This is a genomic window from Mesorhizobium sp. M1169, assembly GCF_040318345.1.
Classification (GTDB): Bacteria; Pseudomonadota; Alphaproteobacteria; order Rhizobiales; family Rhizobiaceae; genus Mesorhizobium.
Window position 1 is genome coordinate 56,409 of the sequence record NZ_JAMYME010000013.1, and the last position, 109,897, is coordinate 166,305.

At 63.5% G+C, this 109,897-nt stretch carries 111 protein-coding genes, 2 tRNA genes, 1 pseudogene and 1 riboswitch; of the genes and pseudogenes, 56 read left to right on the forward strand and 58 right to left on the reverse strand.

What is annotated here, in order from left to right:
* The first annotated feature begins 257 nt into the window (after positions 1-257).
* Genes NKH41_RS15480 through NKH41_RS15500 form a run of 5 tightly spaced genes read left to right on the forward strand, consistent with a single transcriptional unit; the run spans position 258 to position 6,664 of the window.
* Positions 258-1,868 (forward strand): ABC transporter substrate-binding protein, encoded by a 1,611-nt coding sequence (locus NKH41_RS15480; protein ID WP_352769910.1) that lies wholly within the window; start codon positions 258-260, stop codon positions 1,866-1,868.
* A 60-nt stretch (positions 1,869-1,928) separates the two neighbouring features.
* Positions 1,929-3,113 (forward strand): LLM class flavin-dependent oxidoreductase, encoded by a 1,185-nt coding sequence (locus NKH41_RS15485; protein WP_352777456.1) that lies wholly within the window; start codon positions 1,929-1,931, stop codon positions 3,111-3,113.
* A 9-nt stretch (positions 3,114-3,122) separates the two neighbouring features.
* Complete coding sequence (locus tag NKH41_RS15490) at positions 3,123-4,160, forward strand: ABC transporter substrate-binding protein (protein WP_352769914.1); 1,038 nt, start codon at positions 3,123-3,125, stop codon at positions 4,158-4,160.
* Between the two features lie 18 nt (positions 4,161-4,178).
* On the forward strand, positions 4,179-5,396 hold the full coding sequence (locus NKH41_RS15495) for an acyl-CoA dehydrogenase family protein (RefSeq protein WP_352770051.1): 1,218 nt from the start codon (positions 4,179-4,181) through the stop codon (positions 5,394-5,396).
* A gap of 5 nt (positions 5,397-5,401) precedes the next feature.
* Positions 5,402-6,664, forward strand: coding sequence for an FAD-dependent oxidoreductase (locus NKH41_RS15500; protein WP_352616956.1), 1,263 nt, complete (start codon positions 5,402-5,404; stop codon positions 6,662-6,664).
* Positions 6,665-6,700: 36 nt separating this feature from the next.
* Here the strand turns inward: NKH41_RS15500 and NKH41_RS15505 are convergent, their stop codons facing one another.
* Both NKH41_RS15505 and NKH41_RS15510 read right to left on the reverse strand, forming a co-directional pair.
* Complete coding sequence (locus NKH41_RS15505; RefSeq protein WP_352540164.1) at positions 6,701-7,792, reverse strand: rhodanese-like domain-containing protein; 1,092 nt, start codon at positions 7,790-7,792, stop codon at positions 6,701-6,703.
* Positions 7,789-9,150, reverse strand: coding sequence for an LLM class flavin-dependent oxidoreductase (locus NKH41_RS15510; RefSeq protein WP_502893705.1), 1,362 nt, complete (start codon positions 9,148-9,150; stop codon positions 7,789-7,791). Before NKH41_RS15510 ends, NKH41_RS15505 begins: the two co-directional genes overlap by 4 nt.
* 182 nt (positions 9,151-9,332) lie before the next feature.
* Here NKH41_RS15510 and NKH41_RS15515 point away from each other — a divergent pair, with 182 nt between their 5' ends.
* Entirely contained in the window at positions 9,333-10,772 is a 1,440-nt protein-coding gene (locus tag NKH41_RS15515; protein WP_352769916.1) for an FAD/NAD(P)-binding protein, read from the forward strand.
* A gap of 80 nt (positions 10,773-10,852) precedes the next feature.
* On the opposite strand, the gene NKH41_RS15520 is transcribed toward NKH41_RS15515, so the two are convergent.
* Both NKH41_RS15520 and NKH41_RS15525 read right to left on the reverse strand, forming a co-directional pair.
* Positions 10,853-12,448 (reverse strand): ABC transporter substrate-binding protein, encoded by a 1,596-nt coding sequence (locus NKH41_RS15520; protein WP_352769919.1) that lies wholly within the window; start codon positions 12,446-12,448, stop codon positions 10,853-10,855.
* Positions 12,449-12,544: 96 nt separating this feature from the next.
* The gene (locus NKH41_RS15525) at positions 12,545-14,140 is read right to left on the reverse strand and encodes an ABC transporter substrate-binding protein (RefSeq protein WP_352769922.1); all 1,596 of its coding nucleotides are present in this window, start codon (positions 14,138-14,140) and stop codon (positions 12,545-12,547) included.
* A gap of 342 nt (positions 14,141-14,482) precedes the next feature.
* On the opposite strand from NKH41_RS15525, the gene gcvA reads away from it, so the two are divergent.
* Positions 14,483-15,493, forward strand: a complete 1,011-nt coding sequence (gene gcvA / locus NKH41_RS15530) for a transcriptional regulator GcvA (RefSeq protein ID WP_352769925.1) — start codon at positions 14,483-14,485, stop codon at positions 15,491-15,493.
* 31 nt (positions 15,494-15,524) lie between these two features.
* Here gcvA and NKH41_RS15535 read toward each other — a convergent pair whose 3' ends face one another.
* The 9 genes and pseudogenes from NKH41_RS15535 to NKH41_RS15575 form a co-directional block, all read right to left on the reverse strand.
* The gene (locus NKH41_RS15535; protein WP_352769928.1) at positions 15,525-16,385 is read right to left on the reverse strand and encodes an NADPH-dependent oxidoreductase; all 861 of its coding nucleotides are present in this window, start codon (positions 16,383-16,385) and stop codon (positions 15,525-15,527) included.
* 68 nt (positions 16,386-16,453) lie between these two features.
* Positions 16,454-17,530 (reverse strand): LLM class flavin-dependent oxidoreductase, encoded by a 1,077-nt coding sequence (locus NKH41_RS15540; RefSeq protein ID WP_352616972.1) that lies wholly within the window; start codon positions 17,528-17,530, stop codon positions 16,454-16,456.
* 74 nt (positions 17,531-17,604) lie between these two features.
* Positions 17,605-18,960: an LLM class flavin-dependent oxidoreductase gene (locus tag NKH41_RS15545; RefSeq protein WP_352769931.1), complete on the reverse strand. Its 1,356-nt coding sequence runs from the start codon at positions 18,958-18,960 to the stop codon at positions 17,605-17,607.
* Positions 18,957-20,138 carry an acyl-CoA dehydrogenase family protein gene (locus NKH41_RS15550; RefSeq protein WP_352769934.1) on the reverse strand — a complete coding sequence of 394 codons (1,182 nt, stop codon included), beginning with the start codon at positions 20,136-20,138 and terminating at the stop codon, positions 18,957-18,959. The genes NKH41_RS15545 and NKH41_RS15550 overlap by 4 nt, the downstream gene beginning before the upstream one ends.
* A gap of 4 nt (positions 20,139-20,142) precedes the next feature.
* Entirely contained in the window at positions 20,143-20,484 is a 342-nt protein-coding gene (locus NKH41_RS15555; protein WP_352769936.1) for a DUF3088 domain-containing protein, read from the reverse strand.
* A 7-nt stretch (positions 20,485-20,491) separates the two neighbouring features.
* Positions 20,492-21,840: pseudogene (locus NKH41_RS15560) on the reverse strand (LLM class flavin-dependent oxidoreductase).
* A gap of 13 nt (positions 21,841-21,853) precedes the next feature.
* The gene (locus NKH41_RS15565) at positions 21,854-23,029 is read right to left on the reverse strand and encodes an acyl-CoA dehydrogenase family protein (RefSeq protein WP_352540175.1); all 1,176 of its coding nucleotides are present in this window, start codon (positions 23,027-23,029) and stop codon (positions 21,854-21,856) included.
* A 24-nt stretch (positions 23,030-23,053) separates the two neighbouring features.
* Positions 23,054-24,493 (reverse strand): SidA/IucD/PvdA family monooxygenase, encoded by a 1,440-nt coding sequence (locus NKH41_RS15570; RefSeq protein WP_352769940.1) that lies wholly within the window; start codon positions 24,491-24,493, stop codon positions 23,054-23,056.
* Between the two features lie 643 nt (positions 24,494-25,136).
* Positions 25,137-25,221 (reverse strand) — tRNA-Leu (locus NKH41_RS15575).
* 456 nt (positions 25,222-25,677) lie between these two features.
* On the opposite strand from NKH41_RS15575, the gene NKH41_RS15580 reads away from it, so the two are divergent.
* Positions 25,678-26,265, forward strand: coding sequence for a YqaA family protein (locus tag NKH41_RS15580; protein WP_023677958.1), 588 nt, complete (start codon positions 25,678-25,680; stop codon positions 26,263-26,265).
* Between the two features lie 29 nt (positions 26,266-26,294).
* Positions 26,295-26,813: a disulfide bond formation protein B gene (locus tag NKH41_RS15585; protein ID WP_352769943.1), complete on the forward strand. Its 519-nt coding sequence runs from the start codon at positions 26,295-26,297 to the stop codon at positions 26,811-26,813.
* Between the two features lie 151 nt (positions 26,814-26,964).
* Here the strand turns inward: NKH41_RS15585 and NKH41_RS15590 are convergent, their stop codons facing one another.
* Complete coding sequence (locus NKH41_RS15590; RefSeq protein ID WP_023677956.1) at positions 26,965-27,522, reverse strand: HNH endonuclease; 558 nt, start codon at positions 27,520-27,522, stop codon at positions 26,965-26,967.
* A 129-nt stretch (positions 27,523-27,651) separates the two neighbouring features.
* The gene (locus NKH41_RS15595; protein ID WP_352471385.1) at positions 27,652-28,293 is read right to left on the reverse strand and encodes a DNA-3-methyladenine glycosylase family protein; all 642 of its coding nucleotides are present in this window, start codon (positions 28,291-28,293) and stop codon (positions 27,652-27,654) included.
* 122 nt (positions 28,294-28,415) lie between these two features.
* On the opposite strand from NKH41_RS15595, the gene gluQRS reads away from it, so the two are divergent.
* Together gluQRS and NKH41_RS15605 are read left to right on the forward strand one after the other, a co-directional pair.
* Entirely contained in the window at positions 28,416-29,291 is an 876-nt protein-coding gene (gene gluQRS / locus NKH41_RS15600; protein ID WP_352769946.1) for a tRNA glutamyl-Q(34) synthetase GluQRS, read from the forward strand.
* A 140-nt stretch (positions 29,292-29,431) separates the two neighbouring features.
* A complete protein-coding gene (locus NKH41_RS15605) occupies positions 29,432-30,322 on the forward strand; it encodes a DMT family transporter (protein ID WP_352769948.1) in 891 nt (296 codons plus the stop codon).
* Here NKH41_RS15605 and NKH41_RS15610 read toward each other — a convergent pair.
* The gene (locus tag NKH41_RS15610; protein ID WP_292656768.1) at positions 30,289-31,143 is read right to left on the reverse strand and encodes a YihY/virulence factor BrkB family protein; all 855 of its coding nucleotides are present in this window, start codon (positions 31,141-31,143) and stop codon (positions 30,289-30,291) included. The genes NKH41_RS15605 and NKH41_RS15610 overlap by 34 nt on opposite strands.
* Positions 31,144-31,200: 57 nt before the next feature.
* Between NKH41_RS15610 and NKH41_RS15615 the strand changes: the two genes are divergently transcribed.
* The 7 genes from NKH41_RS15615 to NKH41_RS15645 all read left to right on the forward strand — a co-directional run bounded on the left by NKH41_RS15615 (position 31,201) and on the right by NKH41_RS15645 (position 36,755).
* The gene (locus NKH41_RS15615) at positions 31,201-32,067 is read left to right on the forward strand and encodes an SDR family oxidoreductase (protein WP_352540180.1); all 867 of its coding nucleotides are present in this window, start codon (positions 31,201-31,203) and stop codon (positions 32,065-32,067) included.
* A 23-nt stretch (positions 32,068-32,090) separates the two neighbouring features.
* Positions 32,091-32,282 (forward strand): twin transmembrane helix small protein, encoded by a 192-nt coding sequence (locus tag NKH41_RS15620; RefSeq protein ID WP_023677950.1) that lies wholly within the window; start codon positions 32,091-32,093, stop codon positions 32,280-32,282.
* A 25-nt stretch (positions 32,283-32,307) separates the two neighbouring features.
* Positions 32,308-32,889, forward strand: a complete 582-nt coding sequence (locus NKH41_RS15625; RefSeq protein WP_352615986.1) for a cob(I)yrinic acid a,c-diamide adenosyltransferase — start codon at positions 32,308-32,310, stop codon at positions 32,887-32,889.
* Between the two features lie 25 nt (positions 32,890-32,914).
* Positions 32,915-33,718 (forward strand): rhomboid family intramembrane serine protease, encoded by an 804-nt coding sequence (locus NKH41_RS15630; protein WP_352540182.1) that lies wholly within the window; start codon positions 32,915-32,917, stop codon positions 33,716-33,718.
* Positions 33,719-33,926: 208 nt separating this feature from the next.
* Complete coding sequence (locus tag NKH41_RS15635) at positions 33,927-34,676, forward strand: electron transfer flavoprotein subunit beta/FixA family protein (protein ID WP_352769951.1); 750 nt, start codon at positions 33,927-33,929, stop codon at positions 34,674-34,676.
* 156 nt (positions 34,677-34,832) lie between these two features.
* Positions 34,833-35,762 (forward strand): electron transfer flavoprotein subunit alpha/FixB family protein, encoded by a 930-nt coding sequence (locus tag NKH41_RS15640; protein WP_023677946.1) that lies wholly within the window; start codon positions 34,833-34,835, stop codon positions 35,760-35,762.
* A gap of 114 nt (positions 35,763-35,876) precedes the next feature.
* Positions 35,877-36,755, forward strand: a complete 879-nt coding sequence (locus NKH41_RS15645) for a 3-hydroxybutyryl-CoA dehydrogenase (protein ID WP_352769954.1) — start codon at positions 35,877-35,879, stop codon at positions 36,753-36,755.
* Between the two features lie 8 nt (positions 36,756-36,763).
* Here NKH41_RS15645 and NKH41_RS15650 read toward each other — a convergent pair whose 3' ends face one another.
* Complete coding sequence (locus tag NKH41_RS15650) at positions 36,764-37,402, reverse strand: NrsF family protein (RefSeq protein ID WP_352769957.1); 639 nt, start codon at positions 37,400-37,402, stop codon at positions 36,764-36,766.
* Position 37,403: 1 nt separating this feature from the next.
* Positions 37,404-37,946 (reverse strand): sigma-70 family RNA polymerase sigma factor, encoded by a 543-nt coding sequence (locus NKH41_RS15655; protein ID WP_023677943.1) that lies wholly within the window; start codon positions 37,944-37,946, stop codon positions 37,404-37,406.
* A gap of 202 nt (positions 37,947-38,148) precedes the next feature.
* Between NKH41_RS15655 and NKH41_RS15660 the strand changes: the two genes are divergently transcribed.
* The 3 genes from NKH41_RS15660 to NKH41_RS15670 all read left to right on the forward strand — a co-directional run bounded on the left by NKH41_RS15660 (position 38,149) and on the right by NKH41_RS15670 (position 41,988).
* Positions 38,149-39,156: an iron ABC transporter substrate-binding protein gene (locus NKH41_RS15660; protein ID WP_352777497.1), complete on the forward strand. Its 1,008-nt coding sequence runs from the start codon at positions 38,149-38,151 to the stop codon at positions 39,154-39,156.
* 169 nt (positions 39,157-39,325) lie between these two features.
* Positions 39,326-40,909 carry an ABC transporter permease gene (locus NKH41_RS15665; RefSeq protein WP_352540184.1) on the forward strand — a complete coding sequence of 528 codons (1,584 nt, stop codon included), beginning with the start codon at positions 39,326-39,328 and terminating at the stop codon, positions 40,907-40,909.
* Positions 40,906-41,988, forward strand: coding sequence for an ABC transporter ATP-binding protein (locus NKH41_RS15670; protein WP_023677939.1), 1,083 nt, complete (start codon positions 40,906-40,908; stop codon positions 41,986-41,988). The genes NKH41_RS15665 and NKH41_RS15670 overlap by 4 nt, the downstream gene beginning before the upstream one ends.
* 22 nt (positions 41,989-42,010) lie before the next feature.
* Here NKH41_RS15670 and ugpC read toward each other — a convergent pair whose 3' ends face one another.
* From ugpC to ugpB, 4 genes are all read right to left on the reverse strand, one after another.
* Positions 42,011-43,078 carry a sn-glycerol-3-phosphate ABC transporter ATP-binding protein UgpC gene (ugpC, locus tag NKH41_RS15675; RefSeq protein WP_352452447.1) on the reverse strand — a complete coding sequence of 356 codons (1,068 nt, stop codon included), beginning with the start codon at positions 43,076-43,078 and terminating at the stop codon, positions 42,011-42,013.
* 7 nt (positions 43,079-43,085) lie between these two features.
* Positions 43,086-43,934, reverse strand: a complete 849-nt coding sequence (ugpE, locus tag NKH41_RS15680; protein ID WP_352570555.1) for a sn-glycerol-3-phosphate ABC transporter permease UgpE — start codon at positions 43,932-43,934, stop codon at positions 43,086-43,088.
* 8 nt (positions 43,935-43,942) lie between these two features.
* A complete protein-coding gene (ugpA, locus tag NKH41_RS15685; protein ID WP_352770055.1) occupies positions 43,943-44,827 on the reverse strand; it encodes a sn-glycerol-3-phosphate ABC transporter permease UgpA in 885 nt (294 codons plus the stop codon).
* Positions 44,828-44,908: 81 nt separating this feature from the next.
* The gene (gene ugpB / locus NKH41_RS15690) at positions 44,909-46,219 is read right to left on the reverse strand and encodes a sn-glycerol-3-phosphate ABC transporter substrate-binding protein UgpB (RefSeq protein WP_352471403.1); all 1,311 of its coding nucleotides are present in this window, start codon (positions 46,217-46,219) and stop codon (positions 44,909-44,911) included.
* Between the two features lie 299 nt (positions 46,220-46,518).
* Here ugpB and NKH41_RS15695 point away from each other — a divergent pair, with 299 nt between their 5' ends.
* Entirely contained in the window at positions 46,519-48,951 is a 2,433-nt protein-coding gene (locus NKH41_RS15695) for a bifunctional diguanylate cyclase/phosphodiesterase (protein ID WP_352769963.1), read from the forward strand.
* Positions 48,952-48,953: 2 nt separating this feature from the next.
* Here NKH41_RS15695 and tlpA read toward each other — a convergent pair whose 3' ends face one another.
* Positions 48,954-49,637 carry a thiol:disulfide interchange protein TlpA gene (gene tlpA / locus NKH41_RS15700; protein WP_352456686.1) on the reverse strand — a complete coding sequence of 228 codons (684 nt, stop codon included), beginning with the start codon at positions 49,635-49,637 and terminating at the stop codon, positions 48,954-48,956.
* Positions 49,638-49,672: 35 nt separating this feature from the next.
* On the opposite strand from tlpA, the gene argH reads away from it, so the two are divergent.
* The 3 genes from argH to lysA all read left to right on the forward strand — a co-directional run bounded on the left by argH (position 49,673) and on the right by lysA (position 52,635).
* Positions 49,673-51,073, forward strand: a complete 1,401-nt coding sequence (gene argH, locus NKH41_RS15705; RefSeq protein WP_352769965.1) for an argininosuccinate lyase — start codon at positions 49,673-49,675, stop codon at positions 51,071-51,073.
* A 71-nt stretch (positions 51,074-51,144) separates the two neighbouring features.
* Entirely contained in the window at positions 51,145-51,351 is a 207-nt protein-coding gene (locus NKH41_RS15710; protein WP_023677931.1) for a hypothetical protein, read from the forward strand.
* Between the two features lie 15 nt (positions 51,352-51,366).
* Positions 51,367-52,635, forward strand: coding sequence for a diaminopimelate decarboxylase (lysA, locus tag NKH41_RS15715; RefSeq protein WP_352769968.1), 1,269 nt, complete (start codon positions 51,367-51,369; stop codon positions 52,633-52,635).
* A 10-nt stretch (positions 52,636-52,645) separates the two neighbouring features.
* Here the strand turns inward: lysA and NKH41_RS15720 are convergent, their stop codons facing one another.
* Complete coding sequence (locus NKH41_RS15720) at positions 52,646-52,948, reverse strand: ArsR/SmtB family transcription factor (RefSeq protein ID WP_352489424.1); 303 nt, start codon at positions 52,946-52,948, stop codon at positions 52,646-52,648.
* 50 nt (positions 52,949-52,998) lie between these two features.
* Here NKH41_RS15720 and NKH41_RS15725 point away from each other — a divergent pair, with 50 nt between their 5' ends.
* Together NKH41_RS15725 and NKH41_RS15730 are read left to right on the forward strand one after the other, a co-directional pair.
* The gene (locus tag NKH41_RS15725; protein ID WP_352769971.1) at positions 52,999-53,940 is read left to right on the forward strand and encodes a threonine/serine dehydratase; all 942 of its coding nucleotides are present in this window, start codon (positions 52,999-53,001) and stop codon (positions 53,938-53,940) included.
* A gap of 212 nt (positions 53,941-54,152) precedes the next feature.
* Positions 54,153-56,768, forward strand: coding sequence for a TIGR02302 family protein (locus NKH41_RS15730; protein ID WP_352540191.1), 2,616 nt, complete (start codon positions 54,153-54,155; stop codon positions 56,766-56,768).
* Positions 56,769-56,839: 71 nt separating this feature from the next.
* Here NKH41_RS15730 and NKH41_RS15735 read toward each other — a convergent pair whose 3' ends face one another.
* Entirely contained in the window at positions 56,840-57,697 is an 858-nt protein-coding gene (locus NKH41_RS15735) for a LysR substrate-binding domain-containing protein (RefSeq protein WP_352471415.1), read from the reverse strand.
* Positions 57,698-57,920: 223 nt separating this feature from the next.
* On the opposite strand from NKH41_RS15735, the gene NKH41_RS15740 reads away from it, so the two are divergent.
* On the forward strand, positions 57,921-58,871 hold the full coding sequence (locus NKH41_RS15740; RefSeq protein WP_352933048.1) for a DMT family transporter: 951 nt from the start codon (positions 57,921-57,923) through the stop codon (positions 58,869-58,871).
* An 18-nt stretch (positions 58,872-58,889) separates the two neighbouring features.
* Here the strand turns inward: NKH41_RS15740 and NKH41_RS15745 are convergent, their stop codons facing one another.
* From NKH41_RS15745 to NKH41_RS15755, 3 genes are all read right to left on the reverse strand, one after another.
* Complete coding sequence (locus tag NKH41_RS15745; RefSeq protein WP_352540192.1) at positions 58,890-59,261, reverse strand: response regulator; 372 nt, start codon at positions 59,259-59,261, stop codon at positions 58,890-58,892.
* 191 nt (positions 59,262-59,452) lie between these two features.
* Positions 59,453-59,995, reverse strand: a complete 543-nt coding sequence (gene hpt, locus NKH41_RS15750; protein WP_352616025.1) for a hypoxanthine phosphoribosyltransferase — start codon at positions 59,993-59,995, stop codon at positions 59,453-59,455.
* A gap of 182 nt (positions 59,996-60,177) precedes the next feature.
* Complete coding sequence (locus tag NKH41_RS15755; protein ID WP_352683073.1) at positions 60,178-60,468, reverse strand: hypothetical protein; 291 nt, start codon at positions 60,466-60,468, stop codon at positions 60,178-60,180.
* A gap of 236 nt (positions 60,469-60,704) precedes the next feature.
* Here NKH41_RS15755 and ftsE point away from each other — a divergent pair, with 236 nt between their 5' ends.
* From ftsE to NKH41_RS15770, 3 genes are all read left to right on the forward strand, one after another.
* On the forward strand, positions 60,705-61,364 hold the full coding sequence (gene ftsE / locus NKH41_RS15760) for a cell division ATP-binding protein FtsE (RefSeq protein ID WP_023677923.1): 660 nt from the start codon (positions 60,705-60,707) through the stop codon (positions 61,362-61,364).
* Complete coding sequence (locus NKH41_RS15765) at positions 61,357-62,340, forward strand: cell division protein FtsX (protein WP_352616030.1); 984 nt, start codon at positions 61,357-61,359, stop codon at positions 62,338-62,340. The genes ftsE and NKH41_RS15765 overlap by 8 nt, the downstream gene beginning before the upstream one ends.
* A gap of 88 nt (positions 62,341-62,428) precedes the next feature.
* Positions 62,429-63,193, forward strand: a complete 765-nt coding sequence (locus NKH41_RS15770) for a YdcF family protein (RefSeq protein ID WP_352687400.1) — start codon at positions 62,429-62,431, stop codon at positions 63,191-63,193.
* A 29-nt stretch (positions 63,194-63,222) separates the two neighbouring features.
* Here NKH41_RS15770 and NKH41_RS15775 read toward each other — a convergent pair whose 3' ends face one another.
* Positions 63,223-63,843: a pyridoxamine 5'-phosphate oxidase family protein gene (locus tag NKH41_RS15775; RefSeq protein ID WP_352540196.1), complete on the reverse strand. Its 621-nt coding sequence runs from the start codon at positions 63,841-63,843 to the stop codon at positions 63,223-63,225.
* 131 nt (positions 63,844-63,974) lie between these two features.
* Between NKH41_RS15775 and NKH41_RS15780 the strand changes: the two genes are divergently transcribed.
* Positions 63,975-64,883: a LysR family transcriptional regulator gene (locus tag NKH41_RS15780; RefSeq protein ID WP_352540197.1), complete on the forward strand. Its 909-nt coding sequence runs from the start codon at positions 63,975-63,977 to the stop codon at positions 64,881-64,883.
* 106 nt (positions 64,884-64,989) lie between these two features.
* A complete protein-coding gene (locus tag NKH41_RS15785; protein WP_352769978.1) occupies positions 64,990-65,790 on the forward strand; it encodes a lysophospholipid acyltransferase family protein in 801 nt (266 codons plus the stop codon).
* Positions 65,791-65,817: 27 nt separating this feature from the next.
* Here the strand turns inward: NKH41_RS15785 and NKH41_RS15790 are convergent, their stop codons facing one another.
* Positions 65,818-66,438 (reverse strand): LysE family translocator, encoded by a 621-nt coding sequence (locus NKH41_RS15790; RefSeq protein WP_352616039.1) that lies wholly within the window; start codon positions 66,436-66,438, stop codon positions 65,818-65,820.
* 78 nt (positions 66,439-66,516) lie between these two features.
* Positions 66,517-67,464 (reverse strand): aldo/keto reductase, encoded by a 948-nt coding sequence (locus NKH41_RS15795; protein WP_352777437.1) that lies wholly within the window; start codon positions 67,462-67,464, stop codon positions 66,517-66,519.
* Between the two features lie 346 nt (positions 67,465-67,810).
* On the opposite strand from NKH41_RS15795, the gene NKH41_RS15800 reads away from it, so the two are divergent.
* Together NKH41_RS15800 and NKH41_RS15805 are read left to right on the forward strand one after the other, a co-directional pair.
* Positions 67,811-68,392, forward strand: a complete 582-nt coding sequence (locus NKH41_RS15800; protein ID WP_352769983.1) for a quinone oxidoreductase family protein — start codon at positions 67,811-67,813, stop codon at positions 68,390-68,392.
* A gap of 23 nt (positions 68,393-68,415) precedes the next feature.
* The gene (locus NKH41_RS15805) at positions 68,416-68,790 is read left to right on the forward strand and encodes an MDR/zinc-dependent alcohol dehydrogenase-like family protein (protein ID WP_352769986.1); all 375 of its coding nucleotides are present in this window, start codon (positions 68,416-68,418) and stop codon (positions 68,788-68,790) included.
* A 20-nt stretch (positions 68,791-68,810) separates the two neighbouring features.
* Here the strand turns inward: NKH41_RS15805 and NKH41_RS15810 are convergent, their stop codons facing one another.
* On the reverse strand, positions 68,811-69,359 hold the full coding sequence (locus NKH41_RS15810; RefSeq protein WP_352769989.1) for a gamma-glutamylcyclotransferase: 549 nt from the start codon (positions 69,357-69,359) through the stop codon (positions 68,811-68,813).
* Positions 69,360-69,473: 114 nt separating this feature from the next.
* On the opposite strand from NKH41_RS15810, the gene NKH41_RS15815 reads away from it, so the two are divergent.
* Positions 69,474-70,475, forward strand: coding sequence for a DUF2125 domain-containing protein (locus NKH41_RS15815; protein ID WP_352502688.1), 1,002 nt, complete (start codon positions 69,474-69,476; stop codon positions 70,473-70,475).
* A 133-nt stretch (positions 70,476-70,608) separates the two neighbouring features.
* Here NKH41_RS15815 and NKH41_RS15820 read toward each other — a convergent pair whose 3' ends face one another.
* Entirely contained in the window at positions 70,609-71,544 is a 936-nt protein-coding gene (locus NKH41_RS15820; protein ID WP_352769993.1) for a prephenate/arogenate dehydrogenase family protein, read from the reverse strand.
* A 6-nt stretch (positions 71,545-71,550) separates the two neighbouring features.
* Complete coding sequence (gene hisC, locus NKH41_RS15825) at positions 71,551-72,660, reverse strand: histidinol-phosphate transaminase (protein WP_352769996.1); 1,110 nt, start codon at positions 72,658-72,660, stop codon at positions 71,551-71,553.
* A 139-nt stretch (positions 72,661-72,799) separates the two neighbouring features.
* A riboswitch (SAM riboswitch) is annotated at positions 72,800-72,877 on the forward strand.
* 76 nt (positions 72,878-72,953) lie between these two features.
* Here hisC and metX point away from each other — a divergent pair.
* The 3 genes from metX (at position 72,954) to NKH41_RS15840 (ending at position 75,331) form a co-directional block, all read left to right on the forward strand.
* A complete protein-coding gene (metX, locus tag NKH41_RS15830; RefSeq protein WP_292661143.1) occupies positions 72,954-74,123 on the forward strand; it encodes a homoserine O-acetyltransferase MetX in 1,170 nt (389 codons plus the stop codon).
* A 115-nt stretch (positions 74,124-74,238) separates the two neighbouring features.
* Positions 74,239-74,853, forward strand: a complete 615-nt coding sequence (gene metW / locus NKH41_RS15835; protein ID WP_352540336.1) for a methionine biosynthesis protein MetW — start codon at positions 74,239-74,241, stop codon at positions 74,851-74,853.
* 130 nt (positions 74,854-74,983) lie between these two features.
* A complete protein-coding gene (locus NKH41_RS15840; RefSeq protein WP_352471436.1) occupies positions 74,984-75,331 on the forward strand; it encodes a hypothetical protein in 348 nt (115 codons plus the stop codon).
* Positions 75,332-75,416: 85 nt separating this feature from the next.
* On the opposite strand, the gene NKH41_RS15845 is transcribed toward NKH41_RS15840, so the two are convergent.
* Entirely contained in the window at positions 75,417-75,737 is a 321-nt protein-coding gene (locus NKH41_RS15845; RefSeq protein ID WP_352540204.1) for a DUF1330 domain-containing protein, read from the reverse strand.
* Positions 75,738-75,971: 234 nt separating this feature from the next.
* Between NKH41_RS15845 and NKH41_RS15850 the strand changes: the two genes are divergently transcribed.
* Together NKH41_RS15850 and NKH41_RS15855 are read left to right on the forward strand one after the other, a co-directional pair.
* On the forward strand, positions 75,972-76,718 hold the full coding sequence (locus tag NKH41_RS15850) for an SDR family NAD(P)-dependent oxidoreductase (RefSeq protein ID WP_352540205.1): 747 nt from the start codon (positions 75,972-75,974) through the stop codon (positions 76,716-76,718).
* Positions 76,719-76,760: 42 nt separating this feature from the next.
* Positions 76,761-77,786: an RNA polymerase subunit sigma-70 gene (locus NKH41_RS15855; RefSeq protein WP_352770001.1), complete on the forward strand. Its 1,026-nt coding sequence runs from the start codon at positions 76,761-76,763 to the stop codon at positions 77,784-77,786.
* Between the two features lie 18 nt (positions 77,787-77,804).
* On the opposite strand, the gene NKH41_RS15860 is transcribed toward NKH41_RS15855, so the two are convergent.
* The 3 genes from NKH41_RS15860 to NKH41_RS15870 all read right to left on the reverse strand — a co-directional run bounded on the left by NKH41_RS15860 (position 77,805) and on the right by NKH41_RS15870 (position 81,419).
* A complete protein-coding gene (locus tag NKH41_RS15860; RefSeq protein WP_352683098.1) occupies positions 77,805-78,611 on the reverse strand; it encodes a DUF1194 domain-containing protein in 807 nt (268 codons plus the stop codon).
* Positions 78,612-78,687: 76 nt separating this feature from the next.
* On the reverse strand, positions 78,688-80,520 hold the full coding sequence (locus tag NKH41_RS15865; RefSeq protein ID WP_352683100.1) for an ABC transporter ATP-binding protein/permease: 1,833 nt from the start codon (positions 80,518-80,520) through the stop codon (positions 78,688-78,690).
* Positions 80,521-80,648: 128 nt separating this feature from the next.
* Positions 80,649-81,419 (reverse strand): class I SAM-dependent methyltransferase, encoded by a 771-nt coding sequence (locus NKH41_RS15870; RefSeq protein WP_352451212.1) that lies wholly within the window; start codon positions 81,417-81,419, stop codon positions 80,649-80,651.
* 98 nt (positions 81,420-81,517) lie between these two features.
* Between NKH41_RS15870 and gloB the strand changes: the two genes are divergently transcribed.
* Both gloB and NKH41_RS15880 read left to right on the forward strand, forming a co-directional pair.
* Entirely contained in the window at positions 81,518-82,285 is a 768-nt protein-coding gene (gloB, locus tag NKH41_RS15875) for a hydroxyacylglutathione hydrolase (protein ID WP_352471442.1), read from the forward strand.
* A gap of 21 nt (positions 82,286-82,306) precedes the next feature.
* Positions 82,307-82,735: a cupin domain-containing protein gene (locus NKH41_RS15880; protein ID WP_352616071.1), complete on the forward strand. Its 429-nt coding sequence runs from the start codon at positions 82,307-82,309 to the stop codon at positions 82,733-82,735.
* 4 nt (positions 82,736-82,739) lie between these two features.
* Here NKH41_RS15880 and NKH41_RS15885 read toward each other — a convergent pair whose 3' ends face one another.
* From NKH41_RS15885 to NKH41_RS15895, 3 genes are read right to left on the reverse strand one after another with little or no spacing between them, the layout of a single operon-like run.
* On the reverse strand, positions 82,740-83,411 hold the full coding sequence (locus tag NKH41_RS15885) for a lysoplasmalogenase family protein (protein ID WP_352683102.1): 672 nt from the start codon (positions 83,409-83,411) through the stop codon (positions 82,740-82,742).
* On the reverse strand, positions 83,408-84,295 hold the full coding sequence (gene yddG / locus NKH41_RS15890) for an aromatic amino acid exporter YddG (protein ID WP_352683104.1): 888 nt from the start codon (positions 84,293-84,295) through the stop codon (positions 83,408-83,410). Before yddG ends, NKH41_RS15885 begins: the two co-directional genes overlap by 4 nt.
* Positions 84,296-84,337: 42 nt before the next feature.
* The gene (locus NKH41_RS15895; protein ID WP_352616079.1) at positions 84,338-85,129 is read right to left on the reverse strand and encodes a DUF3108 domain-containing protein; all 792 of its coding nucleotides are present in this window, start codon (positions 85,127-85,129) and stop codon (positions 84,338-84,340) included.
* Between the two features lie 612 nt (positions 85,130-85,741).
* Between NKH41_RS15895 and rpmB the strand changes: the two genes are divergently transcribed.
* The 3 genes from rpmB (at position 85,742) to NKH41_RS15910 (ending at position 87,552) form a co-directional block, all read left to right on the forward strand.
* Positions 85,742-86,038 (forward strand): 50S ribosomal protein L28, encoded by a 297-nt coding sequence (rpmB, locus tag NKH41_RS15900; protein ID WP_006328411.1) that lies wholly within the window; start codon positions 85,742-85,744, stop codon positions 86,036-86,038.
* Between the two features lie 82 nt (positions 86,039-86,120).
* Positions 86,121-86,801, forward strand: a complete 681-nt coding sequence (locus NKH41_RS15905; RefSeq protein WP_352770007.1) for a queuosine precursor transporter — start codon at positions 86,121-86,123, stop codon at positions 86,799-86,801.
* A 76-nt stretch (positions 86,802-86,877) separates the two neighbouring features.
* Positions 86,878-87,552, forward strand: coding sequence for a spermidine synthase family protein (locus tag NKH41_RS15910; protein ID WP_352770010.1), 675 nt, complete (start codon positions 86,878-86,880; stop codon positions 87,550-87,552).
* A gap of 56 nt (positions 87,553-87,608) precedes the next feature.
* Here NKH41_RS15910 and NKH41_RS15915 read toward each other — a convergent pair whose 3' ends face one another.
* From NKH41_RS15915 to NKH41_RS15940, 6 genes are all read right to left on the reverse strand, one after another.
* Positions 87,609-88,094 carry an SRPBCC family protein gene (locus NKH41_RS15915; RefSeq protein ID WP_352770013.1) on the reverse strand — a complete coding sequence of 162 codons (486 nt, stop codon included), beginning with the start codon at positions 88,092-88,094 and terminating at the stop codon, positions 87,609-87,611.
* Entirely contained in the window at positions 88,091-88,459 is a 369-nt protein-coding gene (locus NKH41_RS15920) for an ArsR/SmtB family transcription factor (protein ID WP_352770015.1), read from the reverse strand. The genes NKH41_RS15915 and NKH41_RS15920 overlap by 4 nt, the downstream gene beginning before the upstream one ends.
* Positions 88,460-88,635: 176 nt before the next feature.
* Entirely contained in the window at positions 88,636-89,661 is a 1,026-nt protein-coding gene (locus NKH41_RS15925) for an esterase-like activity of phytase family protein (RefSeq protein ID WP_352770018.1), read from the reverse strand.
* Positions 89,658-91,556, reverse strand: a complete 1,899-nt coding sequence (gene cobT, locus NKH41_RS15930) for a cobaltochelatase subunit CobT (protein WP_352770020.1) — start codon at positions 91,554-91,556, stop codon at positions 89,658-89,660. Before cobT ends, NKH41_RS15925 begins: the two co-directional genes overlap by 4 nt.
* A gap of 11 nt (positions 91,557-91,567) precedes the next feature.
* Positions 91,568-92,554 carry a cobaltochelatase subunit CobS gene (gene cobS, locus NKH41_RS15935; RefSeq protein ID WP_352451201.1) on the reverse strand — a complete coding sequence of 329 codons (987 nt, stop codon included), beginning with the start codon at positions 92,552-92,554 and terminating at the stop codon, positions 91,568-91,570.
* Between the two features lie 123 nt (positions 92,555-92,677).
* On the reverse strand, positions 92,678-93,307 hold the full coding sequence (locus NKH41_RS15940) for a J domain-containing protein (protein ID WP_254816626.1): 630 nt from the start codon (positions 93,305-93,307) through the stop codon (positions 92,678-92,680).
* Between the two features lie 133 nt (positions 93,308-93,440).
* On the opposite strand from NKH41_RS15940, the gene NKH41_RS15945 reads away from it, so the two are divergent.
* Positions 93,441-93,743: a BolA family protein gene (locus NKH41_RS15945; RefSeq protein WP_352770023.1), complete on the forward strand. Its 303-nt coding sequence runs from the start codon at positions 93,441-93,443 to the stop codon at positions 93,741-93,743.
* Positions 93,744-93,746: 3 nt separating this feature from the next.
* On the opposite strand, the gene NKH41_RS15950 is transcribed toward NKH41_RS15945, so the two are convergent.
* The 4 genes from NKH41_RS15950 to NKH41_RS15965 are packed head-to-tail and all read right to left on the reverse strand — an operon-like array spanning position 93,747 to position 97,231.
* Positions 93,747-94,556, reverse strand: coding sequence for an alpha/beta hydrolase (locus NKH41_RS15950; protein ID WP_352770025.1), 810 nt, complete (start codon positions 94,554-94,556; stop codon positions 93,747-93,749).
* A gap of 40 nt (positions 94,557-94,596) precedes the next feature.
* Positions 94,597-95,493: an HlyC/CorC family transporter gene (locus NKH41_RS15955; RefSeq protein ID WP_352471453.1), complete on the reverse strand. Its 897-nt coding sequence runs from the start codon at positions 95,491-95,493 to the stop codon at positions 94,597-94,599.
* A complete protein-coding gene (aroB, locus tag NKH41_RS15960) occupies positions 95,490-96,632 on the reverse strand; it encodes a 3-dehydroquinate synthase (RefSeq protein WP_352770028.1) in 1,143 nt (380 codons plus the stop codon). Before aroB ends, NKH41_RS15955 begins: the two co-directional genes overlap by 4 nt.
* Positions 96,629-97,231 (reverse strand): shikimate kinase, encoded by a 603-nt coding sequence (locus tag NKH41_RS15965; RefSeq protein ID WP_352770030.1) that lies wholly within the window; start codon positions 97,229-97,231, stop codon positions 96,629-96,631. The genes aroB and NKH41_RS15965 overlap by 4 nt, the downstream gene beginning before the upstream one ends.
* A 158-nt stretch (positions 97,232-97,389) precedes the next feature.
* Between NKH41_RS15965 and NKH41_RS15970 the strand changes: the two genes are divergently transcribed.
* The 5 genes from NKH41_RS15970 to NKH41_RS15990 all read left to right on the forward strand — a co-directional run bounded on the left by NKH41_RS15970 (position 97,390) and on the right by NKH41_RS15990 (position 101,310).
* Entirely contained in the window at positions 97,390-97,539 is a 150-nt protein-coding gene (locus tag NKH41_RS15970) for a hypothetical protein (RefSeq protein WP_023677884.1), read from the forward strand.
* Positions 97,536-98,444, forward strand: coding sequence for a site-specific tyrosine recombinase XerD (locus NKH41_RS15975; protein WP_352770033.1), 909 nt, complete (start codon positions 97,536-97,538; stop codon positions 98,442-98,444). The genes NKH41_RS15970 and NKH41_RS15975 overlap by 4 nt, the downstream gene beginning before the upstream one ends.
* A 99-nt stretch (positions 98,445-98,543) precedes the next feature.
* Positions 98,544-99,494, forward strand: coding sequence for an acetyl-CoA carboxylase carboxyltransferase subunit alpha (locus NKH41_RS15980; RefSeq protein ID WP_352770035.1), 951 nt, complete (start codon positions 98,544-98,546; stop codon positions 99,492-99,494).
* 212 nt (positions 99,495-99,706) lie between these two features.
* Positions 99,707-101,032 (forward strand): L,D-transpeptidase family protein, encoded by a 1,326-nt coding sequence (locus NKH41_RS15985; RefSeq protein ID WP_352770058.1) that lies wholly within the window; start codon positions 99,707-99,709, stop codon positions 101,030-101,032.
* 5 nt (positions 101,033-101,037) lie between these two features.
* Complete coding sequence (locus NKH41_RS15990; RefSeq protein ID WP_352770038.1) at positions 101,038-101,310, forward strand: sulfurtransferase TusA family protein; 273 nt, start codon at positions 101,038-101,040, stop codon at positions 101,308-101,310.
* Between the two features lie 153 nt (positions 101,311-101,463).
* Here NKH41_RS15990 and NKH41_RS15995 read toward each other — a convergent pair whose 3' ends face one another.
* A complete protein-coding gene (locus NKH41_RS15995; RefSeq protein ID WP_352471459.1) occupies positions 101,464-102,591 on the reverse strand; it encodes a CobW family GTP-binding protein in 1,128 nt (375 codons plus the stop codon).
* Positions 102,592-102,595: 4 nt separating this feature from the next.
* Positions 102,596-103,774 carry a D-alanyl-D-alanine carboxypeptidase family protein gene (locus tag NKH41_RS16000; protein ID WP_352471494.1) on the reverse strand — a complete coding sequence of 393 codons (1,179 nt, stop codon included), beginning with the start codon at positions 103,772-103,774 and terminating at the stop codon, positions 102,596-102,598.
* Positions 103,775-104,044: 270 nt separating this feature from the next.
* On the opposite strand from NKH41_RS16000, the gene NKH41_RS16005 reads away from it, so the two are divergent.
* A complete protein-coding gene (locus tag NKH41_RS16005; protein ID WP_352451192.1) occupies positions 104,045-105,208 on the forward strand; it encodes a M20 aminoacylase family protein in 1,164 nt (387 codons plus the stop codon).
* Positions 105,209-105,280: 72 nt separating this feature from the next.
* Here NKH41_RS16005 and NKH41_RS16010 read toward each other — a convergent pair whose 3' ends face one another.
* The 4 genes from NKH41_RS16010 to NKH41_RS16025 form a co-directional block, all read right to left on the reverse strand.
* Positions 105,281-105,424, reverse strand: a complete 144-nt coding sequence (locus NKH41_RS16010) for a glycine zipper domain-containing protein (RefSeq protein ID WP_198023575.1) — start codon at positions 105,422-105,424, stop codon at positions 105,281-105,283.
* Positions 105,425-105,465: 41 nt separating this feature from the next.
* Positions 105,466-105,756, reverse strand: a complete 291-nt coding sequence (locus NKH41_RS16015) for a hypothetical protein (protein WP_352471460.1) — start codon at positions 105,754-105,756, stop codon at positions 105,466-105,468.
* Positions 105,757-105,876: 120 nt separating this feature from the next.
* Positions 105,877-106,401 (reverse strand): hypothetical protein, encoded by a 525-nt coding sequence (locus tag NKH41_RS16020; RefSeq protein ID WP_502900161.1) that lies wholly within the window; start codon positions 106,399-106,401, stop codon positions 105,877-105,879.
* Between the two features lie 121 nt (positions 106,402-106,522).
* On the reverse strand, positions 106,523-106,849 hold the full coding sequence (locus tag NKH41_RS16025) for a DUF1330 domain-containing protein (protein WP_023677873.1): 327 nt from the start codon (positions 106,847-106,849) through the stop codon (positions 106,523-106,525).
* A gap of 339 nt (positions 106,850-107,188) precedes the next feature.
* Here NKH41_RS16025 and NKH41_RS16030 point away from each other — a divergent pair, with 339 nt between their 5' ends.
* Together NKH41_RS16030 and NKH41_RS16035 are read left to right on the forward strand one after the other, a co-directional pair.
* Positions 107,189-107,881 (forward strand): winged helix-turn-helix transcriptional regulator, encoded by a 693-nt coding sequence (locus NKH41_RS16030; protein ID WP_352457625.1) that lies wholly within the window; start codon positions 107,189-107,191, stop codon positions 107,879-107,881.
* A 47-nt stretch (positions 107,882-107,928) separates the two neighbouring features.
* Positions 107,929-108,005: transfer RNA gene (locus tag NKH41_RS16035), tRNA-Arg, on the forward strand.
* On the opposite strand, the gene NKH41_RS16040 is transcribed toward NKH41_RS16035, so the two are convergent.
* Entirely contained in the window at positions 108,000-108,905 is a 906-nt protein-coding gene (locus NKH41_RS16040) for an alpha/beta fold hydrolase (protein ID WP_352471462.1), read from the reverse strand. The two genes, NKH41_RS16035 and NKH41_RS16040, sit on opposite strands and share 6 nt — an antisense overlap.
* Before the next feature lie 238 nt (positions 108,906-109,143).
* Between NKH41_RS16040 and NKH41_RS16045 the strand changes: the two genes are divergently transcribed.
* Positions 109,144-109,785, forward strand: coding sequence for a hypothetical protein (locus NKH41_RS16045; RefSeq protein WP_352540221.1), 642 nt, complete (start codon positions 109,144-109,146; stop codon positions 109,783-109,785).
* Positions 109,786-109,897 lie beyond the last annotated feature (112 nt).

The following is a 109,897-nucleotide window of genomic DNA, read 5'->3' on the forward strand; positions in this document are numbered from 1 at the left end:
CCGTGCTTTTTAGTTGACAAGATTTATAGACATTGTCAAACCTGATTTAAGAAATTTTATCCTGCAAATGGCCTCATTGCAGAATAGAATTTTATTTCATACTACAAACTTAGCTGTTTGAAGTATGAAATCTTAAGCGCGGGAGCAGGTCGGCCAAATCTTTTCGCAAACGGGCCCGCTCTTGGAACGACGGATTTTTAGCCTGGTGGCCGACGATCGGCCGATCGGGTCCGGCAGCAAAAAAGGACCAGGACGCTATGTCTCATTTCCTCAGTCCGAACCGCCGCAGGTTCCTCGGCATCTCGGCGGCCGCGCTCGGAGCGACCCTGTTGCCTGCATCGCGCAGCGCCTACGCCGCCGAGCCGAAACAGGGTGGAACGGCGACGCTGGTGCTCTCGGCTGAGCCGCCTGTGCTGACGACCATCGCCCACACGGCATTCAATTCGGTCTACGTCTCGGCAAAGACCACCGAGGGCCTGCTGACCTATGATTTCGATCTCACGCCGCGCCCATCCCTGGCCAGACAATGGTCAGTCAGTGGCGATGGGCTGCAATACACCTTCAAGCTGCGCGAAGGCGTGAAGTGGCATGATGGCCAGCCGTTCACCGCCGCCGACGTCGCCTATTCGATCACCACGATCAGAGAGGTTCATCCGCGCGGCCGCAACACCTTCCTCAACCTTGTAGACATCCAGACGCCGGATCCGCTGACCGTAGCGCTGGTTCTGTCGAGGCCGGCGCCTTACCTGATCACGGCCCTGGCTGCGGCCGAAACGCCAATCGTGCCGAAGCACCTCTATGACGGCACAAAGGCAGCCGAAAATCCGGTCAACGTCGCTCCGGTCGGCACCGGCCCGTTCGTCTTCAAAGAATGGGTGCGCGGCAGCCACATCGTTTACGAACGCAATCCTGACTACTGGGACGCACCGCGCCCCTATCTCGACCGGTTGATCCTGCGCTTCATCCCGGACGCTTCGGCGCGCGCGCTGGCGCTGGAGACCGGCGAGATCGATCTGGCGCCGGCAACGCCGATTCCGTACAGCGATTTGCAGCGCCTCGAAACGCTGCCGCATATCGGTTTCGAGAAACAGGGCTACCAATATTCCAACGGCATCAGCCGGGTCGAATTCAACCTGGAGAAAGCCTATTTCCAGGATGTTCGCGTCCGCCGTGCCTTCGCCCATGTCATCGACCGCAACGTCATTCGCGAGACGATCAACTATGGCTATGGCGAAACCATTCCGGGCCCGATCAACCCCAATCTGAAGAAGTGGTTCGTCGCCGACCTGAAGACCTATCCGGTCGACACGGCCGCCGCCGATAAACTGCTCGATGAAGCAGGCTTGCCGCGCGACGCCAACGGTACCCGGCTCAAGCTTGTCAACGACTATGTCCCGAGCGGCGAAACCTACAAGCGCGGCGCCGATTACATCAAGCAGGCATTGGCCGCGGTCGGGATCGAGGTCACCGTGCGCAGCCAGGATTTCGCCACCTACACCAAGCGCATCTACACCGACCGCGACTTCGACTTCACCTTCAACGGCATGAGCAATCTGTTCGACCCGACGGTAGGCGTACAGCGCCTCTACTGGTCGAAAAATTTCAAACCCGGCGTGCCGTTCTCCAACGGTTCGAAATACAGCAATGCCAAGGTCGACGAACTTCTTGAAGCGGCCGCCGTCGAGGTCGACCACGAAAAGCGCTTCGAGCAATGGGCCGCGATCCAGCAGATCCTTGTCGAGGACCTGCCCGATATCGGCATCGTCAGCCAACCGGAAATCACCCTCTACAACAGGCGCATAGCCGGTCACACGGTGGGCGCCGAGGGCAATGCCGGCTCCCTCGCAACCGCCCATATCGTCGCCTGAGCCCTGACCCGTGCGCGGTCCTTCGCACGGGTTCCCTTCCTCCACCCGAGAAAGTTCGCCATGACGCTCGCCCACAAGCCTGGTTCCATCGTCGGCACGCCCTTCTTCAAGGCGCCGACCGACTATCCGGACAGCCCGCTGTCGAAAGCGCTTCAGCAGCCGGTGCTGCTCGGGCTATTCCTGCCGATCCAGGCCGGTGGCTGGACCAACTCGACGCTGCCGCGCTCGACCGACTGGCGCTTCGACTACAATCGCGATCTGACGTTGAAGGCCGAGGAGCTTGGCTTCGACCTCGTCTTCGCGCTCAGCCAGTGGCTGCCCAAGGGCGGTTATGGCGGTGTCTTCAACGGCCAGGCGCTGGACAGTTTCGTGTCCGTCGCGGCCATGGCCGCGATCACCAAGAAGATCATGCTGATCTCGACCATGCATGTTCTCTACGGTCCCTGGCATCCGCTGCATCTGGCGAAATTCGGCGCCACACTCGACCACATCTCCGGCGGCCGCTGGGGCATCAACGTCGTCACCGGCCATCGCGCCGTCGAACATGAAATGTTCGGCTGGAACCGTATCGAGCACGACCGCCGCTATGAACTCGCCGCCGAGTTCGTCGAAGTGCTGCAGCGACTGTGGCAGGACGACGAGAATTTCTCATTCTCCGGAGAATCGAGCTGGAAGCTCAATGGCGGCTTCGTCACGCCCAAGCCGAATTATGGACGGCCGATCCTGGTCAATGCCACCGGCTCCGACGCCGGCATTTCCTTTGCCGGCCGTTATTCCGACATCGTCTTCGTCACCAGCCCGGCCGGCTCCGACATCGCCAGCGCGCTGGAAGCGCTGCCGGCGCATACGAAGAAAGTGAAGGACGCGGCCCTTGGTGTCGGCCGCACCGTGCGCACGCTGCTCAACCCGCTGGTCATCAGTCGGCCGACCGAGAAGGAGGCCTGGGCGGTCGCCGATGAGATCGTCGCCCATGCCGACAGCCGCACGCCGAAAGGCTTCCAGACCTTCAACAGCGATGCCCAGGCCTGGAAAGGACGCGAGGGCCGCGACGATCCCTACGCCAAGGTCGGCGGCAACATCTATCTCATTGGCACGCCCGAACAGATCGTCGAGCAGTTCGTCAAGTTGAAGGACGCCGGCATCGACGGCCTGCAGCTGTCCTTCTTCGATTTCAAACCTGACCTCGAATTCTTCGGCGAGAACATCCTGCCGCTGATGAAGCAGGCTGGCCTGCGCAACACCTGAGGAGCAATCATGACCGCGACTGCGATCTCCGAAATCTGGTACACACGCTGCCCGGTGCCGACGCCCGTCGGGCTCGCCGCACAGCTCGGGCTTCTCGACGAGACCTTTCGCAAGGAGGGGATTGAATTGAAGTCGATCATCGATTCGCCCAATCGCGACATCCGCCAGAGCCATTTCAACCACACGCTCGACTGGTCGTTCCGCCACGGCGGCAACGTGCCGCCGATCCGCGCGCGGTCCGAAGGACGCAAGACGCGTCTCGCCGGCATCACCTGGACCGACGAATTCCAGGCAATCATCGCCTTGCCCGGTTCCGGCATCAGGACAACCCGGGACCTGAAAGGCCGCCGCTTCGGCATCGCCCGGCGCCCCGAGGGAATCGTCGACTTCATGCGAGCGACGGCGTTGAAGGGACTGGTCTCGGCGCTCTCGCTCGAGGGCCTTGGCTATGGCGACGTCGAGATCGTCGACATAGCGCTGGCCGACAGCGTGCTCGACAGCCAGGAAGGACCGTCGCTGTTCGGCCTCAAGCGCAAGCAGGCCTATGGCGAGGAAGCCGCAGCCCTGATCCGCGGCGAGGTCGACGCCATCTATGTCAAAGGCACGGCCGGCATCAATGTCGCCAATCTGATCGGCGCCATCCAGGTCGTGGAATTCGGCTTCCACCCCGACCCGAATATCCGCATCAATTCCGGTTCGCCGCGCGTGCTGACCGTCGATGAACTGCTGGCGGAACAACGCCCCGATCTGGTCGCGCGACTGATCGAGACCATCCTGCGCGCCAGCGCCTGGGCCGAGGCGCATCCGGAAGAGACGCAGCGCTTTGTTGCCCGCGAAGCCGGGGCCACCGAGGAACAGGTGCTGGCCGCCAATGGCCCGGATGTCCATAAGCATCTCGGCCTCGGACTGCAGCCTGAGCTCGTCGCAGCGGTTTCCCACTACAAGAATTTCCTGCGCGACTGGGGCTTCCTCGCCGGCGATTTCGACGTCGAGGCCTGGGTCGATCGCCGGCCGCTCGATCTGGTGAACATTCGCGCCGCCGCCTGAGAGAAAGCCAACGTCATGATGTCGACAATTGCCGAGTTTCCGCAACTCCTCGAGAAAGTGGCCGGCCTTGCCGACGACTTCGCGCTGACCGCCGCGCATCACGACGCGACCGGGGAATTCCCATTCGCCAATTTCGACCGGCTTCACCAGGCGGGGCTGCTTGGCCTGGTCACGGTGCGCGAACATGGCGGCTTCGGTGGCGGGCTGACGGAAGCACAGGCGGTGATCGCCGAGATTGGCCGTGGCGAGCCGTCGACGGCGCTGGTGCTGGCCATGCACTACAACAGCCAGTATGCGATGCGGAAATCCGGAAAATGGCCGCGCCATCTGGTTCAGCGGATTGTCGAGGCCGGCCGTCTTGGCCCTGCTTTGATCAACGCCGCCCAAGCCGAGCCGCGGATTGGCTCGCCCGCCCATGGCAAGCCGCCCGAAACCATTGCCCGGCGCGACGGCAATGTCTGGCGGATATCCGGCCACAAGAACTACGTCACCGGCATTCCTATTCTGAAATGGGTGAACTTGCTGGCGCTGACCGACGAGCCGCAGCCCCGCCTGGCTTCATTCCTGGTGCCGACCGACGCGCCTGGATTGCGTGTCGAAAAGACATGGAACGCCGCCGGCATGCGGGCGACGGCCAGCGACGACATCATTCTGGATAATGTTGTGGTTCCTGCCGAAGACATCACCGAGGCGCAGCCGGCATCCGAGCCGCTGAGGCGCGAGGAAGGCGCGACGGCGTTCTTCTTTTCGCTGATCGGCGCTGTCTACCACGGTGCCGCCCGTGCTGCCCGTGACCGGCTTGTCTCCTTTGTCAGCACGCACGCGCCGGCAAGTCTTGGTGCGCCGCTGTCGACCGTGCCGCACATCCAGGCAGGGCTCGGTGAGATCGAGGTCAGGCTTGCGAGCAGCACGCGGCTGCTGCGTTCGCTCGCCGAAGATGTCGACGCCGGCCGGCCTGTGGGCACCGACGGCATGACGGTCAGGCATGTCGTCATCGACAATGCCGTTGCCGTCACCTCGCTGGCGCTGGAGCTTGCCGGCAATCCAGGCCTTAACAGAGATTTCCAGCTTGAGCGCCACCACCGTGATGCGCTGACCGCCCGTTCCCACGCACCGCAGAACCACATGATCCGCACGATCGCCGCCAAGGCGACGCTCAGCCGCCATATCGCCCGGCAGTTGGCCGAGACGCCGGCTATTGCCGCGGGCAAGCCCAAGCTCGCGGCGGTCGGTTGAGCGCCATGACAACAGAACATGTCGAAGTCGCCATCATCGGCGGAGGCCCCGGCGGCCTGACACTGGCGCAAGGCCTGAAGAAGAACGGCATCAGTGTCGCGGTCTTCGAGAAGGACCGCGCCCGCACCGACTATGTCCAGGGTTTTCGTCTGCGCATCCGCCAGCGCGGCATCGATTCCCTGATCGCCAATTTGCCGCCGGAACTCTACGACGCTTTTGTCGCCACGCTCGGCCAGGCGCCGGATCGCAACATCCTGCTCGACGAGAATTTCAACATCCTGGGCGAGGATGCCTGGGGCGGCGGCAACGCGCCGGGCGAGGCCGACGACACGCATATCGAAAAATCGGTAAGCCGTATCACGCTGCGCCAGGTGCTGTTGTCCGGCCTCGACGGCATCATGCGCTATGGCAAGGTCTTCTCTCGCTACGACGAGCAGCCGGATGGTTCGGTCGTCGCGCATTTCGAGGACGGCTCGGCAATCCATGCCGACGTGCTGGTCGGTGCCGACGGCGCCCGCTCGCGGGTGCGCCAGCAACTGGTGCCGCATGCGCGAAGCTTCGACACCGGCGTCAGGCGTCTGGCCGGCAAGATGACGCTGCATGCCGCAGCCCTTCACCAGATCTCGCCGCTGCTACTCGACTACAATGCCGGCGTCAGGCCAACCGAAGGTCATGGGCTTATGGTCACCAGCCACAGGGTCAATGTCGACGCATTCCGAAAGCATGGACTGATCGGGCTGGACGACGCCACCCACAAGGATTTTTCCGGCTTCCATTTCAACAACACCACCAGCTATGTCTGGTGGAACACCGCCTATGAAAAGGACGAACTTGCCACAGACGACGCGCTGGCAAAGCTCTCCGGTTCAGAACTGATTGACCTGCTGATCTCGAAGATCGCCCACTGGCACCCGGAAATCCTCAACCTCATCCGCTACACCGACCCATCGACGGTGGCGCTGCTTCATGTCCACAGCTCCGAACCTGTCGATCCCTGGCCGACGAAACCGGTGACGCTGCTTGGCGATGCCATCCACGCCATGACCTATTTTCGCGCGCTTGGCGGCAACACCGCGATCTACGACGCCGGGCTGCTGGTGCCAGAGCTGGTGGCCGCCAAACGCGGCGACAAGCCGCTTCTCCAGGCGCTGTCGGAGTATGAGGCCAAGATGCTGGAGCACGGCGCCAAAGCCGTGCGGTCTTCGCTGACGGCGATGCAGAAGAACGTGCTGGCGGGCCGTCGCCGCCAATCGGAAGCCGCCGAATAGTGGCCCCCGAAAAAATCGCCTGACAGTGCTCCTGCCCTACGCCGCTTCCACCAGGCTGGTCGACTGGAAGTCGTACAAGAGGATCGCGATCTCGAAGCCGCGCCGCTGCAGCCAATGCGCCGTCGTCGCCGCGCGGACACCGAGCAGATCGTCGATCAGCACGACGCGGGCGCCGCGCACGGCGATGGTGCGATAGGCGACACCGAGCAACTGCCCGCCCTCAGACGCGATCGACCCCGGAATATGCGCTTCGGCGAACTCGTCGGGCGTGCGCACGTCAAGCAGGTAGGTCGTCCGCGTTTCGTCCTTCGCCCAGTTTGCGGCCGTGGCCGCATTGATGCGGGGAAAGCTGTCGCCTTCGGCAAGCTTTGCGATGTGCTCCCCGGCGAAACGCTTGGCATCCTCGCTTGCCGGACCATAGATTGCGGTCTTGCCGGTTTCGAGTGCAAGACCGGCCTCGCGCCATGCCCTGGTGCCGTCGTGCAGATAGGCGACCCGGTTGGGCACGCCGGCATCGATCAGTGTCTGCGCCCCGATGATGGCGCGCGGCAGGCCGGCGCAGGAGACGACAACCTGCGTCTCCGGTGAACGCACCAGGTCGGCGAAGCGTAGCACCAGCTCGGCGCCCGGCACGCTGATGGCGCCCGGCACATGGTCCTTTTCGAACTCCGCCACCGTGCGGCTGTCGAGCACCACCACGTCGGCGCCTCGGCCTCTGAGCACCGCGAGCTCTTCAACGCTGACGACCGGGGTCCCCTTCTCGTCGCGGATCGCCAGCGAAAAATCGACGCCCGGCGTATCGAAGGTCGGCAGGTCTTCAACGCCGCTTTGCGTCCATTCCGGAATTCCACCGTTCAGCGAAAACAGCTGGGTACGGCCATACCCCACCAGTCGTTCGATAAGTTGCTCGGCAACGCCGCTGCCGTCGTCCGCCAGCACGGTGCGCACCGATTTGCGCGGGATGAAGCGGTCGATCTCGGCCTCGACCTGAGCCGCGGGCAGGTTGGTGGCGAACAGCGGCGATGCGTATCCGACAGTCGCGCTGTCGCGAATGTCTAGCACCGCCAGTTCTTCGCCATCCGCCAGCCATTGGCGAAACATTTTCGAATCGATCGTCCTGTCGCTCATGATGCTTTCCTCTCTTGCTGTTCAGCGGCGCCACGGATCGGACGCGCAAGGCCGAGGTTCTCGCGCAACGTCCCGCCTTCGTAAGCAGTCCGGAACAGACGCCGCCGCTGCAGCTCCGGAATGACGAGGTCGACAAAATCGGTGAGGCCCGTCGGCAGGATCGGCGGCATGACGTTGAAGCCGTCCGCCGCGCCACCGGCGAACCACTCCTCCATCATGTCGGCCACATCCTTTGGCGTGCCGACGATCTGGAAATGGCCGCGCGCGCCGGCAACGGCGAGATACAATTGGCGGATGGTCAGGTTCCGGCTCGCGGCCAATTCGGAAACGACTTTCAGGCGGCTCTTCACGGCATCGGAACTGCCCAGTTCCGGCAACGGTCCGTCGAGTGAATGGCCGGAAAGATCGACACCGCCGAGCAATCCTGAAACCAGCGCCACACCAACCACAGGATCGACCAGGCGCTGGATCGCATCGAACTTGTCCTCGGCCTCCGTGCGCGTCGGTGCGACGACCGGGAAGACACCGGGCATGATCTTCAAGCTGTCGGCGGAGCGGCCAAACGAGCCCAGCCGGCCTTTCAGTTCGCCGTAAAAGCCGCGCGCCGATTCGATGGTCGGGTGGGCGGTGAAAACCACCTCCGCCGTCCGCGCCGCCAAGTGCTGGCCGGCATCGGACGAGCCCGCCTGGACGATGACGGGATGGCCCTGCGGTGGGCGAGCGACGTTGAGCGGTCCCTTGACGCGGAAATGCCGGCCGGCATGGTCCGGGGCGTGGATGCCGCGCCGGTCGATGGCGATCCCCGAAGCCTTGTCGGCGACGAAGGCATCGTCGTCCCAGCTGTCCCAAAGCTTCTGCGCGACAGCGACGAATTCCTCGGCGCGGGCGTAACGGTCGGCATGAACGGGATGCTGGTCGAGGCTGAAATTCGCCGCCGCCGGCGCATCGGCTGAGGTGACGACATTCCAGCCTGTCCTGCCGCCGCTGAGATGATCGATCGAAGCGAACAGCCGCGCCAAGTGGAACGGCTCCCAATAGGTGGTCGAGGCGGTCGCAACGAGCCCGATCCCTTGCGTGATGGTCGAGAGCGCCGACAAAAGCGTCAGCGGCTCGAAATGCACGACATGGCCGGTGCGCTCGAAGGTGTCGATCGGCTGCTCGCCATTGCGCGCGCTGAGGCTGTCGGCCAGAAACACCATGTCGAACAGGCCACGCTCGGCAGTGCGCGCGGCGTCCGCATAGTGCTGGAAGCTCAGGCCCGGATTGGCAGGCACATCGGGATGGCGCCAGGCAGCGACATGATGGCCCGGTCCGCGAACAAAGGCTCCAAGCCTTATCTTTCGATTTTCAGTCATCAGCGGTTCTCGGGCTGGTCGCAAAGGGCGTTCCTATCTAGCGCCTGCCAAACCCGCTGAGTGAAAGAATGCCTTTCGTCAGCTGGCAATTATTGTTTTTTTGACATCGGGTTACGGGAAAGCACGATGATCGTTGCCGGGGCGATGGGCTGGAGCCACGACCACCGGCGTCGCAAAGGTTCTTGATGCTTCATACCCCTTCCTCCCCGCTACGCTCGATCCCTCGTTCAATCATCATCGTTGGCGGCGGCTTTGCCGGCGCGGTTACCGCGATCAAGCTGCTCGACCGTTCAACTGAGCCGCTGGCAATCACCATCATCGAGCGCCGGGCCGAGCTTGGTCGCGGCGTTGCCTATAGCACCGTCGATCCACAACACCTCGTCAACGGCGCGGCGCGCATCTTCTCGCTGCATCCGGACGATCCCGATCACCTCGTTCGCTGGCTTATGGCGAATGGGCCGGAGCACGGCTGGACACCGCCCGAGGATGTCCCGGACTCAAGCCCGCCGCGCTGGCTGTTCGGCAGCTATGTCCAGTCGGAACTGACAAGAGCGATCAGAGAAGCAGATCCGCGTTCTTCGCTGCGCCACATCAAGGCATCCGCCGTCGACATGCTGACGGGTCCGTCCGGGGTATGCGTCGGCACCAGCGATAGCCAGCAATTGCTGGCGGATGAGGCGGTACTGGCAACCGGGGTGTTCCAGAGCCAGCCGTCCACCACGGAAGCAGCCGTCGTCGGCGATCCCCGTTATGTCGCCAATCCCTGGGATTCGGCGGCGCTCGATCGGCTCGCCGGCAGCAAGGAACTGCTGCTGATCGGCTCCAGCCTCAGCATGGTCGACGTCGTCGCCAGCATGGAAGCGCGCGGCTTCAAGGGCGGTTATCGCGTCGTGTCGCGGCGCGGACAGATCGTCGAACCTCGGCGCAACGTGGAAGCGTGGCGCGATTTCCTCGCCGGGCGGCCGCTGCCGAAAACCACCAGGGCGCTTCTCGCACTGGTCAAGGCCGAACGCCGGGCAATCGAACCCACCGGCCTGGACTGGCAAGGGCTGCCGCTGACGATCCGGCCGTGGATCCTGGCCTTGTGGCAAGGCGCCACCGACAAGGAGCGCTTGAAGTTCGCACGCCATCTGCGCGCCTTCTGGGATGTCACCGCGCACCGCGCGGCGCCACCGAGCTTTGAGCGCGTGGCACTGGCGCGAAGCCAAGGCCGTTGGACGGGTCGAGCGGGACGGGTGCTGGCACTCCATCCGCAGGCAAACGGCATCGTCGCTGAAATCCGCTGGCGTGATACCGGCGCGGTCGAACGGTTGCGCTTCGACGGCGTCGTCAACTGCCGCGGCCATCAGGAGCATGATTGGCGGCGGATCGCCGATCCATTCGTCCGCAGCCTGCTTGAGAACGGCATCGTCAGGCCCCATGCGACCGGCTTCGGCATCGACGCGACGCATGGCGGCCAAGTGATTGCCGGTAACGGCAAGACCCATGGCAATCTGTTCGCCATCGGCCATCCGCTGCGCGGCGTCGCCTGGGAATCGAGCTCGATCGGCGAACAACTAGCGCAGGCCATAGCCCTTGCCGGCCTTCTGGTCGGCGCCAGCCCAAGGCTGCGTGCTTTGGCCTGAAGTTACCAGCTTTGCGAAATGGAAGAAACGAAAACGGCCGCAGCTCTATGCGGCCCTTCTCTCATGATTGCCCGGCAGATTTAGGCGTTCGGGTCGAGATAGGCGTCGGCGAAATTCGCTGACAGGCCTTCGGCGCCAGGCGCGTAGTTCTTGACGGTTTTGCGGGCGATGATGATGGTCGGTGGCGCGATCAGATTGATGATCGGCAACTCGTCGGCGATGATCTCCTGGAACTTGAAGAAGAGCTGCTTGCGCTTGGCCTCGTCTAGCTCGACCGATGCGGCTTCCAGCAACCGGTCAACCTCCGGGTTCTCATAGTGCGCGCCGTTGGAGAACGGCAGCCCTTTCTTGATGTTCTTCGACCAGTAGAGTCGCTGTGCGCCGGCGCTCGGATCGAAGATGTTGCCGCAGGATTCCGTCGACAGGTCCCATGTGCGGTCGGTGTAGATGGTTTTGACATAGGTGCCGAAGTCGAATTTTTCGATCTCGGCATCGATGCCGATCTTGGCCAATGCCTGCTTGAGGAAGTCGGCATAGCCCCACGGATTGTAGGGATTGTTGGTGAGCCTGAGCTTGAAGCGTACGCCGTCAGCCCCACGCTTGAAACCGGCCTCGTCGAGCAGTTTTTCCGAGAGCGCCGTATCGAACGTCGCGGCCTTCACATCGGGATCGAAATACTTCTTGTTGACGACGCTGATCGGCGTCGGCGAGACTTGGCCATAGCCGTAAAACACGATTGCATTGATCGCGTCGAGGTCGATCGCGTGCGCGATTGCCTGACGGACCTTCTTCTCCTTCAGGATCGGGTTTTCGAGGTTGATGATCAGTTGGTGCAGCGGGCCGCTATAGGCGAAGACCGTGCTGTCGACGACGAATTGCGGCAGCGCCTTGAAACGCTCCAGGTCGGCGAAGGCCACCGGGTTCGGTCCGATGTCGACCTCGCCCGTTTCGAGCGCCGCAGCGCGCGCGCCCGGATCGGTGATGAAGCGGAAGATGATCCGGTCGAGATAGGGTTTAGGCGCATCCCAATAGGTCGGATTCTTTTCGACGAGGATGTGGCTGCCCTTTACCCATTCCTTCAGCACAAACGGCCCGCTGCCGATGATCTGCTTGAAGGACGGATCGTTGGCCGGCCTCAGCTTCTCGTAGATATGTTTGGGCACGACAGGCGATTCCGTCGCGGCCAGCCCCGAGATCAGGGCGGCGGATGGCTTCGACAATTTGATCTTCACGATATGCGGGTCCGACGTGTCGATGTCGGTGACGTTCTGGAAGGTGATGCGCCCGCGCGGATGCGCTTCGCGCAGCCGGGAGATAGAAAAGGCCACGTCCTCGGAGGTCAAATCATGGCCATCGCTGAACTTCACCCCCTGGCGCAGCTTGAAGACGTATTCGAGCCCGTCGTCGCTGATCGACCATTCGGTGGCCAGTTGCGGTCGCGGATTGAGATCGTAGTCGTAGGCGAGCAGGCCGTCGAAAATCTTCGGACCGATGGTGGCCGGTCCGCCAGCGCTGGTGTTGATGGAAACGATCTGGTTGGGCTCGGGATAGTAGACGAAGTTGAGCGTGCCTCCGGCCACCGGCTTTGCGTCTTCTGCGAATGCCCCGGCGGGAAGTCCAGCACTCGCGCCGGCCAGCAGCAGGAACTGATTGAACAGGCGTCGATTGATGGTCATGGTCGGTACTCCGAATTGCGCGATTTATCTTTGATGGAGAAAAGTCGGGATCGTCGTTTTCACGCGCCGGTCCCAACCAGAGGGCTTGCAGAACGCTTAGGCGTTTGGCGCGAGCCATATCTGCGCGAAGCTGTTGTTGATCCCCTGAGCGCCGGGCGCAAAATCCCGGACCTTCTTGTTGGCGACGATCTGGGCGCCGGCGGCGACCAGATCGACCGACACCACGTCGTCATGGATGATGTGCTGGAATTTGTACCAGAGCTCGCGCCGCTTGGTCTCGTCGGGCTCGATCGCCGCCGCTTCGAGGATCTGGTCGACCTCGGCGTTTGCATAGTGGCTTGCGTTGGAGAAGACGAGGCCGATCTTGAAGTTCTTCGACCAGTAGGCGCGCTGGACGCCGAGCGTCGGATCGAAGGTGTTCGACAGCGACTCGACGACCAGGTCCCAGGCGCGGTCGGTGTAGACGGTCTTCAGGAACGTCGACAGGTCAAGCTTCAGGATCTCGGCATCGATGCCGACCGTCGCCAACGACTGCTTGATGAAATCGGCATAGGACGCCGGCAGGAACGCGTTGTAGGCAAGCCGGAGCTTGAAGCGCGTCCCATCGGCGCCACGCGGATAGCCGGCGTCGTCGAGCAGCTTCTCCGCCAGTTTGGGGTCGGGCTCGCGCGCCTTGATGCTGGGGTCATACCATTTGGGCAGCGCCGTGCTGATCGGGCTCGGCGATACCTGCGCATAACCGTAGAGCGCGATGTCGACCAGCTTCTGCAGGTCGATTGCGTGGGCGATGGCAAGGCGCACATCGCGCTTGGTCAGGATTTCGTTCTCGTAGTTGAAGAACAATTGCTGCTGTGGGCCGGAATAGGCGTAGGTGTTGGTGTCGACGACCAGAGCGGGGTTTGCCTTCAGCCGTTCGATGTCGGCCAGCGGCACGGGATTGGCGCCGATATCGATCTCGCCGGTTTCAAGAGCCGCCGAACGCGCGGCCGGGTCGAGGATGACGTGCAGGACGATGCGGTCGAGGTAGGGCCGAGGCGCGTCCCAATAGTCCGGATTGCGGTCGAAGATCAGATGGCTGCCGGGCACCCATTCCTTGAGAATGAAGGGACCGGTGCCGATCGTCTGTTCGAGCTTCGGCTGTTCCGCCGGCTTGAACGTTTCGTAGACGTGCTTCGGCACAATTGGTGATTCCGAGCTGCTCAGTGCCGTGATCAGATAGGGCGCCGGCTTCGAAAGCACGATGATAGCAGTATGCGGATCAGGCGTCTCGACCGCGGTCACGTTTTGGTAGGTGATGCGGCCGCGCGGATGCGCCTCCTTCAGCCGGAAGATGGTGAAGGCAACGTCTTCCGACGTGAAGTCCTTGCCGTCATGCCATTTGACGCCCTCGCGCAGCTTGAAGGTGTAGCGCAGGCCGTCATCGCTGATCGACCACTCCGTCGCCAGCAGCGGTTTCGGGCTGAGGTCATAGGCGAAATCAAGCAGACCTTCATTCACCTTGGGACCGATCGCCTGGCCGGTGCCCGACGAGGTGTTGATTGCAATCAGCGACGTGGGGTCGGGATAGTAGGCCCAGTTGAGCGTGCCACCCTGGACCGGCGTTCCTTCGGCAGCGAAAGAAACCCCGGGCAATGCGAAGCTCGCACCGCCAAGCAACAGCAGCTGGTTGAAATGACGACGATTGACAGACATGGCCTTGAGCTCCGGAAAACGGCTTCGATGGCATCCGGCGGCCGAACACACTCCGGCGCCTCGACGCGATGATCTCTGCCACGCCGCAAAACCGGAAGAATGATTTTCTATCGTCTGCCGAAAGCACCGCTTCGCACGACCGTTTCATTCCAGGATCTGGCAAAGCTGCTCGACGCCCAAATCAGCGCTCCGATCTTATTTCTACAAGAATTGTAGACATTACGATTTTTTAGATTTCCGTTCCCGCTGCCGCGACGCTGCGGCAAACGAAATTTTCCACCGGGCACTTTGGCGCAAAGCCCGCCCTCGTCGCGCCCGGCCTGAACGTGTTGAATGCGCTCCATGGTCGATCTCATTCGCGCAAAATCAAGGAAGCTGCGGCCGACGCTGGCGAGGCTTCCGCCGCTGACGTCGCTTCGCGCTTTTGTCGCAACCGCCCGCCACCTGAGCTTTACGCGGGCGGCCGAAGAACTCCATGTGACGCCTGCCGCCATCGGCCAGCAGATCCGCCTGCTCGAGGATCACCTCGGTCAACCGCTGTTCCATCGCAACCGCGGCGAGCTTCTGCTGACGTCGGCCGGCCAGGCGCTGATGCCCGGCCTCACCGAGGCTTTCGACGTCGTTGTCGAGTCGGTCGCGCGGATTTCCGGCGACGAGGAGGATGCGCCGATCAAAGTGTCGGTCGCGCCCTCCTTCGCCAGCAAATGGCTGATCCCGCGCCTCGACGCACTGCGCGACGCGGTACCCGGCCTAGAAGTGCTGGTCGACGCATCGACCAGGCTTGCCGACTTTGCTAGCGAAGACGTCGACTGCGTCATCCGCTACGGGTCGGGCGCCTATGGCGGCCTGCTGACGGAACGGCTTTTTTCGGAGGCGGTGCTGCCCGTCTGCAGCCCGGAGTTTGCTCGCATGCACGGTCTCTATCGCGGGCCGGAGGGGCTGCGTGACGCACCGATCCTGCATGAGGACGGTCCGGAACGCGATCCAAGCTGCCCTGACTGGAAGGGCTGGCTGAGATCCAACGGCCTGTCCGGCCGCTTTGTCGAGGGCGGTATACGGCTTAGCCAATCGTCACTGGTGCTCGACGCAGCTGCTGCCGGCAAGGGCATCGGTCTCGGCAAATTCCGGCTGGCCGAGCCTGACCTTGCCGCGGGGCGTCTGGTCAGTCCATTCGGCTCACCGCAGCCGGTCGAGTTTTCCTATTATTTTGCGACGACGCCGCACAAGGCGAAGCTGGAGACGGTCGAGCGCTTTCATGGCTGGCTGAAGGCCGAGGCGCGCCAGCTCGGCGCTCTCGACGTCCCACCGCCGGCGGCGCTTCCGGCGCGCATCGCCATTATCGCGGCCGAATAGCCTCGCCGCGGTCTCGCGAGCAGGCGCGCGCCTATTTGAGCTTGAAGCCCAGCGCTTTGAGCACTTCGCCCAGGCGATCACGGCCTTTCAGCGCTGCTTTGCTGCCGATGCGGTTCGAAACCAACTCTGTCCAGTCCACCACAGGCATCGCCTGCTCCTGCTGGAATAATCGAAGCCTCTGGTTGTAGGCTGCAAGATCGTCCGGATCGGGCTCTGATCGATAGCGCTCGCGGTGCAGCACCGCAGCCTGCGGCAGTCTGGGCTTGATGTCAGTCGCAGCCAGGAGATCGGGATAGCCGACGGTCAGGCCGAACACCGCCACGGTTTCCGGCGGGAGGCCGAGTTCGCGCGCCACCTCCTGCGGATGATTGCGCATCGCGCCGATGTAGCAGGAGCCGAGCCCGAGCGCGTCGGTCGCCACCACGGCGTTCTGTGCGGCAAGTGCGGCGTCGATCACGGCCAGCAGAAAACTCTCCTGATAATCGAGCCCCTCGCCCACCCGGTCGTTTGCCTCGGCAATGGCGCGCAGCCGCGACAGGTCGGCCAGCCAGACCAGCAGCAGCGGCGCCTGCTCGATATGGCGATTGATCGCCGCCAGTTCGGCAAGCCGCGCCTTGCGCGCCGGATCCTCGACTGCGATGACGCTCCACGCCTGGAGATTGGAAGAAGTTGGCGCCGACTGGGCGGCGGCGACGATCAGTTCCAGCGTCCCTTCGGGAAGAGGCTTGGCGAGATAATTGCGGACCGAGCGATGCGAAAGGATCGCCTCGAGGGCTTCGTTCCAGGTTCCGGTATGCGCGCTTTGCGGCGCTCGATAACGCCGCCGTAGCGCCGCTTCACCACGCAGGTCAGCGTCGGAAGGGCGGATGCTGAAGGCGGCCGGCTGTGACATCGTCTTCCCTACTGGCAATCTGGCTTATCCGGTGTTCTGACGACCCCAGGTCATTCAAGAAGCGCGGCTTAGGCCCCGTTGCGCAAAAGCGGAAGCAACTGATCGCCTTGCCGCTTGATCTCGGAAAGATACGGCGTGTCCGAGAGCACGAAATGCGTGATGCCCAGATCCCGGTATCTGCCGAGCGAGCGGGCGACGTCGGCGGCCGAGCCGACCAGCCAGGTGGTGCCAGCGCCGCCGCCGCCATATTTGCCCGGCGCAGTATAGAGATTGTCGTCCAGCACCTCGCCGCGCGCGTGCAGATCGAGCAGACGCTGCTGGCCCACCGCTACCGCCCGACCGTGATCGTTCCAGCCGGCTCCCTGGCCCTTGGCCATCTCGTCGACCTTCGCTTCTGCGTCCGCCCAGGCCTGCCCAGCGGTGTCGCGGACCAGCGTGGTGACCCGCAACCCGAACTCCAGAGGCGGGAGGTCTCGGTCGAGTTCCCTGCTCAAGGCTTTGAGCCGCTCGATCCGCTCCCGGACGCCGTCGAGCGGCTCACCCCAGAAGAGCTGGACATCCGCCTCGCTGGCCGACACCCGCTCCGCCGCCTCCGACGCGCCGCCGAAGTAGAGCTTGGGATGGCGACGATCGCCACGGACATGGATGCGGGGCATCACGGTAGAGCCAGTGACCTGGAAGTGCTCGCCCGCAAAGGTCACGTTCTCTTCAGTCCAAAGTCTGCGAACCAGGCGCATGAACTCTCTGGTACGGGCATAGCGATGTATCTGGTCACCTTCGCTGTCGCCATAAGCAGCGAGGTTGTCCTTGCCTGACACTATGTTGATACGCACGCGACCGGCGGTCAGCTGGTCGAGCGTGGCTACGGCGGATGCGAAGTGCGCCGGCCGCCAGTACCCCGGGCGGATCGCGATGAGCGGCTCGAAGGAGGTGGTCCGCGCGGCGAGCGAGGCCGCGACAGTAAAAGTGTCGGGCCGACCCCAGCCGGTACCGATCAGCGCGCCCTTCCAGCCGTATTCCTCAAGCGCCTTTGCGTGGCTGGTCAGCGTCTCCAGGCTGTTGTGGTTCTCGACGGCCGGCTCGCCGCGGTGACCGGGAGCGACCTGGTTCGGGATGTACCAAAGAAATTCGGTATCAGCGCTCATTGTCGGGCCTGTATTTTGGCCGGGCATGGAGGTCAATGGCAGGACCCTCCGCTCCGTTGTATTTTGATGATCATTCAAAGGGCTGCCCCTAGCAGCCCTGGCGCCTTGCTCGGCTGCGGTGCAAAGCGGCTTTCGGGCCTGATAAGGCCGAGATGGTCGCGCAGCGTGCGCCCTTCATATTCCGTTCGGAACACCCCTCGCCGGCGCAGGATCGGCACCACCGTATCGACAAAGACCTCCAGTCCGGTCGGCAGCACGTCCGGCATCAGATTGAAGCCGTCGGCGGCGCCGGCGACAAACCATCTTTCGATATCGTCGGCGATCTGCTCCGGCGTGCCGACGATGGTGCGGTGGCCAGTGCTGCCGTTCAGCGCCCGGATCAGCTGGCGAACCGTGAAATCATTGCTGCGGGCGAGCGCGAGCGTGGCCTTGAAGAAGGTGTGGCCGCCGTTGGGGGGCAGTTGAATCCCTTCCGGCAACTTCTCATCGAGCTTCAGCCGCTCGCGATCGATGCCGAGCACGCCGGACAGCCGCCCAAGGCTGTAGTCGAGCGGAATGCGATCCCACAGCTCTTCTTGCCGCCGCTCCGCTTCCCCCTCTGTGCTGCCGATGATAGTGGCTAGGCCGGCGAGGTTGAGCGGCACGCCGCCGGTGCGGCCATAGGCGACGGCACGCGCCTTAAGTTCCCGCGCATAGCCGAGCGCTTCCTCGAAAGATTGCGATGCGGAAAACACGGCTTCGGCGTGGCGGGCGGCGAGGTCCTTGCCGTCATCCGACCCGCCGGCCTGGACGACCACCGGATGCCCTTGCGGCGAACGCGGCACATTGTGCGGCCCGTGCACCGAGAAATGTGCGCCCTTGTGGTCGATGGCGTGAACCTTGGTGGCATCGACGAAGCGCCCGCTGGCGACGTCGCCGATGAAGGCATCGTCCTCCCAGCTGTCCCACAATGCCTTGACGATGTCAGCAAATTCCGCCGCGCGCTCGTAGCGCCAGCCATGATCGATGGCACCGTTGAGGCCGAAATTGCGGGCCGAGGCGGGATCGGCCGTGGTGACGATGTTCCAGCCGATGCGTCCGTCGCTGACATGGTCGAGCGTCGCGAAGCGCCTGGCGATATTGTAGGGCTCGTTGAAGCTGGTTGAAGCGGTGGCGATCAGGCCGATGCGCTCGGTTGCGGCGGCTACCGTCGCCAGCACAATCGTCGGCTCCAGAGATGTGATCGGCCGATAGTCAATGCGGTCCGAGATTGCTGCCTGATCGGCAAGAATGATGGCGTCGAGCTTGGCGCGCTCGGCGATCTTCGCCACGTGCACATAGTGGCCGACGGTGAAGGCGGCATAGGGGTCGACGCCGTCCATCCGCCATGCCGCCGGCGAGAAGCCGGCATGCAGGATGTTGACGTTGAGATGGAGCTGCCGGCCGCTCATCGAAAGACGCCGGGCTCGGGATATGCGCCGGTCAGATACCAGGTGCCGACGGTGCGGGTCTTGTATTCGGCAGGGTTGTGCAAGGTGTGAATGCGTGCGTTGCGCCAGAAGCGGTCGAAGCCGTATTTGCGCACCGCCGAGCGGGCACCCATGACCTCGAATATCTCGGTCGTGACTTCGAGCGCAACATCGCCTGCCAGCACATTGGCCGCGGCGACGGCAACCGCCGCCTCACCGCGTTCTTGCTCGGTCAGCGCCTTGCCGCGCGCGATCGCATGATCGATCGCCGCCGCCGCGCGATCGGCCAGCGCCGTCGCCGCCCGCGTCTTGACCCACAGCTCGCCATACTGCCGCTTGATCCATGGATCGTCGATATGGCGCTCGACGCCGGAATACATCCACGGCCGCGAACTGTTGAGCGTATAATCTCGCGCCGCCAGCAGCGCGCCCTGGGCCGTGCCGACAAAGACATTGAGCAACACGCTCTGCTGCTGCAGCGGGCCGATGGTGCGGATTGGCAACGACGCGTCGACCCAACCGCGCACCAACTCGCTGTCGTGGATCCTGACGTCCTTGTAGGCGACCTTGCCGCTGCCGGTCTGCGTCTGGCCGATGCCGTCCCAGTCATCGAGAACGGTGATGCCTTCACGGTCCGCGGGGATCGCTGCAAACTTCCTCTCGCCGCTGCTCTCGTCCTCCCACGAGGTCGAAAGATAATCGGCAACATGCGAGCCGGAGGCAAAGGGTTTGAAACCATTGACGATCGTCCACTCGCCATCCTTGCGGCCGAACAGCGTTTTGGAAAAGCTGTTGCCGGTGTTGCCCCAGAACCAGTCGCCGGCAGCCGAACGCCGAAGCAGATCGGCTGAACGCGGCTCGTCCGAGTTGAGCCTGGCGGCGATCAATGCGCTGAAATGGTAGCCATAGATATGGCCGATCGAGCCGTCGACCTTGGCGAACTCGCGGCCGATCTTCAGCGCCGTCGAATAGGGTTCGCCGGCGCCGCCGAATTCCTTGGGAATGACGATGGTGAGCAGGCCGCTTTGCTTGAGAAGACGTATCTGTTCGGTAGGCCTGCCGCCAAGCTGGTCGCGCTCGACCGCATCGCGGGCAAAGATGTCGCGCAGCTCGACCGCCTTGGCGATCCATGGATTGGACGTATCGGGATCGAAGGTCATCGTCTCACTCATGCAGATGCGGAAAGCCGTGGCGCTCGGCAAGCAGTGCAAGAATGCGCCTGGTGTCATCGGCGAAGACCTTGCCCTTGGCCGTCGGCAAGTCGGCGGGCGGATCGCTGCCGATGATCAGCACCGGCAGCGACTGGTGCCGTTCGCCGAGCGCGTCGATCACCTTGCCTCTCGGCCTCGAAAACGGCACGCGCTCAACGTCGAGTCTGGCGGCGAGATCGGGAAAGGCTGCGAGCAATCCCTCAACCTGGTTGCAATAGGGGCAGACGAACGTCTGGCCCGGCTGATTTGGGTCGGCGAAACCCGGCTGGATGAGAAAGAGCGTGTCGCGCGCCATTGCCGGCCTATTCCGCAGCTGCCGCGGCATGCCGCGAAAAACGGTTTGCCGGTCGCTTCAGGCCGAGATTGTCGCGCAAGGTGCTGCCCTCATACTCGTCGCGGAAGAGGCCACGGCGGCGCAGTTCCGGCACCACCAGCTCGATGAAATCCTTCAGGCCGCCGGGCATGATCGGCGCCATGATGTTGAAGCCGTCGGCGCCGTAATTCTCGAACCGCTCTTCCATGGTGTCGGCGATCTGTTGCGGCGTGCCGACCACCTGCCAGTGGCCGCGGGCGCCGGCGATGCGCAGATAAAGCTGCCGGATCGTCAGGTTCTCGCGCCACGCCAGATCGATCACCAGCGCTTGCCGGCTCTTGCCGGCATTGGTCTCCGGCAAATCCGGCACCGGCCCGTCGAGCGGATAGGCGCTGAGGTCGAAGCCGCCGGCCAGCGCCGAGACCAGACCGAGGCCGACTTCCGGCTGGATGAGATCCTGCAGCTGTTCGAACTTCCCCCGCGCCTCGGCTTCAGTGCGGCCGACGACCGGGAAAATGCCTGGCAGGACTTTCAGGTCATCCTCCGAGCGGCCATATTTGCCGAGCCTGCCCTTGACGTCGGCATAGAAGGCGGTGGCTTCGTCGAGCGTGATCTGCGCGGCGAAAATCGCTTCCGCGGTACGAGCCGCCAGCTCTTTGCCCGGACCCGACGCGCCGGCCTGGACCACGACCGGACGACCGTTCGCGGCGTGTTCAGGGGACCACGCACCTTGAAGTGCTGGCCCTTGTGGTTCAGCACATGCAGTTTGTCCTTGTCGAAATAGCGCCCGCTTGCTCTGTCGCGCGGGAAGGCGTCATCCTCCCAGCTGTCCCACAGGCCGAGCACGACATCGGCGAATTCCTCGGCGCGGTCGTAGCGCTCGCCATGCTGGATATGCGTCTCGTGACCGAAATTGAACGCTGCCTCCGGATCGGAAGAGGTGACCAGATTCCAGCCTGCGCGCCCGCCGCTCAGATGGTCGAGCGACGCGAACTGGCGGGCCAGATTGTAGGGATCGGAAAAACTGGTCGACGCCGTGGCGATGAGGCCGATGTTCCTGGTCACAGCCGACAGTGCCGACAGCAGCGTGATCGGCTCGAACGGATAGACGCCGCTATGCGCCTTGCGGCTGGCGGCCTCGAGGTTGCTCAGCCGCGCCGCGACGCCATCGGCAAAGAAGATCGCGTCGAATTTGGCCGCTTCCGCCAGCCGGGCAAGTTCGACGTAGTCGCCGAGGCTGGTCCCCTCGCCTGCCGCTGGATGGCGCCAGGCCGCCACATGGTGACCGGTGAAGAGCAGAAACGCTCCCAGCTTGAGCTTGTCCTTGCGCCTGGCCATTTTTTTCGCCTCCTCAGCGGTACAGTCCGCCGGCCGGGAATTCCCCGGTCAGCAACCAGGTGCCGATCGTGCGCTTCTTGTATTCGGCCGGATTGTGCAGCGTGTGCGTGCGCACGTTGCGCCAGAACCTGTCGTAGCCGTTGGCCTTGGTGGCTGAGCGGGCGCCCATCACCTCGAAAACCTCGCTCGACGCGTCGAGGCCGACTTGTCCGGCGTAGACATTGGCGGTGGCGAGATCGATCGCCGTCTGCCCGCGCTGCTCCAGGGTCAACGCCTCGCCCTGGCCATAGGCGGCATCGAGGCTGCATGCTGCTATATCGGCCAGTTCGGCCGCGGCGAGCGTGCGGATATAGAGGTCGCCATATTTGCGTTGCACGAACGGATCGTCGGTATGTTTCTCATAGCCGGAATAGACCCAGGGGCGCGATTGCGAGACCGTATAGTCCCGGCCTTCGCTCAGCGCTCCTTGCGCGCTGCCGACGAACAGGTTGAGCAGGACCGCCTGCTGGAACAGTGACGTCAGCGTCTGGAACGGCGTCAGCGGCACCGCGGGCGAGCCAATCAGTTCGTCGTCGCCGACATGCACGTCCTTGAACGTCACCTTGCCGCTGCCGGTCTGCCGCTGGCCGACACCATCCCAGTCATCCTCGATGACGATGCCCTCACGATCAGCCGGGATCGCTGCCGCTAGTCTATCCTGGCCGTCCTCCCAGGCAACCTGGATGTAGTCTGCGATGTGGGAACCGGAGGAGAACGGCCGAAAGCCGCTCAGGATCCAGCCCGTGCCGTTGCGCCTGGCCGTCGACGTCTTCGACATGGCGTTGCCGGAATTGCCCCAGACCCAGTTCTCCCTTGCCGAGCGTGTCAGCAGCCGGTCCCTCTGCGCCTGCGTGCCACGGAACAGCACGCCATTGAGCGGCAGATGATGGTATCCGTAGAGATGGGCGAGCGAGCCGTCGGTGCGGGCGAATTCGCGCACGACGCGAAGCACCGACAGCCAGGGTGCGCCCTTGCCGCCATAGCGCTTGGGAATCTGCGCCGACGGCAAACCACTTTCCTTCAGCAGGCGGATCTGTTCGACGGGCCGGCCGCCGGCCTTGTCGCGCGCCACGGCATCCCGATCGAAGATTTCGCGCAGTTCGACCGCCGTGGCGACGAACGGGTCGGAAAGGTCAGGGCTGAAGGTCATCGGCGTTTGTCCATGGAAATGCGTCTATTCCGCCGCGATGGTCTGCGCCGGCCGCGAGACGGAAGCGGCATAGGCGTCTTCGCCGAACTCGGCCGGATGGCTCCCGGTTATGCGGCTCTCATGGCTGTCGAGATCGGCGAGGAAGAGATCGCGGCTGATGCGCGCGACAACGGCCGGCACATCGCGCCTGATCGACGGCACATCGCCGATCGGCAGGCCGAAACTGACAAAGCCGCCGGGATTGAAGACATGGATATTCCTCAGGAATGGCGCCTCCCCCGGCGCCTTCTCGAGAAATTCATGGCCGAGGCCGAGATAAGGATGGGCGCCGAAAAATTCATCCAGCTCTGCTTCCGGCGGCGCGTACTGGTCGCGCCATAGCCGGATGGTGGCGGCGAAATCGGCGAACTCAGGCTTGCGCGTCGGGTCGGCGAAATAGCCGGTGCCGGCGACGACGAAGTCGAACGCAAACGTCTCGCCTGCGATATCGGTGACGACCTTGCCGTCTTCGACATCCGCATTTGTCCAGGGGGCACCGAGATGGAGATGAAAATTCTGGTGCCGCACCGCCCGCTCCACCGCATCGAGCGGCGGCGTTGAACCGGCCTCGCGGAAGCGCAATGCCTGGCGCCAGCGCACCGCATCGGGCAGCCGAGGATAATTGTCATAGGCGCCGGGATAGCCGCGCACGCGGTTGATCGGCACACTGGCAATGCTGTTGCGGCGGGCAAAGAGACGCACCGATTTCGCGCCGGCCTCAAGGGCAGCTCCGGCCGCATCGAATGCCGAAGCCGCCGACCCGACGACAGCCATTGCCTTGCCCTTGAGCGAGGCAAAATCGATTGCCGCCGAACTGTGTGCGACAAGGCCCCGCGGCAAGGCGGCAAGTACCGCCGGTATCACTGGACCGCCGCTGCCGCCAAAGCCATTGGCCAGAATGATCTTGCGCGCCGTTTCGACCGATGGCGTGCCGTCGGCTTCGAGGTGGAGGCGAAAAAGCCCGCCGGCCGGCTCGATGCGAATGAGACGCGTGCCGTAACGGATGCCGATACCGAGGAACGCGCGATACCATTTCAGGTAGTTCGCCCAATCCGTCCGTACGATGCGGTCGAAACCGGCATAGGCTTCCGCACCGTGGCGGGCTTCGTACCAGGACTGAAAGCTCAAGCCCGGCAAGCCGAGTTCCGGCCCCGGCAAGCCCTTTGGCGTTCGCAGCCGGTTCATCCGTGCATGAGTGAGCCAGATGCCGGCCTTGCTTTCATCCGGTGCCGCGTCGACGACAGTGACCTTGCCAATGCCGGCACGCCTCAACGCGAAGACAAAGGTCGCCCCCGTCTGCCCACCGCCAACGATGAAGACATTGTGGTCGATGCCTTCCCGGTCCGGCACCCAGTTCTGCGGATCGGGGCCGATCAGCCGGAGCGTCTCCCGGGCGTGGTGATCTGGATCGGTCGGTAAGGCCATTTCGGTCCCGGCTGAAGTTGAGCCTCATCAAACTCCGCCTCGGTCGGCAAACAGTCCAGAAATGTTCGCTTTGATTGGCCGGTAGTTTTTTTCACTTGCATTGCAACGACGCGCTTTCACAGCCGACGAATGGGCGGCGCGTGTGGCCTCCCTGAAGCCGGGGCATCTTTTTGATATTGCAGCGGGCTCAAGCGCACTGGTCATTTTATTTCTTACGGCTCACGCGTAATGCGCCGACGCAGTCGGGCATTGGTGTCGAGCACATCAGCGGCGTCGCGTGGTCAGCGGGATCAAGCTTGATCTTGGTCGACCGACATGGGTGACGTCCGCCATCTGAAAGACGGCAGATCGCGGATACACCAGCAACGGTCCTCGCAGGATAGGACAGCGCAGCTACTCAACAGGCGTCCCAAGAGGCCCGTCGGCTACTCCATCGCAGGAACGAAAACCAGAAGAGTAGCGGACCTTTCGTGTGCAGTTTTTGCACACGATCTCTCATAACATATTGATTTTATGTATTGATCTGTCCCATCCATCACCGGACATTGCGGAGTATCCTGGTGGAGGTGGGCGGCCGACACGATTCGAACTCTGGCGCGACAGGTGAAATGACTGCCGTTCTCAAAGTTTGTTGGCCGATAGTTGGTGCGGGTGGTCGGGCTCGAACCGACACTCCTTTCGGAACTGGATTTTGAATCCAGCGCGTCTACCAGTTTCACCACACCCGCAAGGCGCTAACTCATTTACCTCTCAACGCTCTCATGCTGCACCTACGCAGAGGGTGGCAGTTCGAGAATTAAGCGGCTCTTAACTCCTAACCCATTGACCTCCAATCCTATTACCCTGCGGGCTGACGGTAGACGCATCCTGATTTTGAGTCGAGCGCGTCTACCAATTCCGCCATAGGGGCTCAGGCCGGGCGGCCTGGATGGGCGCGGACTATACGGTTGGAGGCCTGTTCGTCAACTGGCCAAATCCCGACATCTGGGCTCGCTCAAGCCTCAGCCTTTCGATTTCGTGAAGCAGCTGCCATTGTGCAGCGCGGAAAATCTTTCTAGACAGGCGGCGCATGTCATTGAAGCGCACCTCGTCCGACGAGGTTGATGCTGGGCGCTTCCAAGTCTTGTTTGTACATGTCGTGATCCCAAGACCGCTTCTGGTTTGGGCGTGCATTAGGAGTGCCGATGCTTCGCGGACTTTACGACTGGACCTTGTCGCTGGCGGCGAGCAAATCCGCCGAATGGTGGCTGGCCTTCATCGCCTTCGTCGAGAGCTCGGTGTTCCTGGTGCCGGCCGACGTCCTCTATCTGCCGATGGCGCTGTCGCGGCCGGATCGCGCCTATCGTTACGCGCTGGTCGCCACCGTTGCCTCGGTACTGGGCGGCATCGCCGGCTGGTTCATCGGCCATTATGCCTATGATGCGGTGGCGCGGCCGATCCTCGAATTTTATGGCAAATATGACGAGTTCGAGGCGATGCGCGTCTCGTCGGGTGTTGGCTTCATCATCCTGATGCTGGTCACCTCCGGCCTCGCCCATCTGCCGCCGATCAAGGTTGTGACGATCCTGTCGGGCGTCATCGGTGTTCCTTTGCTGCTGTTCATCGTGCTGGCAATCGTGGCGCGCGGTGCTCGCTTCCTGTTTCTCGCGTGGCTCTTGCGCCGCTATGGCGAGCCGATCCGCCACTTCATCGAAAAGCGCCTCGGCCAGATTGCAGGCGCCGCCGCCGCCGCCCTGATTTTGCTCTATATCGTCGTCAAATACGCCGTCTGAACGGCATCCAACCGAATGGACTGAGCCCGATGACAGCGACCGTGAATACCGATACCGGACGCCAGCGGCTGCGCACCGCCCTGTTCCTCGCTGTCGCCATGGCCGCCACGGTCGGCTCGGCGCTGGCCTTCCAGTATCTCGGCGGCTACATCCCCTGCAAGCTCTGCCTCGAGCAGCGCACGCCTTACTACGTCGGCGTGCCCTTGATGCTGCTGGCGGTGCTTGCGTCGGCTCTTCAGGCGCCAGCCTGGGTAAGCCGTGGCCTGCTGGCCATTGGCGGCCTGCTGATGCTCTACGGCGTCTATCTCGGCGTTTATCACTCCGGCGTCGAATGGGCGTGGTGGCCAGGCCCGACCGATTGCACCGCAGCCGCCGGGCCGGTGGACACCGGCGGCAAGGGCGTGCTCGATGCGCTCGACAAATTCGTCCCGCCCTCCTGCGACAAGGCGGCGCTCCGCATTCTCGGCCTGTCGCTGGCCGGCTGGAACGCCATCGCCAGCTTTGTCCTGGCAGTCGTAGCCTTCCGCAGCGCCTTCGCCCGCGACTGATTTAGCGCGACACGAGATCATCCAAGAATTCGGCAGGCTGAGTCGGGTGGAGTGATTGCCGAGAACCGAAGCGGAGCGGACATTGGTCCGTGAGCATCGGAAGCGCAGAAAATCGCTTCAGACGGCCAGCCTCCCGAATTATCGGATGATCTCAGGGCTCGAGTTCGACATCCCAGTACAGATAATCCATCCAGCTTTCGTGTAGATGGTTGGGCGGGAACAGCCGGCCGTTATTATGCAAATCATGCACCGTCGGCTGGTAGGGCTTCTGCAGCGGCCACATCTTGGCGTGGGCCGGCATCATGCCGCCCTTCCTCAGATTGCAGGGCGAGCAAGCAGCGACGACATTCTCCCAGGTCGTGGCGCCGCCGCGATGGCGAGGAATGACATGGTCGAACGTCAGATCGTCCGGCGTGCCGCAATATTGGCATTGGAAACGGTCACGCAGGAAGACGTTGAAACGGGTAAACGCCGGATGCCTCGACGGCTTCACGTAAGCCTTCAGGCTGACGACGCTCGGCAGCTTCATCGAAAAGGTCGGTGAAGAGACGGCGTGTTCGTATTCGGCGACGATGTTCACCCTCTCGAGGAACACCGCCTTGATGGCATCCTGCCAGGACCAGAGCGACAGGGGGTAATAGCTGAGCGGACGGTAATCCGCGTTCAGCACCAGCGCTGGAAGCCCATCCGGAGATACGGCAACCGTCACGTCGTTGACCTCCTTCACCCTAGAACCGGTCGACGCGGATACTGTAAGCCCGACATGACAGGGATGTGAAGCGGATTGTCGATCATGCCGGGTCTCAAAAACGCATGATTTCAATGCTTTTTTGCGGATTCAGGCCGGAGGCGCGGCATCCCTGCCCTTCAATTCGCGATAATAAGCCCAGAAAAGCCGCGATGCGACACCGCGCCACGGGCTCCATGATTCGGCAAGCCGGATCAGCATTTTCTCCGGCGGACGCGGGTCGATGCCTAGTGCATGGCCGACCGCGCTCTGCAGTGCAACGTCGCGCGCCGGAAAGATGTCCGGGTGTCCGGCGGCAAACAAAAGGTAGACTTCAGCCGTCCACGGGCCGATCCCCGGCACCCTGGTCATGGCCGCGATCGCCTCGCTTGCATCGAGCCGGCAGAGGTGATCGAGGTCGAGCCCGTCGGCCACCGCCCGGGCGACGGCAAGCAGGCCGCGCTGCTTGGGTCGCGACAGCCCGGCCTCGCGAAAGATCACCTCGTCGGCGGCAAGTATCGCCTGCGGCGTCAGCGGATCGAGCAGTCTCGTCAGCCGGCCGAAGATGGCGTCGGCGCTCGCGCGGGACACTTGTTGCGAAACGACGATGGAAGCAAGGCTCCTGAACCCCGGCTCCGATAGCCTGAGCGGCACCTCGCCGGCCATGCCGCGCACTCTTTCCAGGCGTGGGTCGAGTAAGCATAGCCTATCCAGCCCTTGCGCAATGTCGTCGAGACTGGCGATGCGTTGCATGTCTGCTTGTTCCAAAATCAAAAGTGCCGCACGCTTCGTCACGTGTCCCTCTGGACGCACGACGCCACCGGCGCAAAGTAGCAATTGGCGAAAGCGCCACACAACCCGATTGCCGCCGGACAATGACACTGCTGACATTCCGCTTCGCGCCGAGCCCGAACGGCGAACTGCATCTCGGCCATGCCTATTCGGCGCTGCTCAATCAGAAATTGGCAAAGGCGACGGGCGGACGCCTGCTGCTGCGCATCGAGGATATCGACACGACGCGCTGCACGCCGGAATTCGAGGCAGGCATTTTTCGCGACCTGAAATGGCTGGGGCTTGGCTGGGAGGAACCGGTGCGCCGCCAGTCCGAGCATTTTGCCGAATATCGGGCGATGCTCGAGCGGCTGATCGAGGAAGAACTTGTCTACCCGGCCTTCATGAGCAGAAGTGAGATCCGCGCCTTTATCGCCGACAGCGAGAAGCGTGGCCGCGACTGGCCGCGCGACCCGGACGGCGTGCCGCTCTATCCTGCCGCCGACAAGGCGTTGACGGCGAGCGAACGCAAGCGGCGCCAGGCCGAAAATGTGCCATTTGCCTGGCGGCTGGACGTCGATGCGGCAATAGCGCGCGCCGGCAAGGACCTGTCATGGGCCGAATACACGGACGAGACGCTCTCCGCGACGCGTCGTGTCGAAGCCCATCCGCAGAATTGGGGCGACGTGGTCGTGGCGCGCCGCGAAATCCCGACCAGCTATCACCTCGCCGTCACCATGGACGACGCGCTGCAGGGCGTCAGCCATGTCGTGCGCGGCCAGGATCTCTATTCCGCGACCAGCGTGCAGCGGCTGCTTCAGCAACTGCTTGGTCTGCCGCAGCCGGCCTATTTTCACCATCGCCTGATCCTCGGCCCGGACGAACGAAAACTGTCGAAGAGTCTTGGCGATACCGGCCTTGCCGCCCAGCGTAAGGCGGGCGCATCGCCGGACGATGTCAGGCGGCTGGTCGGTCTGTAGACCGGTGCGCCGACGGCCATCAACGGCATTCCTCAATGCACATCACTCTATGGATCAACGGTTTGGTTTTGCCTTCCGCTCGGAACGGCATTAGAGCAAGCGCGACAATCAGTCCTCACCGACGCGTAGCCTCCGGAAAAATGCACAGCCTCAAGCGGTTCATCCCCGCCTCTTTCGTCGTCCTGTGGGCGACCGGCTTCATCGGCGCGCGCTATGCCATGCCGTGGGCGGAGCCCTTTACTTTCCTGGCCGCGCGCTTTGTCCTGGCCGCAATCCTGCTTGTCGCTTTGATGGCCGCGCTTGGTTCGAGCCGTGCCACCCGCGACGAGGCGCTGCACGCGACCGGCGCCGGCATCCTGATGCATGGCGTCTATCTCGGCGGCGTGTTCTGGGCCATCCACCGGGGCATGCCCGCCGGACTTTCAGCCCTGATCGTCGGCCTGCAGCCGCTGATCACGGCAGTGCTCGCCGGCAGGCTTCTCGGCGAGGCCATCCTGCCGCGCCACTGGGCCGGTCTTGGCCTCGGGCTGATCGGTGTGGTGATCGTGCTCTGGCCGAAGCTCGGCGCGCTCGGCGGCGGGGTGACGGCCGAAACACTGGGCGCCTCCCTTGTCTCGGTGCTCGGCATGAGCGCCGGCACGATCTGGCAGAAGCGCTTTGCTTCCGGCGGCGATCTGGTGGCCGCCACGTTCTGGCAATATGTCGGCGGCGCATCGGTAATGGCCTTGGCCTCGCTAGCCTTCGAGACGCGAACGGTCATCGTCAATGGCGAACTGATCTTCGCCATGGCCTGGCTCGTGCTGGTGCTGTCGATCGGCGCCATCTTCCTGTTGATGGTGATGATCCGCGACGGCGAAATGTCGAAGGTCGCCTCGCTGTTTTACCTCGTGCCGGCCGTCACCGCGGTCATCGCCTGGGCATTGTTCGGTGAGCAGTTGAGCCCGCTCCAGATCGCCGGCATGGCGATCGCGACGCTCGGCGTCGGGCTGGCGACGGCTCAGCCGCCGACGCGGGCACGCGCCTCTAAATAGCGGCTGATCGCGGCGTTGAGCTCGCCACCGAGGATGAAGATCGCTGATACGATGTAGAGGAAGACGACGGCGATCATGATCGAGGCGAGGCCGGCATAGGTCGTCACATAGGACGAGAAATGATCGAGATAGGCGGCGAAGATGGTCGACCCGATGAGCCAGCCGACCAGCGTGAAGATGATGCCAGGCACGATCGAAACGAAGCGGCGCTTGCCGGCCGGCAACCAGAAATGCACGGCGAACAGGCCGCCGATGATGACGACCGAGGCGATGACGTAACGCCACAGCGTGATCGTGCCCATGTAGGGCTTTATCCATTCGAAATGCGACTCGGCCAGCCGTGCCAGCAACGGCGCGAAGACCAGCAGCACGCTGATGGCCAAAAACCCGGCCGTCGCGATCAGCACGAAGATGATGCTCTGCACCCGCCGGTAGATGATGCCGCGCGTTTCCGAGACACGATAGGCCCGGTTGAGCGAGGTGCGCAGCGCCTCGATGCCGTTCGAGGCGAAATATCCGGCAAGCACGATACCATAGGTCAACAGGTCACTGCGCCGGACGGTAAGCACGTTGAGCACCTCGCGCGCGATCGGTTTGGCGATCTGCTCGGGCCATGTGTCGAACACAAGGTGCACGGCGGTGTCGGCGAAAGCCTGCGCGCCGAAAAAACTCGCCAGCGTCGTGGCGAAGATCAGGAAAGGAAAAAGCGCCATCAGCGCGGTGATCGCCAGATGGCTGGCCATTGCCCAGCCGTCGTCGGTGTTGAAGTGGCCGAGCGCGTCGTAGAGGACGCGTTTGAGGGCTACGATCTTCCGCAACAAGAACCGCGTTCCCTTCGATTGTCCCGACGCCGCGAATATGGGAAGGGTTTGCGGTAAATGACAACCCTAGGTCAAACCACCATTCCTCCCGGAGAAGAGTTGCGCACCATCATTGTCACAGGTGCCTCTTCCGGTATAGGCGCCTATTGCGCCTATGCTCTTAAGAGGGAAGGCTGGCGGGTGTTCGCAACGGCCCGAAAGCCCGAAGATATCGCCGCGCTCGAGGCCGACGGCATCGAGGCCTTTTATCTGGACTACACCGAGCCCGGATCGATCGAGGCGCTGGTGGCGTCGGTGCTGGAACGGACCGGCGGCCGGCTCGGTGCGCTCTTCAACAATGGCGCCTACGGACAACCCGGCGCCGTCGAGGATCTGCCGGTCGAGGCTTTACGGCAGCAGTTCGAGGCCAATGTCTTTGGCTGGCATGATCTCACTCGCCGCGTCGTACCGGTGATGCGCCGTCAGGGCCATGGTCGTCTCGTTCATTGCTCATCGATCCTCGGCCTCGCGCCGGTGCCTTTTCGCGGCGCCTACTCGGCATCGAAGCACGCTATCGAAGGGCTGATGCTGTCCCTCTATCAAGAACTCCGGGGTAGCGGCATCCATGTTTCGCTGATCGAGCCGGGGCCGGTGAAATCGAAGATCGCCAGCAACAGCCTCGCATGGTTCCTGGCGAATATCGATCACGAGAATTCCGTTCATCGCCTCGCCTATGCGGCGCAACTCAAACGGCTGCGGGCCGGCGGCAGCACATCGCGGCTGAAGCCCGGGGCGGAGGTGGTTTATGCCGCCTTGCACCATGCGCTTCTGTCGCGGCGCCCGCGCCCGCATTATGTGGTAACAGTGCCGGCCAGGATCGGTGTGATCCTTAAACGCATCCTGCCGGCTTCTGCACTCTACCGTCTGCTCGCCAATCGCGCCTGAACGCAATTCAACTGGAACACACCATGGCAACCGTCTTCAACATCCTCGCCGTTCTTGTCATGGTCGCAGTGGTGATCGTGCTGATCCGCGGCCTCATCAACATGATGCGCGGCGGCTCCAGCATGACCTCCAACAAGCTGATGCAGACGCGCGTGCTCTTGCAGTTCGTGGCCTTGGTGCTGATCATGCTGGCGGTGTATTTCACCCGTAAGTGACGCAGCACCAGCCGGGAGGTACCCCGTGGTCAAGCTCAACAAGATCTACACCCGCACTGGCGACGATGGCACCACCGGTCTCGGCTCCGGCGAGCGGCGGCTGAAATCCGACCTTCGCATCGACGCCTACGGCACGGTCGACGAGGCCAATGCCTGCATCGGCATGGCCCGCATTCATACCGCGGCAGTAAATCCGGCGATCGATGCGATGCTCGGCCGCATCCAGAACGACCTTTTCGACCTCGGCGCCGATCTGGCAGTCCCCAATAATGGCAAGCCGCTCGACTACGAGCCGTTGCGCATCATCGCCTCGCAGACCGACCGCGTCGAACAGGACATCGATCTCCTCAACAAGGACCTTGAGCCGCTCAAATCCTTCGTGCTCAACGGCGGTACGCCGGCAGCGGCTGCCCTTCACCTCGCCCGCACGGTGGCCCGCCGCGCCGAGCGCATCATGGTTGCGCTGTCGCAAGATCCAGACGAGCACGTCAACCGCGAGGCGATAAGATACATCAACCGTGTCTCGGACTTTCTGTTCGTCGCCGCACGCGCGGTCAATGACAACGGAAATGCCGACGTGCTATGGGTTCCCGGCAAGAACCGCTGAATCTGCCGGAACCGGGAGAGGCCTGATGTTTATCCCGCTTTATGACACCAACCGGCTGCGGCACATCAAGCTGCAATATGTGACGATCAGCCTGATCGCGCTCAACGTGCTGATCTACTTTGTCACCACATTGGGCGGCGAGGATTTCGCCAACGCCGCGGTGATGGGCCTCGGTTTCATCCCGTCGGTTGTGCATGACAGCGTCGAGCTCGCTCCGCAATTTGTCGTCATTCCGGAGAGCCTGAGCTATCTGACCTATTCCTTCCTGCACGCGGATATCTTCCACCTCGGCGGCAACATGCTGTTCCTGTGGGTGTTCGGCGACAATGTCGAGGATGCACTTGGCCATGTCCGCTACCTCGTCTTCTACCTGCTTTGCGCCATCGCCGGCGCTTTCCTCCAGGGTCTGGTTGCCTGGGATTCGCGGGTGCCGCTGATTGGCGCGTCGGGCGCCATCGCCGGTGTGGTCGCCGCCTATCTGATCCTATATCCGCGGGTGAAGGTATGGGTGCTGGTCTTCGCGCGCATCCCGTTGCGCATCCCGGCGTTCATCCCGCTGATCCTGTGGATCCTGTTCCAGATCTTCATGTTCTCCCAGGGGGGCGAGGATCAGGTTTCCTGGGCCTGCCATATCGGCGGCATCATCGCTGGAGCCGTGCTGGTGCTTGTCTTGCGCAGCCGCGGCGTACCGCTACTCGCCGGCGCAGACGAGGAGCCAGCCGTGGTCGCCGGTCCGGCGCCCGTAGCCGGGGAGCCGGCGCCAAGCGACCCACAACCTGCGCAGCCGGCGCCGCGCTGGGGCCGGGGAAGCGTTTCCGGTCCGGACTGAACCGATTTGAGTGCTTCGCCGAGGATCCGAGTGCGCCCCGGATATTGACGCGCGGGGTCGCCGCAACTACGGAAGCGCCACCCTACTGGCGTGGCGAAGACCAGAATTCCGTCCGGAATGTCGGCTTTCGACAACTATGAAGAGGTGCACGCTGCTATAGCGCGCCCGACGAGCGTGAAGAGACTATCGTGAAAGAGGTGACAGGCAAATGAAGATCCTTGTGCCCGTGAAGCGGGTTGTGGATGCGAACGTCAAGGTCCGGGTGAAGGCGGACGGTTCGGCGGTGGAACTCGCCAACGTCAAGATGGCGATGAACCCGTTCGACGAGATCGCGGTCGAAGAGGCGATCCGGCTGAAGGAAGCTGGCAAGGCCGAAGAGATCATCGTCGTGTCGATCGGGCCGCAGCAGGCACAGGAGACCTTGCGCACGGCGCTCGCCATGGGCGCCGACCGCGCCATCCTGGTCAAGACCGACGAGCAGACTGAGCCGCTGGGCGTCGCCAAGGTGCTGAAGGGCGTCGTCGAGGCAGAACGGCCCGGCCTTGTCATTCTCGGCAAGCAGGCGATCGACGACGATTCCAACCAGACCGGCCAGATGCTGGCCGCACTTCTCGGCTGGGCGCAGGGCACCTTCGCCTCCAAGATCGTGCTCGACGGTGACAAGGCCACGGTGACGCGCGAGGTCGATGGCGGCCTGCAGACGCTGGAACTGAAGATGCCGGCGATCGTCACGGCCGATTTGCGGCTGAACCAGCCACGCTACGCGTCTCTGCCCAACATCATGAAGGCCAAGAAGAAGCCGCTCGACGAGAAGAGCCCTGCCGATTACGGCGCCGACGTCAAGCCGCGGCTTAAAGTGCTCAAGACCGAGGAGCCGGGCGGCCGCAAGGCGGGCGTCAAGGTCAAGAGCGTCGCCGAACTGGTAGACAAGCTGAAGAACGAAGCCGGCGTGCTCTAAGGAAATCCGATGAGGCCCGGCCTGCAAACGGCCGGTTTCTCCGCTTCCGGTGCTCACGTACTGAAGTACGCTCCGCTCCGGTTCTCGAAACCAACCGTTTTCGACTCGGCCTGACCGGATTTCAGGAGCCTCGAAGACGAAAGTCAGGAAAACATCATGGCTATTCTTCTGATTGCCGAACACGACAACGCTGCGCTTTCCGACCAGACCGCCAAGGCGCTTTCGGCGGCGCTGCAGATCGGTTCGGACGTGCATGTGCTGGTTGCCGGCAAAGGTGCCAAGCCGGCAGCGGACGCCGCCGCCAAGCTCAAGGGCGTCACCAAGGTGCTGCTCGCCGACGCCGACGAACTGACCGAGCGTCTCGCCGAACCGCTGGCGGCACTCGTCGTTTCGCTTGCTGAGCCATACGAGACGATCATCGCGCCGGCGACCTCGTCGGGCAAGAACGTCGCGCCCCGCGTGGCGGCGCTGCTCGATGTCGCCCAGATATCTGAAATCATCGAAGTCGTGTCGCCCGACACCTTCAAGCGGCCGATCTATGCCGGCAACGCCATCCAGACGGTGCAGTCCAGTGACGCCAAGAAGGTCATCACGGTGCGTACCGCTTCCTTCCAGGCAGCGCCCGAGGGCGGTTCCGCGCCGGTCGAGACGGTCCAGGCGGCGGCCAATCCCGGCCTGTCGAGCTTTGTCGAGAACAAGCTCTCCGAGACCGACCGTCCAGAGCTGACCTCGGCCAAGATCATCATCTCGGGCGGCCGTGCGCTGGGCTCCTCCGAGAAGTTCCAGGAGGTCATCCTGCCGGTCGCCGACAAGCTCGGTGCGGCGGTTGGCGCATCTCGCGCCGCCGTCGATGCCGGCTATGCGCCCAACGACTGGCAGGTCGGCCAGACCGGCAAGGTGGTAGCGCCCGACCTTTATATTGCCGTCGGCATCTCCGGTGCCATCCAGCACCTTGCCGGCATGAAGGATTCGAAGGTGATCGTTGCCATCAACAAGGACGAGGAAGCGCCGATCTTCCAGGTCGCTGACTACGGTCTCGTCGGCGATCTCTTCGTCATTCTGCCGGAACTGCAAAAGGCGCTTTGACGCCTTCTGCCAAAGCGTATTAAATTCTGAGGGGTGGGGTAGACGAAGTCGCCCCGCCCTTTTAGTTTGCACTGCACAAAAAACGGGCCGCAAAGGCCTCGACGGGATCGGGTAATGAGCAAGATCGAAACGATCGGCATCATCGGCGCGGGCCAGATGGGTGGCGGCATCGCCCATGTGTCGGCGCTGGCGGGCTATAAGGTGCTGGTTTACGATATTTCGCCCGACCGCATCGAAAAGGGCATCGCTACGATCAGCGGCAACATGGCCCGTCAGGTCGGCTCAGGCAAACTCGAGGAAAAGCTGCGCAATGAGGCGATGGCGCGCATTTCGGTGGCACCGGCCATGGCCGACCTTGCGGGCGCCGATCTGGTGATCGAAGCAGCGACGGAGGACGAGACGGTCAAGCGCAAGATCTACGCCCAGCTCTGCCCGCAGCTCAACCCCGAGGCCATCCTGGCGACGAACACGTCATCGATCTCGATCACACGGCTGGCTTCGCAGACCGACCGGCCGGAACGCTTCATCGGCATACATTTCATGAATCCGGTTCCGGTGATGAAACTGGTCGAACTGGTGCGCGGCATCGCCACCGAGGACCAGACCTTCGAGGCGGCAAAAACCTATGTGAAGCAGCTCGACAAGACGATCACCGTCTCGGAGGATTTCCCGGCCTTCATCGTCAACCGCATCCTGCTGCCGATGATCAACGAGGCGATCTACACGCTCTATGAAGGTGTCGGCTCGGTCGACGCCATCGATACCGCCATGAAGCTCGGCGCCAACCATCCGATGGGGCCGCTGCAGCTTGCCGACTTCATCGGGCTCGATACCTGCCTATCGATCATGCAGGTGCTGCATGACGGGCTGTCGGATTCGAAATACCGCCCCTGCCCGCTGCTGGTCAAATATGTCGAGGCCGGCTGGCTCGGCCGCAAGACCGGGCGCGGCTTCTACGACTATCGCGGCGAGCATCCCGTTCCGACACGCTGATCGCCTCGCTACCAGCGCACAAAAAGTCGTCCGCCGAGCGCCCCGAGCACGGCAAGGATGGCGACCGCGATCGTATACCAGGTGCCGACGAAAAGCGGCGAATCGTCGAAGCAATGCGCCGCATAGAAGGTCGCCGCCAGCCCGCCGGCAAGCAGGCCCGCGGCCGCACCGGCAAGCACCGGCCTTGTCGGCGCGCCATGGCGCAGCACCGCGAGAAAGACGGCAAGCGGGCCGATCCCGATCAACGGAATGAAGGTCAGGCAGATGACCATGTTCGTGCCGACCAGGCGCGTGCCCCAGTCGGACGCAGGCACGGCGAAGAGTTCGAAAATCACAGCCACAATCACCAGCAGCGGCGCGGCGACCATCCAGCTCACCGCCCGGCCGGTCGATGCACCGGGCGTCGACAGCCCACGCACCAGGACAAAGGCGCTGGCGGCAAGAGCAATCGTGAAGACGAATTTGGACAGGAACCGCATCGTGTGCATGGCGATCGCAATGTCGGGGCGCGGGCCGATCGTCAGCCAGAAAACCGCGGCCGCGATCACGATGGCCGCGCCGGCGGCAAGCCACCAGGCGGTGCCTAGCGGCAGCGCCTTGCTGCGGGCATCGGCGTCGAGCGCCTTGATGAAATCTTCGGTCCTCATGTTATTCCCGCCCCGCCCTGAACCGTTTGGCAATGGCGGCAAGCCCGCGGTGCAGTGACACCCGCACAGCCGTCTCGCTGATGCCGAATTTGGCCGCGGTCTCACCGATTGACCGGCCTTCGACCGATACGGCCGAGACGACGGAACGCTGTGCCGGCGGCAGGCTGTCGAGCGCCCGGTTGACGTCGCGCTCGCTCACCGTCTCCGATTCCGGCTCGGCAAAGGTCTCGGCGATTTCGTCGATCTCGATCTCGATCCGCCGACCGCGCCGCCGGAACGCATCGATCAGCTTGAAGCGGGCTATTGCATAGACCCAAGGCAGCACCGGCGCATCATGGCGCCAGGTGTGTCGTTTCACATGAATGGCCAGCAAGGTTTCCTGCACGACATCCTCGGGATCCACCCCGCCCTGCACGATCTTGCGCCGGGCAAAGCCACGAACGAGCGCGGCGATCCGGTGCAGAAAGTCGGCATAGGCCCTTTCGTCTCCGGCGATCGCGGCCCGCAGCAGCCGTGAAAGCTCGGCTTCGTCCTTGCCGCTCACAAGAGTTCACTCCCCGATATTCGCGTCTCGGCGCTGATTTGTTACGGGGCCGGCGAAATAATGTCCAAGGCAAATTAGCTGAGCATCACGAAAGTTTGCTCCTTTTGAGCGATTGAGTGGGTCAGCAATGTTGACTGCACCAGTCAGGTATTGGTAGGTGCAGCGTGCCAAGCCAAAGACCATCGAAATCGAGGACGACGCCATGAAATATGCTCTTTCCGCCCTTGCCGGTGCGACAGCACTTGCAATCAGCCTGATCGCCGGCCCGGCAATAGCAGAGGACGAGGGCATCGTCGTTTACAACGCCCAGCACGAAAACCTGACCAAGGCCTGGGCGGAGGGATTTACCAAGGAAACCGGCATCAAGGTTACCGTCCGCAATGGCGGCGACAGCGATTTCTCCAATCAGATCGTTGCGGAAGGCACCGCTTCGCCCGCCGATGTATTCCTGACGGAGAATTCGCCGGCCATGGCATTGGTCGAGGCGGCCGGCCTGTTCGCACCGGTCGACACCGAGACGCTGGCCCAGGTTCCGCAGGAGTACCAGCCGGCGAGCGGCAAATGGGTCGGCGTTGCCGCGCGCAGCACCGTCTTTGCCTACAACAAGACCAAGCTGAGCGCCGACCAGCTGCCCAAATCGCTGCTCGATCTCGCCGATCCGAGCTGGAAGGGCCGCTGGGCCGCTTCGCCCTCCGGCGCCGATTTCCAGGCGATCGTCAGCGCGCTTCTGCAGCTCAAGGGTGAGGCGGCGACGGCCGAATGGCTGAAGGCGATGAAGGCGAATTTTACCGCCTATAAGGGCAACAGCACGGTGATGAAGGCGGTCAATGCCGGCGAGGTCGAAGGCGGCGTGATCTATCACTATTACTACTACGGCGATCAGGCCAAGACCGGCGAGAACAGCAAGAACGTCGAGTTGCACTATTTCAAGCATCAGGATCCCGGTGCTTTCGTCTCGATTTCCGGCGGCGGCGTGCTGGCCTCGAGCAAGCACCCGAAGGAAGCGCAGGCTTTCCTGAAATGGGTCACCGGCAATGGCGGCCAGGACGTGCTGAAAACAGGCGATTCGTTCGAATACGCAGTCGGCAAGGGCGCCGAGTCCAATCCGAAGCTGGTGCCGCTGGCCGATCTGCAGGCGCCGAAAGTCGACCCGACGACGCTGAACTCGAAAAAGGTGACCGACCTGATGACGGCGGCCGGCTTGCTTTAGCCGGCGTTCGTCCTAAAAGGGCAACCGACTGCGCTCCTGTGGGAATTCGCTTTCCACAGGAGCGCTCTGTTTTCAAGATGGCATTTGCCTATGACCACAAGCTACCCGCGAGATTATCCGCCGCCGATCGTTTCCGCCTCCGGGCGGAGCTGGCGCAACGTCTGATCTGATGCAATCCGCGATCGATCTCGCACGCCCAGGCTTGCCGGCCGACGCCACGGCCGTGCGGGCACGTCGTTGGTCGGTCTCATGGATTGCGTTGGCTGCCGTCTTTGTCTCGCTTTTCGCGCTGCTGCCGCTTGCCTTCATCGTCTGGGTGGCGGTGCAGACCGGCTGGGAAACGGTGGCGGCGCTGGTGTTCAGGCCGCGCGTCGGCGAGCTTCTGGTCAACACCAGCCTGCTGGTGGTGCTGGCGGTGCCGATCTCGATCGTGCTGTCGGTCACGCTGGCCTGGCTGACCGAGCGCAGCGATCTGCCGGGTGCCCGCCTATGGGCCTGGCTGTCGGTGGCGCCGCTCGCCATTCCGGCCTTCGTCCACAGTTACGCCTGGGTCACCATGGTGCCCAGACTGCACGGCCTGTGGGCCGGCGTGCTTGTGTCGGTCATCGCCTATTTCCCCTTCCTTTATCTGCCGGTGGCGGCGGCATTGCGCCGGCTCGATCCCGCTCTCGAGGATGCAGCGGCAGCCCTTGGTCTCGGCCCGTGGCGTGTGTTCAGGCGTGTCGTGCTGCCGCAGCTCCGGCTCGCTATTTGCGGCGGCTCCCTGCTGGTCGGCCTGCATCTCCTGGCCGAATACGGGCTCTATGTCTTCATCCGCTTCGACACCTTCACCACCGCGATCGTCGACCAGTTCCAGTCGACCTTCAACGGTCCCGCCGCCAACATGCTGGCCGGCGTGCTGGTGACCTGCTGCCTTGTGCTGCTCGGGCTGGAGGTGCTGGTGCGCGGCGAGGAGCGCTATGCCCGCGTCGGTTCGGGTGCTGCGCGCCAGCAGCAGCGCACGGGCCTTGGGCGCGCCACCATTCCTTGCCTGCTGCTGCCTGCCATTACCACGCTGCTGGCGCTCGGCGTGCCGTTCGCCACTATCGGCCGCTGGCTCATGGCCGGCGGCGCCGATGTCTGGCGGCTCGACGAGATCGGCCTGGCGCTTGGCCAAACGCTGTTCCTAGCAATTGCCGGCGCGCTGCTTGCCACCGTCGCGGCAATGCCGATGGCGTGGATTTCGATCCGCGCGCCGGGGCGGCTGCAACGCGTCCTGGAGGGCTGCAACTATATCGTCGGCGCGTTGCCCGGCGTTGTCATCGCCCTGGCGCTGGTCACCATCGCCGTGCGTATCGCCATGTCGCTCTACCAGACCCTGTTCACCATCCTGGTCGCCTATGCGCTGATGTTCCTGCCGCGCGCCCTGATTAGCCTCAGGGCGTCGATCGCACAGGCGCCGGTCGAGCTCGAACGCGCCGCCTCCAGCCTCGGCCGGTCGCCGCTCAAGGCGCTGTGGTCGACGACCATCCGCCTGTCGGCGCCGGGCGCCGCAGCCGGCATGGCGTTGGTCGCGCTGGGTATCATGAACGAATTGACCGCAACCCAGATGCTGGCGCCCAACGGCACCCGCACGCTGGCCATGGCGTTCTGGTCCTATAGCGGCGAGATCGACTATGCGTCGGCGGCGCCTTATGCCCTGATCATGGTGGCGATGTCGCTGCCTTTGACCTGGTTGCTCTACGTCCAGTCGAAGCGGATGGCCGGGCGATGAGCTTTCTCGAGCTGAGCGGCATCCACAAGCACTACGGGCCCGTCGCAGCACTTGCCGGCGTCGACCTCAGCGTGGCCAGCGGCAGCCGTACGGCAATCGTCGGGCCGTCCGGTTGCGGCAAGACCACCTTGCTGCGGCTGATCGCCGGCTTCGAGGCGCCGGACCAGGGCCGCATCGTGCTTGATGGCGAGGTGCTGGCCGATGGCGACACGGCCGTGCCGGCGCATCGCCGCGGCATCGGGCTGGTGGCGCAGGACGGCGCTCTATTCCCGCATCTGAGCATCGCCGCCAATATCGGCTTCGGCATGGGCCGTCACGAGGAAAAGCGCAGTGAGCGCATCGCCGAGCTCGCCTATGTCGTCGGGCTGGACAAAGGTATCCTGAAGCGCCGTCCGCACGAACTCTCCGGTGGCCAGCAGCAGCGCGTCGCGCTCGCCCGCGCTATGGCCATGAAGCCGCGGCTGATGCTGCTCGACGAGCCGTTCTCGGCGCTCGACACCGGCCTGCGCGCCTCGATGCGCAAGGCCGTGGCCGAGCTCCTTGAAACCGCCGGCATCACCACCATCCTGGTCACCCACGACCAGGCCGAGGCACTGTCATTCGCCAGCCAGGTCGCGGTGATGCGCGACGGCAAATTCTCGCAGGTCGGCACGCCGCGCGAGCTCTATTTCAAGCCGAAGGACAGGATGGTCGCCGAGTTCCTTGGCGACGCCATCGTCCTGCCGGCAAGGATCGCCGATGGCTTCGCCATCTCGCCACTCGGCCGCATCGCTGTCGACAGCTCGGAGCGGCGCGACGTCGCCCGCATCATGCTGCGGCCGGAGCAGGTGTTGCTTAAACGCACATCGCGTGAAGGCATGTCCGGCACGCCGGACATGCTGTTCGGCGAGGTGACGGAATCGGAGTTCGCCGGCTCGATGTGCACCATCGCGGTGCGTCTGTTGAACAGCCCCGATCCGCCCGACGCCGCCGCCATCGGCAATACGCCGTTGATCCTGCGCAAGCCGGGCATGGACGCGCCGGCGATCGGCGAGATCGTCCGGCTGACCGTGTCGGGCAAGGCGCATGTGTTTGCCTGAACGGTTTTGCGCAAGGCCGACTTCAATCGACCCGTTTGCCCGCCTGATCGAACCAATGCAGCTTTTCGGACCTGGCCACGACGCGCAATTGGTCGCCTGGCTTGGCGCTGGCGCGGCCTGAGACGCGCACGACGATGCGGCTGCCGGCTGCCACGCAATGGAGAAAGCTTTCGGCACCGACCGGTTCGACCGCTTCCACTGTTGCCGGCAGCGCGAGCGCGCCGGCCGGCGCCTCTGCCGCGAAGGTGATGTCGGCGTCCTCCGGACGAAAGCCTAGCGTCACTGCCTTGCCCTGTCGAGGCGCCAAGCCAATCACAGTACCGTCCGCCAATACCGAGCTTGGGGAGGCCCCTGTGAGCGCCAGCAGATTCATCGGCGGTGCGCCTATGAACGAAGCGACGAAGGTCGAGGCCGGTTTCTCGTACACATCAAGCGGCGCGCCGGTCTGCTCGACCAGGCCGGCGTTCATGACGACGAGGATGTCGGCCAGCGTCATCGCCTCAAGCTGGTCGTGCGTGACATAAACCGAGGTGACGCCAAGCGAGCGCTGCAGATTCTTGATCTCGATGCGCATCTGCCCGCGCAATTTCGCATCGAGGTTGGACAGCGGTTCGTCGAACAGGAAGACCTTCGGGTTGCGCACGATGGCGCGACCCATGGCGACGCGCTGGCGCTGACCGCCGGAAAGCTCGCGCGGGCGCCGGTCGAGCAGCGCCGAAAGCTCCAGCACCTTGGCAGTCGAGCGTACCCTGCTGTCGATCTCGTCATTCGGCGTGCCGCGGTTGCGCAGGCCATAGGCCATGTTGTCATAAACCTTCATATGTGGGTAGAGCGCGTAGTTCTGGAACACCATGGCGATGTCGCGCTCGGTCGGGCCAATGGCGTTGACCACCTTGCCGTCAATGGCGACTGTACCGGCAGAAATCGTCTCCAGCCCGGCGATCATCCTCAGCAGCGTAGACTTGCCGCAGCCGGACGGGCCGACCAGCACGCAAAGCTCCTTGTCAGGAATGGCGATGGAAACGCCCTTCACGGCCTCGACGCCGCTGGGATAGATTTTCCTGACATCCTTCAGATCCACGGTCGCCATCGGCTTCTCACTTTTCGGATTCGACCAGACCGCGCACGAACCAGCGTTGCATCAGCACGACCACCAGGATCGGCGGCACGATGGCCAGCATTGCCGTGACCATCACGAGGTGCCATTGGGTGTCGGCATCGGCGAAGGAAACCATCTTTCTCAGCGCGATGACGATGGTGTTCATGTCGTTGCTGTTGGTGACGAGCAGCGGCCAAAGATACTGCGTCCAGCCATAGATGAAGAGGATCACGAACAGCGCGGCGATGTTTGTCCGCGACAGCGGCACCAGAATATCGAAAAAGAAGCGCCATGGCCCGGCACCGTCGACACGCGCCGCCTCGACCAATTCGCCCGGTATGGTCATGAAGAACTGGCGAAACAGCAGCGTTGCGGTGGCCGAGGCGATCAGCGGGACGATCAGGCCGGCATAGGTGTCGATCATGCCGAGATCGACCATCACCTTGTAGGTCGGCAGGATGCGCACCTCGACTGGAAGCATCAAGGTGATGAAGATCAGCCAGAAGAAGGTCATGCGCAGCGGAAAGCGAAAGAACACGATCGCGTAGGCCGACAGGATCGAGATGAAGATCTTTCCCACCGCAACGCCGAGCGCCATGATCGTAGTGTTGAGCAGCAGCCTGCCGACGCTGACCCCGCCGATACGACCGATGCCGCCGAATAGCGCCTCGCTGTAATTGTTCCATAGCTGGCCGCCGGGCAAGAGCGGCAGGGGCGGCCTGAGGATCGTTTGCAGCGTGTGCGTCGAGGCAACGAAGGTGTAGTAGATCGGAAAAGCCACGATCAATATGCCGAGGATGAGCACGGCATGGGCGATGAAGGTGCGGAGCGGGGACTGGCCGATCATCGCTGCCCTCAGCCGTAATGGACTTTGCGTTCCACATGGCGGAACTGGATCGCTGTGAGCGCAATGACGATGGCCATCAGGATGACCGACTGCGCCGCCGAATCGCCCAGGATCAGATTGACGAAGCCGTCATTGTAGACCTTGTAGACCAGCGTCTCTGTCGTCTTGCCCGGCCCGCCGCCGGTGACGGCATGAACGATGCCGAACGTGTCGAACAGGGCATAGACGGTGTTGACGACCAGCAGGAAAAAGGTTGTCGGCGCAAGCAGCGGGAAGACGATGGTCCAGAAGCGCTTGGTTTCGCCGGCGCCGTCCATGGCCGCCGCTTCGATCAGCGTTTTCGGCACCGCCTGCAGGCCGGCGACGAAGAACAGGAAGTTGTAGCTGATCTGCTTCCAGGCAGCAGCCGACACCAGCAGGATCATGGCGTGGGTGCCGTTGAGCAGCGGGTCCCATACGATGCCGAGGCTTCTCAGCAAATAGGCCAACGAGCCGATCGAGGGATTGAACAGGAAAAGCCAAAGCATGCCGGCAATCGCCGGCGCCACGGCGTAAGGCCATATCAACAGTGTGCGGTAGAGGCCTTTGCCGCGCACGGCCTTCTCGGCCATGACCGCAAGCAGCAGGGCCACAACCATGGCAACGATCGCGGTCGCAAGAGAGAACACTACTGTGACCTTGATCGAGTTGAGGTAGGCCGGATCGGCCAGCACCTTCCGGAAATTGGCCAACCAGACGAACCTGCTCTTCAGCCCGAACGGGTCTTGCCTGAGCATCGACTGGTAAAGCGCCTGACCGGCCGGCCAGTAGAAGAAAACCAGGGTGATGGCGAGTTGTGGCGCCACCAGCAGGTAGGGCAGGATCTTGTTGGGAAAGACGACGCGTGGAGACAGGCTGATTTCCCTCGCTATCCAGGTATCGCCCGCGCGAGCTCGCGTGGGCGATATTCCAACCGACTAACCGAGATAATCCCGTCAGTTCTCCAGCGCTTCCTTGATCGCCGCGTTGCCGCGCGCAACCGCATTGTCGAGTGCCTGCTGGGCGGTTTGCTGGCCGGCCAGCATCTTCTCCAGCTCCTCGTTCTGGATATCACGCACCTGCGGCAGATTCGGCAGGCGCACGCCCTTCGAATTGTCGGTCGGCGACTTGCCGATCATCTGCAGGATGGGTGTCTCGCGGCCGGGGTTCTTGTCATAGAAGCCTGATTTCTTAGTCGCCTCGTATGCCGCAAGCGTCACTGGCAAATATCCCGACTTCTGGTGCAGATATTCCTGCACATCGGTCTTGGACAGATAGGCAAAGAAGGCCGCGACGCCCTTGTATTCCTCGTCCGACTTGTTGCCGAACACCCACAGGCTGGCACCGCCCGGCGTCGTGTTCTGCGGGGCACCCTTGGCGTCACTGTCGTAAGGAAGCTGGCCGATGCCATAGTTCATGCCGGACTTGACGATATCGCCGAGGCCGCCCGACGATTCGGTGAAGATGCCGCATTCGCCGGCGAGGAATATCTGCTTGGCTTCGGAGGTGCGCCCGCCATATTTGAATGTGCCGTCCTTGGCCAGGTCGGCGAGCGCCTGGAAGTGGTTGACGAAAATCGGCGCATTGATCTTGAGTTCGACATCACCGCCGGCCAGGCCATTCTGCTGGGTGGCCCAAGGCACGTCATTCCACGCCGCGAAATTCTCCAGGTGGATCCAGGTCAGCCAGGTCGAGGTATAGCCGCAAGGGGCGGCGCCGCTCGTCTTGATCTTCTTGGCAGCTTCCCACACCTCGTTCCACGTCTTGGGCGGATTGTTCACGTCGAGGCCTGCCTTCTGGAAGATGTCCTTGTTGTAGTAGAGGATCGGCGAGGAAGAGTTGTAGGGGAACGATAGCATGGTGCCGTCCGGCTTCGAATAATAGCCGACGATGCCGGGCAGATACTGGCTCTTGTCGAAAGTCATCCCGGCGCCGGTCATCACATCGGCCACCGGCTTTATCGCACCCTCGGCCGCCATCATCACGCCGGTTCCGACGTCGAACACCTGGAGGATATCGGGCGCCTGGCCGGCGCGGAAAGCGGCGATGCCGGCATTCAGCGTCTCCGGATAGGTGCCCTTGAACACCGGAACGAGCTCATAGTCGCTCTGGCTGGCGTTGAAATCCTTGGAGATCTTGGCGACGACCTCGGCGTTGGCGCCGGTCATGGCGTGCCACCAGCTGATCTGCGTGACGGCGAAGGCGGAGGTGGTGGAAAGCAGGGTCACGGTGGCGGCGATACCGGCCGCAAAGCCGAAGAACTTCATGTTTCATCTCCCGTTTGTCATTGGCGAAAGGGGGCACCTCCGCAAAGCCAATATGTGGCGCTGATGACAATCGGACAACGGTTTTGTTGCGGATCAATGAACACCATTCCTTCCTAAAGTGCACTCGCTACCGAAAGCGCGGCGTCAGAAACGACATCACCGCCTTTTCGGGCGCAGCGGCGTCGGTTTTCCCCCGAAAAGACCCGCCTCATGGCCCACGGGTTAACCATTCGTTAAAATCTCCAAGAGCTAATCAGTCACACCTCCCCTGTTAATTTTGGCAGACCGAGTGAACCAGGATGCTGACGGTCTATAATTGTATTGTAAGTCAGCACGATCCGAGACTGGTTGCGCTTGCCGCACTCATCTGTGGAATTTCTTGCTTCTCGGCGGTTAATCTCCTTAAGCATGTCGGCCGATCGACCGAGCGAAACCGGCTTGTCTGGCTGATGATCGCCGCGGCCTCGACCGGGTTCGGCATATGGGCGACGCATTTCATCGCCATGACCGCGTTTACGCCGGGAATACCGAATGCATACAATCCGGGATTATCCGCCTTTTCGCTTGCCGCCGCCATTATCATGACCGCGCTTGGGATGTGGGTCGCCACCTTGCGCCGCGGCATCGACCATTTCCTCGTCGGTGGCGCCATTCTGGGCGGCGCCATCGCGACGATGCACTACATCGGCATGGCAGCTTTCGAGGTCGAAGGCCGGGTCGCATGGAACCTGCTCCTTGTCGCGATATCGCTTCTGGCCGGCGTAAGCCTCGCGGCACTGGCGCTTCTTGTCGTCTTGCGCCGCCCGTCAGCGCTCGCGACTCTCGGCGGCGCCGCGCTTTTGACGCTGGCCATTTGCAGCTTGCATTTCATCGCGATGGCCGCGGTGTCGATCATTCCGGATTCCTCGATTGAAATATCCGAACATTCCATCGAGCCCATTTCCCAGGCCTTTGCCGCAGCGGTCGCCAGCCTGGTAATCCTTGTGCTGTCGGGTGCCGCGCTGTGGATCGATCTGCGCTTTCGCCACCAGAAGCTCGAGGCCGATCGCATGCACGATCTCGCCAATGCGGCGGTGGAAGGTCTGATCGTTTGCGATGGCACCCGCATCGTCAGCGCCAATGACAGTATGGCGAAGCTGACCGGAACAGCGACAGCCACCCTGAACACGATGCAACTCGGCGAGCTTTTCGACGGACAGAGCGCAGCCGATATGTCCGGCTTCGGCGAACAGGCGCAGGAAGCGAAGTTAAGGGGCAGCGACGGCGCGAGAATTCCTGTCGAGCTGATCGCCAGGAGAATCACCTACTGCGGCAGGCCTCATACGGTGCTTGCCGTTCGCGACATCCGTGAGCGCAAGAAGGCAGAACAAGAGATCCTCCGCCTCGCGCATTTCGATCCGCTTACCGGGCTTGCCAATCGGCGGAGCTTTTCTTCCCGGCTGGAAGCAGAATTCGCCTCGATGGATCGTGGCGGCAAGGATGGATATCTGGCGCTCCTGCTGCTTGACCTCGACCGGTTCAAGCAAGTCAACGACCTCTACGGCCACAGCGCCGGCGATGCTATGCTGCAGAAGCTGGCGCACTGCATTTCCGGCATCCCGCGCCACGGACAGATGCTCGCGCGTCTCGGCGGCGATGAATTTGCCATCATAGCTCCGAACCTCCCCGACCCCCTGGCCGCAGGCCGGATAGCCGAGGACTTGCTGGCGGCGATCCGGGAGGAAAACAGGGTTTCGGTCGGCTCCGGCCTCGTCTCGGCCAGCATCGGCATTGCCTTCTTTCCGCTGGATGCCGAAGACCAGGCCGGCCTGATCGGCCATGCCGACACGGCACTCCATCGCGCCAAAACCGAAGGCAGGGACACTTATCGGTTTTTCGAGATGGCCATGGGCACCGCGGCCCGCGACAAGCGCGTGATGGAGCATGAATTGCGCCAGGCGATCGCCCGCAAGGAGTTCCACCTCGTCTATCAGCCGCAGAAGGAGATCCGCGGCGGCAGGATGATCGGCTTCGAAGCCCTGGTCCGTTGGCAGCACCCTGAGCGGGGTGACATTTCTCCGGCCGTTTTCATCCCGGTGGCCGAGGACAGTGGCGCTATCGCGCAGATCGGCGACTGGGTGCTGACGACGGCTTGTAACGATGCTGTTCGCTGGACAAACCCACTGATGGTCGCCGTCAACGTCTCCGCCGTGCAACTTCACAATCCGAATTTCAGCCGCAAGGTGCACGACGCATTGACGAGATCCGGCCTGGCCCCCGGCAGGCTCGAACTGGAGATCACCGAAACGGCCCTGGTGAAGGACATGCCGCGCGCGCTGGCAACCTTGAGGCAGGTCAAGGCGCTTGGCGTGCATGTGGCGATGGACGATTTTGGCACCGGCTATTCTTCGCTGTCCAACCTCAGCGCCTTTCCCTTCGACAAGATCAAGATCGACGGGTCGTTCATCAAATCGGTCGACAAGAACGCCCAGTTCGCGGCGATCGTTCGCGCCGTGCTGGGGCTTGGACGCGGTCTCGGCTTACCGGTTCTGGCAGAAGGCATCGAGACGCCGGGTGAATTGCAGTTCCTGGACGCCGAGGCTTGCGAGATCGGGCAAGGCTACTACCTCGGCAAACCGGCTCCGATCGAGACATTCGGGGAACTGACGGGCGTGGCCGCTCCGGCAATCCGCACCGCCAGCCGACGCGGCGCAAGCATTGCCGTGCTCAAGCCGCGCCTGCGCACGGTCTGAGCCTATCCCGGCTGAAGCGCCGCCTCGACCAGACGCTTGGCATCCGGCCCCGACCATTCGGCCGGGCCATTCATATGGGCGATCAGGCAGCCTTGCCCATCGATCAGCATGGTGACCGGCAGACCGAGCGCCAGGCCGCGCGTCTTGACGTCGTTGAACAGCGCCATCGTGGCATCGCGATAGTAGCCGAGCGACTTGACGCCGGTGTCCTCCAGGAACTTCTTCGGTTTGGCATCGTCGCCGGCATCGACGTTGACGGCAACAACCTGAAACGCATCGCTGCCCATCTCCTTCTGCAGCGCATCGAGCGCCGGCATTTCGGCGCGGCAAGGTGCGCACCATGTCGCCCACAGATTGAGCAGCACCGTCTTGCCGGCATGATCGGCGATCGTCGTCGGCTTGCCGTCGGGGCCGTTGAAGGCAAGGCTTTTCAGCGATTGCGGCGGATCCGCCGGCAAAAGCGCGGCAACCTGGCCGGTGGCAGCGGCGGCGATCTTCTTGGCACGGTCGGTCTTGACGGCGCAGGCGACGTCGTCCTTGCCGCCGCCGGCGGCCACTTGCGCGGGCGCCTTGTTGCCAGAACTGCTTTCCCTGACATATACCGCGACCGCGCCGGCCAGCACGCCCGCAACCAAAGCGGCGAGGATGAGACGCAAAGCCGGGAAAAATCTATTGCCGTCTGCCATTTTTCAAAAACTGCTCCGGAGCACGGGTTATAGCGATGAACGACAAGAAGGCCAGCAACCAGATGTGGGGCGGACGTTTTGCCTCGGGTCCGGCCGCAATCATGGAAGCGATCAACGCGTCGATCTCGTTCGACCGCAAACTCTATGCGCAGGATATTCGCGGCTCGATCGCCCATAGCCAGATGCTGGCGCAAACGGGCATTATTTCGGCGGCCGATCAAGAAAAAATCGCTCACGGGCTGAACACGATCCTCGCAGAGATCGAGGCCGGCACCTTCGAGTTCTCGACCAGGCTGGAAGACATCCACATGAATGTCGAGGCCCGTCTGGCCGATTTGATCGGCCCCGCCGCCGGCCGCCTGCATACCGCCCGCTCGCGCAACGACCAGGTGGCGGTCGACCTCAGGCTGTGGGTCAAGGACGAATGCTTTCGTGTCGCCGAGGCGCTGAAGGGCCTGATCACGGCGTTCCTGGATCGGGCCGAGGAGCATGCGGCAACGGTGATGCCGGGCTTCACCCACATGCAGGCGGCGCAGCCGGTGACCTTCGGCCACCACTGCATGGCTTATGTCGAGATGTTTGCACGCGACCTGTCGCGCGTCCGCGATGCCATCGAGCGGATGGATGAAAGCCCGCTCGGCGCCGCCGCCCTTGCCGGCACCAGCTTTTCCATCGACCGGCACCAGACGGCGAAGGCGCTTGGCTTCCGCGAGCCGATGCGCAATTCGCTCGACAGTGTTTCGGACCGCGATTTCGCGCTCGAGTTCCTGGGCTTTGCGGCGATCTGCGCGACGCATCTGTCGCGGCTGGCCGAAGAGATCATCATCTGGTCGACGCCGCAATTCGGCTTCATCAGGCTATCGGATAGTTTCTCGACGGGTTCGTCGATCATGCCGCAGAAGAAGAACCCGGACGCTGCCGAACTGGTGCGCGGCAAGACCGGCCGCGTCACCGGCCATCTCGTCGGCCTGCTGACGGTAATGAAGGGCATGCCGCTGACCTATGGCAAGGACATGCAGGAAGATAAGGAATCCGTCTTCGACGCGGCCGAGACACTCGACCTGATGCTGGCGGCAATGACCGGCATGGTGCGCGATATGACGGTGAACACTGCTGCGATGAAAAAGGCGGCCGGCGCCGGCTATTCGACTGCGACCGACCTCGCCGACTGGCTGGTGCGCACGCTCGGCCTGCCGTTCCGCGAGGCGCACCACATCACTGGCAGGGCGGTGGGGCTGGCCGAGGACAGGAAGATCGGGCTCGACAGGCTTTCGCTGGAGGATCTGCAGTCCATTCACCCCGGTATCAGCGCCGACGTGTTTTCGGTTCTTGCCGTGCAGAATTCTGTAAAGAGCCGCACGAGCTTCGGCGGCACCGCGCCGTCCGAGGTGCGCAAGCAGATCCGCTACTGGAAAAAGCGGCTCGCCAAGGCGTAAGACGCGGGGTGCAATGGCCGCAAAACTCGGCTAGAAGCGGCTGCGGGCAACAGTTTCGGACGGATGGCACGATGACCGGAAGCAGGATTTTGGTGACGCTGACGCTGCTGGCGGCAATGGCCACCGTTGCGGCCTGCGGCAGGAAGGCTGCGCTCGACACGCCGTACGCGGCAGCCGTGCAGGCCCGCAAGGACGCCGAGAAGGCCAAGCAACCCTTGCCGCCGGAGCCGGAAAAACCTGTCGAGGACAAGAAATTCATCCTCGACCCGCTGCTCTGATTTCGGACCAATCTCGTGAACCATTTCGACTACCGCGACGGCGCGCTGCATGCCGAGGACGTGGCGATATCAGACATCGCCGCCAGCGTCGGCACGCCGTTCTACTGTTATTCGACGGCGACGCTGACCAGGCATTTTCGCGTCTTCACCGAGGCCTTTGCCGGGCTCGATGCTCTCGTCTGCTATGCCATGAAGGCGAATTCCAACCAGGCCGTGCTGAGGGTGCTGGCAAGGCTCGGCGCCGGCGCCGACGTGGTCTCGGAGGGCGAATTGCGCCGCGCTTTGGCGGCCGGCATCCCGGCAAGCAAGATCCTGTTTTCGGGCGTCGGCAAGACCGCGCGCGAAATGGATTCTGCGCTCTCGGCCGGCATTCTCTGTTTCAACGTCGAATCCGAACCGGAGCTGGAGCTGCTGTCGGCCCGCGCCACCGCGCTGGGCAAGATCGCGCCGATCTCGCTGCGCATCAATCCGGATGTCGACGCCAGGACGCACAAGAAGATTTCGACTGGGAAGGCCGAGAACAAGTTCGGCATTCCGTGGCAGCATGCGCGGAAGGTCTATGCGCGCGCGGCTGAGCTGCCGGGCATCAAGGTCACCGGCATAGACACCCATATCGGCAGCCAGATCACCGAATTGCAGCCCTTCGACGACGCCTTTGCGCTGCTGGTGGAGCTGGTCGGCGCCTTGCGCTCCAACGGTCATGCCATCGAGCACATCGATGTCGGCGGCGGCCTTGGCATTCCCTACCGCGTCGACAACAACCCGCCGCCTTTGCCCGATGCCTATGCCCGGATCGTCAGGAAACATGTTGCCAAACTTGGGCTGAAGGTAATGTTCGAGCCAGGCCGGCTGATCGTCGGGAATGCCGGCATCCTGGTGTCGGAAGTAATCTTCGTGAAGGAGGGCGACGCCAAGAACTTCCTCATCGTCGACGCCGCGATGAACGACCTGATCCGGCCGACGCTTTACGACGCTTTTCACGACATCAAGCCGGTGGCGCAGCAGCCGGCCGCTGCACCACGCATGAAGGTCGACGTCGTCGGCCCGGTTTGCGAGACCGGCGACTATCTCGGGCTCGACCGTGACCTGCCCCGGCTGAAATCCGGCGACCTGATCGCTGTCTCCACCGCCGGCGCCTATGGCGCCGTTCAGGCCGGCACCTACAATACCAGGCTGCTGGTACCGGAAGTGCTGGTCGACGGCGACCGCTTCCACGTTGTGCGTCCGCGCCAGACCTATGACGAGCTGATCGGACTGGACTCGGTGCCGGACTGGTTGGAGTAGAACTCTGCAGCTACAGCCGGTGCTGAATGAGCGCCCTGATTTCGGCGATTCTGTCCTCATTCCGGCGATAGAATATCCACTGCTTGATGCGCTTGCTGCGCAAAAGCCCTGCCTGGGTGAGCACGCGCATATGCTCGCTGAGCGTAGCCTGGGTGATCCCTAGCCTCTCCGCGATCAGCAGCGCGCAGACGCCGTCCTCGACCAGATCGCCGTCCGTCTGCGGCGGAAAATGCGCCCGCGGGTCCTTGAGCCAATCGAGGATCTGGAGCCTGCGCTCGTTGGCAATCGCTTTGAAAACGTCGACCTCTTGCATTTAGGCACTTTGCCAAGTTACTAAGTAATGTCAACTCTGGGAGTGAAAGCATGCTGCACGGCCACACGATCACACGCGAGCGCATTGCGGCGATAGAACCCCGCATCCGGCCCTTCGTGCGCCACACGCCGGTGCTGCGCGTCGACATGGCCGATTTCGGCCGCCCGCCTCTGCCCGTCGACCTGAAGCTTGAGTGCTTGCAGCATTCCGGCTCGTTCAAGGTACGTGGTGCGTTCACCAATCTCCTCGAACGGCCGGTTCCTGCGGCCGGCGTCGTCGCCGCGTCGGGCGGCAATCACGGCGCCGCCGTCGCCTATGCCGCCATGCGGCTCGGCCACAAGGCGACCATCTTTGTTCCCGAAGTGAGCCCGCAGGCCAAGCTGGACCGCATCCGCGGCTACGGCGCCGAGCTGATCGTCGGCGGCGCCCGTTATGCCGAGGCGCTGGCCGCCAGCGAGAGCTTCGCTGAAAAATCCGGCGCGCTGCAGATCCACGCCTTCAACCAGGAGGAGACGCTGGTCGGGCAAGGCACGCTCGGCCTCGAGATCGAGGCCGACCTGCCGAAGCTCGACACCCTGCTGGTCGCCGTCGGCGGCGGCGGGCTGGTCGGCGGCATCGCTGCCTGGTTTTCCGGCCGCATCAGGATAATCGCGGTCGAGCCGGAGGGTGCGCCGACGCTTCATCGCGCCTTCGAGGCGGGCCGACCCGTCGACGCGCCGGCTGAGGGCATCGCCGCCGATTCGCTCGCGCCAAAGCGTGTCGGCGAAATGATGTTTCCTATCGCCGAGGCATTCGTCGAGCGCTCGATCCTGGTCGGCGACGACGACATTATCGCCGCCCAGGCGGCGCTGTGGGACCGCGTGCGAATCATCTCCGAGCCGGGCGGTGCGGCCGCCTTCGCGGCGCTCCTGTCCGGCCGCTACGCACCGGCTGCAGGCGAGCGCGTTGCCGTACTGGTCTGCGGCGCAAACGCCAATCCGGCGAAATTCTGACAATATCCGGGGCATTATTGTTCACGTTTTGGGGAACCGCCTCGCCTTCGCCGTGTTTGTTGGTATCCTTAGGGCGATGTGCATCCGCTTGGACGCACGGAGTACGCGCTAAGATTTTAGGTCTTCGCATCGTGCTTCCCGAAAATCGACTTTTCGGGCCCATGCGATAGATTCGTGAGGCCTGGGCTATCCCGCCCGGCCAGGAAGGGCCGATGACACAACGACCCATTTTCACCAGCGATCGCAGTCTGGCCAGGCGCCTTGCCTTGAGCCGGCTGGGGACGCAGGTCTCGATAATCGTCGAACGCGGCTGGCCATTGCTGCTGCCACTGATCATCGTCGCCAGCCTGTTCCTCAGCATTTCGTGGCTCGGCCTGTTCCCATTTTTGCCCGATCTGGCGCGGATCGGTCTTATCACGGCATTCGGCGTCGCAGCGCTTGCCGCACTCTATCCACTGCGTTTCTTCCGCACGCCATCCAGTGCCGAGGTCGACCGCCGCATCGAGGCGGCCAACCGATTGCTGCACAGCCCGGTGCAGGTCCAGACCGATCGCCCGAGCGGCAAGGAAAGCATTTTTTCGCAAGCCCTGTGGCGCGAGCATCAGCGGCGCATGGCGGACCGGCTGGGCGAGCTTGGCGGCGACGTGCCGCGCACACGCGTGCCGGAACGCGACCCGTGGGCGCTGCGCGCCGTTGCCGCGCTTTTGTTGGTCACTGCCTTTGCCTTCTCCTTTGGGCCATCGGGCGGCAGGCTGAGCGACGGTTTTGTTGCCCGTGCCGCCCGCGACGTCGTGCCGCCGCGCATTGATGCCTGGGTGACGCCGCCGGCCTATACCGGCAGGCCGCCGGTATTCCTGAACGCCCCGGTCCTGGCCAACAACGCCACTCAAGCGCCGCCGACCTTCACGGTTCCGGAGGGCAGCGATGTGTCGCTGCGCGTCACCGGCGGTTCGGGCGAGGAAACGCTGAGCTACGCCGACACCGGCGGCAACACCCGCGCCATCGATCCGACCGGGCCGCAAGCCGCCAAGACTGAGGCAAGTCCGGCACCGCCTTCCACCGTGCGCCAGTTCAGCGGCAAGTTAACGGCCGACGGCACGCTGACGCTGCAGTCCAGCGACGGCGAGCTCGGCCGCTGGGCCTTCGCCATAATTCCCGACAAGCCGCCGCAGATCCGCTTTGTCGGCGAGCCGAAGCGCGCCGTCAACGGCGCCTTCGAACTCAACTACCAGATCGACGACGACTATGGCGCGGCCTCCGCCAAGGCGGTTTTCGCATTGGCCGATCCGCAAGTGCCCAACGCGCATCCGCTCTATGGCCCGCCGGAAATGCCGCTGACGTTGCCGCGCCGCGGCGGCAAGGCCAATGCCGCTAAGACGACGAAGGACCTGACCGACCATGTCTGGGCAGGTGGCAACGTCAAGCTGTCGCTTGTCGCCACCGACGGTGCCGGACACACGGCGACCAGCGAAACCAAGACGCTGGTGATGCCGGAGCGGCCATTCTCCAACCCGTTGGCGCGGGCTGTGGTCGAGCAGCGCCGCATACTGGCGCTCGACGCCTATGCCAAGGACCGCGTGCTCGACCTGATGGATGCAATCACGCTCAGGCCGGAAGACACGTTCGACAACATGGCGCACTACCTCGCCATCATGAGCGCCCGCACCCGGCTGAAGATGGCAGACAGCGACGACCAGTTGCGCGACGAGGTCGCTTACCTCTGGGAGATCGCGCTCGGCATTGAGGAAGGCAATCTGTCGGCGGCCGAGAAGCGGCTGCGCCAAGCGCAGCAGGCGCTGCAGGATGCGATCAAGAACGGCGCCAGCGACCAAGAGATCGAGAAGGCGATGAAGGAACTGCGCGAGGCGATGAACCAGTTCCTGCAGGAATTCGCGGCGCGGGCGCAGCAGAATCCGAATGCGCCACAGATGCAGCAGAACGGCCAGGAACTGCGCCAGAGCGACATCGACCGCATGATGGACCAGATCGAGAACCTGGCGAAATCCGGCAATCGCGACCAGGCGCAGCAATTGCTGTCGGAGCTGCAGGATATGATGAACAATCTGCAGGCAGGCCGCCAGCAACAGGGCGGTCAGCAGGACAGCGAGATGCGCCAGCAGATGGACAAGCTGGGCGAAATCATGCGGCGCCAGCAGGAGATGATGAACGACACTTTCCGCATGGACCAGATGCAGCGCGGCCAGCAACAGCGCGGGCAGAACCGCGACGAGCAGCTCGGCGAGAACAGTGAGCCAGGCCCGATGGGCGAAGAGGGCAAGCCCGGCCCAGGTGACGACCGCGATCCCCTCGGCCGGCCGAACCCGATGACGCCGCAGGAATTTGCTGACGCGCTGAAGCAATTGCAGGAAGGCCAGGGCAGGCTGCAGAGCGAGCTCGATCAATTGAGGAAGAGCCTCGAAGGCATGGGCCTCGACCCCAATGAGGGGTTTGGCGAGGCCGGCAAATCCATGGGCAATGCCGAACAGGCGCTCGGCGAGGGCGAAGGCGACCAGGCCGTCGGTCACCAGGGCCGCGCATTGGAAGCCTTGCGCAGGGGCGCCAAGGACATGATGAAGCAACTGCAGGCGATGCAAGGCGACCAGGGCGGCAACGGCCAGGGCGGACGCCAGCAGAATGCCGACCGTGACCCGCTCGGGCGGCCTCGCACCAGCGAGGGTCCCGACGACGGAAGTTCGGTGAGAGTGCCCGACGAGATCGACGTGCAGCGTGCCCGCCAGATCCTCGAAGCGATCCGCAAGCGGCTCGGCAACGCACTCAGCCCCGATATCGAGCGCAGCTATCTGGAGCGGTTGCTGGAGCTGAAGTAAGGCTGCCTGTATTCGGAAGATCGCCGCGCGCAGTCCGTGGTGGCCGCCAGCGCCGAGCTGAGTGGCATGCTTTAACGGTTGGTGAAAGCCTCGCGGATCGCCTCTTCCATGCCGTCGATTGCCTCGCCGGAAGCGTTCGCATTGCGCCGCAGCACCACGTTCGAGGAATCGATGTCGCCGAACCCGTCGGCGGCCGTAAGCTCGCGGCAGCCGGCCGGGATGTTGCTGCGCGAGATCGGCGCAATCGCCAATCCGGAGGTGACGGCGAGCCGCAGGCCGCCATTGGTATCGCTGGTGTAGGCGACACGATAGGCGAGACCGCGCTGTTCCAGCGACTTTATGGCGAAATCCTTGCACCAACCGGCACGGTTGTAGAGCGCGATCGGCACCGGCCGCTCCTCATGCATGTGATGCAGCTCCGACGTCACCCATACGGTCGGGTCATGCATCAGCACCTCACCGCCTGACAGATCCTGCCATTCGAACACCACCGCCAGATCGAGCTCGCCGGCGGCGAGCGCCGCGATTTGCGCACCGGAATGCGCGTAGCGGACGGTGATGTCGACCTGAGGATGGCGCTTGGCAAAGACGCCGAGTGCCCGCGACAGGATCGCGTGGCCATATTCCTCCGGGATACCGATGCGCACCGGCCCGCCAAGCGGCGCCGCGACCATCGATGCCGCCGTCTCGTCGAGCAGTGAAACGATACGCCTGGCGTTGGCGATGAGTTCGCCGCCGCGCTGCGTCAACGCTACACCGCGCGACCCGCGCTCGAACAGGCTGTCGCCGATCATGCCTTCGAGCCTCTTCATCTGCATCGAGACTGCCGACTGGGTGCGGCCGGCCCGCTCCGCCGCTTTGGTGAAATTGCCGGTGTCGGCGACCGCCACGAAGGTGCGCAACAGGTCGCTGTCGAGATTGGGTCGCATGTGCCCACCATAAGAAAATCTGATTGCTGGCATCATTCCAATTCGTTTGCAACATGTCAAACGGGGGACGATAGTCGCCTTACCCATTGGATATGCGGCCGCGAAATCGGCTGCGGACCAATCAAAAGTCCTCACTCGTACCCGCTGCCCGAAACGGCGGCGGGTTCTTTTTACCCGGATGCAGGCCTGCCTTCGGCCACGCACGCGGGAGACAGGAGCGCCTATGCAGAATCGGCTTGTGCTCGGCATCCTCAGCCTCTGTCTCGGCGTGCTGGTCTTTTCGCTGCAGGACCCGCTGGTCAAGGCGGTGTCGAGCCACTATCCGGTCACCGAGGTGATGGCGATCCGCTCGATCGTCGCCCTGCCGATCCTGGTTTTCCTTGTCCACGCCGATGTCGGATTGCAGGCGATCCTGTCGAAGCGGTTCGGCATGCTGACGATGCGCGCCTTCATCCAGTTCACCTCCTACACGGCCTACTATCTGGCAATCGCCGCCCTGCCGCTGGCTGACGCGGTGGCGCTCTATTTCATGGCGCCGCTGTTCATCATGGCGTTGGCCGGCCCCTATCTCGGCGAACGCGTGTCCTGGCAGGCGCTCGCCACCGTCCTGGTCGGCATGCTCGGCGTGCTGGTGATGGTGCGCCCGGGCGCCGGCTTGTTCGACTGGGCAGCGCTGCTGTCGCTAGGTTCGGCTCTGCTCTACGGTTTCTCGCAGCTGATGGCACGCAAGATCGGCGACACCGAATCCTCGACTGTCATGGCGTTCTATCAGAACGGCGCCTATCTGGTCGGCGCCGCCTTGGTGGCGGCATTGTTTTGGCTGGCAGGCATTGACCACGCCGTGCATCCGAGCCTCGAATTCCTCGTCCGGCCATGGGTCTGGCCGGCGACGCCGGATCTCCTCAAGATGGGGACATGCGGCTTCGTTGCCTCGGCCGGCATGATCCTGTTGTCGCAGGCCTACCGGCTGGCGCCCGCCAACAGCGTCGCCACCTTCGAATACACCGGTATCATCTGGTCGCCGCTATGGGGTTTTCTGTTCTTTGCCGAGGTGCCGCGACCAGCGACGGCGGCCGGCGCAGCCCTCATCATCGGCGCCGAGCTTTTTGCGCTCAATGCCGGCCGGCACCGGAGCGGCGTGCCAGCCAATACGGCGACCTGCGACCCTGCCTGAAGGCGGTCGGCCTTGGACTTAGGCGAAGCAGGCGAGCGCCTGTTCGACGCGGGCGCGGATTTCAGCCAGCGTGAACGGCTTTTGCACGACGTCGAGAATAATGCCGTCCAATTCGTCGGCGCGCTCGCGCTGGTCGGCATAGCCGGTCATCAGCATGATCTTCATCGCCGGGAACAGCGCCGCTGCCGCCTTGGCCATCTCGATGCCGTCCATCTCCGGCATGCGGATGTCGGACAGCACAAGGTCATAGCTCCCTTGCGCCGCCCGGATCAGAGAAAGGCCGTGTGCGCCGTCCGCGGCGACAGTGACATTATGCCCGGCGCGCTCGAGCGCGCGAGCGGCGAGAGTGCGGACGGATTCATCGTCCTCGACGATCAGGAGATTTGCCATGGGCAGGATATTTGGCGAGGAAAAGTTGATGTTTCCTGAAAGCCAGGAAGGCCATGAGGCCTTTTCAAAATTCGCTCCGCCGAGTCATATGACGTGGTTTTCGAGACCCGGAGCGGACGTTCGAGTCCGTGAGCACCGGAAGCGCAGAAAACCGCGTCAGATGACCGCCGGAGTAGAATTTTCAAAAGGCCTCAGGCGTCGCCCTTGACGATGCCGACGAACGGCAATTCGCGAAACGCGTGGGCGACGTCCATGCCATAACCGACGACGAAATAATCGGGGCAGTCAAAGCCGACATAGTCGGCGTTGAGCGTGGTCTGGCGGCGCATGCGCTTGTCGAGCAGCACGGCGATGGCACAGCTCCTTGCGCCGCGCGACAGCATGAGGTCGCGGGTGAAACTCAGCGTCTTGCCGGATTCCAGAATGTCATCGATCAAAAGCACATCGCGACCGGCGACCTCGTTGTCGATGTCGCGCAGCACCCTCACCTCACCGCTGGTCGTGCCGGCGCCATAGCTGGAGATGAAGATGAACTCGACCTCCGGCGACAGGCCGACATCGTGCATGGCACGGATAAGATCGGCGGCGAAGATGAACGATCCCTTCAGCACCGAGATTACCAGAAGGTCGTGGTAGTCGTGCCCGGCGATCTCCTTGGCAAGTTCCAGGTTCCGCCGCGCGATGGCGGACGCCGAAAACAGGACTTCGATTTCCTTGCCGCGCACAACTGGCATTGGCTGCCCTTCCAGAATGATCGCCTTTGTAGGCGAAGCCGACCGAAACGGTCTTCAACCCGTTTCTAGGCATGTCGTGCCGTCTGGCAAGGCCAAATCTTTCGCAGGGCACCCGCGAACGGTCGGATGTCCCACCGTCGCGAATCGTTTATCTGGTGACCTGTTGATTTTCTGGCGCCGCTCTAACGAACCAGCGCATGGCCGCCCGAAATCCAGAAGGCGGCAAAGACGGCACCGACGCCGACAATCCAGAAGATCGGCCCACCATGCACCCACAACGGCCGTTCGACGGCGGTTTCGGGCTTGCGCAACATGTCCATGCCTTCGATCGAAGGCATGGAAATCATGCGCGCAGGCGGCGGCGCAAAGTCTTGACGTGTAAAATGGCGGGGCAGCACCTCATAGTCGGCATCGATGACCTCGGCGGTCACGTCGCGCATGATGCGTTCCGGCTCGGCGGCCGGATCGGTCATGATTTCGCCGGAAACCGGGCGCGCGGTTCGATCCTCAGCCATCATGGCCCAACACTACCGCACCTGTTCGCTGTTCGTTTCTTTTGGGTAAACGGAAATGGTTAACGCTTCCCCACCGGAACCCCTGTGACTCGCTCGAAAAGCCCCCAAATTAACCGTCGGTTAACCATGCCGGCCGATGGTCTTTCCACAGAAAGGGCTGGCATCTTGCCGCCGAGAATTTCAGGTCGTCGAAAGTGATCCGCTTCGAAAATGTCGGCCTCCGCTATGGCATGGGTCCGGAGATTCTCCGCGACATCTCCTTGCACATTCCGGAGCGCTCCTTTCAGTTCCTGAGCGGACCTTCAGGCGCCGGCAAGACGACGTTGCTGCGGCTTTTGTTCATGTCGCTGAAGCCGACGCGCGGCCTGATCACCATTTTCGGCAAGGACCGCTCGCGCATCTCGCGCACCGAATTGCCGCATCTGAGACGTCGCATCGGCGTGGTGTTCCAGGATTTTCGCCTGCTCGACCATATGACCACCTACGAGAACGTGGCATTGCCGCTGCGCGTGCGCGGCCGCGAGGAGGCGACCTATCGCACCGACGTCACCGAGCTGCTGAAATGGGTCGGCCTCGGCGAGCGCATGCATGTGCTGCCACCGGTGCTGTCTGGCGGCGAGAAGCAGCGCGCCGCCATTGCCCGGGCGTTGATCGAGCAGCCCGAGATCCTGCTCGCCGACGAGCCGACCGGCAATGTCGACCCGCCGCTGGCGCGACGCTTGCTGCGGTTGTTCATCGAGCTCAACCGGCTGGGCACCGCCGTGGTGATCGCCACACACGACCTCGGCCTGATGGAACAGGTCGACGCACGGCGAATGATCCTGGCCGGCGGAAGGCTGGACATCTATGACTGAGCTCTCCGTCGAACATTTCGAGGGTCAGGACGCCGCGGCGGCAAAGCCCCGCGTCCAGCGCAAAATGGCGCCGATCGTGCCGGCGCAGAACATCGCCGGCCGGGCGCTGGTGCTGGTCATTGCCATCATGACGTTTCTGTCCTGTCTGACGTTTGGCGCAGTCACGCTGGTGCGTGACACCGCCTCCGTCTGGGAGAACCAGATCTCGCGCGAAGCGACCATCCAGATCAAGCCGGTCGACGGCCTCGACATGGAGGCCGCACTTGCGCTGGCCTCGCAGATCGCCGGCGAATTCCCTGGCGTGAAAAGCGCCAGGATCATCGATCGCGAAGCAACGGCCCGACTGCTCGAGCCTTGGCTAGGCTCGGGCCTGAACATCGATGAGCTGCCGGTGCCGCGCTTGATCATCATCACCATCGACGAGAATAGTCCGCCCGATTTCGCCGCACTGCGCGCGGCAATCACGCCGAAGCTGCCGAGCGCCTCGCTCGACGATCATCGCACCTGGGTCGACCGGCTGGTTGCCATGGCCCGCACCACGGTAACGATCGGTATCGCAGTGTTGGCGCTGATGCTGTCTGCGACGGTGCTGACCGTTGTATTCGCGACGCGCGGCGCCATGGCCGGCAATGGCCACATCATCGAGGTGCTGCATTTCGTCGGCGCCGAGGCGCGCTTCATCGCGCGCGAATTCCGCCGGCATTTTCTGGTCACCGGCATGAAGGGCGCCGCGGCAGGCGGCGCCGCAGCGATCCTGGTCTTCATCGTCTTCTCCTGGTGGTCGTCACACAACATGGCAACGCCGCAGGCCGACCAGGCGACCGCCCTGTTCGGCAATTTCGCCATCGGCTCGGCGGGTTATCTCGGGGTCGCTGTCATGGTGCTGGTGATCGGCGCGCTGACGGCGGCAACCTCCCATTTCACCGTGGTTGCTTATCTCAGCGACATCGACATTCGCCAGCCGGACGCCGGCTAAAGGAAAGATCGATCACGGATGAAAACGCATCGTCACGAAAATTGCATTTTTTTCCTACCAAAGGCCGTATTTCGGGATTAACCATTTCATGATGGACGTTCGGGACTCGACCGATACCGCTGGATGCATGCCAGTGCTGGTTGCGCGCCCGCCTGTATTCGCCGAGCCTGATGAATTTGCCAAGCCGGATCAGTTTGCCAAACATGGGCGGCTGCTGGCAGGCCGCTCCTTGCGCATCTCGGCTCTCCTTCTGCTCGCCTTTATGGCGCTGTTTGTCGCCGGCTTCGGCTGGTTCGCCAATACCGTCAGCCGCCTGACTACGCCCGCCAATCCGGCAAGGGCCGACGCTATCATCGTGCTGACCGGCGGCCAATCGCGCCTCGACGCTGCAATGGGCCTGCTTGCCTTAGGCAAGGGCGAGCGGCTGCTGATCAGCGGCGTCCATCCCTCCGCCAGCCGCCGCCAGCTTCAGGCCGCGACCGGCGGCGACAAGAGGCTGTTTTCCTGCTGCGTCGACATCGACCGCGCCGCGCTCGACACGATCGGCAATGCCGAGGAAAGTGCCAAATGGGTCGAGGACCATGCCTACGGCACCGTCATTCTCGTCACCAACAATTATCACATGCCGCGCAGCCTGCTGGAAATGGGCCGGCTGCTGCACGGCGCCAGGCTCGAACCCTATCCGGTGGTCAACACCAACCTCGAGAATGGCGGCTGGCTGACCAAGCCAGAAGCGCTGCGCGTGCTGTTCACCGAATATAACAAATACCTGCTGGCGCTGGCGCGCGGCATCATGCCGGTGAAGCAATCGCCCAACGGCGTCACGCTGGCCGACGCCGCGGGCGGAAACTGAACGGCACCGGCACTTTTATTCCCTAGCTCTTATTCCCTGGCTGCAGCATCTGATCGCAAGCGTGCGATCTCCTGTTCGAGCCGTTCGATGCGCTTGTCGCGTTCGCCCAGCGCCGCCGCCACGTCGGCCGCTTCGAAACGCTGCGGGATGTGCTGCGAGCAATTTGAATCCCAAGCCGAAACCGTAAACAGGATAACCTGCTCGGGTCGCGCCTTATAGTCTTGCGGCATCAGCTTTGCCGTCAGCTCGGCATCGCCCTCGACGACGCGCGCCCTGCCCCAGATCTTGATGCGCTGCCGGTGCGCATAATCGATCAGGAATAGGAAAGCCTGTGGGTTGTCGCTGAGGTTGCCCTGGGTGATGAACTGCCTGTTGCCGGAAAAATCGGCAAAGCCGATCGTCCGTTCGTCGAGCACCGTGAGGAAACCGGCAGGCCCGCCGCGATGCTGGATGTAAGGCTGCCCGTCCGCATTGGCGGTCGACAGAAAGACGCTGGTCTGCGCCTCGATGAAGGCGGCGAGATCGGGCGTGATTGCCGCCTGCCAGCCGCCACGCTCCTCGACACGGGCATAGGCCTGGCGCGAGCCCTTGCGCGCCTGAATCGCCTTCACCGTCGGGGTGAAAGCAACATCGCTGGTGTGAGCGTTCATGGAAGCCTCCTCAAGCGCCAAGCTGCGCTGTATTGCTAGTCAGGAAATAGGTCCTTCCATCTTCGAGATGCAGATGCCATATCTGCAATCTATCCTTCCGTTTTTCGGGAGGGCAAATTTTCGGGAGAGCTATGGATCGCCTCCAGTCCATGTCGCTTTTCGTTGCCGCGGCGGAGACAGGCAGCCTCTCGGCTGCCGGGCGCCGCTTCGGCATTCCGCTGACGACGGTCAGCCGCAAGGTTTCGGACCTGGAAAAGCATTTGAAGACACGGCTGTTGAACCGCTCGGCGCGGCAGCTGTCGCTGACCGATGCAGGCCATGCCTATCTCGCCGCCTGTCGTCGCATTCTCGACGAGGTCGGCGAGGCCGAGCGAATAGCCGCCGGCGAATACAATGCCCCGACCGGCGAACTCATCGTCACTGCGCCGATCGTCTTCGGCCGCCTGCATGTGCTGCCGGTCGTCACCAGCTTCCTCTCCGTCTATCCTGAGGTAGGTGTGCGGCTGACACTCGCCGACCGGATAACCCAGTTGGTCGAAGAGCACATCGACCTCGCCATCCGCATCGGCGAGCTTGCCGATTCGAGCCTGATCGCCACCCGCCTGGGCTCAATCCGCCGCGTCGTTTGCGCGAGCCCGGCCTATCTCGCCGAGCACGGCACACCGAAAACGCCGCAGGAGCTTGCAGCACACAGTGCCATCACCTTCGAAGGGCTCACCGCCGCAGCCTGGAGCTTCGCCACCGGCAAGACCGAATTCAGCGTGCCGATCCGCTCCAGGTTACGGGTCAACACGGCTGAGGCAGCGATCGATGCGGCGATTGCCGGCGTCGGCGTGACGAGGCTGCTTTCCTATCAGATTGCCGCCGCAGTCCGGTCGGGTACGCTGCGCCCGGTGCTGCAAGAGTTTGAGCCAGACCCATGGCCGGTGAGCCTCGTCCATGCCGGCCAGGGGCTACTGCCGGTGAAGCTGCGCGCATTCCTCGACTTCGCCGCCCCGCGCCTGAGACAGCGCCTGCTGCAGGCCGCGTGGGAAACGTGACGAAGACGGCCCTCGCAAGGCCGGGCCGATCGCCCGCCTCGCAGCGTTTCCTTTTTGCCGGCGCTTGGTGTAACGAACGCACACCTCCTCACCGGGCACTTGTTGTATGCTGTATTTCCGCTCGCTGGCGTTCAATCTCGCCTTTTACCTCAATCTGATCGTCCAGATGATCCTCTGGACCCCGTATTATTTCCTGTCGCCGCGCCATCGCGCCTGGTTCGTGCCGAAATTCTGGTCGCGCACCAGCATGTGGCTCTACGACAAGATCGCCGGCACCAGAAGTGAGATCACCGGCCAGGAAAACCTGCCTGACGGCTCCTTCATCCTGGCGCCGAAGCACCAGTCCTTCTGGGACACGATCGCTTTCCTGCCTTATCTCGACGATCCCGTTTACATATTGAAACGGGAGCTGACCTGGATCCCGTTCTTCGGCTGGTACATTTTGAAGATGCGGATGATTCCTGTCGACCGCGGCAGCCGCTCGAAGGCATTGAAGACGGTGATCGCCGCGACCAAACAGGAATTGGCGCGCAATCCGCGCCAGCTGATCATCTACCCCGAGGGCACCCGCCGGGCGCCGGGCGACGAACCGGTCTACAAATATGGCATCGTCGAACTTTATGCCCAGCTTGGCATTCCGGTGGTGCCGGTCGCCCACGTCGCCGGTCTCTATTGGCCGCGCCGCAAATTCCTGCGCTATCCCGGCACGATCAAGGCGCGCTTCCTGCCGCCGATCCCGCCCGGCCTCGGCAAGGACGAATTCATGCAACGGCTGATCGGCGAGACGGAAGCCGCCTGCGACCAGCTTCTCGTCGAGGCGGCACAGACGCCGAACCCGCCGCCGATGCCGCCGACGGCAATGAAACGGCTTGGTGAGCTCGATGCGAAACCTGAATTGAAAGGCTGAGACACCCGCCGCGCATGCCGGAAAGGCTCACGGCAAGGCAGCCAGGGCGGCTGTTGCAACCAGCGTCACGGCAAACACCAGATTGATGATCCGCGACGCCAGCGGTTTGCGCAGCAAATGTGCAAAAGCCGCGCCGGCGAGAAGCCACAAGAGATGAATGGCAGCAATCATCAAGGCGAGGACCGCCAGCTTGGCTGAAATAGCAAGACCGCCGGCGCCAGGAGACGCGCCGGCGAACACGGCGGCAATCGCCACATAAGCTTTCGGATTGGCAACGGCCAGAAGGAACCCGCCCAGGAAAGTGGGAGGTGCCGCCCCACCAATGCGTGCCGCCAGCGGCGGCGCCGTCGCTATCTTGAACGCCAGATAGAGGATGTAGGCTGCTGACGCGACCGCCAACAGCGCTGCGAGCTTCGGCAGCGCGGTGAGAACGGCCATGATGCCCGTCGCCACCACCAAAAGCACGAGAACCGTCCCGACAACGATTCCCGAGGCATAGCGCAGCGAACCGCGCAGGCCGAACGCGGCGCCGATCGCGGTGACGCTTATCGTCGCCGGCCCCGGGCTGCCCATGACGATGGCCGACGCCAACACAAGCGCCAGCAATCGCTGCCATAGCTGCTGATCGATAAGACCCTGTCCGGCCATGCGACGTCTCTGCATCCTGTGACGAGGCAGGGACGGTAGGGCAAGGCAGCGGCGCCGGTCTTGAACGATCGTGCGCGGCTACGCGCTGGCCTTGTCGAGCTCGGCGATATCGTCCGGGCCGAGCTGCAACGACGCGGCACGCACCAAGCTGTCGAGCTGGTCGAGCGTCGTCGCGCTGGCGATCGGGGCGGTGACGCCGGGCCGCGCCATGACCCAGGCAAGCGCCACTTCCGCCGGCTTGGCCGAATGTCTGGCCGACACCGCATCGAGCGCTGAGAGAATGCGCATGCCGCGCGCGTTGAGATAGCCTTTCACACCACTGCCGCGCGGACTTTTGCCGAGATCGGCTTCGCTCCGGTACTTGCCGCTCAGAAACCCTTTGGCGAGGCTGAAATAGGTGATGACGCCGATGTCCTCGGCCGCGCACAGATCGCGCAGCGGACCATCGAAGGACGAGCGGTCGTAGAGGTTGTATTCCGGCTGCAGCACCTCGTAGCGCGGCAGGCCGCGCAGGCTTGCTACGTCAAGTGCGGCCCGCAACTGGGCGGCGTCGAGGTTGGAAGCGCCGGTATAACGGATTTTGCCCTTGTCGAGCAGTTTCTGGTAGGCGCCGAGCGTTTCCTCATAAGGGGTCGCCGGGTCGGGCCAGTGCGACAGATAGAGATCGACGCTATCGACCTGCAGCCTCTTCAGCGAAGCATCGATGGCGTTTTCGATATAGGCGGCGGACAGGTCCCTCTTGCCCTGTCCCATATCCGAACCGACCTTGGTGATAACGACAACCTTGTCGCGGTTGCCGCGGCTTTTCATCCATTTGCCGATGATGGTTTCGGATTCGCCGCCCTGGTGGCCGGCAATCCAGCGCGAATAGGAATCGGCCGTGTCGATGGCGTCGAGGCCAGCGTCGACAAAGCGGTCGAGCAGGTCGAACGAGGTTTTCTCATCGGCGGTCCAGCCGAACACATTGCCGCCCAGAACCAATGGCGCGATGGATAGGTCGGTGCGACCGAGACGACGTTTCTGCAAGGCTGATCTCCATGGTGATTCATGCTGGGGCGGATGGGAGCCGCCGACCGGGCTAACCTATGTCGCGCCGTGGCAACGTCAAACGCATAGCCTCTTTTCCAGCCCGCCGGCGCTTCACAAAGCCGCGACCCGCCGCGCCGTGTCCGGCCCCAAGGCGCTGGTCCCGGGTATCCAAACCAGCAGCCTCTGAAGAAACGATCTGGCAAGTTTGGCACATAGATTGTCAAATCTGCCAATTCTGACTTTTGCCGGCCGACCGTAGGTTCCGCCGCGCTGACGCAAGTCTCAGCACGGTCTGGCCGGGGCTCAGACTGTTGGCCTCGGATCGTTTGTTATGGAGACCGGCATGAAAGCAATTGTATTTGACGCCATCGGTTCGCCGCGCGACGTGCTCTATGTGAATGACCTGCCGTTGCCACGGATCAGCGACGGCGAGGTGCTGGTCAGGATGGTCTCGGCCTCGATCAATCCGGGCGACTTCCTGTTTATCCAGAACCTCTATCCCGAACCGAAGAAGCCGCATTTTCCCCGGCAGATCGCCGGAAACCATGGCGCCGGCATCGTCGAAGCCGTTGGCGAGAACGTTCGGTTGGAACCGGGGACGCTTGTCGCGTTCAGCTATTATGGCAGCTGGGCCGAGTACGCCGCCATTCCCGCCGAATGGCTGATCCCGTTGCCTGCCGGCTATCCTGTCGAACGCGCCGGGCGGATGGTGAACCCCATTACCGCGTGGGATCTGCTGGTGGATTCCCGTGTGCGGCCTGGCCAGTGGCTGGCTGTCACGGCCGGCTATTCGTCAATTTCGACAATGGTGATGCAGTTCGCCCAACGACGCGGCATCAACGTCATCGCGCTTGTGCGGCGCTCGCACCAAAGCTTCGATCTGAAGACGCTTGGCGCCGCCGCCATTCTTGACTTTCGGACTTGAAGGCAAGTATCCGGGAAGCGGTGATGGATATCACCGGCGGCGCCGGATTGAACGGGATCATTGACAATGTCGGCGGACCTGTCAGCGGCGAATTGATCCGCATCCTGGCGCTCGGCGGGCAGATGGTGATCAATGGCGGAATGAGTGCCGAGCGCTTCGAACTGCACAATTTCGATGTCTTGCTGAGCGGCGTCGAAATCAGGGCGAATATCTATCGCTACTTCTTTTCGCCGCCTGCCGAAGCCGACCGGCCTGTGCTATGCGAGATTATCGACACCTTCGGCCAGCCCGGCTTCCACGTTCCTGTCGGCGGTCTCCACGCGCTGACCGAGTTCAAGCTTGCCGTGGCAAACAGCCTGGATCGCGCCGATCTTGGAAAACAGATTTTCAGGATGTAGCCCGCGTCACGGCACCGAAGCTACGTCGCGATCCGTCTTGTCACCTCTTCCAGCCAGTGGTCGCTTATACCCAGTGCTTCGAGGTGCTCCAGCGTGCTGAGCACGTAATCCTCATTCCTCCCCGATTGGCCGACGGCGCCTCGGACGACGGCCGCCGCCTCGGCCGGGTCGAGCGCGCCGGCATATTGCTCATGGCTGCGGTCGACAACGTAGGCCACGGCCTCCACCGTCTCGCCCCCATTGGTGCCGCGCCTGTCCGTCTCCTCGTTATCGAGGCGAACGCGGAGCACACGTTCGAGATAGACGTTGGTGACCAGCTCGCGTTCGCGCAGATAGGTAATGACCTCGTTGCGCAGCTCGCCTGGAACCCGGAACGCCAGCCCGATGCAGGAGCCTCCGCGGTCGAGGCCGAGCACCAGGCCCGGCCGTTCGCGCGTGCCGCGATGCACGAAAGAATAGACGCAGAGCGAACGGCGGTAGCCATGCAGGCGGGCGCGCCGCGTCTCGACATGTGCGAATCCCGGTCGCCAGATCAGTGAGCCGTAGCCAAAAACCCAAAAATCGCCCATATCGCCAAGCCTGATTGTGACGACCACCTCACCGGTGGTGTTTCAGTCCGTCTACCTGTTGGTGCCGCAAGCGACAGCCCGCCCGTGCCACCCCGCGTTAACGAAAGCCGCAGCATGACGTCAAGTGACGAGCGCCCGCCGCCCAGCCAACGTCGCCGCCTGTTGTGGCTTGCCGCTTTCATCCTCGTGCTGTTCGGCATCTACAGCGCCGGCTGGTTCTACCTGGCGGACCTGGTCGAGAGCGCCACCAAAAAGGCGGTCGCCGATCTCGACGACAAAGGCATCAAGGCCGACTGCGCCAATCTCGCGGTCAGCGGCTATCCCTTCAGCTTCACCGTTTCCTGCGACAGCCTGGCTTACGAGGACGACAGCCGCAACGTCGCGGCATCGACAGGCAAGATCAACGCCGCCACGCAGATCACCCGGCTTCTGTCGCCTGCCGCCGAGCTCAGGGGGCCGCTCAGGACCTCTGTTCCCGGCATGACCCCGCTCTGGATCGACTGGGATGATCTGCGGGCCGACATGAAGCTGTCCTGGCCGCTGCCGAGGCGCCTCTCGCTGCAGGCAGAAGGCCTGTCCGGCCAGACCGATCCGGCAGACGACACCGATCCCGTCTCGCTGTTCAGCGCCGGAACCGCCACCGGACAATTGCGCCCAAACGGCCCGGACATCGACTATGCCGGCAATTTCACCGATCTTGAAATCGACGCGGCGGCCATCGGCGGGCGCGTCTTGCCGCCGCTCGACGGCAGCGGCGACGTGACGCTGAAGAACGGCCTGACACTGATCAAGGCAAATCCGACGAGCCTGCGCGGCCAGGCGGCCGAAATCCACGAGCTCGATCTGTCGTCCGGAACTGCGCGCATCACCGTTTCCGGACCGCTGTCGGTCGATGACGACGGTCTCATAAATGCCGACCTGACGATCAGGCTCAATGATCCAAAGGCCGTGGCGGCAATCCTCGCCACCGCCATCCCCGAGCAGAAGAAAGAGATCCAGACCGGCTTTGCCGGACTGGCGCTGCTCGGCAACCAGCCGTCGATGCCGCTGAAGATCGTCAGGGGCAAGGCCTCGCTCGGCTTCATCCCGCTCGGCAAGATCAAGCCGCTCGACTAGAGCAATCCCAGGAAAAGTGTGAAACGGTTTTCCGTCCGGAATTGCGCAAAACAAAGAGATAGAGCCGTTCGGCGTTTCTGTGAAACGATGAACCGCTCTAAGCCGGGCCGGCCTGCGATCGGCCTGCCGCGGCTTATCCCTTCGGCGGGTGTTCGACTGCCTGGCGACCGAAATCCGGTACATCGATGTCCTGGCCGGCCTCGATGATCGAGCGGCGGACAGCGCGGGTCCGGGTGAACAGGTCAAACAGTTTTTCGCCGTCGCCCCAGCGGATCGCCCGCTGCAGCGAGGACAGATCCTCGGAAAACCGCGCCAGCATTTCGAGAATGGCGTCCTTGTTGTGCAGGCAGACGTCGCGCCACATGGTCGGGTCGGACGCCGCGAGACGAGTGAAGTCGCGAAAGCCGGAAGCCGAGTATTTGATGACCTCGGACTTGGTCACCGACTCCAGATCGTCGGCGGTACCGACGATGTTGTAAGCGATGATATGCGGCAAGTGCGAAACGATGGCCAGCGTCATGTCATGATGCTGCGGGTCCATCGTGTCGATGTTGGAGCCGCAGCGGCGCCAGAATTCCGAGAGCTTTTCCAGTGCTGCGGGATCGGTGCCGGGCAGCGGCGTGAAAATGCACCAGCGGTTCTCGAACAGTTCGGCAAAACCGGCGTCCGGTCCCGATTTTTCGGTGCCGGCCAAAGGATGGCCGGGGATGAAGTGCACGCCAACAGGCACGTGCGGCTGCATCTGCGCGATCACCGACGCCTTGGTCGAGCCGACATCGGTGAGGATGGCGCCCTTCTTCAGCGCCGGCGCGATCTCCGCGGCGACCGTGCCTGAAGAGCCGACCGGCACCGAAACGATAACCAGATCAGCATCGCGAACCGCCTCTTTCGCATCCGTCGTATAGGTGTCGCCAAGGCCGAGTTGGCTCGCCCGTGCCAGCGTCGCGTCGCTGCGCGTCGAAATCGCGACTTGGCCGGCGAGTCCCTCGCGGCGGATGACGCGGGCCAGCGACGAGCCGATCAGGCCGATGCCGACCAGCGCGATCTTTTCGAACATCGGTGAGGTCATGGTGTTCTAGCTTTTCAGGAATGTCGCGAGTGCTGCGACAACGCCGCGATTGGCCTCTTCGGTGCCGATGCTCATGCGCAGCGCGTTCGGAAAACCGTAGCCGGAAACGCGCCGCAATATGTAGCCGCGCGCACTGAGGTAGTCGTCGGCGGCCGCCGCCGAATGCTTTTTGTCCTCGGGAAAGTGGATGAGGATGAAATTGCCGACGCTCGGTGTCACCCGCAGCCCGAGCCCGCTTAGTTGCTCGCTCAGCCAGGCTAGCCAGGTCTCGTTGTGCGCGACGCTGCGTTCGATATGGGCGCGGTCGTGGATCGCCGCGATGCCGGCCTCGATTGCCGTTGCATTGACGTTGAAAGGCCCGCGCACGCGGTTGATCGCGTCGATGACGTGCATTGGCGCATACATCCAGCCGATCCGCGCCCCGCCCAGGCCCAATTTGGAGAAAGTGCGGGTCATGACCACGTTTTCCGCGCTGCCCACCAACTCGACGCCGGCTTCATAATCGTTGCGCCGGACATATTCGGCGTAAGCTGCATCCAGCACCAGAAGCACGTTTCGCGGCAGGCCGGCATGCAGGCGGCGCACCTCCTGGAACGGCACGTAGGTGCCGGTTGGATTGTTTGGATTGGCAAGGAAGATGATCCGGGTAGCCGGTGTCACCGCGGCGAGGATCGCATCGATGTCGGCGCGTTCATCGGTCTCCTTGACCGTTACCGGGACGGCACCGGCCGACTGTATGTAGATCTTGTAGACCATGAAGCCGTGTTCGGTGATGATGGCTTCGTCGCCGGGTGCGAGGTAGGTCTGCGCCAGCAGGCCCAGAATCTCGTCGGAGCCGTTGGAGCAGACGATGTTCGCCGGGTTGAGCCCGTGCACCTCGGCGATCGCTTCCCTCAGGCGCCTGGCGCTGCCGTCGGGATAGACCGCGAGCTTGTCGGCGACCGCGCGCGCGGCCTCTGTCGCCTTTGGCGAAGGGCCGAGCGGGTTCTCGTTCGCCGACAATTTATGGACCTTGGCGACACCTTCAGGCGCCGCGCTCTTGCCGGGCACATAGGCTTCGATGTCCATGATGCCGGCGCGGGGCTTTGGACGTGTCTGATCCGGTGTCTGGCTCATTTCATGAAATCCGTCGAGAGTGCCTCCATCCGGAAGCCGCAGCGGAAATACAAGCCGTGGCCCGGAATGTCGAGGGGCCGGCAATTCGGGATCAAGAACTTGCCGTTGACGAAGCCATGCGCGAGTCATAGAAGAACGGCTACAGTTCCGTGGTGATTTGGCCGGTCGGCTTGCAGCCACGTTAAACAACTTGCTAAAGGGCCGTTTGCATCTTGTAACCGGCTTTGCGAAGGCATGGCCGGTTTTTTGTTGCCCAGACCGGTGGACAACTGAAGGCCGGGCAAGGAGATGTGATGGTCGCTTTGCGCGCGCGAAAAACCAACAACGAGGCCGACCAGCCGTCGAGCCCGGTGTTGCGTTTCGGCGCCGACAAGCCGCTCAAGCTCGACGCCGGCACGCTGCTGTCGCCGTTCCAGATCGCCTACCAGACCTATGGCACGCTCAACGACGCGCGCTCCAACGCCATCCTCGTCTGCCATGCGCTGACCGGCGACCAGCATGTCGCCAACACCAATCCGGTGACCGGCAAGCCGGGCTGGTGGGAAGTGCTGATCGGTCCCGGCAAGATCATCGATACCGACCGTTTCTTCGTCATCTCGTCAAACGTCATCGGCGGCTGTCTCGGCTCCACCGGCCCCGCCTCGACCAATCCCGCCACCGCCAAGCCCTACGGGCTCGACCTGCCGATCATCACCATCCGCGACATGGTGCGGGCGCAGCTGATGCTGGTCGAGCATTTCGGCATCGAACAGCTGTTCAGCGTGCTTGGCGGCTCGATGGGCGGCATGCAGGTGCTGCAATGGGCCTCCAGCTATCCGGAGCGCGTCTTCTCGGCGCTGCCGATCGCCACCGGCGCCCGCCATTCCTCGCAGAACATCGCTTTCCACGAGGTCGGCAGGCAGGCGGTGATGGCCGACCCGGACTGGCATGGCGGCAAGTATTTCGAGCACGGCAAGCGGCCGGAAAAGGGGCTGGCGGTGGCGCGCATGGCCGCCCACATCACCTATCTGTCGGAAGCAGCGCTGCACCGCAAGTTCGGCCGCAACCTGCAGGACCGCGAAGCCCTGACCTTCGGTTTCGATGCCGACTTCCAGATCGAGAGCTATCTGCGCCATCAGGGCATGACCTTCGTCGATCGCTTCGATGCCAACTCCTATCTCTACATGACACGGGCGATGGACTATTTCGATCTCGCCGCCGACCATGGCGGCCGGTTGGCCGATGCCTTCGCCGGCACCAAGACGCGCTTCTGCCTGGTTTCGTTCACCAGCGACTGGCTGTTCCCGACCGAGGAGAGCCGCTCGGTCGTGCACGCGCTGAACGCGGCCGGCGCTTCGGTCTCGTTCGTCGAGATCGAGACCGACCGCGGCCACGACGCCTTCCTGCTCGACGAGCCCGAACTGTTCGCCGCCATCAAAGGCTTCATCGCCTCGGCCGCCCGGGCAAGAGGGCTTGGCGCATGACCCCGAAAGGTTGCAGGCTGTTCGGATCAGGACCATGCGCCAGGCATCAGCGCATGACCCCGAAAAGTTGCAGACTTTTCGGATCAGGATCATGTGCCGAGCAAGAGCCGAAGGCATGAGCGTCAACCGCGCCCAGCGCGTCGACCTCGAAGTCGTCGCCGATCTCATCCCGCCGCAGTCGCGGGTGCTGGACGTCGGTTCCGGCGACGGCCTGCTGCTCGAATTGCTGCAGGAGACCAAGAAGGTCGACGGTCGCGGGCTGGAACTGTCGCAGCGCGGCGTCAACGAATGCGTGGCGCGCGGCCTGTCGGTTATTCAAGGCGATGCCGACAAGGATCTCCAATTCTATCCCGACAAGGGTTTCGACTTCGTCGTTCTGTCGCAGACCTTGCAGGCGACCCGCAATCCGAAGCTGGTGCTCGACGAACTGCTCCGGATCGGCAACCGCGCCATCGTCTCATTCCCGAATTTCGGCCACTGGCGGGTGCGCCTTTCGCTGCTCTTCAACGGCCGCATGCCGGTGACCAAGGACCTGCCCTATTCCTGGTACGACACGCCCAACATCCATTTCTGCACCATTCGCGACTTCGTCAATCTGTGCGACGAGCTTGGCGCGACGGTGGAAAAGGCAACCGCGCTCGACGCCAACGGCCAGCGGATCGGCTTCTCCATGCCTTGGTGGTTCTGGAACTTTTTCGGCCAGCAAGCGATATTCCTGCTGAAACGATAGGTTTGACAGGCAGAAGCAACGAACCTCAGACCTGCGCAAGAAACCATATTTTCAATTTTCAATCCAATGAAGTTGCCCGGCATTCTTTGTTGCTTTAACAGGTCTCAAACGGGTTGGTTTGGGGGAAGCAATGAAGACGTTAGTATTAGCAACAGCTTTGATGTCGGCCACTTTGATTTCCGGATGCACGACGTCGAAGACCGATTTCCAGAATGGACAAGTCGCGTTGAGCGGCAGCCCGGCGCTGAAACGGCAGGCGATCCAGCGGTGCATGACCAAATTCAAGATGCGGTTCGGCAAGGTTGAAAGGGCAAACCTCGCCGCGCTCATGAACGTCCCGGATGCCGGATTGGAACACACGTTCTGCACGCGATTGATGAACGGCTTCGCGAACGGGAGGATCAACTACTCGGATTACCTGGCTGCATTGTCGCATGGCGACATGTCCAACGCGATCAAGGTGCTGCAGGGGCGGTGAAGCTGCCGATGCAGACGCGATCCAAATTCGGTGCCGCCAGATAGATGGCGGCACCATAGACGCCGGTTGTACCCGATCATTCCCTCTATTCAAGCACGTCCGTGGCCTTGTGCGGGTGCTGGACGCCATCAACGAAGACCACGTCGGACCGGGAATTGCCGGTACGCAGCGGCAATATCTCCTGATAGGCGGGCGAGTCGTACCATGCACGTGCCTGCTGCCGGTTGGGAAACTCGATGACTATGAGATAGCCCGGCCAGGTGTTTTCAACGACTTCCACCTCGCCTCCGTGCACCACGAAGCGGCCGCCAAACGGTTCCAGCGTGGCATCGATCTTGTGCAGGTACTCGACGATCTGCGGTCCCGGCGTGACCTGGCGCATATGGGCGACGGCGTAGGCGGTCATGGCGTAACTCCTTGTGGTCGAAGGCCGGACAACCGGCTTGATGGGAGCAGTTTGCCGAGACGTCGCGCACAGGTCGATTACCCCCGAGGTAATGACACTGAATACAAACCGACGCGCCGCTGCCGTCAGCTGAAAGATATTTCCGCCTGGCACCGATGATTTCCACCCACCTGCGCTGTCCTTATCGATGAGCGCGCCTGGATGGTCCGGCGGCCGGGAATAGAGAGGTGATCCATGGGATCGTTGCAAAATCAGAATGTCGTCGTCGTCGGAGGCAGCCGTGGTGTCGGCCGCTCCATCGCGGAGGCCGCCCTCAAGGAGAAAGCGACGGTGCTGGCCGTCGCCCGCGGAAAACAGGCCCTGGCGCAATTTGCCTGGGAGGTCTCGGGCGTGAAGACGCTCGCGGCCGATGCTACGATGGACTCCGCCCCGGATAAGGTCTTCGCCGCGCTTGAGCCGGACGTACTGGTGATCTGCGCAGGTGCGCTGGCGCCTTCTGCGCCGGTGCATGAACAGAACTGGAAGGCGTTCTCGGCAAATTGGGACACGGACGTCAAGGCGTCGTTCCTGTTTTGCCGGGCCGCTCTGCGGCGTCCGCTCAAGCCGGGGACCCGGATCGTTCTGATCTCCAGCGGCGCGGCCTTGACCGGCGGACCACCGAACGCCGGCGGCTATGCTGGCGCAAAACGCATGCAGATGTTCCTGGCCGGTCATAGCCAGAAGGAGGCCGACCGGCTTGGCCTCGGCCTGCGCTTCATGGCGCTCGCGCCGATGCGCATCATGCCGGAAACCGGCGTGGGCAAAGCCGGCGTCGACAGCATAGCGGCCTATATGGGCATCCAGCCGGCGGACTTCATCGCCGCCATGACCGACATGCAAACGCCGGCCGATGTCGGACGGGCGGTGGTCGCACTCGCCACCGGCCGGCCGCAAGGCAGTTCCTTCATGGTGAGCGGTAGCGGGCTTGCCCCGGCCGCCTGAGGGGCGCGTAATGCAACGCTCGCTCGTAACCGCAGAAGCCACATGACAAACGGTCAACCACCTCTGCAACCATCACGCCAGCCGATCCTCGATCGGCTGGCCTTCGAGAAGGTCACGGCCGCGCATCGCCGCGAGCTCAAGCTGCATTGTTATCGCATGATGGGTTCGCTGCACGAGGCCGACGACCTCGTCCAGGACACGTTGCTTCGCGCCTGGCGCGCAAGATCGGAGTTCGACGGGCGAGGTTCGGTTCGCGGTTGGCTCTACATGATCGCGACCAACGCTTGCCTCAACGCCATCAAGGCGAGGTCGAGGGCGCGTCGCATTCTCCGGGAACCCGGACGGCAGCCCTCGCACGGGGCGGCCATAGGCGGGCCTGTAGCCGACATCGCCTGGCTGGAGCCCTACCCCGACGCCGAGCTTCCAGACGTTGCCGGCAGCGAGCCAGGTCCGGAAGCCCGTTACGAGAGCCGCGAGGCCGTCCAGCTCGCCTTCGTCGCGGCGATCCAGGATCTGCCGCCCAGGCAGCGCGCCGCGCTGCTGCTTGCCGACGTCCTCGGATGGTCGGCTGTCGAGACGGCGCGTTTGCTGGGCGGATCGACGGCTTCGATCAACAGCGCGTTGCAACGGGCCCGCGCAACGCTGGCGGCGCGCTATCCTCAGGGACGGCCGGCCAGCCGATCACGGCCCAGCCCCGAAGAAGGCCTGCTGCTCGAACGCTACATGCAGGCCTGGCAGGCCGCCAATCTCGACAGCTTGATCGAGCTGCTGCGTGAGGACGCCATCTACACCATGCCGCCTTGGCGTGAATGGTATCAAGGCCGCGAAGCGATCCGCGGTTTCTTCGAGACCGTCTGGCCTAAGTTTGGCGGCTTCCGCACACTGGCCACCCGCGCCAATGCCCAGCCGGCGGTCGGGGTTTATTCCCGCAGCCACGATGGCCCTGAATGGCGGGCCCATTCCCTGCATGTGTTCGACGCAGCCGAGGGCGGGATCGCTTTCTTGACGATCTTCATAGGGCCGCTCGGGCCATCTCTGTTCCCGGCCTTCGGCCTGCCACCAGCCTAGCTTACCCCTGGGCCAGCCTTATCGGTCAAGTTCCGGGAAATAGGGGTCCGAGAAAAACCTTCGGTCGCGCTCACCTTGCAGGCAGTCGATCGGTGCGTCGATGCGGATCGTCCTCGGATCCACCTTGGGATACTCGATGCCGCTGACCTCGAGGATCAGTTTGCGGCGAGTGGCGGTGGCGAATTCGGAAGCAGCATAGATCGGCAGCACGAACGAGCCCGGCCCGCCGGTAACGCATTCGGCATAATACCGGTCGAGATGGCTGAAAGTGGGTGACGGGCTGATCAGGATCGGCAGCCCGTTGATGACGATGCCCTTCGCCAGCGCCGCATCGCGTGCCGTTGTGACCGGCAAGCCGGTGTTGTTTGGGCCGTCCCCCGAGACGTCGATGACGCGGCGTTTGCCGGTGAAGGCCGTGCCGTTGAAAAGCTCGGCGCCGAAAGCCACAGCACCGGAAATCGAGGTGCCGCGAAAGCTCCTGAACGGGCGGGCCGCGATCTTGTCGGCGAAAGCGTTGGCGCTCTCCTTGCTGTCGACGATCTGCCAGGCAATGACCGCATCGTCGCGGATGGTGCCGGCCCATTCGAAATAGGCGATGGCGATGCGGCCGAAGGTGCCGGCGCGCACGGCGTTGATGAAGTCGGGGTGGCGCAGCGCCGCGACATAGCCGGCGCGCTGCAGGGCAAACTCCCTTTCATCCATCGACTGCGAGATGTCGACGGCCAGCACCAGCTCGACATCGACGGCAATTGCATTGGCCGGCGCGGCCGCAGGTGCCGCCGGGGTGCAGGCAAGGCAGGCGAGCAGGGCGAGAGCGTCAAGCATGGCCGATCGGAACGTTCCCATCTGAAACGATCGCGACAGTTTTTCGCCGCGATCGCGGCGAAATAAAGCTTGCCTTCTATTTCTTTCGGCCGGTCGAGGCGATCGCCGGGGGCGGTTCGATGGCACCTGCCCTGATACGGGCCGGCTTGAGTGGCGGTTGGCCGGCATCCTTGACGATGGTCAACGCCCGCCGGAAGAAGCGGCCATTGTGCTGGCCGCGGCCGATATTGAGGATCGCGGCGTCGGGAAGGCGCTTCTCCAGCATCGACAGCACTTGTCTCAGCGTTGGGCCGTCGAACGCGTCCAGCGCCTCGTCGATGATCACCCATTTCGGCCGTCGCAAGGCCAGCCTGGCAAAGGCCAGCAGACGTTGCTCGTCGTCGCTGAGCTCACGCTCCCAGCGCGCCGAGCGATCGAGCGAGGACGACAGGCGTTGCAGCCCGACATCGGCCAGCACCTCCGAGATCTCGGCATCGCTCGCCTCCGCCGCGCCGTCTGAATGGTTGAGCACCTCGCGCAGCTTGCCGAGCGGGAAATAGGGGGTACGCGGAACAAAGATCGGCGCTTCTCCGGCCGGCATGCCGATCCGTCCGCTGCCCCATGGCCACAGACCGGCAATGGCCCGGAAGAACAGCGTCTTGCCGGCGCCCGGATCTCCGGTGATCATGACCCGGTCGCCGGCGCGGATTTCGACATGCGGCTCGGCAAGCTTGGTGCATCCCTCCGGCGAGGCGACCTCGAGTTTCTCGAAGGTCAGGCTGCCGTCCGGGTTTTCGCCGAACGAAATGCGCCTTTCCGTATGGTGCAGCGCGTCGGTATCGGCAAGCGCGATGCGGAAGTCGGCGACCCGCATCAGCGTAGCGCGCCAATCGGCGATGCCGCCGATATTGTTGATGAACCAGCGCAGCGACGAATGGACCTGGTTGAAAGCGCCGACTGCCATCATCAAGCCGCCAAAGCTGATATCGCCGGCGAAATAGACCGGTGAGGCGACTAGGATCGGCGCGACGACAGTGATCCAGCCATAGGTGTCGGTAACCCAGGAAAGATTGATCTGGGCGCTGTAGATGCGCCGCATGGCGCCCAGCACCATGCCGAGATCGAATTCGAGCCGGCGCCTGGCATCGGCCTCGCCATGCGCCAGCGCGATGGCATCGACATTCTCGTTGACGCGAACCACCGAGGAGCGCAGCTCCGCTTCACGCGTATAGCGATCGTTGTTGAAGCGGATCAACGGTCGCCCGACCAGCCAGCTCAACCAGGAGGCGGTGCCGGCATAAAGGATCGCCGCCCAGACCATGTAGCCGGGTATGGCCAGCGAATGGCCGCCTATGTGGAAGACGAAGCCGGAGGACAGCGACCACAGGACCCCAACGAACGAGGCAAGCAGGATGCAGGACTGCAGTAGGCCGATGCCAAGACCGGTGGAAAGATCGGAGAGATGCCCGGCATCCTGCTGCAGGCGCTGGTCGGGATTGACGCCGATGGCGCCGGCATGGGTCAGCCGGAAGGCACGCGCCGGCCGCATCCATTCGTCGATCAGGTCGAGCGTCAGCGCCTCGCGCAGCTTCAGGCGGAGCATCTGGTCGAGCCAGGTCTGGCCGACATTGAGCACCACAAGCCCGCCGGCGATGCCGGCAAAGACCAGAAGCTGATGCAGGAAAGCCGGCATGTCGCGCCGCGCCAGCGCGTCGTAGAAAGGCTGGTTCCAGCGATTGAGCAGAACCTGCCCGATCGAGCTCGCCACGATGACGGCGACGATGCCGATCGCTGCCCAAAGCAATTGTTTTCGCACCGGCGAGCTGGTCAGCGCTATCTTGATTGTTGCCAGCTGCTCACGCAGGCTGCTGGCTTCGATCGACGTGGCAAGCTTCTGGGCGCTGGCCTCGACATCCGGACGATCATCCATCGGTTAAATCCTTGCATTCGGAGCAATGCCAAACCGGTCATAGGGATCGGCCGCACGGCCTTCAATCGGACAGCAAACCTGATATCGTCAGATAGGCGTGAAAAAGCACGTCTCGGATCACGAACGCGTCATCCTGGCGGTGCCGGGTGTTCGGCCCGCGACAGCCGGCCAAGCGTCGGCGCGCCATGCGGCGAGAGAACCGGCACGAAGACGCGGCGGGACGCGCGCTGGGCAACCGGCACGCCTTGATAGAGCCGCTTCTGCGCCTCGACGACGATAACGCCCGAAAAGATCGGCCAGAAGCGCCGGCCGGCGCGTTCCAGCACATTATGGAACTGCATCATGAAACGTCGCGGCGACGGCGGGAAGAACAGCGCATCGGACCACGCCGCCGGCGTGAAATTCGCTTCGCGCAGCAATTCGGTCAGCTGGCCGCGCGAGAACGGTCGGCCATTGCCGAAAGGCGTATGCTCGAAGCGTGCCCAGACACCGCGCCGGTTGGGCACGACGATGACGACACGGCCGGCCGGCGACAGCACCCGCCAGATCTCGTTCAGCGTCTCGCGCGGGTTCTCGACATGTTCGAGCGAATGGACGAGCAGCATGCGGTCGATGCAGGAATCGACCAGCGGCAGTTCCTCATCGAAGACCAGCGCGGTCGCCGTCGGCCCGGTCGCCGGCCAGACCACCGCGCCCTGTGTTGCCGGCATGAAGGCAAAGACACGCTCGGCATCGCTGCCGAAGCGTTCCAGCCACGGCAAGGTGTAGCCGAGGCCGACCAGCCGCTCGTTGGGCACGACGGCCCATATCGAGGACAGCGCCATGGTGATCGAGCGTTCGGCCAGGCGGCCGAGCGTGGTTGAATAAAACGAACGGAGATCGACAATGTCTGAATGCATGCGCGGAACGGTAGCTTCGAAGCAGTCCAAGTTCAACAAAGGCAGATGACATCGGCTGGCGGGCGCCCTATGTCTGCGGCAATAAAGGGAGAGATGCGATGCCGGTCGAGATCGAACAATTCATGTGCCGCAGCGACAATTTCGGCGTGCTGGTGCATGACCCGAAAAGCGGTCAGACGGCGCTCATCGATGCGCCCGAGGAGGCGCCCATCCTGGCGGCGATCAAGCGCACCGGCTGGACCCCGACGATGATCCTGACCACTCACCACCATCTCGACCACGTCGAGGCCAATCTGGCGCTGAAGGAGCGCTTCAAGCTGCGCATTGTCGGGCCGGAAGCCGAAAAGGCAAAGATTCCCGGCATCGACGAAACTGTCGAGCAAGGCTCGGTCGTCCATCTCGGCGACGAGCGGATCGAGGTCATCGCCACACCCGGCCATACCGCCGGCCATGTCACCTATCATCTGCCGGCGTCGAAAGTGGCATTCGCCGCCGACACGCTGTTTGCGCTCGGCTGTGGGCGGCTGCTCGAATGCAAGCCGCCGGTGATGTACGAATCCCTGAAGAAGCTCGCGGCGCTGCCGGCCGAGACGGTCGTCTATTGCGGCCATGAGTATACGCTGGCCAATGCCCGTTTCGCGCTCACCGTCGACCCGACCAATTCGGCGCTGAAAGAGCGTGCCGCCAAGGTCGAGGCGCTGCGCGCCGACGGCAAGCCGACGCTGCCGACGACGATCGGCGAGGAACTGTCGACCAATCCGTTCCTGCGCTGGCACGATCCGGCGATCCGCAGGCATCTCGGCCTGGAGAAGGCCTCCGACGCCGAAGTGTTCGCCGAGATCCGCAAGCGCAAGGACAATTTCTGAGCGGCGCCAGGAGCTAGGGTCATGACCAGTTCCGCCGAAATCATCGCCCTGCTCGGCCTGAAGCCGCATCCGGAAGGCGGCTGGTATGCCGAGACCTTTCGCGACGGCACGGCAGGCACGCGCGGGCATTCGACGGCGATCTATTTCCTCCTCGAGAAGGACCAATTGTCGGCCTGGCACCGGGTCAAGGACGCGGCCGAGGTCTGGCATTTCTATGACGGTGCGCCGCTGGCGCTGTCGATACACCGAGAAGGCGGTCCCGTCATCGAGGAGGTCCTCGGTACGGCGCTTGCCGCGGGCGAGCGGCCGCAGATCGTCGTGCCGGCAGGCTGGTGGCAGTCGGCACGCAGCCTCGGCGAATGGACCCTGGTCGGCTGCACCGTGGCGCCGGGTTTCGATTTCTCCGCCTTCGAACTCGCCGAACCAGGCTGGCTGCCGGGAACGCCCTAGGCACCTAGCCCAGCAGCAAACCCAGCGTGATCGCCAGCTGGCCGGCATAATACAGCGCCCAGACCCCATGGCGCACCCAAATGCGGTGCGCCGAGATGGCGGGCAGCAGGAACTTTTCCGCGGCGTGCAGCCCGTCGGACAGCATGAGCAGGATGACGCCGCCGACGACCCAGACGCTGTTCAGGGTGAGCGCCGCAATGCCCATGCCAAGCAGCGCCGCGGCATGGATGCCAATCGGCAAACGCAAGGCCGGGCCGGTGCGGCGCCAGAGCGCGAAAATCATCGCCAGCGCCAACACGGCCATCGCCAGGGCAATAATTCCTCGCCACGGTTCGGCCGAGAGCAGCCCGAGGCCGCTGCCGGCGCGCAGGAACAGCACGACGTAAAGCACATGCGCGGCAAGAAAACTGGCCGTGCCGCCAAGAAATGCCTTCTCGCCGTCGCGCGACAGGAAGGCGTCGCCGACGGCACTGACGCCCAGCGCGGCGACGAGCAGCCATGGGCCGCCCTGCTGCGCGACCAGCACCGCCAGCATCGCCACCGGCAATGTCCTTGCCGCCGACCGCGAAAGGCGCGGCGGCATGCCGAGGCTGAACGCGTAAATCACCGCCGCCGCCAGCGAAAATACCAGCGTCGCATTGGCATTGGCATCGATGCCGCCGGGAAACGGCATCATGCGTTTGCCTCGCTCGTGGCCCTCTTGCGCAGGAACAGCGATTTCGCCGCCAGTGCCGCGCCGCCGGTGATCAGCACGCAGGCGGCGAGGATGCGCCATGACGGCTCGGCGAAGCCGGCGGCGATCAGCACCAGGGTGGACAGCAGCGGCGCGGCATAGCTCGCCGCCCCCAGCACCTGGATGTTGCCGCGCTTGACGCCGATGTCCCAGGCATAGAACGCCGCCCCCACCGGCATTAGACCGAGGCCGAGCACGGCCAGCCACTGGCCGGCGCCGTTGGGCAGCACCGTTTCTTCCAGCAACAGATGGCAGACCAGCGAAAGTGCCGCGGTGGCGGCGCAGAACCAGGTGACGATGCTGGTCGGCACCGACGGGAAGCGCCGCGACAACAGCGAATAGGACGACCACAGCACCGCGCAGACGCCGGCCATTGCATAGCCGAAGGCATAACGCGCATCGAAGGCAAGCCCGCCGCCCTTGGTGACGATCAGGACCGTGCCGGCAAGGCCGAGCAGCGCGCCGGCGACGTGGTTCCAGGCCAGCCGCTCGCCCGGCATCAGCGCCGACCCCAGCACGATCAGCAGCGGCCACAGATAGGCGATCAGGCTGGCCTCGACGGCCGGCGCATTGCGCAGCGCGGTGAAATAGAAGAAGTGGTAGCCGAACAGGCCGGCAATGCCGATCGCCCAAACCTGGCGCGGTATCTTCGCGGCGCCATCAGCTGCCGGCATGAACAGCCGGGCAACCAGCCCGACACAGGTGCCGATCGTGAAGGTGATTGCCGAAAGCAGGAACGGCGGCACGGCGCCCGAAGCATCCGTAAGCAGCGCCAGCAGCGCCCACATGGCGACCGCGGAGAAGCCGATCAGTGTTGCGCGCGCCATACCGGTCGCCCCCTGCCCATCGTTGGCGGCGCACCGTCACGCCTATTCGTTTGCTTCGAACCGCTCCGCACTGATCGTCAACGGGCCGATTTGCGTGCTGACCGTGGCGCGGATCGGCGCATATACGCCGCTTTGGCCGACCGGTGCAAACGTCACCATGATGCGGCTGCGTTTCTTCAGGTAGTTCAGCGCCTTGCGGTTCTTGCGGTAACCGGCCACCGGCTCGAAGCCCAGCCTGCAGGTGACCGTATCGCCCTTGTAGCCGGCCACCGAGATCGACCCTTTGGACTCGTAGGTCAGTTTCAGATCGGCACGCATTTCGCCGTCATAGAGCTTCACCGTGCGCCCGCAGACCTGGTCGAGGCTGTCGGCATGGATGACGGTGGCGGCCATCGGATCGAGGACCGATACGAGATGGCTGCCGACCAGCGGTATCCAATTCTCGGGATTGCGCTTCTTCGGCTCAGGCACGACCTTGGTCGAGGTGACGACGCCGTTGGCAAACTGGATGTCGATCATCGATGCCTTCTTGCCGGACGTGTAGTCGGCGTGGAACGCTTGCGGCTGCAACTGCTTGCCCGAAATCTTGCCCTTCGACGAGATCGTGCCTCGCGTATCGTCGAACAAAGTGGCGAGCCCGGCGGCGGAAACGCTGCCCTCGATCGAATAGCTGTCACCCTCGTACTGGCTGGAGAATTTCGCCTTGGCCACGGAGAGGCCGAGGAACGACACCGAATATTCGCCCGTGAAGGATTGCGGCTCAGCGGCCGAAACCGTCGTCGAAAGCGCGACGGCCATCAGCACGACCAGGGCATGGAGGAAAGAACGAGGCATGGCGGGTCCTTGATTGTCGACCGGACGGGGCGGCTCCGGTCTGGCATGTCCCTGTGCGACCGCTTATAGGCTGAATTCCGGCCTTAATGTGAAAGGCGCCGTCGGCAGGCAACGTTGGGGCTGGTCGACAGCCAAAATAAAAAACCCGCCTCGGCGGGCGGGTCGTTGGAGCCAATTAGCACCATACCGAAATTAGTAGCATAGCTGCCGGCACAAAGCAAGAACAAAATGTGGCCACCTGGAAAATCGCTACAGGTTTGCGCAGCCCCTCATCGCCCTGCCGGGCACTTCTCCCCGTATAGGGACGGGGAGAAGGTCGCCTTGCAAAGGGTTTCGCCAATTTGCGAAGTTGCAGAAGCGCCGAGCCTGCGGCCAAGCCCCTTCTCCCCGTCACTATACGGGGAGAAGGTGCCGGCAGGCGGATGAGGGGCAGCGCCGGCATCGGTCATCTTTTGATTGATTCCCTTGGCACTAACCAACCCCAAGCTTGACGCCTCGGCGAAATGCAACTATGGAACGCCAACTTTTTCCATAAGGCCGCCTGACCGAAACCGCGCGCCACCCGGCGCGGGTCGAATGTTTGGCCAGGACCGAGAACCGAAGGTTAGAACCATGTCCCGCACCTGCGAACTCACTGCCAAGGCAGTCATGTCCGGCAACAATGTGAGCCACGCCAACAACAAGACCAAGCGTCGCTTCCTGCCCAATCTCGTCAATGTGACGCTGATCTCGGAAGCGCTGAACCAGAACGTGCGCCTGCGCATTTCGGCCAACGCGCTGCGTTCGGTCGAGCATCGCGGCGGCCTCGACGCCTTCCTGGCCAAGGCCGATGCCAAGGAATTGTCGCAGCGCGCCCGCCTGTTGAAGAAGCAGATCGCCAAGAAGCTCGCCGAGCAGCCGGCCGCCTGAGTTTTTCGGCGGCAGCCGCCTTCCAGGGCGTGGTCCGAACTCCGGATCGCGTTCCGCTGGTTCCATTACCCAGGATAAAAAAATGATTTTCCTCTCGCGGTACCTGCCCTTCGTGGCGGCCATGGCGCTCGTCGTCGTGGCCTCGAACATCCTCGTGCAGTTCCCGATGCAAGGCGCAATCGGCGGGCTGTCGCTGGCCGACATCCTGACCTGGGGCGCCTTCACCTATCCGTTCTCCTTCCTGGTCACCGATCTCGCCAACCGCCGCTATGGGCCGGCGGTGGCGCGCAGGATCGTCTTTGTCGGCTTCATGACAGCGGTGATCTGCTCGATCGTCATCCCACCGCTGCTGTTTCGCCACGGCCTGATCGAATTCGAGACCGCCGCCGACCGGCTGGTGCGCATTGCCGCTGCCTCGGGCGCCGCCTTCCTCACCGCGCAGTTGCTCGACGTCACCGTATTCAACCGGCTGCGCCGGCGGAGCTGGTGGCGCGCGCCGATCGTCGGCACGCTGGTCGGCTCCGTTTTCGATACGGTGGTGTTTTTCACCGTCGCCTTCGCGGCGGCGTTCGCCTTCGCCGGGCCCAACGACGGCTTTGCGCTGGAAACCGCGCCGCTGATGGGCGTGCTGCCGGTCGAGACGATGCGCTGGATTTCCTGGGCGCTCGGCGATCTCGGCGTCAAGCTGGTCATAGCGGTGGTGGCGCTGATCCCCTACCGGCTGCTTGCCGCCCGCTGGAGCCAACCGGCACTGGCAGCATGATCCCGAACCAAAGGTCCGCGTTAGCGAAAAGTGGGAACCGGTTTTCGGACAAGATCATGCTCAAAGACTATCGAGCATGATCCCCTGGCTTCAACTGGACTCGGCAAAAACGCCTGACGGCGGACAGGAACTCCGCCTGAAGCGGCGCGGCGGCGAATTCTCGATCATGCTTGGCGCCAACGAGCTGATGAACAGCCGGCTCAGCGGTTCCGAAGAGGCGCTGGCGAAACTGTCCTGCCAAAGGATTGCCGGCCGCCGGACCCCGAACATCCTGATCGGCGGCCTCGGCATGGGCTTTACCTTGCGCGCGGCGCTGGCCGAGCTCGGCGACGATGCGCAGGTCACCGTTGCCGAACTGGTGCCGGCAGTCGTGATTTGGGCGCGCGGCCCGATGGCCGAGCTGTTCGGCGGCTGCCTTGATGACCGGCGTGTCGGCATTCGCGAGGCCGATGTCGGTCAGCTCATCCGATCGCAAGCTTCGGCCTGGGACGCGATCCTGCTCGACGTCGACAACGGCCCCGAGGGCATCGTCTACAAGGCCAACGATGCGCTCTACAGCGCAGCCGGCCTCAGCGCCGCACGCGCTGCGCTCAAGCCCGGCGGTGTGCTGGCGGTCTGGTCGCAGAGCCCTGACGCAGGCTTCACCCGAAGGCTCAAGCAGGGCGGCTTCACGGTCGAGGAGGTCAAGGTGCGGGCTCACGGCAAGCGCGGCGCCCGTCACATCGTCTGGCTCGCGACCAAGGGGCAATAGGCCACCTCGCAATCCGGGCCGGCCTTGTTGACGCCGCCCGGTACGTCCACGAACCTCTACTTCGCCTTCTGAAGCTCGGCGGCAAGCGCCTGCAGCAGCCCGCGTGTGCCCTCCTCGCGCCCTTGCGCTGAATCGACGCCATCGAAGAACGCACCCTGTTCGGTATAGGTCAGGCGGGTGCCCTCGCCGGAAGGTGCAAGCTCGACCGTGGTGAGCGACGCCGACAGCGGCTGCGCCCCGACCGCCATCCGGTAGGAAAATACGATGCGCCGGTCAGGGACGATGTCCTGGAACTGCGCATCGAGCCTGATTTCCGGGCCGCCCTGGTAGCTGAACCGCGAAACCTCGCCGCCGCCGACACGGAAATCGAAAGTGAATTCGGCGATGGTGAAGCCGTCGCCTTCGACACGCCAGCGCCGCACCGTCGCCTTGTCGGCAAAGGCGAGGAAGACGCTCTCGGGCGATTGCGGATAGGTCCGCTCGATCGTGAAGGTCGAATGGATGACGGAGTGCTCGTCGTTAACCGGGGCAATCTGGTTCATTTCTTGTCGTCCTTTTCCTGCTCGTGGAGTGTTGCTTTCGATTGGTCAGTCTCCGCCAGGATCTGGCCGAGACGGTCGAGCTGGCGTTCGGCCGGCGTACGGCGCGCGGCGATCCAGTCGGCAAGCGGGGCCAGCCCGCCGGGCTCGATCCGGCAGGTGCGCACGCGCCCGATCTTTTCGCTGCGGATCAGCCCGCACGCTTCCAGCGCCTGGAGGTGCTGGAGCACGGCGGCGAAGGTCATGCCGAACGGCTCCGCCAACTGGCTGACGGTGGCTGGCCCGCGGCTCAGCCTTTCCAGGATTGCCCGGCGCGTCGGCTCGGCAAGAGCCCGCAGGATGCTGTCGATCCCGGAATACTTAAGCATGGACTTGAGTATTTCGCCGATGACGCAAATTGTCAAGTCACGACTAAAGTATTTTTTCGGATGGTGAGAGCCGGCTGGAAAACCCGCGACGCGGGTCATTGCCAGGGGAAATTGCCTGCGCTGCAAAACGGCGCGGAAACGCCAGCGATGCTGTCAGCCAGCAGGCCGGTCGCGCGTCAATCCTCGTGCAGCACAAATTCCAGGTAAAGATTGCGCTGCAGGATCGAGTGGTTGTCGTCGGACATCAGCGCCACGATCAGCGCGCCATCGTCGCGGGTCCAGACGTCGAGCGCTTCCATGTTGTCGATCTGGTAGCCCATGTCGGCTTCGAGCAGCACCGGCCCGTCGGCGACGGCGCCCTTCTCGACGCTTTCGCCATAGATGCGCCGCAGCCGCATCTTGACGCCGCCGGCCATCGAAAAACTGCGCTCCAGAAGCAACAGGTCGCCGTCCGGCAGGAAGGCGCCGTCGGTGATGTCGAAATCGCCATTGCGCTTGACGGTGAAGACGCCCTTGTGCGGCCCTTCGATGATCGCGGCAAAGATGTTGCCGGCCTTGTCGAGGCTCTTTTCCGACACCACGACCAGTCCGCCCGCGTGCTGCCCGTTGGGGTTGGCGCGGGTGACGGTCTCAAAGCCGCGATTGCGGCGAAGTTCCCAGGCTGGAATCAGGAAGCCCAATTGCCTGAACGGCGCCTTCATGCCGTCCGGATCGATCTTGAACTCTGCGATACGGTGATCGCCCTCGAAACCGACCGTGGCAATGCCGTCCTTGACCGCGAGGCCTTCGGCATCGACCGCCCATTTCTCGTCGATCGGCTGACCGGCCGCATCGACCATCTGCTGCATGCGAAAATTCTGGATGCCGGAAGGCCGCTTCTCGGCATCGTGGACGAGGGTGCCGAAGAACCAGAAGCCGGTGTCGGCGACGCCGATGAAATCGCTGCCGGGCTCGAGGAACCGAAGTGCCGACAGCGCGCCGAAATCGCGCGTCGACGAGGTCATTTCGAGCCCGCCGATGAATTCGAGCGGCCCGAACTGTTTGTCCGGCCGGCCGATGTGGAATTCGCTGATCGGCCGTGCCGTGATTTCGGCCGGCTCGACCGAGGCCGGGCCGGCAGCGACAGCTGGCGCCAAACTGATGCCTAACAACGCACTGGCGGCCAAAAGCTTCTGCCAAAAGCCGCCGCGGGAAAAAATCATCCGGCGCGCCGCATGCCGCCGCGCCGCGTGTCGCGCACGGTTTCCTCGGCGAACAGCGAGGCCAGCTGCTCGGTCATGGCGCCGGCCAGTTCTTCGGCATCGACGATGGTGACGGCGCGGCGATAGTAGCGGGTGACGTCGTGGCCGATGCCGATGGCCAAAAGCTCGACCGGCGAGCGCGTCTCGATGAGTTCGATGATGGCCCGCAGATGCCGCTCGAGATAATTGCCGGGGTTGACCGACAGCGTCGAATCGTCGACCGGCGCCCCGTCGGAGATCATCATCAGGATCTTGCGCTGCTCCGGCCGCGCGATCAGCCGGTTGTGCGCCCACAGCAGCGCCTCGCCGTCGATGTTTTCCTTGAGCAGGCCCTCGCGCATCATCAGGCCGAGATTGCGGCGCGCCCGCCGCCACGGATGGTCGGCGGATTTGTAGATGATGTGGCGCAGATCGTTGAGCCGGCCGGGGTTCGGCGGTTTGCCTTCCTTCAGCCATTTCTCGCGCGCCTGCCCGCCCTTCCAGGCGCGGGTGGTGAAGCCGAGGATTTCGACCGAGACGCCGCAGCGTTCCAGCGTGCGCGCCAGGATGTCGGCGCAGGTCGCGGCGACCGTGATCGGCCGGCCGCGCATCGAACCCGAATTGTCGAGCACCAGCGACACCACCGTGTCGCGGAATTTGGTATCGCGCTCCTGCTTGAAGGACAGAGGCTGCATCGGGTCGATGACGACGCGCACCAGCCGTGCCGGATCGAGATAGCCTTCTTCGAGGTCGAAATCCCAGGAGCGGTTCTGCTGCGCCATCAGGCGGCGCTGCAGCCGGTTGGCCAGCCGCCCGACGACGCCGGAAAGGTTGGCGAGCTGCTTGTCGAGGAAGGCGCGCAGTCGGTCGAGCTCCTCCTCCTCGCACAGTTCCTCCGCACCAACGGTCTCGTCGAAGGCCGTGGTGAAGACCTTGTAGTCGATCTCTTTCGGCAGATTGGTGAAGGGATTGTTGTTGCGGCGCGCCTCGCCGGGCGTCTCCGCATCGGCGTCGTCATCGTCGGAGAGATCCTCGGCGGTGGCGTCGGAGGCTTCCGTCTCGGCCGATTGCTCGTCGTCCGACGATGCCTCGGTATCCTCGGACTGCGACTGCTCGGAGCCCGAATCGTCTTCGCCGCCCTCCTCGCTCTGCTCCTCGCCTTGCGGCTGGTTTTCGTCGTTGTCCTCGGAGTCTTCCGTCTCCTGGTCGTCGCCGAGCTCCTCCGCCATTTCCATGGAGGCGAGCATCTCGCGCACGACGCGGGCGAACGCCTGCTGGTCGTCGAGCTTTGCCGACAGCCCGTCCAGATCGGCACTGGCTTTTTCCTCGACCCAGGGGCGCCAGAGATCGACCAGCCGTTCGCCGCTCTTCGGCACAGTGCGGCCGGTCAGCTTTTCGCGCACCATCAGCGCCAGCGCTTCCTCGATCGGCGCGTCGGCCTTGTCCTTGACGTCGACGAGGTTGGCCCTGGCGTATTTGTCCTCGAGCATCGAGCCGATATTGTCGGCGACGCCCTGCATGGCGCGGCTGCCGATCGCCTCGACCCGGGCCTGCTCTACCGCGTCATAGATGGCGCGGGCCTGTTTGCCTTCCGGGGCCAGCCTGGTGTGGATGCGCGCATCGTGGCAGGCGCGCTTCAGCGCCATGGAATCGCCGAGCCCGCGGGTGATGGCGATGTCCGCCTTCGATGCCTTCTTCGGCAGTTCCGGTAGCCGGGCGCGGCTGCCGGCCAGTGCCGGCCGATCCTTGGCGAAGCCGACCTCGAGATCCTTGTCGCCGGCGATGGCGCGCATGCAGACGGTAACGGCGCGCTTGAAGCTGTCGTTCTCAGCGCCGGTCTTGGATTTGTTTCGCGTATTGTCGCCCGGACCCGCCATCGAGACTCTGCTTAGCCCAGCACCACATTGGCAGCCGATTCCGGCAGATCCTCGCCAAAGGCGCGTTGGTAGAACTCGGCCACCAGCGAGCGTTCGAGCTCGTCGCATTTGTTGAGGAAGGTCAGCCGGAACGCCATGCCGATGTTGCCGAAGATCTCGGCATTCTCGGCCCAGGTGATAACCGTACGCGGGCTCATCACCGTCGACAGATCGCCGTTGATGAAGGCCGAGCGCGTCATGTCGGCGACACGCACCATCTTGTTGACGATCTCCTTGCCCTTGCCGTCGCGGTAATGCTTGGCCTTGGCCAGCACGATGTTCACTTCATTGTCGTGCGGCAGGTAGTTCAGCGTGGTGACGATCGACCAGCGGTCCATCTGCGCCTGGTTGATCTGCTGGGTGCCATGATAGAGGCCGGTGGTGTCGCCCAGCCCAACCGTGTTGGCGGTCGAAAACAGCCGGAAGGCCGGGTGCGGGCGGATGACCCGGCTCTGGTCGAGCAGCGTCAGCCGGCCCGACGATTCCAGCACGCGCTGGATGACGAACATCACGTCCGGGCGGCCGGCATCGTACTCGTCGAAGCACAGCGCGACATTGTGCTGATAGGCCCAGGGCAGGATGCCGTCGCGGAATTCGGTGATCTGCAGCCCGTCCTTGACGACGATGGCGTCCTTGCCGACGAGATCGATGCGGCTGACATGGCTGTCGAGGTTGACGCGCACGCAAGGCCAGTTGAGGCGGGCGGCGACCTGTTCGATATGCGTCGACTTGCCGGTGCCGTGATAGCCCGACACCATGACCCGACGGTTGTAGGCAAAGCCGGCGAGGATCGCCATGGTCGTGTTCTTGTCGAACAGGTAGTCCGGGTCGATGTCGGGGACATGCTCGCTCGTCACCGCATAGGCCGGCACCACCATCTTGGAGTCGAAGCCGAATGTCTCCTTCACCGACACCGTGGTGTCGGGCAGGTTGGCGATGTCGCGATCGACCTTGTTCATCTCTATCAACGTCTCCACAAGCGAAACGCCGCGTTTCGCCGGCAATCGATTTTGTTCGGGGGCGGTCTTAGAGCCTTTTCCAACCTTATGAAAGTTGGAAAACGACACGAACCGTAAGGTCGCTCAGCACAAACCTGCCTGCTTGAGCACGCGATACGCCTGGAGCACATCGCGGAACCGGTCTTCCGAACCTCTGTCGCCGCCATTCGCATCCGGGTGGTGGCGTTTCACAAGTTCCTTATAGCGCGCCTTGATATCCTTGCCACTTGCCTTTGTATCAAGGCCAAGCGTTTCCAGTGCCTTGGCCTCAAGCGGCTTGGCCTTGCGCTCGCGTGCTTCGCGCGGGTCCTTCGGGCCTTTGAACAGGTCGAACGGATCGCGCATGCGATTGTAGTAGCCGGCGCGACCGGAGCGCGCCTGGGCAAAGTCCGGCGAGGAGCGGGTCGATGCGCCGTTGACGCCCATTTTCCAGGTCGGCCGGTGGCCGGTCATGGCTTCCTTCTGGAAGCGGGCGATCTCGGTGTCGGGAACGCCCGAGAAATAATTGAAGCCCTTGTTGTACTCGCGCACATGGTCGAAGCAGAACTGGAAATACTCGCCTTCCTTCATCCGTCCGACCGGGGCACGGTGGGTACCGGCCTCCTTGCAGCCATCCCACTGGCAGATCGGCGAACGCGACTTCAGCTCCGCGTCCTTCTCCGGGCGGATGCGAATCTTTTCGAAATATTTTGGGTACGGCTTCATCTCACCCATTTATGGGCTGTTCGCGCATGCGAAACAAGAATTGACATTTTCGCGATGATCGCCCTAACCGCTGAATCGCGGCATAAAACCGGCGAATTGCGAATTTTGTGCGATGACATAGATGTGGTGAAGGGAAGCGGCGATGTCCATACAGGCAACGATGGAAGACAAGCTGAAAAAGGCGTTTTCGCCGGAACGGCTGGCCGTCATCAACGAAAGCCATCTCCATGCCGGCCATCATCATGTGGATTCCGGCCATCACGCCACCTTCGACGGCGCCGGCGAGACGCATTTCCGCGTCCGCATCGTCGCGCCAGCCTTTGCCGGCATGAGCCGCGTCGAACGTCACCGCGCCGTCAACGATCTGCTGGCCGAGGAATTGAAATCCGGCGTGCATGCCCTAGCGATCGAGCCGGCGGCGCCCGGCGAAAAGACCCGCTGGTAAATTTCAGCCGAGGCTCGCCCTCAAGAAAGCCATCACCGCTGCGGTCAATGCATCGCCCTCGGTGCCGAAGTCGCGATTGATCGACATGTGCGAATAGGCGCTGCCGTCGAACAGTGTGACCCTGGTTCCGGTGGCGCGCAGACGCCCGGCGAAGGCCTGCGCGTCCGCCGCGCGGGCTTTCGCCCGCGAATGGGCGATGAAGGTCGGCGGGTGCTTGCGCCCTTCCACATAGGTGACAGGCGACAGCGCGCGCCACTGTGCCGGATCGGGAAAGGCGCGGGCATAGACCCCTGCCATGCCGCCGCTTCTGGCCAGCGCCTCCAGATCGTAGGCCCTGGTGTCGTCGAGAACCAGCGCCGCGACGCCGGGCAGGCCGCCGCGCAGCCCGGTCAATGCGACGAGATGGCAGCCGGCCGAATGGCCCATGGCGACGATCCGGTCCGGATCGCCGCCATGCCTGGCGATGTTGGCGCGGACGTAACGATAGGCCAGTTCGACATCTGCCGCCTGGGTGGCGACGTCGGCCTTGGGCAGCATCCGGTAGTCGATCGAGACGAAGCAGAAGCCATTGTCGAGCAGGAATTGCGGCTTGGCATTGACGTTGCCGCGGTTGCCGACCCGCCAGGCGCCGCCATGGACGAAAAAGACGACCGGCAGGCCGCTTGCGCCGTCGCGGGAATAAATGTCGAGCTTGGCCGGCCCATAGTCGAAGGTTTCGGGCGACGGCGAACGCAGCCGCAATGCCGCCGCAGCCTGTCCCGGCAGCAGCGCCGCCATCGACGCCAGAAGCAGGCTTCGCCGATCGATCGTCATCAACGCCTGACTGCCCACGGCTGCCACAAGGTGCGCACTGTCATTCTCCAAGCATCGCCGGCTTGATCCTCAGCCGCGCGATACGGTTCTTGTCGCGCTTCATGACGACGAAGCGCTTGCCGTGAAACGTAAAGGCCTGCTTTTCGTCCGGGATCGACTGCGCCTCGTGGATGACAAGGCCGGCGATGGTGGTGGCTTCCTCGTCCGGCAGGTTCCAGTCGAGCGCCCGATTAAGGTCGCGGATCGGCACCGTGCCGTCGACGACGACGGAGCCGTCGGCCTCCTGCTTGACGCCCTGGATGTCGATGTCGTGCTCGTCGGCGATCTCGCCGACGATCTCCTCGATGATGTCTTCCAGCGTCACCAGCCCTTCAACCTCGCCATATTCGTCGACGACGATGGCGAAATGCGCCTTGCGGCGCAGGAAGGCATTGAGCTGCTCCTGAAGCGTCGTGGTGTCGGGCACGAACCACGGTTTCGACGCGATCTTCATCACGTCGATCCTGGAAAAATCGTTGCCGACCTCGTTCAGCGCGCGCAGCAGATCCTTCGCGTGCAGCACGCCGACAATGTTGTCGAGCGAACCCTTCCACAACGGCATGCGGGTGTGCGGGCTCTGCAGGATCTCGCGCACCACCGCTTCGGGCGGGTCGTCGGCGTTGACGGAGCGCATATTGGTGCGGTGGACCATGACGTCCGACACTTCGAGCTCCTCGAGGTCGAACAGGCCGCCGATGCGGGCGCGGTCCTCGCGCACCACCTGGCCGTCGCGGCGGAAATCGTCGACGGCGCCGCGCAGTTCCTCGCGCGCCGAGCGCTGCGGCTCCATGCGTTGCAGCTCGTAGCCGAAGGCGGCAAGCAGGCGCCGGCGCAAGACGAAGCCCAGCACGCCGAGGCCGGCGAGCACGGCAGCCGCGATCCAGCCAGCCTGGCTCATCCCGGCCGGCTTTCCTGCCGACCCGGATGGTTCTCCCGGAGGAACGCCAGCACTTCCGAGGCCGGCACATCTCTGGCGATGAAGGCATGGCCGACGCCGCGCGTCAGGATGAAGGTCAGCGCGCCGCGCGACACCTTCTTGTCCTGGGTGATGAAGGAGAACAGCGTCTCGGCGTCGGGCAGTTCGCCTGGAATGTCGGCCATCCGCCAGGGCAGACCGGCGGCGCGAAGATGCGCCTCGACACGCGCAGCGTCGTCGGGGCTCGCCAAATTGAGCCTTGACGAAAAGCGGTGGGCCAGCGCCATGCCGATGGCGACGCCCTCGCCATGTACGAGCCTTGCGCCGTCATAGCCGGTCGCCGCCTCCAGCGCATGACCGAAGGTGTGGCCGAGATTGAGCAACGCGCGGTCGCCGGTCTCGAACTCGTCGCGGGCAACGACGTCGGCCTTGGAACGACAGGCCTCGGCGATGGCCGCAGCCCGCTCCGGCCCGCCGGCAAACACTTGACGCCAGTTTTCTTCCAGCCAGGCGAAAAACTCGGGCCGGTCGATCAGCCCATATTTGGCCAGTTCGGCATAGCCGGCGCGAAACTCGCGGATCGGCAGCGTGTCGAGCACTTCGGTGTCGGCCAGCACCAGCTTCGGCTGGTGGAATACCCCGACGAGGTTCTTGCCGCGCTTGCTGTTGATGCCGGTCTTGCCGCCGACGGAGGAATCGACCTGCGCCAGCAGCGAGGTCGGAACCTGCACAAAGTTCATGCCGCGCCGCGCGATGCCGGCGGCGAAGCCGGCCAGGTCGCCGATGACGCCGCCGCCGAGCGCGATGACGACATCGCCGCGCTCCAGCTTGGCGGCCAGCACGCCGTCGACCACCTCCTCGAGATGCGCAAAGCTCTTGGTCTTTTCGCCTGGCGGCAGCGTGATGACGGCATGTTGGATGCCACCGCTTGCCAGGCCGGCCGCAAGCGCTGCGAGATGCGCGGCCGCAACGTTTTCGTCGGTGACGACCGCCGCCCGCGTCCCCGGCAGACGGCGCGAGATCTCGGCGCCGGCGCGTGACAGCAGGCCGGGGCCGATCAAGATATCGTAGGCACGCTCGCCAAGCCCGACTTCGACAGTGACCGTTGCATCAGCGCTCACGACCGCACCTCGTCGATGCCGGCAACGCCGAGATGGCCGCGCAGCGCGTCCACCACTTCAGCGGCGATGATCTCCTTGCGGTCGTCGCGGGTCGGCACGACGACATCGGCCGCGGCATAAACCGGGTAGCGTTCCGCCATCAGCCGTTCCAGCACGGCGCGCGGATCGGCGCTTTTCAGCAGCGGCCGGTTCTGTTTCTTGGAAACGCGCTCCATTAACAGGTCGATCTCGGCCTTCAGCCAAACCGAAACGCCATGGCTGGCGATCGCCTCGCGCGTCTGCGCGTTCATGAAGGCACCGCCGCCGGTCGACAGCACCTGCTGCCCGTGCTCCAGCACACGCAGGATGACGCGCTGCTCCAGTGCCCGGAACTCCGCCTCGCCATAGCGCTCGAACAGGTCCGGGACGCTCATGCGCGAGACGCTTTCGATCTCCTGGTCGCTGTCGATGAAGGGCAGTGCCAGCATCGCCGCCACCTTGCGGCCGATTGCGGTCTTGCCGGCGCCCATCAGCCCGACAAAGACGATGGAACGGCCGCCCAGCCGGCCGAGCAGCGCGGCATGGCTCTCGCCCGGAGGATTTGCTGGTAGCGCGTTCATGCTTCTAGGGCCTCTTTGGCGGCGTATCGACATCAAAAGCCTGTTTGCGTCAAGCGCGGCGCAACCGGGACTATGGGCTTCACCCTTGAATTGGCCGGATTGGCGTCTCATAAGGGCACAGGGTTGGAAATGCAGAATAAGACGACGGGCGAAAATTAATGCCAACACTGTTTCGCTTTGTCGTGACGCTCGCGATTCTGGCCGGCATTGTCTATGGCGCGATGTTCGCCCTGGTCATGTTCGTCGAGCCGAGGAAGGCGGAAATGAGCGTGCGTATCCCTCCGGAAAAGCTCAATCCCAAAAAATGAACAGCGCCGCTCGCATCGAAGCCTTCCTGGAGATGATGAGCGCCGAGCGCGGCGCCGCCGAAAACACGCTTTCCTCCTATCGCCGCGACCTCGAAGACGCTTCCGCCGGGATCGGCGGTGGGCTTGCCGCTGCCACCAGCGCCGACATCCGTGCCTATCTCGACGACATCGCCGCGCGCGGCTTTGCCGCCACCTCGCAGGCGCGCAAATTGTCGGCGATCCGGCAGTTCTTCAAGTTCCTCTATGCCGAGGGCCTGCGCGGCGACGATCCGACCGGCACGCTGGACAGCCCGAAGAAGGGCCGGCCGCTGCCCAAGACGATGAGCGAAGCCGATACCGGCCGGCTGCTCGACCGCGCGGCGCAGGAGGCCTCCATGCATGAAGGCGACAGGCTGGCGGCGCTGCGCCTGCACGCGCTGGTCGAGGTGCTCTACGCCACCGGCTTGCGCGTTTCGGAGCTGGTCGGCCTTCCCGTGACGGTGGCGCAGCGCGACGATCGCTTTTTTATGGTGCGCGGCAAGGGCAACAAGGAGCGCATGGTGCCGCTGTCGGCCAAGGCGCGCACGGCGATGCGGACCTGGCTTGCCGCCCGGGCGGCGGTGCCGGCTCTTGCCGACAGCCCGTTCCTGTTTCCGGCCGCCGCCGACAGCGGCTATCTCTCGAGACAGGTCTTTGCCCGCGAGCTGAAAGGGCTCGGCGCGCGGGCCGGCATTGCCGCCGCGAAGATATCGCCGCATGTGCTACGCCATGCTTTCGCCAGCCATCTCTTGCAGAATGGCGCCGATCTCAGGGCCGTGCAGCAGCTGCTCGGCCATGCCGATATTTCAACGACGCAGATCTACACGCATGTGCTGGAGGAGCGGCTGGTGCGTCTGGTCAACGATCATCATCCGCTTGCCGACTAGGCGTCATATCGCTATGTGAGAACGACGCTCCACCGCGCCCAGCCTGCATTTTCGGGCTTGCGTCAGTCATTGCCTTCCGACTTGCCGGTTCGCCCAAGAATGTACAATTACCTCGATTTCGAAAAGTCTGTGCAGGATCTCGAAGGCAAGATCCTTGAGCTGAAGAAGCTTGCCGAGAACGGCGAGGCGGTCGATGTCGGCGATGAGATCGCCCGTCTCGAGAAGCGCTCGCGCGATGCGCTGCGCGACGCCTACAAGGCGCTGACGCCATGGCAGAAGGTGCAGGTGGCGCGCCATCCGGACAGGCCGCATTGCATCGACTACATCAAGGGCCTGCTTACCGATTTCACGCCGCTTGCCGGCGACCGCAATTTCGGCGAAGACCAGGCGATCGTCGGCGGCTTCGCCCGCTTCCGTGGCGAGCCGGTGGCGATCATCGGCCAGGAGAAGGGTTCCGATACGGCAAGCCGGCTGAAGCATAATTTCGGCTCGGTGCGGCCGGAGGGCTACCGCAAGGCGGTGCGGCTGATGGAACTCGCGGACCGCTTCCAGATCCCGCTGCTGACGCTGGTCGACACGGCCGGCGCCTATCCCGGCGTCAACGCCGAAGAGCGCGGCCAGGCAGAAGCCATCGCCCGCTCGACCTCGGCCTGCCTTGGCCTGAAGGTGCCGTCGATCTCGGTGGTGATCGGCGAAGGCGGCTCGGGCGGCGCCATAGCGATCGCCACCGCCAACCGCGTCTACATGCTCGAACACGCCATCTATTCGGTGATCTCGCCGGAAGGCGCCGCCTCGATCCTGTGGCGCGACACCACGCGGTCCAAGGACGCTGCGACCAACATGAAGATCACGGCGCAGGATCTGTTGGAGCTGAAGATCATCGACGCCATCGTCGCCGAGCCGCTCGGCGGTGCCCATCGCGCCCCCGAAACGGTGATTGCCGCCACCGGCGACCTCATCGCCAGGACGATGAAGGAATTCTCCGGCGCCAACACCGACTTCCGCGAGCATCGCCGCGAGAAATACCTGGCGATGGGCCGCAATCTGTAACGTCCGGCAGGCACGCGGCCCGAAATGTGGCGGCGTGAACCAGTTTTGCCACAAAAATGCCGCCGCATTCGGCTCAGTGGGGTTGCCGTAAGGGGACGCGCCAGCATGATTGCGGTAAGGAATTTTCAAGGTTAACGGGCTTAGGGTCCGTCAGTGGTCAGTTTAGCAGCCGCGGCATCCGCGGCGCAGAGATGAAGACGATAGCCATATCCATGTTTGCCAAGCTTGCCCGCACCGGAGTTCTGATCGCTGCGATCGGCGTCGCCGGCTGCAATGACGCTTCGATGAAGGATTTTGCGCCGCAAGCCAACAAGCCGCTGCCGGACAAGATCCTGGCCGAGATGAAAGCCAAGGGCATGGTCCGCACCTCCTCGGTGATGGCCCGCATCTTCAAGGAAGAAGGCAAGCTCGAAATCTGGAAGGCCAAGACCAACGGCCGCTACGACTTGGTCGCCAGCTACGACATCTGCAAATGGTCGGGCAAGCTCGGGCCGAAGTTCACCGAAGGCGACCGCCAGGCGCCGGAAGGCTTTTACACGGTCCGCCCGGCACAGATGAATCCGCGGTCGAATTACCACCTGTCCTTCAACATCGGCTACCCGAACGCCTATGACCGCGCCAATGGCCGCACTGGTTCCAACCTGATGGTCCATGGCGCCTGCTCGTCGTCTGGCTGCTATTCGATGACCGACGCGCAGATCGAGCAGATCTACGCTTTCGGCCGCGACGCCTTCCAGGGCGGCCAGACCGAGTTCCAGATCCAGGCTTTTCCGTTCCGCATGACCGCAGCCAACATGGCGCGCTATCGCAACGACCCGAACTACGAATTCTGGAAGATGCTGAAGGTCGGCTACGACAATTTCGAGGTCACCAAGGTGCCGCCGAAAGTCGACGTCTGCGAGAAGCGCTACGTCTTCAACCAGGTAGCGGCCGACGGCTCGCCCTTCAATCCGACCGGCGCTTGCCCTGTGACCACCCAGCCCGATTCGCTGAAGAGCGCCATCAACGCCTATCAAAGCACCTATGAGGCGGCCTTCAACGGCGCCGTCAAGGCCAGCGTGCCGGCACCCAAGCCGACCATCGCCGGGATCAAGGAAGCCAGCATCGTTTCCGACTGGTCGAAGCGGCGTGCCCGCGGCGAACGCGTTCCGATCGAGCCGCCCTCGCTCAACCCGGACGGCACGGTGGCCGAAACGGCGCGCATGGGCCGCATCGATTCGCCGGCGGGCCGCAAGATGGCGGCGCTCGACGCCGAAAAGGCCGCCAAGCAGAAGGCCGAGGAACAGCGGCTTGCCGCGATAGAAGCGGCGAAGGCAGCGAAAGCGGCAGCCAAGGCACAGGCCCTGGCCGAGAAGGAAGCTGCCAAAGCCCAGGCGCTCGCCGAAAAGGAAGCTGCCAAGACCGCCGCAGAGATGCCTGTCGCCACCGCCACCGTAGCGCCATCGGACGCCGCCCCGGCAGTCGAAACGCAGGCTGCGGACGCCGAAAGCACGGCGACAAGGTTGAAGAAAAAGCTGCTCGGCATGTTTGGCGGCTGAACTTCATGCTTGAGCAAGAAGATGGGGGCCAGGAAGACAGGCCCTCAACCAGCCCCGCCGCCGTCTACGACCTCAAAGGCTTGAACTGCCCGTTGCCCGTGCTCAAGGCAAAAAAGCGCCTGGCCGCAATGCAGCCGGGCAGCCGCCTGTGGCTCGAAACCACCGACCCGCTCGCCGTCATCGACATTCCCGCCTTCTGCGCCGAGAGCGGCCATCGGCTGATCGAAACGACGACGATGGCAGGCGGCCACCGCTTCCTGGTCGAGCGCGGCGGCTGAACGCGTAATCTCCCCCCCTTGAGGGGGAGATGGCCGGCAGGCCAGAGGGGGTCGCCGCGCGTGAAGCACCAAGTTTCGTCCCACAGGGGGTCGCGCCAGCCGAGGCGACCCCCTCTGTCGCCTTCGGCGACATCTCCCCCTCAAGGGGGGAGATCACGATCCGGCAATAGCCAGCGGGTTGCTTTCCAGTGCTGCGCGATCCGGCGTGTCGATCGACGGCCGGTTGGTGAAGGCGGCGAACAGCCGCCGGACATAGTCTTCGGGCATGTCGAGCGTGATCAGCACCAGTCTGGTGCCGCGCTGGCTGTCCGGCCAGGCCGGCAGTTGCACCGGCGGATGCAGGATCTTCTGCACGCCATGGATAACCAGCGGCCGCGACCGGTCTTCTGCAAGCTCGATGACGCCTTTCATCCGCAAAAGGCGCTCGCCATGCGCCGAGCGCAACAGATCGAGGAACATCTCGATTGCCGAAAACGGCACCGGCCCGTCATGAACCAGCGAATACGAACGCACACGGGAATCGTGCCTGTGGTCATGGTGATCATGGTCGGCATGGTCATGCTCGTCGTGATCATGCCCGTCGTGATCATGCCCGCCGTGGTCATGGTCGTGGCCGGCTTGTTCGCCCAGCCAACGCTGCACATCGACGGATTTGGTGGCCGGATTGTAGAGGCCGCTATCGAACAGGGTCGCGGTGCTTGCCTCGCCCGCGTCGAGCACCACGGCGCCCGGGTTGAGCTGCCTGAGCCGCGCCCGCAACGCCTCGACATCGCCTGCATCCGTGGTCAGGTCGGCCTTGCTGAGCACCATGCGATCGGCGACGGCCACCTGCTTCACCGCCTCGACATGCGCATCGAGCGTCGCATTGCCGTTGACGGCATCGACCAGGGTGATGACGCCGTCGAGCCGGAAGGCCTGGACCAGGGCGGGGTGTGCCATGATCGACTGCAGTACGGGGGCGGGATCGGCGAGCCCGGTGGTCTCGACGATGACGCGGGCAAGCCGGTCGATGCGGCCGGTCTGCAGCCGGTCGACGAGGTCAGCCAGCGTGTCGACCAGCTCGCCGCGCACCGTGCAGCAGAGACAGCCGTCGGAGAGCTGGATGATGCCGTCGGAGGCCTGCTCGACCAGGAGATGGTCGATCGCCACCTCGCCGAACTCGTTGATGATGACGGCGGTGTCGGCGAGCGCCGGATCCCGGAGCAGCCGGTTGAGCAGCGTCGTCTTGCCGGCACCGAGAAAGCCGGTGAGCACCGAAACGGGGATCGGGAAGCCGGCCATGCGGCTAGTTCAGCGCCTTGGCCGGCTGCTGGACCTGCGCGGCGGTGGCGGATCCGGCCACAACTGGCTCGGCGCCGGCCGGCGGCGCCCGGTCCGGCCGCCATGTCGGCAGCGGCACGTCGGCATATTCCTGCCCGGAAGCGTCGACCATCGCCTTCGGCTTCGGCCCCGTGGCGCCGCCGAGGCCGACGGCGATCAGCGTCGGCACATGGTCGAGCTTTTCCTGATAGGGCGATTTCGGCACGTCCTTGCCCTTGTCGCCGACCGCGGGGGCGGCCTCCGACTGCTCCTCGACCGGCTTCTTCTTGCAGATTTCGTCATTCATGTCGTTGGCCGACATGGTGTCCCCATAGGCGGGCAGCGCCGCGACCGTCAGCCAGCTCGGCGCCGGGGTTGCAAAACCCTGGTCGAGCAGTTTTGCCGCCGCCTCGGCGCGGGTGACTGCCGATCGTTCGCCGAGCACCACGGCGACCAGGGTGCGGCCGTTGCGGGTCGCCGAGCCGATCATGTTGAAACCGGACGAGCAGACGAAACCCGTCTTCATGCCGTCGGCACCCGGATAGCGGCCGATCAGCAGGTTGTAGTTGGAGATCGCCTTCTTGCCGACGGCAAGGCCTTCGATCGAGAACCAGGGGGCATATTGCGGAAATTCCTTGCGAATCGCCATCACCAGCAAAGCGAGATCGCGCGCCGTCGTATACTGGTCCGGCGAATAGAGCCCGTTCGGATTGACGAAATGGGACCCGCTCATGCCGAGCCTCTGCGCTTCGGCGTTCATGCGCTCGGCGAAAGCCGCTTGCGAACCGCCGATATTCTCGCCGACCGCCATGGCGATATCGTTGGCCGATTTGACCAGCATCATCTTCAGCGCATTGTCCAACCGCATCACCGAGCCCGGCTTGAAGCCCATCTTGCTCGGCGGCTCGCCGGCGGAATGTTTCGTTACCTTGATCGGCGAATCGAGCTGGACCTCGCCCGCGGCAATCGCCCGAAACGCCACATAGGCGGTCATCAGCTTGGTCAGCGACGCCGGGTACCAGCGCCTGAACGCCTCCTTGTGCTGCAGGATCTTGCCGCTGTTCAGGTCGAACAGGATTGTCGGATTGGCCAAGGCAGGCCCGGCCAGCGACGCAAGCACCACCGTGCCCGCCACCAACAGTCTGAGGAAATGCCTGTAGCGCATCATGAAAACCGAAATAGCCTCTTGCCGCAGTCGCACCTGGCTCCGTAAGATTTCGTTACACGATCGCCAGGATAATGGTCCGGCCCTCTGTTCCCGGACCACAGTCGCGGTGCTATTTACTCTATGTGACGTCAACATGGCAAAGTGCTGCCGATCACAATGTGGAAGCAGCAGCACAATGCAAAGCAGCGTGCATGGTTGCAAGGCAGCAGGCACAATTGCAAAGCAGCAGGCCAAGACCGCCTGCTCCAACAGCGAAATGGAACCATCATGCCGATCCTGAACCGAGCCGCCGAAATGCAGGACGAGGTGGCCGGCTGGCGCCGCCATTTGCACCAGACGCCGGAGCTGAATTTCGACGTCTTCAAGACCGCCGCTTTCGTCACCGAGAAGCTGAAGGCTTTCGGCTGCGACGATATCGTGACGGGTTTGGGCAAGACCGGCGTCGTCGGCATCATCCGCGGCCGCCACGGCGAAGGGTCGACCATCGGCCTGCGCGCCGACATGGATGCCCTGCCGCTCAACGAGATCACCGGCAAATCCTATGCCTCGACCGTCCCCGGCAAGATGCACGCCTGCGGCCATGACGGCCACACCGCTATGTTGTTGGGTGCCGCCAAATACCTCGCCGAAACGCGCAATTTCGCCGGCTCCGTCGCGGTCATCTTCCAGCCGGCCGAAGAAGGCGGCGGCGGCGGCAACGAGATGGTCAAGGACGGTATGATGGAGCGCTTCGGTATCTCCAAGGTTTTCGGCATGCACAACATGCCGGGCCTGCCGGTCGGCCAGTTCGCCATCAGGCCGGGCCCGATCATGGCGGCGACCGCCGAATTCACCATCACCGTCAAGGGCCGGGGCGGCCACGCGGCGATGCCGCACGGCACCATCGATCCGATCGTCATCACCAGCCAACTCGTCGGCGCATTGCAGACGATCGCCTCGCGCAGCACAGATCCGGTCGAGGCGGTGGTCGTCTCGGTGACGAAATTCCATGCCGGCGACGCCTATAACGTCATTCCCGAGACCGCCGAGATCGCCGGCACCGTACGCACGCTGAAGAAGGAAGTCGCCAAGAAGGCAGAGGAGCGCATCCGCGCACTTTGCCAAGGCCTGGGCGCTGCCTTCGGCGCGACAATCGAGGTTGATTACAATGCCAATTACCCCGTCACCTTCAACCATCCGGAAGAGACGGTCTTTGCCAGCGACATCGCGGCCGACGTCGCCGGCGACAGCCATGTGCACCGCGCCATCCAGCCGGTGATGGGCGGCGAGGATTTCTCCTACATGCTTGAAGCGCGGCCGGGCGCCTTCATCTTCATCGGCAACGGCGATACCGCCGGCCTGCACAACCCAGCCTACGACTTCAACGACGAGGTCATCCCGCACGGCATGAGCTATTGGGTGAAGCTGGCGGAAACAGCGCTGGCGGCGTAGCCATTCGGCATCGGCGGTGCGGCAACCGCCGCACCTCTGGGCGGCAAAACCGGGCAGGACATGTTCTGCTGGTCACTTCCGGCCGGACGACTTCCGGGCAAGGCCGAAGGCAATGCCCAGAGCAATACCTATACCGATGCCCGCAACAATGTTGTCCAACACGACGCCGATAGCCACGCCGATCACGACGCCGAGTGTGAGGTGTTTGGCATCCATTATGCCCGGTCATGTAGCGTGGAAGGGAAGAGCCGCAACCGCTACGGTCCGCTCTTCGGATCCTCGACCTCCAGCGCCTCCATGACCGGCGCCAGCTCATTGTCGTCGGCAGCCTGCGGCTCTTCGCCTGTCCTCGCCTTCTTCAGGGCTGCCTCGATCGCCTCCTGGATATTGCCGAGTTCGTCTTCGCGAACCTCGTGGCCATAGCCGGCAGCGTCGGCGTCCTGCTCGAATTGCTGCGCCAGAACGGCGACGCTCACCTCGCTCTCGGCCGGCAAATTGCCGACATTCTCCTGCAGCCACGTTTGAAAGAACTCTTTGGTGGCGCTCATGCGGTGTCTCCTTCGGGACACTAAAGCGCGCCGGCGTCCCGAAAGTTCCGCTATCCCGACCTCTTTGGGGCCTGCTCCCACATTCGGCCAGGCGGCGTTGGCGCCGCCTGGCTCGGCTGCTTACTGGCTGACAGCAGTCGTCGGTTCGCACGACACGTTCGGGTTCATGTCCGCGAACGCGCCGGTCGGGTTGCCCTTCCAGGCCCAGACATGCAGCTCGTAGAACGGGCCGAGGCCGTAGCGGTTGGGGGCGCTGTTGAAGTTGAACAGATGCCCATCGAGCGAGGCCGGGCCTTTCGAGGTGATGTATTCGACCGCGATCAGTTTTAGCGTGCCGTCGGCCATCGGCTCGTACATCACCGCTTCCGGCTTGGCGACATCGACCGCGTCGTCCTTGAGGTAGCCGGGATTGACATAGTGGATGCCCATGGCGCCGCCGGTGATGCCGCTGGCGCAGGGAATGGGCGCGTAGCCCTCGGCGGTCGCCGCCGCCACATTCTCGAAGCGGCTGTTGGCCGCGCGTACCTTGTCGGCCAGCGGATTGGGACCGGGCGCGGGCGCTGCCTGATGCGCCTGCGCCAGCGCGGTGCAGGCCGACAGCAGCGCCGCGGCAGCGAGGAACTTGTTGCGAAAGTTGATTGTCATAGTCATTCCATTCTTCTTGAAAAGCACAGCCCGGCCGGCCGCCGGAAGTAAGGAGGTCCGGCAGGTGGGCGCTGTGGCTGTTGTTGCTGGGAGATCCCTGTCCCGATGCGACGAATGCCGATCATCCCTTCGGCAGATAGGGGATGGTTCCGGCCAGATCGGAGTTGTCGATCAGCTGGAAACGGCTGTCGCTGCCGCCCTGACGGGCCGAAACGAACGGCGCGTAGGCAGGATCGTCGGTGAAGGCGCGCGCCGCGGCCTCGGTCGGGAACGCCATCAAGGCAATCAGCGTCGTGTCGAGCGGCTTGCCTTCGAGCGTCTTCACATTGCCGCTGCGCGACAGATATCTGCCGCCGTGCTTGTGAACGAGGTCGTGGACCGACGCGGCATAGGCCGGCATCCACTTCGGGTCCCTCACCTTGATGTCTGCGATAACGTAAGCGGTCATGGGTCATGTCTCCTGGTCGTGCACAGGGGTATCCCGTGCAGCGGCAGAGGGGTCGCATGGCAAGGGTCGCGCCAGCCAGTCCCCGATCTGTACTGGTGTGGCGAATCCGAAATTCGCATTCACTTTGGAGCTACGCAGCGAGCGAATTTCGGATTCAAAAGCCACACCAGCAAGTGCTTGGATTTCCAGTGTGGTTTTGGATTTGAAGTTCCTAACGCTGATGCCACCCAGAAAGCAGGAACTTCGATTCCACCGCACTGGGCCGGTACAGTTTCTGTACTCGCCGCGTCGCTGGGAAAGGCCTATGGTTCCGGCGGAGTTTGAGGGGAAGGCAACATCGTGACCCAGTCCGGATACAAACAGTTCTGCCCGTTATCGATGGCCGCGGAGGTGCTGTGCACCCGCTGGACCATGGTTCTGCTTCGCGAATTGGTGGCGGGCTCGACCCGTTTCAACGATCTGCGCCGCGGCGTCCCCAAAATGTCGCCGACCCTTCTGTCGCAACGGCTCAAGGAGCTCGAACTGGCCGGGATCGTCGAGCGCAAGGAGGTGCGCGGCGAGAAAGGCATCTTCGAATACCGGATGACCGAGGCAGGCAGGGATCTCCGTTCCGTCGTCGAGGCGATGGGTTTTTGGGGCCAGAAATGGGTCGAGTCGCGGCTGTCGCTGAAGAACCTCGATCCATCGCTGCTGATGTGGGACATGCGGCGCAATCTCAACGCGTCGCCGCTGCCCGACGGGCGCACGGTGATACAATTTCTGTATCAGGAGCTCCCCGCCTCCAAGCGGTCATGGTGGCTGATCGTCGAGAAGCACGGCGAGGTCGACCTCTGCTGGTACGATCCGGGCTTCGATGTCGATCTCTACGTCTCGACCGACCTGCACACCATGACCGAAATCTGGATGGGGCTGATCACCGTCGAGAAGGCCGGGCCGAAAGTCATCTTGACGGGCGACCAGGACATCGCGCGCAAAATGCAGACCTGGCTCGGCCTGAGCCCGTTCGCGGTCGAACCCAAGCGAGCGGCCTAGCTGCCTCTTGGCGAAACGTCCCGAAGCGGTTATGTGTCGGGCCGCGTGGTCCCGTAGCTCAGTAGGATAGAGCGGCAGATTCCTAATCTGTAGGTCACAGGTTCGATTCCTGTCGGGATCACCACGCTTTCAACTGGTTACCTGACGGTCGCGTCGGTGCTCGGCTGTGAACGCGTGCGAGGAAGTCGCGCACCAACGCAAGCGCCTCATCGAAATGGGTTTCCAGTAGCCAGTGGCCGGCGCCATCGAGGAGATGGAGCTCTGCTTGCGGCAAGTCGCGCTTGTAGGCGCGGGCCGATGCGGCCGGCATATAGCCATCCTCGGGACCCCAGACGATCAGTGTCGGTGGTTGCCGTTCGCGCAGATAAGCCTGGTATTTCGGGAACCAGTTGAGGTTCGCCTCCAGCTTCTCCATCAGGCCGACCGCAAGCCGCCGACGGGGCGGCGTGTCCATCAGAGGCCAATGGAGTTTCCACAGATCCGGTGGCACGCGCTCGGCCACGGCCTCGCCAACCTCACCGATGAACTCGTGCCGGAAGCCCTCCTCGCTCACCGCTTCTTCCAGCGGGCGATGCTTGTCGGGCGTCTTGTCGTTCCAATACGCCTTGATGGCTGCGTATTTCGGGCCGAGCACGTCTTCGTAGATGTCGCCGTTTTGGATGATAAGCGCGGCAACGCGCTCCGGATAGGCGATGGCGTGGCGCAATCCGATCTGCGAGCCGTAATCGTGCAGCCAGAGCGCATAGTGAGACAGGCCGAGCGCGTCCGCGAAAGCCGCCAAAAACCCGGCATAGGTCTCGAAATCGTAGCCGAATGCAGCCATGTCGGGCGTAGCGCTGTAGCCGAAGCCAGGAAAATCCGGGGCGAACGTGTGCCAGCGATCAGCCAGTCCGGGCATCAGCCTTCGAAACTGATAGGACGAACAGGGATAGCCGTGCGGCAGCAGAAGCACCGGAGCGTCGGCCGGGCCTTCCTCGCGAAAGAAGACAGTAATTCCGTCAACTCTGATTTGGCGGTGTCGCAACTTTGCCTCCTCGATCGAAAGGCTCCGAAAATGACTGGTAACCCCCGCATCCCGTTGTGAGCGCCTGGATCCGAAACTCATGATCAGGTCGAGGGTTCCCGGTCGCGCCGGTGACAGCGGCCAAGGAACCTGCCGCCGATCAGATCGTTTCGCGGTATCTGGCTAAGGCCAATCGGAGCGGAGGCAGACATGCCGCATGCTCACAATCGCGGGACACCGAACATCGGCAAAGTCTGCCGTGGATTCGGGCCTTGGCGCGATGCTGCGTGACGTCGATTATGTCCTGCAAAAACTCGACTGGATGCGCGCCGAAGGCATCTGGCCCAACGGCTTGCGGTATCTGTGGACCGATGCATTCGGAGTCGTGCTCTACGTCTCGCTTTATGCGGAAACTGGCGAACAGCGCTGGCTGGACGAGGCCGAGCGGCTGGTGGCCGATGTCGAGCGTGTGCTCGGCCGCCGGCGCGGACTGAGGATCGGCGAAGCGGCGGATCGCGACGGCCAGTACTTCCACTATCTGGCGATGTGGCTGTTTGCTTTGGCGCGTCTCGGCGATCTGAAGCCGGAATACCGCAAGCGCGGCATTGCGCTGGCGCGGGACATTCACCCGGCGTTTGTGGTCCCTGGCCGCGGCGTGATCTGGAAGATGCAGGAGGATCTGAGCAGCCCATATCCTGGCTATGGTCTCGGCAGCATGGATGCCTATGACGGCTACGTGGCGAAGCGGTTTGCCGAACTGGAAAAATGGGCGAGAAAGAACCTTTCGGTCGGCGACGTCGTGGGGCGCTGGTGCAATGAGGATTATGATACGGCCGACAGGATTCCATATGCCGGCGAGCCCGATCCAAAAATGGGCTCAAGCGCGACCCGGCGATCGTAATCATTGCCGCGATCATGCGCGGCGCCGAGGGAGCGCGGCGGTTGCGCCGGTCATCACCTTGACCGAGCTCATCGGCAATCCCATCCGCGCCCTGGCCTTCCGGCGCGACATC

What these genes read in the sequence shown, in the direction of transcription:
- NKH41_RS15995 (WP_352471459.1), bottom strand. Translation starts at nt 102,591, where the DNA reads ATGGCCGGCTTCCCGATCCCCGTTTCGGTGCTCACCGGCTTTCTCGGT.
- NKH41_RS15820 (WP_352769993.1), bottom strand. Translation starts at nt 71,544, where the DNA reads ATGACCTCACCGATGTTCGAAAAGATCGCGCTGGTCGGCATCGGCCTG.
- NKH41_RS15800 (WP_352769983.1), top strand. Translation starts at nt 67,811, where the DNA reads ATGAAAGCAATTGTATTTGACGCCATCGGTTCGCCGCGCGACGTGCTC.
- NKH41_RS15950 (WP_352770025.1), bottom strand. Translation starts at nt 94,556, where the DNA reads ATGACGATCGATCGGCGAAGCCTGCTTCTGGCGTCGATGGCGGCGCTG.
- NKH41_RS15790 (WP_352616039.1), bottom strand. Translation starts at nt 66,438, where the DNA reads ATGGCCGGACAGGGTCTTATCGATCAGCAGCTATGGCAGCGATTGCTG.
- ugpB (WP_352471403.1), bottom strand. Translation starts at nt 46,219, where the DNA reads ATGAAGTTCTTCGGCTTTGCGGCCGGTATCGCCGCCACCGTGACCCTG.
- hisC (WP_352769996.1), bottom strand. Translation starts at nt 72,660, where the DNA reads ATGAGCCAGACACCGGATCAGACACGTCCAAAGCCCCGCGCCGGCATC.
- NKH41_RS15585 (WP_352769943.1), top strand. Translation starts at nt 26,295, where the DNA reads ATGACAGCGACCGTGAATACCGATACCGGACGCCAGCGGCTGCGCACC.
- NKH41_RS15850 (WP_352540205.1), top strand. Translation starts at nt 75,972, where the DNA reads ATGGGATCGTTGCAAAATCAGAATGTCGTCGTCGTCGGAGGCAGCCGT.
- rpmB (WP_006328411.1), top strand. Translation starts at nt 85,742, where the DNA reads ATGTCCCGCACCTGCGAACTCACTGCCAAGGCAGTCATGTCCGGCAAC.
- NKH41_RS15550 (WP_352769934.1), bottom strand. Translation starts at nt 20,138, where the DNA reads ATGACCTTCGATCCCGATACGTCCAATCCATGGATCGCCAAGGCGGTC.
- NKH41_RS15535 (WP_352769928.1), bottom strand. Translation starts at nt 16,385, where the DNA reads ATGTCACAGCCGGCCGCCTTCAGCATCCGCCCTTCCGACGCTGACCTG.
- NKH41_RS15955 (WP_352471453.1), bottom strand. Translation starts at nt 95,493, where the DNA reads ATGAGCCAGGCTGGCTGGATCGCGGCTGCCGTGCTCGCCGGCCTCGGC.
- NKH41_RS15595 (WP_352471385.1), bottom strand. Translation starts at nt 28,293, where the DNA reads ATGCAACGCATCGCCAGTCTCGACGACATTGCGCAAGGGCTGGATAGG.
- NKH41_RS15495 (WP_352770051.1), top strand. Translation starts at nt 4,179, where the DNA reads ATGTCGACAATTGCCGAGTTTCCGCAACTCCTCGAGAAAGTGGCCGGC.
- argH (WP_352769965.1), top strand. Translation starts at nt 49,673, where the DNA reads ATGAACGACAAGAAGGCCAGCAACCAGATGTGGGGCGGACGTTTTGCC.
- NKH41_RS15525 (WP_352769922.1), bottom strand. Translation starts at nt 14,140, where the DNA reads ATGTCTGTCAATCGTCGTCATTTCAACCAGCTGCTGTTGCTTGGCGGT.
- cobS (WP_352451201.1), bottom strand. Translation starts at nt 92,554, where the DNA reads ATGAACAAGGTCGATCGCGACATCGCCAACCTGCCCGACACCACGGTG.
- tlpA (WP_352456686.1), bottom strand. Translation starts at nt 49,637, where the DNA reads ATGGCAGACGGCAATAGATTTTTCCCGGCTTTGCGTCTCATCCTCGCC.
- NKH41_RS15670 (WP_023677939.1), top strand. Translation starts at nt 40,906, where the DNA reads ATGAGCTTTCTCGAGCTGAGCGGCATCCACAAGCACTACGGGCCCGTC.
- NKH41_RS15865 (WP_352683100.1), bottom strand. Translation starts at nt 80,520, where the DNA reads ATGGATGATCGTCCGGATGTCGAGGCCAGCGCCCAGAAGCTTGCCACG.
- NKH41_RS15695 (WP_352769963.1), top strand. Translation starts at nt 46,519, where the DNA reads ATGCTGACGGTCTATAATTGTATTGTAAGTCAGCACGATCCGAGACTG.
- NKH41_RS15565 (WP_352540175.1), bottom strand. Translation starts at nt 23,029, where the DNA reads ATGACCTTCAGCCCTGACCTTTCCGACCCGTTCGTCGCCACGGCGGTC.
- NKH41_RS15730 (WP_352540191.1), top strand. Translation starts at nt 54,153, where the DNA reads ATGACACAACGACCCATTTTCACCAGCGATCGCAGTCTGGCCAGGCGC.
- NKH41_RS15485 (WP_352777456.1), top strand. Translation starts at nt 1,929, where the DNA reads ATGACGCTCGCCCACAAGCCTGGTTCCATCGTCGGCACGCCCTTCTTC.
- NKH41_RS15945 (WP_352770023.1), top strand. Translation starts at nt 93,441, where the DNA reads ATGTCCATACAGGCAACGATGGAAGACAAGCTGAAAAAGGCGTTTTCG.
- NKH41_RS15630 (WP_352540182.1), top strand. Translation starts at nt 32,915, where the DNA reads ATGTTTATCCCGCTTTATGACACCAACCGGCTGCGGCACATCAAGCTG.
- NKH41_RS15635 (WP_352769951.1), top strand. Translation starts at nt 33,927, where the DNA reads ATGAAGATCCTTGTGCCCGTGAAGCGGGTTGTGGATGCGAACGTCAAG.
- NKH41_RS15725 (WP_352769971.1), top strand. Translation starts at nt 52,999, where the DNA reads ATGCTGCACGGCCACACGATCACACGCGAGCGCATTGCGGCGATAGAA.
- NKH41_RS15505 (WP_352540164.1), bottom strand. Translation starts at nt 7,792, where the DNA reads ATGAGCGACAGGACGATCGATTCGAAAATGTTTCGCCAATGGCTGGCG.
- NKH41_RS15940 (WP_254816626.1), bottom strand. Translation starts at nt 93,307, where the DNA reads ATGGGTGAGATGAAGCCGTACCCAAAATATTTCGAAAAGATTCGCATC.
- NKH41_RS15885 (WP_352683102.1), bottom strand. Translation starts at nt 83,411, where the DNA reads ATGATGCCGTTTCCCGGCGGCATCGATGCCAATGCCAATGCGACGCTG.
- NKH41_RS15745 (WP_352540192.1), bottom strand. Translation starts at nt 59,261, where the DNA reads ATGGCAAATCTCCTGATCGTCGAGGACGATGAATCCGTCCGCACTCTC.
- NKH41_RS15860 (WP_352683098.1), bottom strand. Translation starts at nt 78,611, where the DNA reads ATGCTTGACGCTCTCGCCCTGCTCGCCTGCCTTGCCTGCACCCCGGCG.
- metX (WP_292661143.1), top strand. Translation starts at nt 72,954, where the DNA reads ATGGTCGCTTTGCGCGCGCGAAAAACCAACAACGAGGCCGACCAGCCG.
- NKH41_RS15640 (WP_023677946.1), top strand. Translation starts at nt 34,833, where the DNA reads ATGGCTATTCTTCTGATTGCCGAACACGACAACGCTGCGCTTTCCGAC.
- NKH41_RS15805 (WP_352769986.1), top strand. Translation starts at nt 68,416, where the DNA reads ATGGATATCACCGGCGGCGCCGGATTGAACGGGATCATTGACAATGTC.
- NKH41_RS16005 (WP_352451192.1), top strand. Translation starts at nt 104,045, where the DNA reads ATGCCGATCCTGAACCGAGCCGCCGAAATGCAGGACGAGGTGGCCGGC.
- NKH41_RS15810 (WP_352769989.1), bottom strand. Translation starts at nt 69,359, where the DNA reads ATGGGCGATTTTTGGGTTTTTGGCTACGGCTCACTGATCTGGCGACCG.
- NKH41_RS16015 (WP_352471460.1), bottom strand. Translation starts at nt 105,756, where the DNA reads ATGAGCGCCACCAAAGAGTTCTTTCAAACGTGGCTGCAGGAGAATGTC.
- NKH41_RS15515 (WP_352769916.1), top strand. Translation starts at nt 9,333, where the DNA reads ATGCTTCATACCCCTTCCTCCCCGCTACGCTCGATCCCTCGTTCAATC.
- NKH41_RS15545 (WP_352769931.1), bottom strand. Translation starts at nt 18,960, where the DNA reads ATGAGCGGCCGGCAGCTCCATCTCAACGTCAACATCCTGCATGCCGGC.
- NKH41_RS15650 (WP_352769957.1), bottom strand. Translation starts at nt 37,402, where the DNA reads ATGAGGACCGAAGATTTCATCAAGGCGCTCGACGCCGATGCCCGCAGC.
- NKH41_RS15855 (WP_352770001.1), top strand. Translation starts at nt 76,761, where the DNA reads ATGACAAACGGTCAACCACCTCTGCAACCATCACGCCAGCCGATCCTC.
- NKH41_RS15905 (WP_352770007.1), top strand. Translation starts at nt 86,121, where the DNA reads ATGATTTTCCTCTCGCGGTACCTGCCCTTCGTGGCGGCCATGGCGCTC.
- NKH41_RS15720 (WP_352489424.1), bottom strand. Translation starts at nt 52,948, where the DNA reads ATGCAAGAGGTCGACGTTTTCAAAGCGATTGCCAACGAGCGCAGGCTC.
- NKH41_RS15490 (WP_352769914.1), top strand. Translation starts at nt 3,123, where the DNA reads ATGACCGCGACTGCGATCTCCGAAATCTGGTACACACGCTGCCCGGTG.
- NKH41_RS15660 (WP_352777497.1), top strand. Translation starts at nt 38,149, where the DNA reads ATGAAATATGCTCTTTCCGCCCTTGCCGGTGCGACAGCACTTGCAATC.
- NKH41_RS15540 (WP_352616972.1), bottom strand. Translation starts at nt 17,530, where the DNA reads ATGAGCGCTGATACCGAATTTCTTTGGTACATCCCGAACCAGGTCGCT.
- NKH41_RS15970 (WP_023677884.1), top strand. Translation starts at nt 97,390, where the DNA reads ATGCCAACACTGTTTCGCTTTGTCGTGACGCTCGCGATTCTGGCCGGC.
- NKH41_RS16010 (WP_198023575.1), bottom strand. Translation starts at nt 105,424, where the DNA reads ATGGATGCCAAACACCTCACACTCGGCGTCGTGATCGGCGTGGCTATC.
- NKH41_RS15920 (WP_352770015.1), bottom strand. Translation starts at nt 88,459, where the DNA reads ATGCTTAAGTATTCCGGGATCGACAGCATCCTGCGGGCTCTTGCCGAG.
- NKH41_RS15845 (WP_352540204.1), bottom strand. Translation starts at nt 75,737, where the DNA reads ATGACCGCCTACGCCGTCGCCCATATGCGCCAGGTCACGCCGGGACCG.
- NKH41_RS15880 (WP_352616071.1), top strand. Translation starts at nt 82,307, where the DNA reads ATGACCAGTTCCGCCGAAATCATCGCCCTGCTCGGCCTGAAGCCGCAT.
- NKH41_RS15895 (WP_352616079.1), bottom strand. Translation starts at nt 85,129, where the DNA reads ATGCCTCGTTCTTTCCTCCATGCCCTGGTCGTGCTGATGGCCGTCGCG.
- NKH41_RS15785 (WP_352769978.1), top strand. Translation starts at nt 64,990, where the DNA reads ATGCTGTATTTCCGCTCGCTGGCGTTCAATCTCGCCTTTTACCTCAAT.
- NKH41_RS15755 (WP_352683073.1), bottom strand. Translation starts at nt 60,468, where the DNA reads ATGACCGATCCGGCCGCCGAGCCGGAACGCATCATGCGCGACGTGACC.
- gcvA (WP_352769925.1), top strand. Translation starts at nt 14,483, where the DNA reads ATGGTCGATCTCATTCGCGCAAAATCAAGGAAGCTGCGGCCGACGCTG.
- NKH41_RS15910 (WP_352770010.1), top strand. Translation starts at nt 86,878, where the DNA reads ATGATCCCCTGGCTTCAACTGGACTCGGCAAAAACGCCTGACGGCGGA.
- gluQRS (WP_352769946.1), top strand. Translation starts at nt 28,416, where the DNA reads ATGACACTGCTGACATTCCGCTTCGCGCCGAGCCCGAACGGCGAACTG.
- NKH41_RS15570 (WP_352769940.1), bottom strand. Translation starts at nt 24,493, where the DNA reads ATGGCCTTACCGACCGATCCAGATCACCACGCCCGGGAGACGCTCCGG.
- NKH41_RS15925 (WP_352770018.1), bottom strand. Translation starts at nt 89,661, where the DNA reads ATGATTTTTTCCCGCGGCGGCTTTTGGCAGAAGCTTTTGGCCGCCAGT.
- NKH41_RS15520 (WP_352769919.1), bottom strand. Translation starts at nt 12,448, where the DNA reads ATGACCATCAATCGACGCCTGTTCAATCAGTTCCTGCTGCTGGCCGGC.
- NKH41_RS15840 (WP_352471436.1), top strand. Translation starts at nt 74,984, where the DNA reads ATGAAGACGTTAGTATTAGCAACAGCTTTGATGTCGGCCACTTTGATT.
- NKH41_RS15985 (WP_352770058.1), top strand. Translation starts at nt 99,707, where the DNA reads ATGTTTGCCAAGCTTGCCCGCACCGGAGTTCTGATCGCTGCGATCGGC.
- NKH41_RS15580 (WP_023677958.1), top strand. Translation starts at nt 25,678, where the DNA reads ATGCTTCGCGGACTTTACGACTGGACCTTGTCGCTGGCGGCGAGCAAA.
- NKH41_RS15980 (WP_352770035.1), top strand. Translation starts at nt 98,544, where the DNA reads ATGTACAATTACCTCGATTTCGAAAAGTCTGTGCAGGATCTCGAAGGC.
- NKH41_RS15775 (WP_352540196.1), bottom strand. Translation starts at nt 63,843, where the DNA reads ATGAACGCTCACACCAGCGATGTTGCTTTCACCCCGACGGTGAAGGCG.
- ugpC (WP_352452447.1), bottom strand. Translation starts at nt 43,078, where the DNA reads ATGGCGACCGTGGATCTGAAGGATGTCAGGAAAATCTATCCCAGCGGC.
- gloB (WP_352471442.1), top strand. Translation starts at nt 81,518, where the DNA reads ATGCCGGTCGAGATCGAACAATTCATGTGCCGCAGCGACAATTTCGGC.
- NKH41_RS15965 (WP_352770030.1), bottom strand. Translation starts at nt 97,231, where the DNA reads ATGAACGCGCTACCAGCAAATCCTCCGGGCGAGAGCCATGCCGCGCTG.
- NKH41_RS15710 (WP_023677931.1), top strand. Translation starts at nt 51,145, where the DNA reads ATGACCGGAAGCAGGATTTTGGTGACGCTGACGCTGCTGGCGGCAATG.
- NKH41_RS15740 (WP_352933048.1), top strand. Translation starts at nt 57,921, where the DNA reads ATGCAGAATCGGCTTGTGCTCGGCATCCTCAGCCTCTGTCTCGGCGTG.
- NKH41_RS15765 (WP_352616030.1), top strand. Translation starts at nt 61,357, where the DNA reads ATGACTGAGCTCTCCGTCGAACATTTCGAGGGTCAGGACGCCGCGGCG.
- NKH41_RS15500 (WP_352616956.1), top strand. Translation starts at nt 5,402, where the DNA reads ATGACAACAGAACATGTCGAAGTCGCCATCATCGGCGGAGGCCCCGGC.
- metW (WP_352540336.1), top strand. Translation starts at nt 74,239, where the DNA reads ATGAGCGTCAACCGCGCCCAGCGCGTCGACCTCGAAGTCGTCGCCGAT.
- NKH41_RS15615 (WP_352540180.1), top strand. Translation starts at nt 31,201, where the DNA reads ATGACAACCCTAGGTCAAACCACCATTCCTCCCGGAGAAGAGTTGCGC.
- NKH41_RS15915 (WP_352770013.1), bottom strand. Translation starts at nt 88,094, where the DNA reads ATGAACCAGATTGCCCCGGTTAACGACGAGCACTCCGTCATCCATTCG.
- NKH41_RS15735 (WP_352471415.1), bottom strand. Translation starts at nt 57,697, where the DNA reads ATGCGACCCAATCTCGACAGCGACCTGTTGCGCACCTTCGTGGCGGTC.
- NKH41_RS15770 (WP_352687400.1), top strand. Translation starts at nt 62,429, where the DNA reads ATGATGGACGTTCGGGACTCGACCGATACCGCTGGATGCATGCCAGTG.
- NKH41_RS16000 (WP_352471494.1), bottom strand. Translation starts at nt 103,774, where the DNA reads ATGCGCTACAGGCATTTCCTCAGACTGTTGGTGGCGGGCACGGTGGTG.
- NKH41_RS15645 (WP_352769954.1), top strand. Translation starts at nt 35,877, where the DNA reads ATGAGCAAGATCGAAACGATCGGCATCATCGGCGCGGGCCAGATGGGT.
- ugpE (WP_352570555.1), bottom strand. Translation starts at nt 43,934, where the DNA reads ATGATCGGCCAGTCCCCGCTCCGCACCTTCATCGCCCATGCCGTGCTC.
- NKH41_RS15975 (WP_352770033.1), top strand. Translation starts at nt 97,536, where the DNA reads ATGAACAGCGCCGCTCGCATCGAAGCCTTCCTGGAGATGATGAGCGCC.
- NKH41_RS15665 (WP_352540184.1), top strand. Translation starts at nt 39,326, where the DNA reads ATGCAATCCGCGATCGATCTCGCACGCCCAGGCTTGCCGGCCGACGCC.
- NKH41_RS15555 (WP_352769936.1), bottom strand. Translation starts at nt 20,484, where the DNA reads ATGGCGCGCGACACGCTCTTTCTCATCCAGCCGGGTTTCGCCGACCCA.
- NKH41_RS16025 (WP_023677873.1), bottom strand. Translation starts at nt 106,849, where the DNA reads ATGACCGCTTACGTTATCGCAGACATCAAGGTGAGGGACCCGAAGTGG.
- NKH41_RS15605 (WP_352769948.1), top strand. Translation starts at nt 29,432, where the DNA reads ATGCACAGCCTCAAGCGGTTCATCCCCGCCTCTTTCGTCGTCCTGTGG.
- NKH41_RS15990 (WP_352770038.1), top strand. Translation starts at nt 101,038, where the DNA reads ATGCTTGAGCAAGAAGATGGGGGCCAGGAAGACAGGCCCTCAACCAGC.
- NKH41_RS16020 (WP_502900161.1), bottom strand. Translation starts at nt 106,401, where the DNA reads ATGACAATCAACTTTCGCAACAAGTTCCTCGCTGCCGCGGCGCTGCTG.
- NKH41_RS15480 (WP_352769910.1), top strand. Translation starts at nt 258, where the DNA reads ATGTCTCATTTCCTCAGTCCGAACCGCCGCAGGTTCCTCGGCATCTCG.
- NKH41_RS15870 (WP_352451212.1), bottom strand. Translation starts at nt 81,419, where the DNA reads ATGCATTCAGACATTGTCGATCTCCGTTCGTTTTATTCAACCACGCTC.
- yddG (WP_352683104.1), bottom strand. Translation starts at nt 84,295, where the DNA reads ATGGCGCGCGCAACACTGATCGGCTTCTCCGCGGTCGCCATGTGGGCG.
- cobT (WP_352770020.1), bottom strand. Translation starts at nt 91,556, where the DNA reads ATGGCGGGTCCGGGCGACAATACGCGAAACAAATCCAAGACCGGCGCT.
- NKH41_RS15780 (WP_352540197.1), top strand. Translation starts at nt 63,975, where the DNA reads ATGGATCGCCTCCAGTCCATGTCGCTTTTCGTTGCCGCGGCGGAGACA.
- NKH41_RS15620 (WP_023677950.1), top strand. Translation starts at nt 32,091, where the DNA reads ATGGCAACCGTCTTCAACATCCTCGCCGTTCTTGTCATGGTCGCAGTG.
- NKH41_RS15815 (WP_352502688.1), top strand. Translation starts at nt 69,474, where the DNA reads ATGACGTCAAGTGACGAGCGCCCGCCGCCCAGCCAACGTCGCCGCCTG.
- hpt (WP_352616025.1), bottom strand. Translation starts at nt 59,995, where the DNA reads ATGCCAGTTGTGCGCGGCAAGGAAATCGAAGTCCTGTTTTCGGCGTCC.